Below are 110,332 nucleotides of genomic sequence, written 5' to 3'. Positions count from 1 at the left end.
GTGGTCGCCGATACCCTGTTCGGCCCAGACCAGCAGGGTCTTGCCTTCCAGCGGCTCACCGCGCCAGCGCGGCGTATTGAATTCCTGGTAGTGCTCCTTCAGCGAGGTCTTCCAGCGCGCCTCGTAGTGCGGCCAGCCGACATCGAACTGCTTGAGGCGCAGTTGCAGCAGCGACAGGTTGTTATGCGTGCCCGAATGCTCCGGCATCTTCTCCAGCGTCTGCATATAGAGACGGTAGGCGTCCTGGTAGCGCGCCACCTGCTCCAGGGACAGTGCCAGGTTGAAGGGGCCGAACAGGTAGTTGGGGGCCAGTTCCAGCGTCAGCTGATGGCAGGCGACGCTGTCATGGAAGCGCCCGCACTCGAAGTACAGGGTGCCCAGCAGGCCGAGCAGGATGCTCTGCTGCCATGGCTCCAGCGGCTTTTCCAGTGCCTGGGTATAGAGCGCCTCGGCTTCGTCGAAGCGTTTGCGCAGGCTCAGCGCGGCGCAGTACAGGGCCAGGCGCGGCAGGCTCGGCGAGGCCCGGTACCAGCGTTCGGCACGCTCAAGGTTCTTTATGAACAGCCGATGAGTACGCATCGTGTCCAGCAGCTCTTCATCGACCTTGGGGTCGGTGGTCATGTCGAGCGCGCGCTCGGCCCAGGCTTCCGCCGATTGCGGGTCCTGCAGCTCCAGGTGCAGGCGGGCGATCTTGGCGTGGACCATCGCGGTGTTGGGCACCAGTTTCGACAGCGCTTCATATAGACGGATCTGTTCCGCGCGGTCTTCGCGGTCTTCGGCAATCTGCAACGCCTGGCTGAGGCGCTGGATCTCGGATTGAAGCTTGTGGTTGGACATGCGGAACCTGCTGGTGACGGAGCTTTGGCGCGTGTCCGGGGGCTTTGCAAGAACGAGGCCAGCCGGGGCCTACAGAGCGGTCTGAAGAAAATTCGAAAAAAAAGTTAAAGCCCGTCCGACTTGGGACGATAACCCTAACGAAGGTTCTCCACGCCATTTCGAATCAAACGGGCAGGGAGGCCACTTAGCCCTAACACGAGGAATTCGTCATGGCTCTTACCGTCAACACCAACATCGCCTCGCTGTCGGTTCAAAAGAACCTGACCAAGGCCGCCAACAACCTGAACACTTCGATGACCCGTCTGTCCACCGGCCTGCGTATCAACAGCGCCAAGGACGACGCCGCCGGCTCGCAGATTTCCAACCGTCTGACCAGCCAGGTCAACGGCCTGAACGTAGCCGTGAAGAACGCCCAGGACGCCAACTCCATCGCCCAGGCCGCCGAAGGCGCCCTGCAGGAGTCCACCAACATCCTGCAGCGTATGCGTGAGCTGTCCCTGCAGTCCGCCAACGGCTCCAACAGCAGCGAAGACCAGACCTCGCTGAACCAGGAGTTCAAGTCGCTGACCGCTGAACTGACCCGTATCTCCAAGACCACCACCTTCGGTGGCGGCACCTCCGGTATCAAGCTGCTCGACGGCACCGCCGGCACCAACGGCACCCTGACCTTCCAGGTCGGCGCCAACGCCAACGAAACCGTCAGCTTCACCCTGAGCGACATGAGCGCCACCGCTCTGAAAGGTACCTCGCAACTGGCTTCCGGCACCCTGGACCTGTCCACCGTACTCAGCGGCTCGGGCGGCGTTGCAGCCACCGCCGGCTCGGTCACCGTCAACGGTACCCAGGTCAGCTACGCCAAGGGCGCCAGCGCCAACGACATCGTCTCGGCGATCAACACCAACATCAGCGGCGTAGCGGCAGTGGCCGGCGCGGCTGGCACCGGCGGCACCACCACCTCCATCTCGCTGACTTCCGGCAAGGACTTCACCGCAGGTGTGGGCACCGGTGCCGGCAGCGCGCACGCTGTGGTCACCTCGAACTCCACCATCCAGGCGCTGGACATCGCGACCGCCAAAGGTGCCCAATCGGCTACCCAGGTGATCGACGCCGCCCTGAAGCAGATCGACAGCCAGCGCTCCTCGCTGGGCGCCATCCAGAACCGTCTGGACAGCACCATCTCGAACCTGCAGAACGTGTCCGAGAACGCCACCGCTGCACGCAGCACCATCCAGGACGTGGACTTCGCCGCAGAAACCGCGGAGATGACCAAGCAGCAGACCCTGCAACAGGCCGCCACCGCGGTTCTGGCCCAGGCCAACCAGCTGCCTTCCGCTGTCCTGAAGCTGCTCCAGTAAGGGGTTGCCGCAAGGCATAAACGGAAAGGAAGGGCGCTCAGCGCCCTTCCTTGCTTTGCATTCGGAGGGTAATACCTGATGGATACCAGCCTCGGAATCAACACCCTGCGACCGGCCGACAACGCCGCCGCGGGTAGCAAGCCGGCCAGCGGCAACAGCTTGCCGCAGAGCGCCAAGGAATCGCCGGCGGCCAACAACCGTCGCAACCTGAACGAAGCCGTCAGCCGTTTGCGCGAGCAGGCCCAGTCGGTGCAGCGTAACCTGGAGTTCTCGGTGGACGACGCCAGCGGCGAAACCGTCGTGAAGGTCGTGGCCTCCGATACCGGCGAGGTGATTCGCCAGATTCCTTCGGAAGTTGCGCTCAAGTTGGCAGAAAGCCTGAAGGAAGCGGGTAATCTGCTGTTCAGTGAACGCGCCTGATCCCGAGCTTTGAGGGCTCTGGCGCGATTCTTGAATGAAGCGTCACAAGACGCAGGCGGCAATCAGAAAACCGTCAGAAATTTGGACAGGAGGGTAGGCAAATGGCCGGGACTTCGATCAATGGCGTAGGGTCGGGATACGACATCGACTCCATCGTGACTGCTTTGGTGAATGCGCAGAAGGCGCCCAAATCGAACCAGATCGCCACCCAGAAGACCGCGACCAATACCACGCTGTCCGGTATCGGCTCGCTGCAGAGTGCCCTGGATACCTTCCAGACGGCCATGGGCAAGCTCAACGACGCCAACTCCTTCGCTGGTTTGGCCGTGAAGTCGTCGAACGCCGATGCCCTGACTGCCACCCTGGGCACCGGCGCTGCCGCCGGTACCTATGCCATCGATGTGGAAAGTCTGGCCACCAGCTCCAAGGTCGCTACCCAGTATATCGACAAGTCCGCCAGCTTCGGTGCCGGCAAGCTGACGATCACCCAGGGCAGCAGCACCTACAACGTCACCGTCAAGGCGGGAGCGAGCCTGTCCGACATCCGCGACAGCATCAATACCCAGCTCAAGGACCAGGGCCTCACCGCCAACATCATCACTGATGCCAGCGGCCCGCGCCTGGTTCTGGGGTCCAGTGTCACCGGTGCAGGCAGCGATATCAGCGTAGCCACCAGCGGCGACTCGAGCCTCGATGTGCTCAAGATCGACGGTGCCGGCACCAAGGCGTCGGCCACCGCCGGCGGCTATGTCAGCGCGCCCGCGGCGAATGCCAAGTACACCATCGACGGCCTGGAAATGAGCAGTTCGGTGAACAAGATCTCCAGCGCCATCAGCGGCGTGGAGCTCAACCTGGTCGCCACGGGCAAGTCGACCGTCACCGTGGATACCAACACCGACGGCCTGAAGACTTCCATCCAGTCTTTCGTCTCGGCGTACAACGCGTTGATGACCAGCATCAATTCGCTGACCAAGGTCACCACCACCACGGACTCCAGCGGCAACCCGACGACCTCGGCCGCTTCGCTGGCCAGCGACTCGATGACCCGCAACCTGCTCAACACGCTGCGCACCCAGTTGGTCGGCTCCTCTACGGAGGGCGGCTCGATCAAGCTGTTGTCGCAGCTGGGCATCTCCACCAAGACCGATGGCACCCTGGACGTCGACGACACCAAGCTCGACGCCGCCCTGGAGAAGAACTTCGCCTCGGTGCAGGGCTTCTTCACCGGTGATGGCGGCCTGCTCAATCGCATGAGCAGCAGCATGGACCTCTACACCAAGAGCAACGGCCTGCTTGACCAGCGCAAGGCGTCATTGAACGACACCCTGAGCGACCTGGCCGACCAGTCGACCAAACTGGATACCCGCATGACCAAGCTGACCGAGACGCTCATGGCGAAGTACACCGCCATGGACACCCTGGTCGCCCAGCTCAACGCCACCAAGTCCAGCGTGCTGACCACGCTGAACGCGCTGAACAAGGCCAGCAGTTCCGACAGCTGACGCTTCGGTGGTCCGCCTCTCAAGGGCGGGCTGCGGGGCAGTACGCCAGTGCAGATTTTTGCCTAAAGCTTTTCCCGCCCGCGCCGATACTTTGAATATCGACGATTTGATCGTTCAGCGAATCAAGGGGAAATCAGATGAACGCTTCGGCCGCACTGCGTCAGTACCAGAACGTGAACAACCAGTCGCAGGTGCACGACGCCTCTCCCCACCGTCTGATCCAGATGCTGATGGAAGGCGGCCTGAGCCGCATCGCCCAGGCCCGCGGTTCGATGGAGCGCGAGCAGTTCGCCCAGAAAGGCATGCTGATCGGCAAGGCCACCGCCATCATCGGCGGCCTGCGCGAAGCGCTGAACTTCGAAGCCGGTGGTGAGCTGGCGGAAAACTATGCCAACCTGTACGACTACATGAGTCGTCGCCTGGGCGACGCCAACCGCAGCAACGAAGTCGAAGTTCTCGACGAAGTATCCGGCCTGCTGCGCACCATCAAGGAAGGCTGGGACGCGATTCCGCAGTGATCGCCGCTCGCCAGGAGATACCGAACATGACTCTCGCCGTCCAGCAGATCGAACAGACCCGCCTTGCTTTGGGCGCGGCGCTGGCCCAGGAAGACTGGGAAGCCGTTGCTCAACTCGACCTCCAGTGTCGCGAGCACGTCGACGCCGCCATGGTCGAACCGCTGGATGACGACAGCGATCTCAAGCGCAGCCTCGAAGGGTTGCTGGCGCTGTATCGCGAACTGGTCCAGGCTGTCACCCGGCAGCGTGAGGAAGTGGCCACCGAGATCGTCCGCGTCAACCGTTCGCACCAGGGCGCCAAGGTCTACCAGATGTTCGGCTGATCCATTCGGATCGGCTCTCTTTCGGCGGTGATCGGCCAGGTGCCGGTGGCCGCCGTCTCTGCTTCGAACTACGCTCCATTTCAGTTGCCATGACAGGGATCAACACCCTTCGTCGGGCCGCACCAAAAAAAACACGCCATAAATTTGACTCGAGCCACAATTTTGACTTAACTAGTGGCCAAATGCTGGCTAGCACGAGGAAATTGTGCTGTGGCCAGATCGTGTCAGCCGCCGTAGTACGGCCTTCAAGCCCGGGATGACAAGCTAAGATGTGGCGCGAAACGAAAATCCTCGTGATCGATGACAACCAGGACCGTTGCCGGGACCTCTCGGTGATCATCAGCTTCCTGGGTGAAGACCAACTGTCCTGCAGCAGCCGCGACTGGCGCCAGGTCGTCGACCCGCTTCCCAACGGCAGCCGTGACGTGCTCTGCGTACTGGTCGGCGCCGTGGAGAGCAAGGGCGGGGCGCTGGAGCTGCTCAAGCAGCTCGCGTCCTGGGACGAGTACCTGCCGGTCCTGCTGATGGGCGAGCCGGTGCCCAACGAGTGGCCCGAGGAGCTGCGCCGCCGCGTGCTGGCCAGCCTCGAGATGCCGCCCAGCTACAACAAGCTGCTCGATTCCCTGCACCGCGCCCAGGTCTACCGCGAGATGTACGACCAGGCCCGCGAGCGTGGCCGCCAGCGCGAGCCCAACCTGTTCCGCAGCCTGGTGGGCACCAGCCGCGCCATCCAGAACGTGCGGCAGATGATGCAGCAGGTCGCCGACACCGACGCCAGCGTGCTGATCCTCGGTGAGTCCGGCACCGGCAAGGAAGTGGTGGCGCGCAACCTGCACTACCACTCCAAGCGCCGCGACGCGCCTTTCGTGCCGGTCAACTGCGGCGCGATCCCGGCAGAGCTGCTGGAAAGCGAACTGTTCGGCCACGAGAAGGGCGCCTTCACCGGCGCCATCACCACCCGTGCCGGGCGCTTCGAACTGGCCAACGGCGGCACCCTGTTCCTCGACGAGATCGGCGACATGCCGCTGCCGATGCAGGTCAAGCTGCTGCGCGTGCTGCAGGAGCGCACCTTCGAGCGCGTGGGCAGCAACAAGACGCAGAACGTGGACGTGCGCATCATCGCCGCGACCCACAAGAACCTCGAGAAGATGATCGAGGACGGCAGCTTCCGCGAAGACCTGTACTACCGCCTCAACGTCTTCCCCATCGAGATGGCCCCGCTGCGTGAGCGCGTGGAAGACATCCCGTTGCTGATGAACGAACTGATCTCGCGCATGGAGCACGAGAAGCGCGGTTCGATCCGCTTCAACTCCGCCGCCATCATGTCGCTCTGCCGCCACGATTGGCCGGGCAACGTGCGCGAACTGGCGAACCTCGTCGAGCGCCTGGCGATCATGCACCCCTACGGCGTGATCGGCGTGGGCGAACTGCCGAAGAAATTCCGCCACGTCGACGACGAGGACGAGCAGCTGGCAACCAGCCTGCGCGAGGAGCTGGAAGAGCGCGCGGCGATCACCGCCGGCCTTCCGGGCCTCGACTCGCCGGCCATGCTGCCGGCCGAGGGCATCGACCTGAAGGATTACCTCGCCAACCTCGAGCAGGGATTGATCCAGCAGGCGCTGGACGACGCCAGCGGCGTGGTCGCCCGTGCCGCCGAACGCCTGCGCATCCGCCGTACCACCCTGGTGGAGAAAATGCGCAAGTACGGCATGAGTCGCCGCGAAGAGGAAATGGCGGAGGATTGACGCCTTCGCCTGACTCGTTTTTTCAAGTTATTGAAATATAACGAGTAAATTTTAGGCACGGGGTTTGCTAAGACTCATCCGACCGACAGATTCACGCCGTCGGACGGATGAGGAAAACCCGCATGATGCCCGCCACCAATCGCCAGACTGACCTTGCTCCGCAACTGCCGGCAGAACCGCTGCAGGTGCCGGTGGAGCAGCAGAGCCGTGCCCATCTGGAACAGACCTTCGAGCTGTTCAGCCAGATGTCCAGCCAGCTCAATCAGTCCTACAGCCTGCTGGAAGCCCGCGTCACCGAGCTGAAGGGCGAGCTGGCGCTGGTCAGCGCGCAGCGCATGCAGGAGCTGGCGGAGAAGGAGCGTCAGGCCAACCGCCTGCAGAGCCTGCTCGACGTGCTGCCCGGCGGCGTCATCATGATCGACGGTCAAGGCGTGGTGCGCGACGCCAATCCGGTGGCGGTCGCGCTGCTCGGCAAACCGCTGGTGGGCATGCTCTGGCGTGAAGTCATTGCCCGCAGCTTCGCCCCGCGTGCCGACGACGGCCACGAAGTTTCCCTGCGCGATGGACGTCGCGTGTCCATTGCCATCCGCCCGCTGAACGGCGAGCCCGGCCAGCTCATCCTGCTCAATGACCTGACGGAAACCCGTCGCCTGCAGGACCAGCTCGCCCGCCACGAGCGCTTGTCCGCCCTGGGCCGGATGGTCGCCTCCCTGGCTCATCAGATTCGTACTCCGCTGTCCGCCGCCATGCTCTATGCCGGCCACCTGAGCGAGGGCGAGCTGCCGGTCGAGCATCAGCAGCGCTTCGCCGGGCGCATCAAGGAGCGCCTGCACGAACTGGAAAGCCAGGTGCGCGACATGCTGGTGTTCGCCCGCGGCGAGCTGCCGCTGCCGGATCGCCTCGCGCCCAACCAGTTGTTTGCCAGCCTGCGCGCTGCCGCCGAGTCCCATGTCGCCGGCCTCAACCTGCGTTGGCAGTGCGACGCCCGCGTCGGCGAGTTGCTGTGCAACCGTGACACCCTGGTCGGCACCGTGCTCAACCTGGTGGAGAACGCTATCCAGGCCGCCGGCCGCGACGTGCGCCTGAAGGTGCACCTGTATCAGCGCGACAACAGCCTGCGCCTGTCGATCAGCGACAACGGCCCGGGCATGAGCGCGGAAACCCTGGCGCGCCTGGGCGAGCCTTTCTTCACCACCAAGACCACCGGCACCGGCCTCGGCCTGGCCGTGGTGAAAGCCGTCGTCAAGGCCCACCAGGGCGAGCTGCGCCTGCGCTCGCGTCCTGGTGTCGGTACCTGCGCCACCCTGATCCTGCCGCTGATCCTGGCTCAACCCGTCGTCCACGAGGAGTGATTTCCATGGCCGCCAAAGTCCTGCTGGTCGAAGACGACCGCGCCCTTCGTGAAGCCCTCTCCGACACCCTGTCGCTTGGCGGGCACGACTTCGTCGCCGTCGATTGCGCCGAGGCCGCGTTGCCTGCACTGGAGAAAGAGGTCTTCGGCCTGGTGATCAGCGACGTGAACATGCCGGGCATGGACGGGCACCAGCTGCTCGGCCTGATCCGCAAGCGCTACCCGCAACTGCCGGTGCTGCTGATGACCGCCTACGGAGCCGTTGATCGCGCCGTGGACGCCATGCGCCAGGGCGCCGCCGATTACCTGGTCAAGCCTTTCGAGCCGCGCGCGCTGCTGGAGCTGGTGGCGCGTCATGCGCTGGGTGCCGTTCCCGCCAGTATCGGCGAAGGTCCGGTGGCGCTGGAGCCGGCCAGCCAGCAATTGCTGGAGCTGGCCGCCCGTGTCGCGCGCAGCGATTCCACCGTGCTGATCTCCGGCGAGTCCGGTACCGGCAAGGAAGTCCTGGCGCAGTACATCCACCAGCAGTCGCCGCGGGTTGGTAAACCCTTCGTCGCGATCAACTGCGCGGCGATCCCGGACAACATGCTCGAGGCCACCCTGTTCGGCCACGAGAAGGGCGCCTTCACCGGCGCCATCGCCGCCCAGCCGGGCAAGTTCGAACTGGCCGACGGCGGCACCATCCTGCTCGACGAAATCTCCGAGATGCCGCTGGCCCTGCAGGCCAAGCTGCTGCGTGTACTGCAGGAGCGCGAAGTGGAGCGCGTCGGTGCGCGCAAGCCGATCAGCCTCGACATCCGCGTGCTCGCCACCACCAACCGCGACCTGCTCGGTGAAGTGGCTGCCGGACGTTTCCGCGAGGACCTCTACTATCGCCTGTCGGTCTTCCCGCTGGCCTGGCGCCCGTTGCGCGAGCGTCCCGCCGATATTCTGCCGCTGGCCGAACGGCTGCTGGCCAAGTACGCACGCAAGATGAACCACACGCCGGTGACCCTGGCCGACGACGCCCGCGCCGCTTTGCTGGCGCATCCGTGGCCGGGCAACGTGCGTGAGCTGGACAATGCCATCCAGCGCTCGCTGATCCTGCAGCAGGGCGGCCAGGTCCAGGCCGCCGACCTGTGCCTGACCGCGCCCATCGGTCTTGCTCCGCGCCCGGTGCTGGCGGCCGTTCCGGTTTCGACTGCGCCGCAGGTTCCGGTCGGCGTCGAAATTCCGTCGCCTGCCGCCGCAGAAGCCGGGCAACTGGGTGAGGACCTCAAGCGCCGCGAGTTCCAGATGATCATCGACACCTTGCGCAGCGAGCGCGGCCGCCGCAAGGAAGCCGCCGAGCGACTGGGCATCAGTCCGCGCACCCTGCGTTACAAGCTCGCGCAGATGCGCGACGCCGGCATGGATGTGGAGGCTTACCTCTACGCCAGTTGAGCCACTGACAGACACCCCTCTTGGCCCGCATTCGTGCGGGCCTTTTCTTGGTTGGGTTCGGCGTTTTCGCTGGCATGTTGACGCCGTGTCCGGCTGCACGCCTCCAGAGAATCGCTGAGCTTTCTCCCTGGTCAGTCAACAGGAGGGGAGAGCCGTGGATGAGGTGGAGTTCGCGCGGCAGTTGCGGCGGCGGCAAACCGACGCTGAGTTCAGGTTGTGGGGATATCTGCGGGATCGCAGATTCCTCGGTTTGAAGTTTCGGCGTCAGGTGCCGTGCGGTATTTACGTGTTGGATTTCTACTGCCACGAGTTGCAGTTGGCGGTGGAGCTTGATGGTGGACAGCATCTGGAGTCTGCTCGTGACGCTGAGCGTGATGCTTGGCTGGTGGGGCAGGGGGTTCGGGTGGCTCGGTTCTGGAATCATGACGTTCTGCTGCGGACTGACGTTGTGTTGGAGGCGCTGCGGTTGATGGTCGAGACCGGCGCAGGCTGATTGCCCTCACCCCAACCCTCTCCCGGAGGGAGAGGGGGCTGTCCTCTGCCTGCTGGATGTCTGGCGTTTTTTCTGTTGCGAGAGCGTGCCCGGCTGACCGCCGATCTCCTCGCTCACGCCGATCTGCCCCCTCTCCCTCTGGGAGAGGGCTGGGGTGAGGGGCTGTCGCTTGCGCCGATGTTCCAGGGCTCTAGTTCTGGAGTTCTCGGCTGATTGTCATATCTTCCGGGCACACCGATCTGCCCCCTCTCCCTCTGGGAGAGGGTTGGGGTGAGGGGCTTTGCCCCACGCAAAGGCTCAGTCAGGATCACCGGATCAGCAGCTCTGAAGTCCCCACTCCAGAGCTGTCTTGCGCATTTTTCCTGCGCCTTGAAAACCTGGCACCCAAGTTGCAATCACCTCTGCAAAGCGCCGCGCAGTGTCAAAAAACCGCGGACAGTCGGAGGGGTAAGTGATGAGTCAGGGTATCGAGTTCAATCGTCTGCTGCTGGAAATGCGCTCCATGCAAATGGAGGCCATGGCCAAGGCGAAGACGCAGGCCGCACCGGCCGAGCCGGGGGCGCCAAGCTTCTCGCAGATGCTCGGACAGGCCGTGGACAAGGTGAACGGTACCCAGCAGGCCGCCTCCGACATGGCGACCGCTTTCGAGATGGGGCAGGGCGGGGTCGATCTCACCCAGGTGATGATCGCCTCGCAGAAGGCCAGTGTTTCTTTCCAGGCGATGACCCAGGTACGCAACAAGCTCGTCCAGGCGTACCAGGACATCATGCAGATGCCGGTTTGAGCGGCGAGGATCGTAGGTAATGTCCCAAGCCTCCGTTGTTGACAGTCAGGTTCCGGCCAAGGTCGGTGCCGACGCGCCGAAGAAGCCGCTGCTCGGCCTGACTTTCCTCGAGAACCTCGCGGACATGCCGGTGCTGCGCCAGGTCGGCCTGCTGGTCGGTCTCGCCGCGAGCATCGCCATCGGTTTCGGCATGGTCCTGTGGTCGCAGCAGCCGGACTACAAGCCGCTGTACGGCAGCCTCAACGGGGTCGACGCCAACAAGGTGGTCGAGGCGCTGTCCGCCGCCGACATCGGCTACAAGATCGAGCCCAACTCCGGCGCGCTGCTGGTGAAGGCCGACGACCTGGGCCGCGCGCGCATGAAAGTCGCCGGTGCCGGCCTGGCTCCGACCGACAGCAACGTCGGCTTCGAGATCCTCGACAAGGAACAGGCGCTGGGCACCAGCCAGTTCATGGAAGCGACCAACTACCGTCGCGGCCTGGAAGGTGAACTGGCGCGCACCGTCTCCAGCCTGAACAACGTCAAGGGCGCCCGCGTGCACCTGGCGATCCCCAAGAGCTCGGTGTTCGTCCGTGACGACCGCAAGCCCAGTGCCTCGGTGCTGGTCGAGCTGTACCCGGGCCGCACCCTGGAGCCGAGCCAGGTGCTGGCCATCGTCAACCTGGTCGCCACCAGCGTGCCGGAACTGGATAAATCCCAGGTCACCGTGGTCGACCAGAAGGGCAACCTGCTCTCCGACCAGCAGGAGCTCTCCGAGCTGACCATGGCCGGCAAGCAGTTCGACTTCACCCGTCGGATGGAAACCAACTTCACCCAGCGCGTACACAGCATCCTCGCGCCGGTGCTGGGCAGCGGCCGCTACAAGGCCGAGGTGTCGGCGGACGTCGACTTCAGCGCGGTGGAATCCACCTCGGAGTCGTTCAACCCGGACCAGCCGGCCCTGCGCAGCGAGCAGAGCAACAACGAGGAACGCCAGAACAGCAACGGCCCGCAGGGCGTGCCGGGTGCGCTGTCGAACCAGCCTCCGGGCCCGGCCAGTGCGCCGCAGACCACGGCGCAGAACAAGCCGGCAGACTTCGTCGCGCCGGGCCAGCCGCTGAAGGACGCCAACGGCCAGCCGATCATCGACCCGAAGACCGGCAAGCCGGAACTGGCGCCGTATCCGACTGACAAGCGCCAGCAGAACACCCGCAACTACGAGCTGGATCGCTCGGTGAGCTACACCAAGCAGCAGCAGGGTCGCCTGCGCCGGCTTTCCGTCGCGGTGGTGCTGGATGACCGCATGATCGCCGATCCGAAGACCGGCGAAGTCAGCCACCAGCCCTGGACCGCCGATGAGCTGGGTCGCTTCACCCGCCTGGTGCAGGACGCGGTAGGCTATGACGCCAGCCGTGGCGACAGCGTCAGCGTGATCAACGCGCCGTTCGCCCCGGAACTTGGCGATGAAATTGCATCGCCGCCGTTCTACTCCCAGCCCTGGTTCTGGGACGTGGTCAAGCAGGTGCTGGGTATCGTCTTCATCCTGGTGCTGGTGCTGGGCGTGCTGCGCCCGGTGCTGAACAACCTGTCGGGCAACAAGAGCAAGGCCCTGGTGGCCGGTGGCGCAGCAGGCGAAGGTGGCCTGGGCGAGTTGGGCGGTCTGGAGGGCGAGTTGTCCGAAGACCGCGTGAGCCTCGGTGGCCCGGCCAGCATCCTGCTGCCCAGCCCGTCCGAGGGGTACGATGCACAATTGAATGCGATCAAGACACTGGTCGCCCAGGACCCGGGGCGCGTTGCCCAGGTAGTGAAGGACTGGATCAATTCCGATGAGTGAAGCGCGCATGAACGCCAAACTGAACAAGGTCGACAAGGCTGCCATCCTCCTGCTCTCCCTGGGTGAGACCGATGCCGCGCAGGTGCTGCGCCACATGGGCCCGAAGGAAGTGCAGAAGGTCGGCGTGGCCATGGCGCAGATGCGCAACGTGCACCGTGAGCAGGTCGAGCAGGTGATGGGCGAGTTCGTCGAGATCGTCGGCGACCAGACCAGCCTGGGCGTTGGCGCCGACAGCTACATCCGCAAGATGCTCACCCAGGCTCTGGGCGAGGACAAGGCGAACAACCTCATCGACCGCATCCTGCTGGGCGGCAACACCAGCGGCCTGGACAGCCTGAAGTGGATGGAGCCGCGCGCCGTGGCCGACGTGATCCGCTACGAGCACCCGCAGATCCAGGCCATCGTGGTCGCCTACCTCGACCCGGACCAGGCCGGCGAAGTGCTCAGTCACTTCGACCACAAGGTGCGCCTGGACATCATCCTGCGCGTGTCCTCGCTCAACACCGTGCAGCCGTCCGCGCTCAAGGAACTGAACCTGATCCTGGAGAAGCAGTTCGCCGGCAACGCCAACTCCACCCGCACCACCATGGGCGGTGTGAAGCGCGCGGCGGACATCATGAACTACCTCGACAGCTCGGTCGAAGGCGCGCTGATGGACGCCATCCGCGAAGTCGACGAGGACCTGTCGGGCCAGATCGAAGACCTGATGTTCGTCTTCGACAACCTCGCCGATGTCGACGACCGTGGCATCCAGGCGCTGCTGCGCGAGGTGTCCTCGGACGTGCTGGTGCTGGCCCTCAAGGGCTCGGACGAGGCGATCCGCGAGAAGATCTTCCGCAACATGTCCAAGCGTGCCGCCGAACTGCTGCGCGACGACCTGGAGGCCAAGGGCCCGGTGCGCGTCAGCGAAGTGGAAGGCGCGCAGAAGGAAATCCTCACCATCGCCCGCCGTATGGCCGAGTCCGGCGAAATCGTGCTGGGTGGCAAGGGCGGCGAGGAGATGATCTGACGTGGTACCGCCGGCCAAAGACGAAGACAAACTCAGCGAGCTGATCCGCGCGCGCGACGTGGCGGGCTTCGACCGCTGGTCGCTGCCCAGCTTCGACCCGGCGCGGCCGGCCCCGGAACCCGAGCCCGAACCCGAGCCGGTAGTCGAGGAGCCGCCGCAGATCGAAGAGGTGCCCGAGGAAGAGGTCAAGCCGCTGACGCTCGACGAGCTCGAGGCGATTCGCCAGGAGGCCTACAACGAGGGCTTCTCCACCGGCGAAAAGGACGGCTTCCACGCCGGCCAGATCAAGGCGCGTCAGGAAGCCGACGCGGCGCTGCAACCGCGCCTGCAGAATCTCGAAACCCTGATGTCGCACCTGCTCGAGCCCATTGCCAAACAGGACCAGATGCTCGAACAGGGCATGCTCAACCTGGTGACCCACGTGGTGCGCCAGGTGGTGCAGCGCGAGCTGGCCACCGATTCCAGCCAGATCCGCCTGGTGCTGCGCGAGGCGCTCAAGCTGCTGCCGATGGGCGCCAGCAACATCCGCATCCAGGTCAACCCGCAGGACTTCGAACTGGTGAAGGCCTTGCGCGATCGCCACGAGGAAAGCTGGAAGATCATCGAGGACGACGGCCTGCTGCCCGGCGGCTGCCGCATCGAGACCGAACATTCGCGCATCGACGCCACTGTCGAAACGCGCCTGGCCCAGGCCGTGAAGCAGCTCTTCGAGCAGCAGCGCGACCAGGCGACCCACGCCCTGGAGCCAGACCTGCACGTGAACCTCGAAGCCGATCAGGGCGGCGCCGATGCGTCTTGATCGCGTCAGCTTCGCCCGTCGTCTGCAGGGCTACAGCGACGCCGTGAGCCTGCCGACCCAGCCTGTGGTGGAGGGCCGCCTGCTGCGCATGGTCGGCCTGACGCTGGAGGCCGAGGGGCTGCAGGCCGCCGTCGGCAGCCGCTGCCAGGTGATCAACGACGGCGGCTATCACCCGGTGCAGGTGGAAGCCGAAGTCATGGGCTTTGCCGGCAGCAAGATCTACCTCATGCCGGTGGGCAGCCTCGTCGGCATCGCCCCTGGCGCCCGCGTGGTGCCGCTGCCGGACTCCGGCCGGCTGCCCATGGGCATGTCCATGCTCGGTCGCGTGCTCGACGGCGTCGGCCGCGCGCTGGACGGCAAGGGCGGCATGCGCGCCGAGGACTGGGTGCCGATGGACGGCCCGATCATCAACCCGCTGGCGCGCGACCCGATCCACGAGCCGATGGACGTCGGCATCCGCTCCATCAACTCTCTGCTCACCGTCGGTCGTGGCCAGCGCCTGGGGCTGTTCGCCGGTACCGGCGTGGGTAAGTCCGTGCTGCTGGGCATGATGACCCGCTTCACCAAGGCCGACATCATCGTGGTCGGGCTGATCGGCGAACGGGGCCGCGAGGTGAAGGAATTCATCGAGCACATCCTCGGCGAGGAAGGCCTCAAGCGCTCCGTGGTCGTTGCTTCGCCGGCGGACGATGCGCCGCTGATGCGCCTGCGCGCCGCGCAGTACTGCACCCGCATCGCCGAGTACTTCCGCGACAAGGGCAAGAACGTCCTGTTGCTGATGGATTCCCTGACCCGTTACGCCCAGGCCCAGCGTGAGATCGCCCTGGCCATCGGCGAGCCGCCGGCGACCAAGGGCTATCCGCCGTCGGTGTTCGCCAAGCTGCCGCGTCTGGTCGAGCGTGCCGGCAACGGCGAGAAGGGCGGCGGTTCGATCACCGCTTTCTACACCGTGCTCAGCGAGGGCGACGACCAGCAGGACCCGATCGCCGATGCCGCGCGGGGTGTGCTCGACGGCCACTTCGTGCTGTCGCGCCGGCTGGCCGAGGAAGGCCATTACCCGGCCATCGACATCGAAGCTTCGATCAGCCGGGTGATGCCCCAGGTCACTACGGCCGAGCACATGCGTGACGCCCAGCGCTTCAAGCAGCTGTGGTCGCGCTACCAGCAGAGCCGCGACCTGATCAGCGTCGGCGCCTACGTGGCCGGCGGCGATCCGGAAACCGACCTGGCCATCCAGCGCTTCCCGATCATGCGCCAGTTCCTCCGCCAAGCCCTGGACGAGAGCCAGAACCTCGACGACTCGCGCCTGCTGCTGGATGCAGTCGTCAGCGGCAAGGCCGGCTGATGAAGCGGCCAGGAACTGCTTTGCGTAGGATGGGTGGAGCTTGCGATACCCATCGTCTTTCAGCTCGTGGCGAGATGCAGCATGGGTACCGTTGCGCTCCACCCGTCCTACGGCTCGTGGTGAGCCAATGAACCGCCGCGCCGAACGCCTCGCCCCGGTGGTGGACATGGCGCTCAAGGCCGAGCGCGAGGCCGCGCGCCAGCTCGGCCAGATGCAGGGCCAGCTGCAGCAGGCGCAGCGCAAGCTCGCCGAGCTTGAGCGCTACCGCTACGACTACCAGCAGCAATGGATCACCAACGGCCAGCAGGGTGTCAGCGGCCAGTGGCTGATCAACTACCAGCGCTTCCTGTCCCAGCTCGAAGGCGCCGTCGAGCAGCAGAATCGCTCGGTGGCCTTCCACGAGACCAACGTGGGCAAGGCGCGGGTCATCTGGCAGGAGAAGTACGCGCGCCTCGAAGGGCTGCGCAAGCTGGTGGAACGCTACCGCGAGGAAGCGCGTCTGGCCGCCGACAAGTACGAGCAGAAACAGCTCGACGAATTCGCCCAGCGCCTGAAGCCTTCCGCCGAGCAATAGCGATCGGGTTCCGCGGAGCGCCGTGCTAGGCTCCAGTCAGTCTCCCCGGTTGGACTCCTTCATGCCTCTTCCCACGCCTGTGCCTGTGGATTTCCGGCACGTCTTCTCGTTATGGCGCCTGAGCGCCGAAGGCGATCCGATCATCACGCCGAGCAGCCACCTGCTGCCGGTTCGCTGGCAGGGGCGCTCAGCCATGCTCAAACGCGCCCTGGACATCGACGAACGCCTGGGCTCGAAGGTGCTCGACTGGTGGGGCGGCGACGGCGCAGCGCTGGTCTATGCCTACGACGGCGACACCATCCTCATGGAGCGCGCCGAGGGCACGCGGTCGCTGATGCGCATGGCGCTCAACGGCGAGGACGACCAGGCCAGCCGCATCGTCTGCGATGTCGTGCGCAAGCTGCATCAGCCACGGGAAAAGCCTCTGCCGGAGGTGATCGACCTGCGCGAGTGGTTCCGCGATCTCGCGCCTGCCGCCGTGCGCTATGGCGAGCTGTTCCCGCGTTGCCTGGAGACCGCCGAGGCGCTGCTGGCCAGCGAGCATGACCAGTGCGTACTGCATGGCGATATTCACCACGACAACATCCTGGATTTCGCCGAGCGCGGCTGGCGGGCCATCGACCCCAAGCGCCTGCATGGCGAGCGCCTGTTCGACTACGCCAACCTGCTGTGCAATCCGGACCTGCCGACCTCCCGCGAGCGCACGCGCTTCCTGCGCCAGCTCGACGTGATCGTCGAGCACGCACGCGTCGACCGGCGCCGCCTGCTGGAATGGGTGCTGGCTTTCGCCGGTCTCTCCGCCGCCTGGTTCCTCGACGATGGCATGGCCGCCGACAGCGACCTGAGCGTGGCGCACCTGGCCGCCGCCGAGCTGGACCGCATGGCATGCTGCGCCTGAACCGGGCCCTGTTGCAGGCGCATCCGCGGCTGATCAGCTCCGTCGTCATGGGTGTGCTGGTGGGGCTGGCGTGCTACCCGTTTGCGCCCATGACCCGTGTGTTGCTGGGCTGGAACTGCATGGCCTGGCTCTACGTGCTGCTGATCGGTTGGCTGGCGCTGCGCGCTGCGCCCGCGGAAGTGCGCCGCCTGGCCGAAATCGAGGACGAGAATGCCGAGGCGGTGCTGGTGCTGGTCATCGTTGCCGCCGTGGCCAGCCTGGTCGCCATCGTCGTCGAGCTGGCCACCGCCGGGCATGCCAACGGCAGTGAGAAGATCGTCCGCTACGCCTTTACCGCCAGCACGGTGCTGGGTTCCTGGTTCCTCATCGGTACCATCTTCACCATGCACTACGCCCGGCAGTTCTACTCGGCCGATGCGGCGGAGCCAGCGCTGCGCTTCCCCGAGGGCGAGAAGAATCCAGACTACTGGGACTTCCTCTACTTCTCCTTCACCCTCAGCGTGGCGGTGCAGACCTCCGACGTTGAGGTCGCCTCGCGTGCGATGCGCAAGGTGGTGCTGGCGCACTCGGTGATCGGCTTCCTGTTCAATACCGCGATCCTGGGGCTGGCGATCAACATGGGCGCGGGGCTGATCGGCTAGCTTGGGTGATCAGGGCTGCAGCGCCTCGACAGCCAGCCGTAGCGCCAGCACGACGAAGGCGAGAGTGAAGCTCCAGCGGATCAGCGTCATCACCGCCGGACGCCCGATCACATAATCGCGCACCCAGGATGCCAGCAGTCCGTAGCCGATGAACACGACGAAAGTCATCAGTGCGAACACCAGGCCCAGCATCAGGAACAGCCCCTGCGTGTCCTCGCTGCCGGCCGGCACGAACTGCGGCAGGAAGGCCAGGAAGAACAGCCCGAGCTTGGGGTTGAGCAGGTTCAGCCAGAGCCCGGTGCCCACCAGTTGCGGGGTGCTGCGCGGGCTGCTGGCCGAATCCAGCGCCACGGCGCCGCTGCCGCGAAACACCTGCCAGGCGATGAACAGCAGGTAAGCGGTGCCCAGCAGCCGGATGAGCTGGAAGCTGGCCGCGCTGGCCTGCAGGATCAGCGACAGGCCGAAGGTGGCGAGCAGCAGTTGCGGGAGCATGCCCAGCGTGCAGCCCAGCGCCGCGAGGGTGGCGGCGCGGGCGCCCAGGCCGAGACCGACGGCCAGGGTATAGAGCACGCCGGTGCCGGGCAGCAAAACGACGACGAACGCCGTCAGCAGGAATTCTGCGTTCATTCCCGTGGGTTTCCTGTGTGGAAGAAATGAGGCCGTGAGACCAGAGCAATCAGGGCGTTGACGGCTGCCTGAGCGAAGAGCGCCATTGCCCCGGTGTCAGCCCGAGCTGGCGGGCGAAGGCGCGGGTCATGTGCGACTGGTCGGCGAAGCCGGAGAGCAGGGCGGCGTCGGCCAGCGTGCGCCCCTCGCCGATGGCCTTGTGGGCCTGTCGCACGCGGTACTGCAGGAGGTAGGCGTGGGGCGTGGTGCCCAGTTCGCGGCGGAAGCGGCGCAGTGCCGCATAGGGCGTCAGCCCGGCAATGCCGGCCAGCTCCGCCAGCGCGGGAGCGTTGCGTGGGTCGTCGTGAATCCGTTCGAGCATGCGCGCCACGCTGCGGGAAGGGAGGGGCGCCACGCTCGTTTTGAGGCGCTGGTCGAGCAGCTCGCCGAACAGGTCGAGCACGCCTTCGCTGGCTTCATCGGCACTGGCCCCCGGCAGGTGTTGCAGCAGGCTGGCAATGCGCTGGGCGAGTGGCGGGTAGGCAAGGGCAGGGAGGGTGAACTCGCGCTGTGCCATGTTGCCGCCGGCCAGTTCCGCCAGCAGCGCCGGTTCCACGTAGAGCATCCACCAGCGCCGCGGCGCGCCGCGCAGGGGAATGCCGTCGTGGAGTTCATTGGGGCTCACGGTGATGATGTCGCAGGGCCCGGCCTCGACCTGTCCGCGGCCACTCCACGAGCGGTGCCCGCCTTCGAGCATCACGCCGATACCGTACTCGTCATGGGCATGGCGCGGGAAGCTGCGCTGCGTGAGTATCTCGACGCTGTGCAGGCCGGGCAGGGCGGTCGTGGTGCAGATCACTTGGTGGAGCATTGGGGCAGGCCTGCGGGAGCGGAGGGTGATAGGCAGAGTAGCCCCTCAGACCGGCGCCATCTTGAATGAAATTGACTTTCTTGGAGCCGGGAGCTTTCGGCGCGCGGTCTCGCCCTCACCCCAGCCCTCTCCCAGGGGGAGAGGGGGCCGTTCGGCAGGGATGCGGGCATCGGAGTCAGCTGGGAATGGAGGTGCAGGAAGGGCGCAGGAGTGGCGCCTGGCAGCGGATTGCTCCCTCTCCCTCCGGGAGAGGGCTGGGGTGAGGGGGCCAGGGTGGCAGGCGCCTCAGAAGAACGGCCGCGAAGCCTTGAACATGAACGCCGAGTCGCAATAGGCGTTGTGTCCGGAGTAGGCGCTGCAGTCTCCGCCGGTGAGGCTGCTGCCGCTGTACGAGAAGTTCAGGTCGATGCCGTTCCAGGGGCGGCTGAAGTTCACCGACCAGTCGCCGAATTCGCTGACGCTGCCACCGCTGTTCAGGCTCACGGGGGAGGCGAGGTTGTAGGTGGAATACTTGAAGGTCACGTCGAAGCCGAGGTCAGGCTGCACGCCCAGGTCGGTGAACAGCGTGGTGGTGCTGCGCCCGGCCTGGGCGCTGTAGGCCGCGCCGAGACGGCTGCCGAATACCGAGAGGCCGCCGTACAGGGCCTGGCTGTCGTAGTCGGGTTGTTCCGGCCGGGTGTAGCGCAGGGTACCCACTTCGTAGCCCAGCTTGCCGTCGCCCAGTGGGTGCTTGAAGCCGGCGTAGCTGTCGATCTCCAGCGGCTTTTCCTGCTCGATGTTCGAGGTCCAGCTGCCGACGTACCAGCCACTGTCGTGGGTGATGTCGAGGCCGCCCTGGGCGCTGTTGGCCTGGCCCGGCTGGACCAGCCCCTGGGCCATGCTGCGCGTTGGCGAGTTGGCGAACTTGAGTTCGAAATCGCCCAGTTCGCGCTGCATCACCTGGGCACCTGCGTACGGCGCCGCGCACAACACGCAGGCCGCGATGAGAATGGACTTGTACATGATCCCCCCTTCTTGCGGGTGCGACCCTTCCAAGGCCTCTTGCGAGCCTTCGCCCTGCGTCGCACGCGTAAAAGGGTAAAGGCATTCTCCGCGCCTGTGGCGACCGGCGGTCCATTAATCGACCTGCCGGGTACCGTTCGACCGGTCTGGCGAGGCGGTTTCCCATCGTTCGCCGAGGTTGCCGCTGTCACCGCTAGCTGCTACATCTTCAAGCTCGTGCGCGACCATCGATCGATAAGGAGAATCCCATGGCCATCACTTCCGTTCCCTCCGCTGACGGGCAGGAGCTCACCATCGTGGTCCAGGGACGTTTCGATTTCGGCGCACACCAGGAATTCCGCAATGCCTATGAGCGTGTCGAAACCACACCCAAACGCTACGTGGTGGACCTGAAGGGCGCGACTTACCTCGACAGCTCGGCGCTGGGCATGCTCCTGCTGCTGCGCGACCACGCCGGCGGCGAGAGCGCGCAGATCAGCCTGGCGCACTGCAATCCGGACGTGCGCAAGGTGCTGTCCATCTCCAACTTCGAGCAGCTGTTCAGGATCAGCTGACGCGACGCGCTCTGCAGTGGCAACGGCCATGTCCGAACTCCTCACCGTCCTGATCGCCGACGACAACGCTGCCGATCGCCTGTTGCTGTCGACCATCGTCAGCCGCCAGGGGCATCGCGTGATCACCGCCGGCAACGGGCTGGAAGCGCTCGCGCTGTTCGCCCAGGAGCGCCCGCAGCTGGTGCTGATGGATGCGCTGATGCCGGTGATGGACGGCTTCGAGGCGGCGCGGCGGATTCGCCGGCAGGCTGGCGAGGAGCTGGTGCCGATCATCTTCCTCACGTCGCTGAGCGAGCCCGAGGCGCTGGTGCAGAGCCTGGAGGCGGGCGGCGATGACTTCCTCTCCAAGCCCTACAACCGCGTCATCCTCGAAGCCAAGATCCGCGCCATGGGGCGCCTGCATCACCTGCAGCGGATGGTGCTGGAGCAGCGCGACCTGATCGCCCGGCACAACGAGCACCTGCTCAACGAGCAGCGGGTGGCCAAGGCGGTGTTCGACAAGGTGGCGCACTCGGGTTGCCTGAACGCGGCGAACATCCGCTACCTGCAATCCCCCTTCGCGCTGTTCAACGGCGACCTGCTGCTGGCGGCGTTCAAGCCCTCCGGCGGCATGCACGTGCTGCTCGGCGATTTCACCGGCCATGGCTTGCCGGCGGCCATCGGCGCCATGCCGCTGGCCGAGGTGTTCTACGGCATGACCGCCAAGGGCTACCCGATGGCGGACATCCTTCGCGAGATGAACGCCAAGCTCAAACGCATTCTCCCGGTGGGCGTGTTCTGCTGCGCGGCGGTGCTCAACCTGAGTTTCCAGCGCGGCCTGGTGGAGGTGTGGAACGGCGGCCTGCCCAACGGCTACCTGCACCGCCACGCCAGCGGCGAACTGCAGCCGCTGGTGTCGCGGCATCTGCCGCTGGGCATTCTCGACCCGTCGGCCTTCAGCGACCATGTCGAGGTCTACGCGATGGAGGAGGGCGACCGTGTGTTCCTCTTCTCCGATGGCGTGCTGGAAGCGCGCAATGCCACGGGCGAGGCCTTCGGCGAGGAGCGCCTGCACCAGGTGTTCGGTGAGGGCCTCGTGCCGTCGCGCCTGTTCGACGGCATCCAGGCGGCGGTGGCGCGTTTTCGCGGCGAGGCCCAGGACGACGTCAGCATGCTGGAGATCGCACTGGTCCCCGAGGACTCGCTGCAGCGCCCGCCGCTGGCGTTCTCCGACAACGGACTGAGCAGCCCGCTGGACTGGTCCGCCAGCTTCGAATTCCGCGCGCCGACGCTGCGCAACTTCAATCCGCTGCCCTTCCTGCTGCAACTGCTGATGGAAGTGCAAGACCTGCGCCCGCGCGGTGGTGCGCTCTACACCGTGCTCGCCGAGCTGTACTCCAACGCCCTGGAGCACGGCGTGATGGGCCTGGACTCCTCGCTCAAGTGCGATGCCGCCGGCTTCGCCCGCTATTACCAGGAGCGCAGCAAGCGCCTGGTCACCCTGCGCGACGGCTTCGTGCGCTTCCATCTTGATCTCTCCCCCCACGGCGATGGCGGGCGCCTGCTGGTGCGGGTGGAGGACAGCGGCGATGGTTTCGATGTGGGCGCAGTGCTGGCTTCGCAGAGGGCCGCCGGCAGCCTCTGCGGGCGCGGCCTGACGCTGGTCCGGCAGTTGTCTGACCGCTGTCAGTGGTCGGGTGACGGCAAGGCGGTCTCCGTGGAGTTCTTCTGGTCGGCTCAGGCATAATCGGAGCCTTCTTGTCCCCCGCAGGGTGGCGAGCCGTCTTTCAGGGAGTGCCCAATGTCCGAGCCGCATCTCGATGGCGCCGTGCTGAGCAATTTGCTGTCGATCATGGAAGACGAGTATCCGCTCCTGGTGGAAACCTTCCTCAGCGACTCCGAGGAGCGCCTGCGCAGCATCCGCGAGGCCTCCGCCGCCAGTGATGCGCCGGCCTTGCGCCACGCCGCGCACAGCTTCAAGGGCAGTTGCGGCAACATGGGCGCCTCGGTACTGAGCAGCCTGTGCAAGCGCCTGGAGGAGGCCGCGCGGCAGAACGACCTGGCCGGCGCGCAAGGCCTGATCGGCAAGGTCGAGCACGAATTTTCCATCGTCCGCACCCTGCTGTTGCCCGGTCGCCCCTGACCTTTTCCGAGTTGGCCCGCGCCTTGCTATCTCCGTGTTGGATATTCACATCAACGGAGAACTCCGATGGCTGTCGCCCCGGATATTTTATTGACGTCGACGCCTGACACCCGGCCCAAGGCGGCGCTCTCCAAGTCTGCGCAAAGTTCGTCGAACAGCAGCAGCGACAAGGGTTCCAGCTTCGCCGACGTCTACGCCAAGGAGCAGCGGCCAGCCGCCAGCGAGCGCGCCGACAAACCGGTGAAGGCGAAGAACGACAAGCCGCGGGAGAGTGCCGACAAGGACACCGCGAGCAAGGATTCCACCGCGCCGGCTGCCGCCGACCAGCCAAAGGTTGCCGAGGACGGCAAGGCCTTGCCGGCCGATGGCGCCAGCAAGGCGGAGGAGAAGGTGGCGGATACCGAGGCCAGCCCCGACGCGACCCTCGACCCGCTGCTGATGCTCGGTATGACCGGCCAGCTGCCGGAGCCTGAGGCGCCGCCGCTGGTGGTCAGCAGCGGTACCAGCCCGCTCACCGATGCCAGCAGCGATGGCGATCTGCAGAAGCTCAACGAGATTCCGGGGGTGAACCTGACGCTCGCCGTGGGCGCTGACGACCAGGCCCAGCAGGCGCAACAGACACAGCTCACTGGTCATCTCGGCGCCAAGGCGGGGGACAAGTCACTGGATGCCAGCGGCAAGAACGATCTGTCCGCCGCCCTGGCTGCGCTGACCTCGGACTCGACTGCCAAGGGCTCTGAAACCAAGCTCGCTGAAGGCGCGCTGAAAGATGGCGCCGACCTCATCCAGCAGCTGGCGGACGTGCAGGCCGACGCCAAGCCGGAGATGCCGCGCAACGAGGCGTTTGCCGCACGCCTGGAGTCGCTGACGCAGGCGCTGAACACGCCGCAGGCCATGACCAGTCGCCCGGTGAACCCGCTGGTGCCGGGGCAGGCTGTGTCCGTGCAGCAGAACGGCTGGACCGACCAGGTGGTGGACCGGGTGATGTGGATGTCCTCGCAGAACCTCAAGTCGGCCGAGATCCAGATGGACCCGGCCAACCTCGGCCGCCTGGAAGTGCGCATCCACATGACCGGCGACCAGACCCAGGTGAACTTCGTCAGTGCCAACGCCAACGTCCGCGAAGCGCTGGACAGCCAGCAGCACCGCCTGCGCGAGATGTTCAACCAGCAGGGCATGCAGCTGGATGTGAACGTTTCCGACCAGTCTGCCCGTGGCTGGCAGCAACAGCAGCAAGGCGACGGCCGTGGCGGCTCGCGGAGCGTGGCGGGTAGCGGTAGCGGCGACGATGAGCCGATGATCAGTGGCGTGTCCGAGATCCGCCCGCAGACGGCGGCGCAGGGCAGGGGATTGGTGGATTACTACGCGTGATCGGGTGGGAGCCTTCCGGGTGATGCTGTGCTGTCTGGAAGCGCCCCCTCCCTGACCCTCCCCCTGAAGAGAGAGGGGCCTTGTTCGGCGCGTGCTGAAAGATCGGCGCTCGCCGGATGGCACAATGCCAAGAACGGCACGGTTAGCTCCCTCTCTCTTCGGAGCGGGGCGCGTAGCCAGGGCGGGGGAGAGGGTATAGGCCCGAGCGCCAGGTTTTCCCTTGCTCGCGAACCCCCTCAACCCCCGGCCCATCCAGCTCAGTGGAAAATTCTTACTCCTCCCCGTGACATCCTCCGTCTAGCCTGTAATATCCGCGGCGTCGCCAGTAGGACTCTTCCAAACTGGCACAGCCCTTGCTGCTACCCCGGTATCAGCGCTTCGCGCCGCAAAAGTGACGGATTATTGGCATGGCCAAGAAAGAACAGACGCCTTCTCTCCCCGATGGCCAGGCGCCCGGCAAGGGCAAGCTGAAGCTCATCATCATCATCGTGCTGGCCTTCCTGCTGGCGGTGGGTGCGTCGGTGGGCGGTACCTGGTTCTTCCTGCACAAGAGCGCCAAGCCCGACGAAGCCGAAGCCAAGGCCGCGGAACACGCCGAGCCGACGAAGAAGCAGGCGGTCTACGAGATTCTCGCGCCGTCCTTCGTGGTCAACTTCAATCAGAACGGCCGCCAGCGCTATCTTCAGGTAGCCGTTGCCCTGATGGGCCGCGACCAGGCGCAGATGGATGCCCTGCGCGAGCAGATGCCGCTGGTGCGCAACCAGCTGGTGATGCTGTTCTCCAGCCAGAATTTCGACAATCTGGTGACCCCGGTCGGCAAGGAGATGCTTCGCCAGCAGGCCACGTCCAGTCTTCAGGAACTGGCGAAGAAGGCGACCGGTCAGTTGACCGTGGAGCAAGTGCTTTTCACCAATTTCGTATTGCAGTAGGTACCCGCCATGGCCATGCAGGATCTACTTTCCCAGGACGAGATCGACGCGCTGTTGCACGGTGTCGACGACGGCCTGGTGGAAACCGAGTCCGACGTCGAGCCGGGGGCGATCAAGTCCTACGACCTGACCAGTCAGGACCGCATCGTCCGGGGCCGCATGCCGACCCTGGAGATGATCAACGAGCGGTTCGCCCGCTACACCCGCATCAGCATGTTCAACCTGCTGCGTCGCTCGGCGGATGTTGCCGTGGGCGGCGTGCAGGTGATGAAGTTCGGTGAGTACGTGCACTCGCTGTACGTGCCCACCAGCCTCAATCTGGTGAAGATGAAGCCGCTGCGCGGCACCGCGCTGTTCATCCTTGACGCCAAGCTGGTGTTCAAGCTGGTGGACAACTTCTTTGGCGGTGACGGTCGTCACGCCAAGATCGAGGGGCGCGAGTTCACCCCCACCGAGCTGCGCGTGGTGCGCATGGTCATCGAGCAGGCCTTCGTCGATCTCGCCGAAGCCTGGCATGCGGTAATGCCGATCACCTTCGAGTACGTGAACTCCGAGGTGAACCCGGCGATGGCCAACATCGTCAGCCCCAGCGAAGTGGTGGTGGTTTCCACCTTCCATATCGAGCTGGATGGCGGCGGCGGCGACCTGCACATCACCCTGCCGTACGCGATGATCGAGCCGATCCGCGAGATGCTCGACGCCGGTTTCCAGTCCGACGTGGACGATCAGGACGAACGCTGGATCAACGCCCTGCGCGAGGACATCCTCGACGTCAACGTGCCGCTGGGCGCCACCGTCGTGCGTCGTCAGCTCAAGCTGCGGGACATCCTGCACATGCAGCCGGGCGACGTGATCCCGGTGGAGCTGCCCGATCACATGATCATGCGCGCCAACGGCGTGCCTTCCTTCAAGGTCAAGCTGGGTTCGCACAAGGGCAACCTGGCGCTGCAGATTCTCGATCCGCTCGTGCGCCCGCGCTGAGCGAATCCCAAGAGGACACACCATGTCAGACGAAGAAAACGTAACTCCCGAAGAGCAGGCGCTGGCCGACGAGTGGGCCGCGGCGCTCTCCGAATCGGGTGACGCCAACCAGGACGACATCGATGCGATGATGGCCAGTGCCGCGCCTCCGGCCGTGCCTGCCGCGCCGCGCGCGCCGATGGAAGAGTTCGGCATGGCGCCCAAGGCACCGACCATTGCCGGGCTCGAAGGCCCGAACCTGGACGTGATCCTGGATATCCCGGTGACCATTTCCATGGAGGTCGGCCATACCGACATCAGCATCCGCAACCTGCTGCAGCTCAACCAGGGCTCGGTGATCGAACTCGATCGCCTGGCCGGCGAGCCGCTGGACGTGCTGGTCAACGGCACCCTGATCGCTCATGGCGAAGTGGTGGTGGTGAACGAGAAGTTCGGCATCCGCCTCACCGACGTGATCAGCCCCAGCGAACGCATCAAGAAGCTGCGCTGACATGGGCCGCCTGCTCGCGAATCCCCGTCTGCTCTCCAGCGTAGGCGCCCTGCCGCTGCTGGGGCTGTCCCTCTTCGCTCTGGGCGAGGAGGCCAAGGCGCCGGCATCCAACCCGGCCATCGTCCATGCCAGCTCCACGCCGAGCCTCATCACCGGTAGTGCCGGCGCGCAGCTGATGCAGTTGCTGCTGGGCCTGGTGCTGGTGGTCGGCCTGATCTTCCTGCTGGCCTGGCTGGTGCGCCGCGTGCAACAGGTCGTGCCGCGCGGCAACCAGGCAATCCGCCTGATTTCCAGCCAGTCCCTCGGCCCGCGTGATCGGCTGGTGCTGGTGCAGGTGGGCGAGGAGCAGGTGCTGCTGGGCCTGACGCCTGGTCGCATCACCCCGCTGCACGTCATGCGCCAGCCAGTGCATGCCGCCGAATCGGAACCGGCGCAGCCGGAATTCGCCCAGCGCCTGCTGGAATTGCTGAACAAGGACAAGGGCCGCCCGCAGTGACCCGCTCGCCGAACCTCTCCGTTCTGATCGGTGCGCTCAAGGCAGTCGCGCCGCTGCTCCTGGGTCTGCTGGCGCTGATGGCGCCGCAGGCCTTCGCCGCCGATCCGACGCAGCTGACGGCGATCACCGTGACCACCAACCCGCAGGGGCAGCAGGAATACTCGGTCAGCCTGCAGATCCTGCTGATCATGACCGCGCTGAGCTTCATCCCGGCGTTCGTCATGCTGATGACCAGCTTCACCCGGATCATCATCGTCTTCTCCATCCTGCGCCAGGCGCTGGGCCTGCAGAGCACGCCGTCGAACCAGGTACTGATCGGCCTGGCGATGTTCCTCACCCTGTTCGTCATGGCGCCGGTGTTCGACAAGATCAACACGACTGCGCTGCAGCCTTACCTGAGCGAGCAGATCCCCGCGCAGGAAGCACTTACTCGCGCGGAAGTGCCGCTCAAGGCCTTCATGCTGGCGCAGACCCGGCAATCGGACCTGGAGCTGTTCGTGCGGCTGTCCAAGCGCACCGACATCGCCAGCGCCGACGCCACGCCCCTGACCATCCTGGTGCCGGCGTTCGTCACTTCGGAGTTGAAGACTGCGTTCCAGATCGGTTTCATGATCTTCATTCCGTTCCTGATCATCGACCTGGTGGTGTCCAGCGTGCTGATGGCGATGGGCATGATGATGCTGTCGCCGCTGATCATCTCGCTGCCGTTCAAGATCATGCTGTTCGTCCTGGTGGACGGCTGGGCATTGATCATCGGCACGCTCGCCGGCAGTTTCGGGACGGTCTAGCGATGAACCCCTCTGCTGAACGACAGGAGCAGCCATGACCCCCGAAGTCGCCGTCGACCTGTTCCGTGAAGCGCTCTGGCTGACCGCCGTGATGGTCGGCATCCTGGTGCTGCCCAGCCTGCTGGTGGGCCTGATCGTGGCGATGTTCCAGGCCGCCACGCAGATCAACGAGCAGACCCTGAGCTTCCTGCCGCGCCTGCTGGTGGTGCTGCTCACCCTCATCGTGCTGGGCCCCTGGCTGCTGCGGCAGTTGATGGAATACACCCAGTCACTGATCACCAGCATCCCGACGCTGATCGGCTGATGCTCGAGCTCAGCAACGCGCAGATCGGCGGCTGGATCGGAGCCTTCCTGTTCCCGTTATTCCGCATCGCCGCCATGCTGATGGTGATGCCGATCATCGGCACCCAGCTGGTGCCGACCCGCGTGCGCCTGTACCTGTCCGTGGCGATTGCCGTGGCGCTGGTGCCCAACCTGCCGCCGATGCCACAGGTGGATGCGCTGAGCCTCAAGGCGATGGTCTACATCGCCCAGGAAATCCTCGTCGGCGCCATGCTCGGCTTCGTCCTGCAGCTGATGTTCCATGCCTTCGTCATTTCCGGGCAGATCATCTCCATGCAGATGGGCCTGGGCTTCGCGTCCATGATCGATCCCACCAACGGCATCTCGGTGCCGGTACTGGGGCAGTTCTTCACCATGCTGGTGACCCTGCTGTTCCTCTCCATGAACGGCCACCTGGTGGTCTTCGAGGTACTGGCGGAAAGCTTCACCACGCTGCCGGTGGGCGAGGGGCTGTCGAGCAACCATTTCATCACGGTGGCCGGCAAGCTCGGCTGGGTGCTGGGCGCAGGTCTGATGATCGCCTTGCCGGCGATCACCGCGCTGCTGGTGGTCAACCTGGCGTTCGGCGCCATGACCCGCGCGGCACCCCAGCTGAACATCTTCTCGATCGGTTTCCCGCTCACCCTGATCATGGGCTTCGTCATTGTCTGGATTGGCAGTGCCGAGATTCTCACCCAGTACCAGGCGCTGGCCAGTGAGGGCCTGCGCCTGCTTCGCGAACTCGTGGGGGCCCACTGATGGCCGAAAACGACAGTAGTAGCGAAGACAAGACAGAGGAACCTACCGAGAAACGGCGCCGCGACGCGCGCGAGAAGGGGCAGCTCCCTCGGTCCAAGGAGCTCAATACCCTGGCCGTGCTGCTCGCTGGCGCCGGAGCCCTGCTGATGTTTGGCGCCAGCCTGGCCGATGCGCTGATGCGCCTGATGCGCGGCAGCTTCGAGCTGGACCGCGCCACGGTGATGAACAGCGAGAGCATGCTCAACCTGTTGATCGCTGGCGGCAAGATCGGCGCCGATGCGGTCTGGCCGGTCCTGGCGGTGTTGCTGGTCGCGGCGCTGGTCGGCCCGGTCGCGCTGGGTGGCTGGCTGTTCTCCGGCGAAGCGCTGGCCCCCAAGTTCAGCCGGCTCAATCCGCTGGCCGGGCTCAAGCGCATGTTCTCACTGCGCTCGCTGACCGAGCTGCTCAAGGCCCTGGCCAAGTTCGTGCTGGTGCTGATCGTGGCGATCCTGGTGCTCAAGTCCGATCAGGACGACCTGTTGGCCATCTCCCACGAGCCGCTGGAACAGGCCATGGTGCACAGCGCACGGATCGTCGGCTGGAGCGCCTTCTGGCTGGCCTGCAGCATCATCTTCATCGCCGCCGCGGACGTGCCCTTCCAGCTCTGGGACAACCGCAAGAAGCTGATGATGACCAAGCAGGAGGTCAAGGACGAGTACAAGGACTCCGAGGGCAAGCCGGAGGTCAAGGCCAAGGTCCGCCAGATGCAGCGCGAGATGGCCAACCGGCGGATGATGCAGGCGGTGCCCGAAGCCGACGTCATCATCACCAACCCGACGCACTTCGCCGTGGCCCTGAAATACGACGCGGAGAGGGGTGGGGCGCCCAGGCTGCTGGCCAAGGGCAACGACTTCATGGCGCTGAAGATTCGCGAGATCGCCCAGGAGCACAAGGTCACGGTGCTCGAATCGCCGGCGCTGGCGCGGGCGGTTTACTACTCCACCGAACTCGACCACGAGATTCCCGCCGGCCTCTACCTCGCCGTGGCCCAGGTGCTGGCCTACGTCTACCAGCTCAAGCAGTACCGCGCGGGCAAGGGCAAGCGTCCGGGACCGATGCCGAACCTGCCGATCCCGCCGGATTTGCGACGCGACGAGTGATTCGTCGGCGCTGCTGCTGCGTTAGGATGGTCGGCTCGTGCCCGGCGTCAGAGATGCCGGGCAGCCTGTTCTGCCAAGGGAAAGTGCCATGTTGCAAGGAGCCTTGTTCCAGGGGGCCGGCGCGCGTTTCGCGTTCTGGCTGCTCTTCTGCCTGCTTTGCGCCCCGTTCGCCTGGGCTGCCGAACCTGTCGACGGCGGCGTGCTGCTGCCGCCGAACGAGCGTGTGGTGGATGTCACTGGCACGCTGGATCAGCCCACCAAAACCCATCTGATCGACAAGCTCAAGGCCCTGGAGGACCGGCGTGGTGCGCAGATCGCCGTGGTGATGCTGCCGACGGTGGGCAAGATGGGCATTGAGGCCTTCTCCAACAAGCTATTCGACCTCTGGAAGCTCGGCCGCAAGGGCGTGGACGACGGTGTGCTGCTGGTGGTGGCGAAGGACGATCACCTGATGCGCATCGAGGTCGGCTATGGCCTGGAAGGCGCGATTCCCGACGTGCTGGCCGGGCGCATCATCCGCGAGCGCATGGCGCCTGCCTTCCGCCAGGACGACTATGCCGGCGGCATCGAGTCGGCGGTGGATGCGCTGATCCTGCTGGTGGATGGCGAGGCGTTGCCTGAGCCGGCCCCCGAACCTTTGACGTTCCCGCTGGAGGCCTGGCTGCTGCTGGCGTCCTTCGTGGCCGGTGGCGTGGGTGGCGTGCTGCTTGCCGCACGGCGGATCGGCTGGCGCGGCGCACTGGCGTTCTGCGCGGTGGTGGTCGTGCTGGTGGCCATATTGTCCGGCGGCAAGGATGCCCTGGGAGTGGCTGCCATCACGCCGATCTGCCTGCTGGTCGGCGGCGCCACCTTCGGCGCGCTGTGGACGGCGCGTGTGGTGTTCTACAGCGTGCTGGGGCTGATCGCCTACTGCATCCTGCTCGGCTTCCTGACGCCGCGCTTCGGCGGCCTGCTGTGGGTCTATGCGCTCGCAGCTCCGCTGGGCGTGCTGATGGTCACTGGCCTTTGGTGGCTGCTGATCTCGATGATGCGCGACGTCTGGCGCGGACCTCGCAAGGGGCGCAAAGGGCGCAAGACCGCCAAGGCGCCGGCCGGGCACAAGGCCTTCTACTGGCGCCTGGCGATATTCTTCGGCCTGTACCTGCTGATCGGTTTCTCCGCCGGTGCTCCGGCGGCTCCGTTGAACTGGCTGCTGGTGCTGCCGTTCATGTGCCTGCCGGGGCTGGTGGTGTTCGCGGCGGGGCAGGGCGGCGCGGGCGGCAGCTCGGGCTCCGGCGGTAGTTCGTCCAGCGGGTCATCCGGCGGCAGTTCGGGCGGTGGGTTCTCCGGTGGCGGTGGCTCCAGCGGCGGAGGCGGTGCCTCCGGGAGCTGGTGACCGGCCTAAAGACAGGGGAACCTTTCGCCGGGACGTGCCAGTCGAACCTTCGAGGCGAGGGCACCAGCCTTCGTGCGCCGGGACACTGCGCGGAGAAGGACGATGAGCGAAGCGGGTCACTTCAGGGTGCTGGCGATGGCGGTGGGCGTCGGTCTGTGCGGCGCGTGCGCGCCCGATACGCCGACGACGCAGTATCGCCTGCAGGTCTGCGGCACGCAGCACGAGGCGCAGGTGACGGATCGCTGGTGGGGCTCGCTCTATGTCGCCCAGCTCAGCGGCGACAACCAGTTGGTGGTTGGCGTGCCGCTGGCGGTGCAGGGCGAGGGCGGTCGCCCGGCGACGCTAACCGCGCAGTTCCACCTGACCACTGCGCAGGACCAGTTGCGCGTCGATCCTTCGAAGCTTTCCGGGCGCTACGCCATCGGTCCGCAGCGCGAGGGCCGGGCAAGGCTGGGTGAGGGCGCGGCGGTACTGTTTCAGGAGGTGCCCGAGGATGCCCTGCGCGCCAGCCATGGCGAGCTGGTGATCGACCGCGTGGAGATCGTCCGCAGCGAGGACGACACCGAGTACGGCGTGATGTCCGGGCACTACCGTTTCGAGGCGCGAAGTGACGCCAACCAGTCCACCTGCGCGGTGGCGGGCAGCTTCAAGGACGGCACTTTCAAGCTGGTGAAAGACAGTTCCTGAAGCGTTTCGAAGAAGTTGGAACGCTTCCTGCAAAACCCTGTGCGGATGCCCGGTTGGGCGTCAAAAGTTTGATCCGGTGGCCGGCTCGGTCACCAACGCGCAGGGGAAATTCGGGTGGATCGTACGCAACTGATCGGCACTGTTCGCAGCAATCTGGTAGGGCTCAGCCGGGGCAACCTCGGCGTGCCGCTGCTGTTGCTCGCCATGCTGGCGATGATGACCCTGCCCATCCCGCCGTTCCTGCTGGATGTGCTGTTCACCTTCAACATCGCCCTGTCCATCGTGGTCCTGCTGGTCAGCGTGTACGCCCTGCGCCCGCTGGACTTCGCCGTGTTCCCGACCATCCTGCTGGTCGCCACCCTGCTGCGCCTGGCGCTGAACGTCGCGTCCACCCGCGTCGTGCTGCTGCACGGCCATGACGGCCACGCGGCTGCGGGCAAGGTGATCCAGGCCTTCGGCGAGGTGGTGATCGGCGGCAACTACGTCGTCGGTATCGTGGTCTTCGCGATCCTCATGATCATCAACTTCGTGGTGGTCACCAAGGGTGCCGGGCGTATCTCCGAGGTGAGCGCGCGTTTCACCCTCGACGCCATGCCCGGCAAGCAGATGGCCATCGACGCTGACCTCAACGCCGGCCTGATCGAGCAGGCGGAAGCCAAGAAGCGCCGCGCCGAAGTGGCCCAGGAGGCTGACTTCTACGGCTCGATGGACGGTGCCAGCAAGTTCGTCCGCGGTGACGCCGTCGCCGGCCTGCTGATCCTCTTCATCAACCTCATCGGTGGCGTGGCCATCGGCATGATCCAGCACTCGATGAGCTTCGGCGACGCCGGCAAGGTCTACGCCCTGCTGACCATCGGTGACGGCCTGGTGGCGCAGCTGCCTTCGCTGCTGCTGTCCACCGCCGCCGCGATCATGGTGACCCGTGTCTCCAGCTCCGAAGACATGGGCCAGCAGGTCAACCGCCAGATGTTCGCCTCGCCCAAGGCGCTGGCGATCTCTGCCGCCATCCTGATCGCCATGGGCCTGGTCCCCGGCATGCCGCACGTCTCCTTCGTCGGCCTGGGTGGCCTGGCCGCTGCTGGCGCGTACCTGATCTGGCATCGCCAGCGCCAGGCCAGCCAGAAGGCCGAGCAGGAAGCCCAGACCCAGCAGGAACTGCTGCCCGCCCAGCGCGCCGAGCAGACCAAGGAACTGGGCTGGGACGACGTGACCCCGGTGGACATGGTCGGCCTGGAAGTGGGCTACCGCCTGATTCCGCTGGTCGATCGCAACCAGGGCGGCCAACTGCTGGCGCGGATCAAGGGCGTGCGCAAGAAGCTGTCCCAGGACCTGGGCTTCCTGATGCCGTCGGTGCACATCCGCGACAACCTCGACCTGTTGCCCAACGCCTATCGTTTGACGCTCATGGGCGTCAGCGTGGCGGAAGCCGAGATCTACCCGGACCGCGATCTGGCGATCAACCCCGGCCAGGTGTTCGGCACCCTCAACGGCATCGCTGGCAAGGACCCGGCCTTCGGCCTGGAGGCCGTGTGGATCGAGGCCTCGCAGCGTGATCAGGCGCAATCGCTGGGCTACACCGTGGTCGATGCCAGCACCGTGGTCGCCACCCACCTGAACCAGGTGCTGCACAAGCATGCCCACGAGCTGCTGGGCCACGAGGAAGTCCAGCAACTGATGCAGCTGCTGGCCAAGACTTCGCCCAAGCTCGCCGAAGAGCTGGTGCCGGGGATGATTTCCCTGTCGACGCTGCTCAAGGTCCTTCAGGCGCTGCTGCAGGAACAGGTGCCGGTACGTGACATCCGTACTATCGCGGAAGCCATCGCCAACGTCGCGGTGAAGAGTCAAGATCCCGCCGCGATGGTGGCGGCAGTTCGCGTCGCGCTGTCCCGCGCAATCGTGCAAACCATTGTGGGACTAGAGCCGGAGCTGCCTGTGATCACTCTGGAACCCAGGTTGGAACAGATATTGCTTAATAGTCTTCAGAAGGCCGGACAGGGCTCCGAAGAAGGCATGTTGCTGGAACCCGGAATGGCCGAAAAGCTGCAACGCTCGATGGTTGAAGCGGCGCAGCGTCAGGAAATGCTCGGCAAGCCGGCGATTCTGCTGGTGGCAGGTCCCATCCGCGCGATGATGTCGCGATTCGCCCGGATGGCGGTTCCCACCATGAACGTGCTGGCTTACCAGGAAATCCCCGACAACAAACAAGTCACGATCGTTGCCACCGTTGGGCAGAACTGATTGAGGTCCGAGGCCATGCAGGTAAAACGCTTCTTCGCCGCTGATATGCGTCAGGCCATGAAACTGGTCCGTGACGAGCTGGGCCCGGACGCCTCGATCATCGGCAATCGCCGTGTCGCAGGTGGCGTAGAGCTGACCGCGGCGCTGGATTACCAGGCCCCAGTGGCGGCCAGCAAGCCGAACCCGGCGCTGGAAGCCGAGCTGCGCAAGACCCAGGCGAAGATCGCCCAGGCCAAGGCTGACCTGTCGGCTCCGACCCGCGCCAGCGATAGCGTGCGCGGCGACCGTCAAATGTACGGCACCGAGAAGCCGCGTCGCAGCGCCGCCGAAACCCTGGCCGCCGCCATGGATGCACCGGTTGCCCCGGCGCCGGCCGCTGTCGGCCAGCAGGCGCTGGAAGCCATGCGCTTCGAGCTCAACGGCCTGCGCGAACTGATCGAAGTGCAGCTGGGCTCGATTGCCTGGAACCAGCTGCAGAACCAGCGCCCGAAACAGGCCGGCCTGTGGCGTCGCCTGCAGCGCATGGGACTGCCGGCCGACCTGTCGCGCAACCTGCTGGAGCGCGTGGCGTCCATCGCCGATCCGAAGCAGGCCTGGCGCATGCTGCTGGCGCACCTGGCGCGCTCGATCAACACCCCGGAAATCGACCTGCTGGAACAGGGCGGAGTTATCGCCCTGGTCGGCCCGGCCGGCATGGGCAAGACCACTACCCTGGCCAAGCTGGCCGCCCGCTACGTACTGAAGTACGGCGCGCAGAGCATCGCCCTGGTGTCCATGGACAGCTTCCGTATCGGTGCGCAGGAGCAGATCAAGACCCTCGGCCGCATCCTCAATGTGCCGGTGACCCTGGTCGATCCGGGCCAGTCGCTGATCCAGGCCATGGCGCCGCTGGCGCGCAAGCGCCTGGTGCTGATCGATACCGCCGGCCTGCCCGCCAACGATCCGGCGCTGCGCATGCAGCTCGAAGCGCTGTCGTCGCTGAGCCTGAACGTGAAGAACTACCTCGTGCTGGCCGCGACCAGCCAGAGCCAGGTACTCAAGTCCGCCTGGCAGAACTATCGTTCCTGTGGGCTGGCCGGGTGCATCCTGACCAAACTGGACGAAGCGGGAAGCCTCGGCGAAGCTCTGGCTCTGGCTATCAGCCAGCATCTACCGGTAGCCTATCTGGCTGACGGGCCGAAGATCCCGGATGACCTGCATGTGGCACGCGCGCACCAACTGGTCAGCCGCGCGGTGAGCCTGCAGTCGCCCGAAGAGCCCTGCGAAGATGCCATGGCGGACATGTTCGCCGGCCTTTACCAACAGCCGGTGCGTCGCGCCAGCTGAAGATTGTGAGCCCCGGGTGGGGCGTGGGGTGGCCGGTTGAGCCGCCCAAGCGATGCGGATGCTCTGCAAGACGATCCGCGAGCGCCGGAGGCGGTAGAGCACTGCAGCCGGATTAGCCGAAACGCCGAAGCGTGACGGTCGAACGACGAGACAAGGTATTGATATGGGTATGCATCCCGTTCAGGTAATCGCAGTCACCGGCGGCAAGGGTGGCGTGGGCAAGACCAACGTGTCGGTGAATCTGTCGCTGGCGCTGGCCGATCTCGGCCGCCGCGTCATGCTGCTGGATGCCGACCTGGGCCTGGCCAACGTCGACGTGTTGCTGGGCCTGTCGCCCAAGCGCACGCTGGCCGACGTCATCGAAGGCGAATGCGACCTGCGTGACGTGATCCTCCAGGGGCCTGGCGGCATTCGCATCGTCCCGGCGGCCTCGGGCACCCAGAGCATGGTGCACCTCACGCCGATGCAGCACGCCGGCCTGATCCAGGCGTTCAGCGACATCAGCGACAACATCGACGTGCTGGTGGTGGACACCGCCGCCGGCATCGGCGACTCGGTGGTGAGCTTCGTGCGTGCCGCCCAGGAAGTGCTGCTGGTCGTTTGTGATGAACCCACGTCCATCACCGATGCCTACGCTTTGATCAAGCTGCTCAACCGCGACTACGGCATGACCCGTTTCCGCGTGCTGGCGAACATGGCCCACAGCCCTCAGGAGGGCCGCAACCTGTTCGCCAAGCTGACCAAGGTCACCGACCGCTTCCTGGACGTGGCGCTGCAGTACGTCGGCGCCATTCCCTACGACGAGTCGGTGCGCAAGGCCGTGCAGAAGCAGCGTTCGGTGTATGAGGCGTTCCCGCGCAGCAAGGCTTCCCTGGCCTTCCGTGCGGTGGCGCAGAAGGTCGACAGCTGGCCGCTGCCGGCCAACCCACGAGGGCACCTGGAGTTCTTCGTCGAGCGCCTGGTGCAACATCCCACGGGTTCGGCCGTATGACCGCGGCCTCCGGAGCGCGTATGTACAGCAAGGCACAGGCGCACAACTCCCAGGAACTGCTGATCCAGAAACACGCCCCACTGGTGAAGCGCATCGCCTACCACCTGCTCGGCCGCCTGCCGGCCAGCGTGCAGGTGGAGGACCTGATGCAGGCCGGCATGATCGGCCTGCTGGAGGCGGCGAAGAAATACGATCAGGGCAAGGGCGCGAGCTTCGAAACCTACGCCGGCATCCGTATCCGCGGCGCCATGCTCGACGAGGTGCGCAAGGGTGACTGGGCCCCGCGTTCGGTCCACCGCAACACCCGCATGGTCAGCGACGCCATCCGCGCCGTCGAAGCGCGTACCGGACGCGACGCTAAAGATCAGGAGGTTGCTGCCGAACTCAATATGAGCCTCGAAGATTATTACGGCATCCTCAGCGACACCCAGGGCAGCCGTCTGTACAGCTTCGATGACATGTTGCAGGACGGCGACCAGGGCGGCGGCTTTGCCGAAGACGCCTCGCACCACGACAACGAGCCGTCCCACGGGCTGGAAGACGAGCGCTTCCAGGCGGCCCTGGCCGACGCCATCACCAAGTTGCCCGAGCGCGAGCGACTGGTGCTGGCGCTGTACTACGACGAGGAACTCAACCTCAAGGAGATCGGCGAAGTGCTGGGCGTCAGCGAATCCCGCGTCAGCCAGCTGCACAGCCAGTGCGCCGCGCGCCTGCGTTCGCGACTGGCGGAGTGGCGCGCTCGCTGAGCATCGGGTAGTTTCGCGTCGGCTTCTTCTGAGAGGCGGTGCTGAAGGTATTTTCCTTAGGCAAGTTATAGGCTTACGAATTTTTGGGTGACGTTCCTTTGACGCGCCCACAGCAAAGAGCGCACGGCGCTCGATGAATTGACGGCACGCCCGCCAGGGCGCGTTTGGTATCGATGGAGGCAGGTTTGGACAAGAACATGAAAATTCTCATCGTGGACGACTTTTCCACGATGAGGCGCATCATCAAGAACCTCCTGCGGGACCTGGGGTTCACCAACACCGCAGAAGCCGACGACGGCACCACTGCGCTGCCGATGCTGCACAGCGGCAACTTCGACTTCCTCGTTACCGACTGGAACATGCCCGGCATGACCGGCATCGACCTGCTGCGTGCGGTCCGCGCCGACGAGCGTCTGAAGCACCTGCCGGTACTGATGGTCACCGCCGAAGCCAAGCGCGACCAGATCATCGAAGCGGCCCAGGCCGGGGTCAACGGCTATGTGGTCAAGCCTTTCACCGCTCAGGTGCTGAAAGAAAAGATCGAGAAGATTTTCGAGCGGGTCGGCAGCTGAGGCTGACCAAGAGGGCGTCATGGATTTCAACGAATCCGCGGGTGACTTCGAGTCGACCCTGAAAAAACACGCGCGCGAATTGGTCGACTGCCTCGAGCAGGGCGACGTACAGACCGCCGTGCAGCTGATCTCCGAGCTCAATCAGGCGCGTGATCGCGGGCTCTACCAAGAGGTAGGCAAGCTGACCCGCGAACTGCACAACGCCATCGTCAACTTCCAGATCGATCCCAGCTCCCCGCGCGCCCAGGAAGTCTCGCAGATTGCCGACGCCACCGATCGCCTGTCCTACGTGGTGACGATGACCGAGAAAGCGGCCAATCGCACCATGGACCTGGTGGAAGAGTGCACCCCGGTGGTCATGCACATCGAGACCCAGGCCAAGGAGCTGCAGGAAGACTGGTCGCGTTTCATGCGCCGCGAGCTGGGCCCCGAGGCCTTCCGTGACCTGGCCAAGCGTGTCGAGCAGTTCCTCTACATCAGTGCCCAGGACAGCCGCAAACTTTCCGCGCACCTGAACGACATCCTGCTCGCGCAGGACTTCCAGGACCTCACCGGGCAAGTGATCAAGCGCGTCACCAAGCTGGTGACCGAGGTCGAGTCGAACCTGGTGAAGCTGGTCTGGATGGCGGGTCAGGTCGATCGCTACGCCGGCATCGAGCATGACCACGAGAGCATGCGCGACGCGGTGGAAAAAGAAAGATCGTCCAAGGGTGAAGGTCCGCAGATTGCTGCCGATACAAGAAAGGACGTCGTATCCGGTCAGGACGATGTCGATGACCTGTTGTCCAGCCTTGGTTTTTAAGCGTCCGCTGACGCTGTAGAGGGAGCACCGAATGAGCTTCGACGCCGATGACGAAATCCTCCAGGACTTCCTGGTGGAGGCCGGCGAGATTCTCGAGCTACTGTCCGAACAACTGGTCGAGCTGGAAAGCCGCCCGGATGACATGGACCTGCTCAATGCAATCTTCCGTGGGTTCCATACCGTCAAAGGTGGTGCCGGCTTCCTCCAGCTGAATGCGCTGGTGGAGTGCTGCCACATCGCCGAGAACGTGTTCGACATGCTGCGCAAGGGCGAACGCCGCGTGGATGCCGAACTGATGGACGTGATGCTGCAGGCGCTGGATACCGTCAACGTCATGTTCCAGCAGGTGCGTGATGCGGAGGAGCCGACGCCGGCGACTCCCGAGCTGCTGGCCGCGCTGTCGCGCCTGGCCGACCCGAACGCTGCTCCCGCCGAAGTTCCCGCTGCGGCTGTTGCCGAGCCTGTCGTGGAAGCGGCTCCGGCCGCTGCGGCCGCTTATGGCGACATCACCGACGCCGAGTTCGAACAGCTGATGGATGCCCTCGAGCCTGCCGCTGAAGCGCCCGCCGCGCCGGTTGGCAGCGGTGGCGACGACATCACCGACGACGAATTCGAAGCACTGCTCGACCAGTTGCACGGCAAGGGCCAGTTCAGCGCTGCTGCCAAGGAACCCGTCAGTGCGGCTCCGGCACCGGTTGCCGAGGCGCCCGCCGCCGGTGCTGGCGACGAGATCAGCGACGACGAGTTCGAAGCGCTGCTCGACCAGTTGCATGGCAAGGGCCAGTTCACCGGTGCGAAGGAAGAAGCTCCAGCTGCCGTTGAGGCTGTTGCCCAGACCAAGCCTGAGGAAGATCCGGCGGTCGGCGGCGACGACAACATCACCGACGACGAATTCGAGAAGTTGCTCGACGAGCTGCACGGCAAAGGCCAGTTTACCGGCGCGAAGGAAGAGCCGGTCGCGGCTGCGCCATCCAATGCACAGCCCAAAGCGGCTGCTGCGCCTGCGCCCGCACCCAAGTCTGCTGCCGCTCCGGCGCCGGCCGCTGCCGCCAAGCCTGCATCGGCCAAGCCCGCCGCTGCGGCTGCGGAGAAGCCGGCCAACGAAGCGGAAACCACCGTGCGCGTGGACACCGCCCGCCTGGACGAGATCATGAACATGGTCGGCGAACTGGTGCTGGTGCGTAACCGTCTGGTGCGCCTGGGCCTGAACAGCGGCGACGAGGCGATGGCCAAGGCCGTCTCCAACCTCGACGTGGTCACCGCCGACCTGCAGTCGTCGGTCATGAAGACCCGCATGCAGCCGATCAAGAAGGTCTTCGGCCGCTTCCCGCGCCAGGTCCGCGATCTGGCGCGCAACCTGAAGAAAGAGATCAACCTCGAGCTGATCGGCGAAGAGACCGACCTGGACAAGAACCTGGTCGAAGCCCTGGCCGACCCGCTGGTGCACCTGGTGCGCAACGCAGTGGACCACGGCATCGAAGGCCCCGACGAGCGCGAGGCCGCCGGCAAGTCGCGTTCGGGCAAGGTGGTGCTGTCCGCCGAGCAGGAAGGCGACCACATCCTGCTGTCGATCTCCGACGACGGCAAAGGCATGGACCCGGATGTGCTGCGCGCCAAGGCCGTGGAGAAGGGCCTGCTGGACAAGGATGCGGCCGATCGCCTGTCCGAGTCCGACTGCTACAACCTGATCTTCGCGCCGGGCTTCTCGACCAAGACCGAGATATCCGACGTCTCCGGCCGCGGTGTCGGCATGGACGTGGTGAAGACCAAGATTTCCCAGCTCAACGGCATCATCAACATCTACTCGACCAAGGGCCAGGGCTCGAAGATCGTCATCAAGGTCCCGCTGACCCTGGCGATCATGCCGACCCTGATGGTGATGCTGGGCAACCAGGCCTTCGCCTTCCCGCTGGTCAACGTCAACGAGATCTTCCACCTCGACCTGTCGAACACCAACGTGGTCGACGGCCAGGAAGTGGTGATCGTCCGCGACAAGGCCCTGCCGTTGTTCTACCTCAAACGCTGGCTGGTGCCGGGCGCGCAGTATGACGAGCCGGGCGAGGGCCACGTGGTGATCCTCTCCGTGGGCACCCAGCGCATCGGCTTCGTGGTCGACCAGCTGGTGGGCCAGGAAGAAGTAGTGATCAAGCCGCTGGGCAAGATGCTGCAGGGCACGCCGGGCATGGCGGGGGCGACCATTACCGGGGACGGGCGCATCGCGCTGATCCTCGACGTGCCGAGCATGCTCAAGCGCTACGCCCGTCGTATCTGACCGCCATGGGCGAGCCGCAGGGCTCGCCCATGTGATGGAAGAAGTTTTTTTCAGGAGTGTCTATGGCTGTCAAAGTCCTGGTGGTGGACGATTCGGGGTTCTTCCGCCGCCGCGTCTCGGAGATTCTTTCGGCTGACCCGCAGATCCAGGTGGTCGGCACGGCAACCAACGGCCGCGAGGCGATCGATCAGGCGCTGGCGCTCAAGCCCGACGTGATCACCATGGACTACGAGATGCCGCTGATGGATGGCATCACCGCCGTGCGGACCATCATGCAGCGCTGCCCGACGCCGGTCCTGATGTTCTCCTCGCTGACCCACGAGGGCGCGCGGGTGACCCTGGACGCGCTGGACGCCGGCGCTGTCGATTACCTGCCGAAGAATTTCGAGGACATCTCGCGCAACCCGGACAAGGTCCGCCAGTTGCTGTGCGAGAAGGTCCACACCATCGCCAAGAGCAACCGCCGCTTCGCCGCGTACTCTTCCTACTCGTCGAGCCCGGCCGCGCCGGCTTCGGCTCCCGCTGCCGGCACTGCGCGCCCGGCCGCTCCCGTTTCGTCGGGCGCCAGCCACGCGCCGGCCGCTCCGGCTCCGGCGACTTCCGCCGCCCCAAAGCGTAAGCCCTACCGGCTGGTAGCCATCGGCACTTCGACCGGTGGGCCGGTGGCGCTGCAGCGGGTCCTGACCCAGCTGCCTGCCAACTTCCCTGCACCGCTGGTGCTGATCCAGCACATGCCGGCAGCCTTCACCAAGGCCTTCGCCGAGCGCCTGGACAAGCTGTGCAAGATCACCGTCAAGGAAGCCGAGGATGGTGACATCCTGCGTCCCGGCGTGGCCCTGCTGGCTCCCGGCGGCAAGCAGATGATGGTCGACGCCCGTGGCGCGATCCGCATCCTGCCTGGTGACGAGCGCCTGAACTACAAACCCTGCGTCGACGTGACCTTCGGTTCCGCGTCCAAGGCCTACGGCGACAAGGTCCTGGCGGTGGTCCTCACCGGCATGGGCGCCGACGGCCGCGAAGGCGCACGCATGCTCAAGCAGGGCGGCGCCCAGGTGTGGGCGCAGGACGAAGCCAGCTGCGTGATCTACGGCATGCCCATGGCGATCGCCAAGGCGGGCCTGGCCGACGCGGTGTACAGCCTGGACGACATCGGCCGTCACCTGACCGAGGCCTGCGGCTGATGGATGTCCTCAGCCTGGTCGGCCTGATCCTCGCGCTGGTTGCCATCATTGGTGGCAACTTCCTCGAGGGCGGGCACGTCGGTGCCCTGGCCAATGGCCCGGCGGCACTGATCGTGGTGGGCGGCACCCTGGCCGCTGCACTGCTGCAGACCCCGGTCGCGGTGCTCAAGCGCGCCGTGACCATGCTGCGCTGGATGGTCCTGCCGCCCAAGGTGGATCTGGTCGGCGGCATCAACCACGTGGTCGGCTGGAGCATGACGGCGCGCAAGGAAGGCCTGCTGGGCCTGGAGACCGTCGCCGACGCCGAGCGTGACCCCTACGCGCGCAAGGGCCTGCAACTGCTGGTGGACGGCACCGAGCCCGAGGCCATCCGCAGCATCCTCGAAGTCGACCTGTACAACCAGGAAAGCCGCGACCTGGCGGCTGCCAAGGTATTCGAAGCCATGGGCGGCTACTCGCCGACCATCGGCATCATCGGTGCGGTGATGGGCCTGATCCACGTGATGGGCAATCTCGCCGACCCCAGCCAGCTGGGCAACGGCATTGCCGTGGCCTTCGTCGCCACCATCTACGGCGTCGGCCTGGCCAACCTGCTGTTGCTGCCCATCGGCAACAAGCTGAAAAGCATCGTGCTGCGCCAGTCCTGCTACCGCGAAATGCTCATGGAGGGCCTGCTGTCCATCGCCGAGGGTGAGAACCCGCGCTCCATCGAGCTGAAGCTGCAAGGCTTCGTCGGCTGAGGGGGGAGGGGATGCGCATGCCTCGCCGCAGACGTCATGAGGAACACGAGAATCACGAACGCTGGCTGGTGTCCTACGCGGACTTCATCACCCTGCTGTTCGCCTTCTTCGTGGTGATGTACTCGATCTCCTCGATCAACGAGGGCAAGTACAAGATCCTCTCGGAAACCCTGACCGGCGTGTTCAACCAGCCGGACCGCTCGATCCGCCCGATCCCTGTCGGTGAGGAGCGCCCGCGCACCCAGCAGCCGGACCAGTCGCTCAACGAGCCGCAGGACGACGGCCAGGCCCAGGGCAACCCCGATACCCTGCAGCAGATTACCGACAGCGTGCGCCAGGCCTTCGGTGACCTGATCTCCACCGACCAGCTGTCGGTGCGCGGCAACGAGTTCTGGATCGAGATCACCCTAAATTCCAGCCTGCTGTTCCCCAGCGGCGATGCCATTCCCAATGACGCTGCCTTCGAGATCATCGAGAAGGTCGCCAGGATTCTGGCGCCTTACCGCAACCCGGTGCACGTCGAAGGTTTCACCGACAACGTTCCGATCCATAATTCGCAGTACCCGACCAACTGGGAACTGTCCGCGGCCCGCGCCGCCAGCATCGTCCGCATGCTCGCCCAGGATGGCCTCGACGCCGGTCGGCTGGCTGCGGTGGGCTATGGCGAATTCCAGCCAGTGGCGGACAATGCCACGGCGGATGGCCGCGCACGCAACCGCCGGGTGGTGCTGGTGATCTCCCGCAACCTAGAGGTGCGCCGCAGCATCAGCGGGGTGGGCAGTGGCAAGGCGCAGCCGGACCCGGCGTTGCGGCATGCTGGCACGCAATCTGCACCAGTGATTGCCAGCGAGGCGCCCGGCAGTGGCGCCGTCAATTCTTCGTCATCGGCAGGGGACTGAGCGACCATGATGACCCTGATCCGATCCTGTGCATGCGGGGAGCCAGCACTATGAAAGTCTGGGCGGTAGCCAACCAGAAAGGTGGCGTCGGCAAGACCACATCCTCGATCGCATTGGCAGGCCTGCTGGCGGACGCCGGCAAGCGCGTGCTGATCGTCGACCTGGACCCCCATGGCTCGATGACCAGCTACTTCGGTCATGACCCGGACACCCTGGAACACAGCGTGTTCGACCTGTTCCTGCACCAGGGCAACGTGCCTGAGGGACTGCCGGAGTCGCTGCTGCTGCCCACCAGCCACGAGAACATCCGCCTGCTGCCGTCGAGCACCGCGCTGGCCACCCTGGAGCGCCAGTCGCCGGGGCAGAACGGTCTCGGCCTGGTGATCGCCAAGAGCCTGGCGCAGCTGTGGAACGAGTTCGACTACGCGATCATCGACAGCCCGCCGCTGCTGGGCGTCCTGATGGTGAACGCCATGGCGGCCAGCCAGCACCTGGTGATCCCGGTGCAGACCGAGTTCCTCGCCCTCAAGGGCCTGGAGCGCATGGTCAACACGCTGAAGATGGTCAATCGCTCACGCAAGCAGGCGCTGCCGTTCACCATCGTGCCGACCCTGTTCGACCGCCGTACCCAGGCGTCGCTGGGCACCCTGCGGGTGCTGCGCGATACCTACCCGGATACCCTCTGGCAGGCGTTCATCCCGGTGGATACCAAGCTGCGCGACGCCAGCCGCCTGGGCACGGTGCCCTCGCGCAACGACGGCAACAGCCGTGGCGTGATCGCCTACCGCGCGCTGCTCAAGCATCTGCTGGCCCATGTGCCGGCGAGCCAGGTAGCCTGAAGATGGCAGGCCTGAACAAAAGAATCCGACGGATGCGCTCAAGAGCGGCGCGTCCGCTGCCGATAGGCTGGACAGTCACCTTGCGCGGTTATCCATCATGAGTCGTTCCGCTACCGCCACTCGCCCCCAGCTCGCGCTGCAGTCCTACCTGGACGCGCTGCTGCAGGAGGCCACTTTCGAAGACTTCGCCGCGGAACCAGTGGCGCAGCCTGTTGTTGCCCCCGTGGTTCCGGCTCCGGTCGCCCTGGTGGTCAGCGAGCCGGTCGCGCCGCTGGTCGCCGAACCCCAGGCTGCGGTGCTGCAGGCGCCGGAAACCAGCGTCAGCCTCGATGAGTTCGAAGCGGCCGTGCTCGAAGAGCAGGTCCGTGATGCCCGCCTGAGCGTGGCCACCCGCGCGCCAGTTGCCCAGGCTACCGTGGCTGAGCTGCGCCTGCCCGAGCCCGTAGCACCGGTCATCGAAGCGCCCGTTGCCGACGCTCCCGCCGCGGATGAACCGCCGGCGCAACTGGCCCAGGTCATCGACCTGCACCAGCCCGGCAGCGCCGAGATGCCCGCCGCGCCGCTGAAGCTGCTCGACGACGGCCGCCCGGTGTGGGCCGCCGAGCCGTTCGAGTGCCTGCTGTTCGACGTCGCCGGGCTGACCCTGGCGGTGCCGCTGGTTTGCCTGGGCTCCATTTATCCACTGGCGGGGCACGACCTGACCCCGCTGTTCGGCCAGCCCGACTGGTTCCTCGGCATCCTGCCGGGCCAGAACGGCAACCTGAAGGTACTCGACACTGCACGCTGGGTGATGCCCGAGCGCTACCGCGATGACTACCGCGAGGGGCTGCAGTACGTGATTTCCGTGCAGGGCTACGAGTGGGGGCTGGCCGTGCATCAGGTCAGCCGCTCGGTGCGCCTGGACCCGTCCGAGGTGAAGTGGCGCAGCCAGCGCCAGCAACGCCCGTGGCTGGCTGGCACGGTGATCGACCAGATGTGCGCGCTGCTCGACGTCTCGGCCCTGGCCGAGCTGATCGCCAGTGGCGCGGCCAAGCGCCTGCAGCCCTGAGGCTGTGCGCAAGCGGATTTGAAAGACAACCTCCACGCCGCAGGCGGCGTGGAACCAGAAGAGGCGAGGGGATATGAAGAAAACGTCAGCGCAAGGTGCCGAAGATCCGATTCTGCAGTGGGTCACCTTCCGCCTGGACAACGAGACCTACGGCATCAACGTGATGCAGGTCCAGGAAGTGCTGCGCTACACCGAGATCGCGCCGGTCCCGGGTGCCCCGAGCTACGTGCTGGGCATCATCAACCTGCGCGGCAACGTGGTCACCGTGATCGACACCCGCCAGCGCTTCGGCCTGGACCCGGCGCCGGTCTCGGACAACACCCGCATCGTCATCATCGAAGCCGACAAGCAGGTAGTGGGCATCCTGGTCGACAGCGTCGCCGAGGTCGTCTACCTGCGCCAGTCCGAGATCGAGACTGCGCCGAACGTCGGTAACGAGGAATCGGCCAAGTTCATCCAGGGCGTCTGCAACAAGAACGGCGAGCTGCTGATCCTGGTAGAGCTGGACAAGATGATGACCGAGGAAGAGTGGTCGGAGCTGGAGAGCATCTGAGGTGCTGATCGCTCTGGTGGTGCTCGGTATCGCCTGCGCGGGCCTGGCGATGGCCTGCGTCTGGCTCTCCGGCCGACAGCGTGCCCAGGAAGCCCAGGCGGTGCAGCTGGCCAAGCAGCTGGCGGTGTTCGAGCAGCGCCTGAAGGAACAGGGCAAGCGCATCGAGTCGTACCAGCAGATCAATATCCGCATGGGCGAGGAGCTGCGCGAGCTGAACAAGCAGGTCGCGCCGCTGCCCGAGCGCCTGGTGCGCATCGAGCAGCGCGACCCCACCAGCCTCTCCTTCAGCCAGGCGGCACGTCTGGTTGGCATGGGCGCCAGCCCCGAAGACCTGACCCAGAGCTGCGGCCTGTCCCAGGCCGAAGCCGAACTGGTCGCCCGCCTGCATCAGGGCAAGGCGCGGGACTGAGCCCGCGCCGCCGCCTTTTTCGAGCCCCAGCCGCCTGTCGGGATTCCTGGCTTGTAGGAGTTTCACTACAGGCAATTAGGACTCGTCTGATAAGAATCGCGGCAATACGTCGCTAAATTGGCCTCGTCAAAATTTTTCCGAGGCCATCGATATGGCGACCATTTCCCGTCGGGCCATGGTGCTGTGCTCGCACCCCGGCCGGCTACTGAACTACAGCGTGCTGCTCAATCGCCTGGAGTTCTACCACCTGAGCCTCTGCCTGAACCTGGATGAAGTGCGCAAGGCGCTTTCGGGCCGCCAGCGCTACAGCCTGTTCATCCACGACGATTTCCGCCCCGGCCCCAACGAACTGATGAGCCTGAAGGCGCTGAGCCAGAGCAACACCTTCCGCCAGTTCCTGCTGGTGGGGAACTACAGCGCGGAGGAGCGGCGCGGTCTGATGCAGTGGGCCTGGACCAACCGTGTGCCGCTGCTGGATGTGCTGGACAAGCCGCTTTCCCTGGCGCAGTTGCGCGAGGTGACCAGCAGCATGGTGCTCTACCACAGCGAGGACGAGCAGCCGATCCGCAAGTCGGTGCGCGAGTTCAGTGACTTCGCCCCGGCCGGCGACCTCCCTCCTGCCCGCAGCGGCTGCGAGTGCCGCGGCTGAGCAGGCTCACCGGCGACGAGAGTCCGGCCCTTCCAGCAACAGCGGCATCGCGTCCGGCGGCGCCCCTGGCTTATCGTTAAGCGGGCTCTTGCCCTTGAGGTACCAGGCGAAGGCGATGATCTCGGCGATAGTGCGGTAGAGCGCCTCGGGAATCGCATCGCCCAGCTCCAGGCGCGCCAGCAAACGCACCAGCTCGCCGTTCTCGTAGATCGGCACCTCGTGGTGGCGGGCGATGGCGAGGATGGTCTCCGCCAGTTCATCGTCGCCCTTGGCGGTGAGCGTCGGTGCGCTCTGCCCGTCATAGTTGAGGGCAATGGCCTGGCGCGGCGCTTTCCTGGATTTCTTCATGCAGTCTCGTCCACCCAGCGTTGTTCCACCGCCGTGCGCGCGCCCTGGGGCGGCTTGCCCTGGCGGCAACTCAGCTCGCCCACACTGAGACCGGCGTCGTTCAGGCGCTGGCGCAGGGTGCCCAGTTCGCCATCGATCAGGCTGGCGGTGGCGGCGCGCTCGGCCCACAGCTGGGTGCCGATGCTGCCGTGGGCCAGGGTGGCCTGGACCTGCAGCGGGCCGAGGCTGTCCAGGTCGAAGGCCAGATCGACGCGCCAGAGCATTTCCCGCGGCTGCTGCTCGCGCTCGCTCGCCGGGCTGTCTTTTTCTTCCTGCTGGATACGCACCTGGATCGGCACCATCTGCTGTTGATGGCGCAGGGGAATCTCCAGCTGCCAGGTGTTCAATACCGTGCCGTCGGGCAGCACATCGCTCTGCGCCAGGCTGCCCAGCTGGTGGGTCTGCAGGCGGGAAACGGCAGCGGCGGCCAGTTTGAGCAGCGACTCGAGGTCGCCTTCTTCTTCCAGTTCATTGGCCAGCCGGCTGGGGAGCGGGAAGCTGACCGGTGGCGGTGTGCGTCCACTGGTCTGGCCGATCACGCCCAGCGCATTGCGGACGAACGCCGGCATGGCCTGTGCCAGATTGTTGGCACCGGCCAGGGCACTGCCCGGCAGGTTGCCGAGCACCGCGGCCGCCGTACCGCCCTGGACGGTTGGCAGTATCTGGGCAATCAGCCGCAGCAGGTTGGCCTTGAGGTCCTGGGGCAAACCCTCTACGCCGCGCAGCAGCTGTCCTTCGAGGAACGCGCCGCTCTGCTGGAAGGCCTGGGCGACGCCCTTGGCATCACTGAGCTGGCGGATGTCCGGCAGGGCGCCGAGCAGCTTGTCCACCGACTGGCGCAGCTCCGGGCTCATGTCCGGATTGCTGCCGGCACCCTGCAGCGCCTTGAACAGGTTATCCAGCGGTCCCTGGCGGTTCTGCTGGGCGCCGAGCTGCAGGCTCAGGTCGAGCTGGTCCAGGCGGGCGTTCATCGGCAGGAACTGCAGGGCCTGCTGGTCCTGCACGCGGGCGCTGAGCAGGCTGTTGAGGGGGAGCGGGTTGGGCGATTCGATGCTCAGCTGGCGCCCGGCCAGCGGCGTGTTGAGCAACGTCACCAACACCTTGTAGACCATCTGCTCGGCCTTGCCGAGGGCGATCAGCTGGCTGGCGTCCACCTTGCCCTGGATCAGCGTGCCCACCGGCAGCACGTCGAGATCGAGACTGCCCAGTGGCGCCTGGCTGGCGCCACTCATGCCGAGGGTGCTGAGGCTCGGTTGCGTCAGCAGGGTGGCGGCGAGGCTGGTCTGGTTCAGCGTCGACAGCTGCAGGGTGCTGCCCTTGGGCAGCGCCTGAGGGCTCTCCGCCACCACCAACGCCTGCTGCCCGCTGGCCATGGTCAGGCGCAGCAGCAGCTGAAAATTCACCTGTCCGTCGCGCACTGCCAGTACTTCTGCGTGGGCCTTGTCTCCCGGCGGCAGCAGATCGCCGAGACTCTGCGCGAGCTTGAGCGTCAGCTCGGCCGCGCTTTGCGTGCTGCGCAGCGGCGGGGTAGGCGGTAGCGGACGGGAAGCGCCAATTTCACTCGGCATCGGGGACCTGCAGGCGGCGTGACGGGGTTGCGCCCAGTGTATCGGCGGCCATTGCGCGCACTTTAGACCGTCCGGCGGCAGGAGGGCAGGGCGGTGGTTGCGCATGGACGCAGCTCAAGGTGCGCTGATTTGACGTTACACCCTGTCGAAAAACCTGACGTCGGGTGTAGGAACCGCTGTGTATAATGCGCCGCCCGAGGCCGTGCTTGGCGGCCCGCGTGGTATGGCCGCGTTTTTGCACTACTGACTGTTTTCTGCCCGACGGTTGCCGATGCCCTTGACCCATCCCCTCCTCGAAACCGTGGCGCTCGCCTGCGAGCGGGACTGGCGCATGCTGTTCGAGCGTCTCGATCTGCGACTCGGCGCGGGCGAAATGCTACAGATCGTCGGCCCCAACGGTAGCGGCAAGACCAGCCTGCTGCGCCTGCTCAGCGGGTTGATGCAGCCTACCGCCGGTGATGTGCTGCTCAACGGCAAGCCACTCACCGAACAACGCCATGAACTGGCCCGTCAGCTGCTGTGGATCGGCCACGCGGCTGGCATCAAGGGCCTGCTCACCGCCGAAGAGAACCTCGCCTGGCTATGTGCCCTGCACCAGCCGGCCAACCGCGATGCCATCTGGCAGGCGCTGGAAGCGGTCGGCCTGCGCGGCTTCGAGGACGTTCCCTGCCATACCCTGTCCGCCGGCCAGCAGCGTCGCGTGGCCCTGGCGCGCCTGTATCTGGACGCGCCGCCGCTGTGGATCCTCGACGAACCCTTCACCGCCCTGGACAAGCAGGGCGTGGCGCAGCTGGAAGAACACCTGGCCGGCCATTGCGAGCGCGGTGGACTGGTTGTGCTGACCACCCACCACAGCCTGGAGCGCATGCCGCAAGGCTACCGCGCCCTCGATCTGGGCCAGCACGCACGGGAGGTCGCGGCGCGATGAGCAACGTCTTCACCCTGTTGCTCGCCCGCGAAGCGCGCCTGCTGTTCCGTCGTCCGGCGGAGCTGGCTAATCCTTTGGTGTTCTTCGCCATCGTCATCGCGCTGTTCCCGCTGGCGGTCGGCCCCGAATCGGAAATGCTCAAGAACCTCTCGCCGGGGCTGGTCTGGGTCGCGGCATTGCTGGCGGTGCTGCTGTCGCTGGACGGCCTGTTCCGCAGCGATTTCGAAGATGGTTCTTTGGAACAGTGGGTCCTTTCGCCGCACCCCCTGCCACTACTGGTCCTGGCCAAAGTGCTGGCACACTGGCTGGTTTCAGGGCTGGCCCTGGTGCTGCTGTCGCCGCTGTTCGCCCTGATGCTGGGCCTGCCGGCGCGCTGCCTGCCGGACCTGCTGCTGTCGCTGCTGCTGGGGACACCGATCCTGAGCCTGCTGGGCGCCGTGGGCGCGGCGCTCACCGTCGGTCTCAAGCGCGGTGGCCTGCTGCTGGCCCTGCTGATCCTGCCGCTTTACATTCCGGTGCTGATCCTGGGCAGCGGAGCGCTGCAGGCGTCGCTGCAGGGGCTGCCCACCGCCGGGCACCTGCTGTGGCTGGCCAGCCTGACGGCGTTAGCATTGACGCTGACGCCCTTTGCCATCGCCGCCGGGCTGAAGATCAGCGTCGGCGAGTGAACGAACGATCGCCGGGCTGGGAAGCGGCACCGGCGGCAGACTAGAGCTTTGAATTACAGAGCCTGATGATGAACTGGACTTGGTTTCACAAGCTTGGCTCGCCCAAGTGGTTCTACGAGATCAGCGGACGCTGGATGCCCTGGTTCGCGGTCGCCGCGATCCTGCTGATGGTTGCCGGCACCGTCTGGGGCCTGGCCTTCGCGCCGCCGGATTACCAGCAGGGCAACAGCTTCCGCATCATCTATATCCACGTGCCGGCGGCGTTCCTCGCCCAGTCCTGCTACGTGATGCTGGCCGTGGCCGGCGCGGTCGGGCTGATCTGGAAGATGAAGATCGCCGACGTCGCCGTGCAGTGCGCCGCGCCCATCGGCGCCTGGATGACCTTCGTCGCGCTGGTCACCGGCGCCATCTGGGGCAAGCCGACCTGGGGCGCCTGGTGGGTCTGGGACGCGCGCCTGACCTCGATGCTGATCCTGCTGTTCCTCTATTTCGGCATCATCGCCCTTGGCCAGGCCATCACCAATCGCGACAGCGCGGCCAAGGCCTGCGCGGTGCTGGCCATCGTCGGTGTGGTGAACATCCCGATCATCAAGTACTCGGTGGACTGGTGGAACACCCTGCACCAGCCGGCCACCTTCACCCTGACCGAGAAGCCGCCGATGCCGCCGGAGATGTGGATTCCGCTGCTGATGATGGTCGCCGGTTTCTACTGCTTCTTCGCCGTGGTGCTGATGATGCGCATGCGCCTGGAAGTGCTCAAGCGCGAAGCCCGCGCGAGCTGGGTCAAGGCTGTGGTGGAGCGCGCTCTATGAGTTCTTTCGAGTCCTTCTCCGACTTTATCGCCATGGGACACCATGGCCCTTACGTGTGGTCCGCCTACGCCATCTGCCTGGTGGTCCTGGCGATCAACGTCGTCTCGCCGATCGTGGCGCGCCGGCGTTACCTGCAAGAAGAGGCGCGTCGTCTGCGCCGGGAGGCCAGCAAGTGAATCCGGTCCGCAAGAAGCGTCTGTACATCGTCCTCGCCATCGTTGCCGGTGTCGGCGTCGCCGTCAGCCTGGCGCTGTCGGCCCTGCAGGAAAACATCAACCTGTTCTACACCCCGACCCAGATCGCCAACGGCGAAGCTCCGCACGACACGCGCATCCGCGCCGGCGGCATGGTGGAGAAGGGCTCGCTCAAACGTTCGGCGGATTCGCTGGACGTGGAGTTCGTGGTCACCGACTTCGCCAAGGAAGTGACGGTGAAATACCGCGGCATCCTCCCGGACCTGTTCCGCGAAGGGCAGGGCATCGTCGCCCTGGGCAAGATCAACGAAGCCGGCGTGCTGACCGCCGATGAAGTGCTGGCCAAGCACGACGAGAAGTACATGCCGCCGGAAGTCACCAAGGCGCTCAAGGACAGCGGCAAGCTGGAGCACTACGAAGCCAGCCAGAGCGGCAACGCCGCGCCGCAACAGGGGAGCAACTGACATGGTTCCCGAACTCGGTCACCTCTCGCTGATCCTCGCGCTGTGCATGGCGCTGGTGATGTCGTTCTTCCCGCTGGTCGGTGCCTGGCGCGGCGATCGCCAGTGGATGAGTCTGGCGCGCCCGGCAGCCTGGGGGCAGTTCGCCTTCCTGCTGTTCTCCTTCGGCTGCCTGACCTGGGCCTTCCTCCACGATGATTTCTCGGTGGCCTACGTCGCCAGCAACTCCAACAGCGCGCTGCCCTGGTTCTACAAGTTCAGCGCCGTGTGGGGCGCCCACGAAGGCTCGCTGCTGCTCTGGGCGCTGATCCTCGGCGGCTGGACCTTCGCCGTGTCGGTGTTCTCCCGCCAGCTGCCGGAAGTGATGCTGGCCCGCGTGCTGGCCGTGATGGGCATGATCAGCACCGGCTTCCTTCTGTTCCTGATCATCACCTCCAACCCCTTCAGCCGCCTGCTGCCGCAGGTGCCGGCCGACGGCAACGACCTCAACCCGCTGCTGCAGGACCCGGGCCTGATCTTCCACCCGCCGATGCTCTACATGGGCTACGTGGGCTTCTCGGTGGCCTTCGCCTTTGCCATCGCCGCACTGCTCGGCGGCCGTCTCGACGCCGCCTGGGCGCGCTGGTCGCGGCCGTGGACCCTGGTGGCCTGGACCTTCCTCGGCGTCGGCATCGTGCTCGGCTCCTGGTGGGCCTACTACGAACTGGGCTGGGGCGGCTGGTGGTTCTGGGACCCGGTGGAAAACGCATCCTTCATGCCCTGGCTGGTGGGCACCGCGCTGATCCACTCGCTGGCGGTGACCGAGAAGCGCGGTGTGTTCAAGAGCTGGACCGTGCTGCTGGCGATCGCGGCCTTCTCGCTGAGCCTGCTGGGCACCTTCCTGGTCCGCTCCGGCGTGCTGACTTCGGTGCACGCCTTTGCCTCGGACCCAGAGCGCGGCGTGTTCATCCTGGCTTTCCTGCTGGTGGTGGTCGGCGGCTCACTGACGCTGTTCGCCCTGCGCGCGCCGGTGGTCAAGAGCCAGGTCGGCTTCGCCCTGTGGTCCCGCGAAACCCTGCTGCTGCTGAACAACCTGATCCTGGTGGTTACCGCCTCGATGATCCTGCTGGGCACCCTCTACCCGCTGGTGCTCGACGCCATCAGTGGCGCCAAGCTGTCGGTCGGCCCGCCGTACTTCAACGCGCTGTTCGTGCCGCTGATCGCCATCCTCATGCTGGCCCTGGCGGTCGGCGTACTGGTGCGCTGGAAGGACACCCCAACCCGCTGGCTGCGCAACATGCTTACTCCGGTGCTGATCGGCACCGTGGTGCTCGGCGGTGTCGGCAGCTTCCTGTATGGCGAGCTGCACTGGGAAGTACTGACCGTGTTCATGCTGGCCGCCTGGGTCGTACTGGCCGGTCTGCGCGACTTCTTCGACAAGGTCCGTCACAAGGGCGTGATCGCCGGTGCCGCGGGCCTGAACCGCAGCTACTGGGGCATGCAGCTGGCGCACTTCGGTATCGCCATCTGCGCCATCGGTGTGGTGCTCACCAGCCAGTTCAGTGCCCAGCGCGACCTGCGCATGGCGCCGGGTGAGTCGGTGGAGCTGGCCGGTTACCAGTTCCGCTTCGAGGGCACCCATCACTTCGAAGGGCCGAACTTCACCTCCGACAAGGGCACCATCCGCGTGACCCGCAAGGGCTCTGAAGTAGCCGTGCTGCACCCGGAGAAGCGCCTGTACAGTGTGCAGAACTCGATGATGACCGAGGCCGGCATCCACGGCAGCCTGACCCGCGACCTCTACGTCGCCCTGGGTGAGCCGCTGGACAACGGCGCCTGGGCCGTGCGTGTGCACATCAAACCCTTCGTGCGCTTCATCTGGCTCGGCGGCCTGCTGATGGCCCTGGGCGGCGTGCTGGCGGCGCTGGACCGTCGCTACCGCCTGAAAGTGAAAACGCGTGTACGCGAGGCCCTGGGCCTCGCCGGACAGGGAGCCTGAGTGTGAAGCGTGCGATCCTGCTGTTGCCCCTGGCGATCTTCCTGGTCGTCGCGGTATTCCTCTTCCGTGGCCTCTGGCTCGACCCCAGCGAGCTGCCCTCGGCGCTGATCGGCAAGCCGTTCCCGGCGTTCTCCCTGCCCAGCGTCACCGAGCCGGGCAAGACGTACACCGAGGCCGACCTCAAGGGCAAGCCGGCGCTGGTCAACGTCTGGGGCACCTGGTGCCCGACCTGCCGCTTCGAGCACCCGGTGCTCACCGATCTGGCCGCCAAGGGCGTGGTGATCTACGGCATCAACTACAAGGACGACGGCGCCGCGGCGCAGAAGTGGCTCAAGGAGCTGCACAATCCCTACCTGATGAACATCGCCGACGTGCAGGGCACCCTGGGTCTCGACCTGGGCGTCTACGGAGCGCCGGAGACCTACATCATCGACAAGGACGGCATCATCCGCCACAAGCTGGTCGGCGCCGTCGACGAGAAGGTCTGGCGCGAACAGCTGGCGCCGATCTACCAGGGTCTGGTCGACGAAGCGGAGGGCAAATGAAGCGACTTCTCGCCGCCGCCGCGCTCGGGCTTTGCCTGACCGGCATCGCCCACGCCGCCATCGACACCTACGAGTTCGCCAACGACGCCGAGCGTGCGCGCTTCCGCGAACTGACCACCGAGCTGCGCTGCCCCAAGTGCCAGAACCAGGACATCGCCGACTCCAACGCGCCGATCGCCGCCGATCTGCGCAAGCAGATCTACACCCAGATGGCGGCCGGCAAGAGCAACCAGCAGATCGTCGACTACATGGTCGACCGCTACGGCGAGTTCGTGCGCTACAAGCCTGAAGTCAGCGAGCGCACCTGGCTGCTCTGGTTCGGCCCCGCCGCGTTGCTGGGCCTGGGCGTGATCGTCATCGGCGCCATCGTCGCGCGCCGTCGGCGCCCGGCCGCTGCCACCTCCACCACGCTGTCCGCCGAGGAGCAGGCGCGTCTCGACCAATTGCTGGATAACCAAGACAAATGATCGATTTCTGGCTCGCCGCCGGCCTGCTGTTGCTGGTGGCCCTGGCATTTCTCCTCGTCCCTCTGCTGCGCGGCCGCAAGGCCCAGGCTGAGGAAGACCGCACCGCCCTCAACGTCGCCCTGTACCAGGAGCGTCTGGCCGAGCTGGGCTCCCAGCGTGACGCCGGCACCCTCGACGCCACGCAGTTCGAAGCCGGCCGCGCCGAAGCAGCTCGCGAGCTGCTTTCCGACACCGAAGGCGCCGGCGATGATCGCCGCTCCCGTCTCGGCCGCGCCGCGCCGCTGGTGGTAGCGCTGGTCCTGCCGTTCCTCGCGCTGGGCCTCTACCTGCACTGGGGGGCCAGTGACAAGGTCGAGCTGGCTCGCGAATTCGCTACCGCGCCCAAGTCCATGGAAGAGATGACCTCGCGTCTGGAGCGCTCGCTCAAGGCTCAGCCGGACTCCGCTGAAGGCTGGTACTTCCTCGGCCGCGCCTACATGACCCAGAATCGCGCCGCCGACGCCGCCAAGGCCTTCGAGCAGGCCGCGCGCCTCTCCGGCCGCCAGCCGGAAGTGCTCGGCCAATGGGCGCAGGCGTTGTACTTCGCCGGTGACAAGGCGCTCAGTCAGCAGGTCCGCGACCTCGCCGACGAAGCCCTGAAGAAGGACCCGCAGGAAGTCACCACCCTCGGCCTGCTCGGCATCGCCGCGTTCGAGGACGAGAAATACGCCGACGCCATCGACTACTGGGGCCGTCTGGTCACCGTGCTGCCACAGGACGATCCGTCCCGCGACGCCATCGCCGGTGGCATCGAGCGCGCCCGCCAGCGGATGGTCGAGAAGGGCCAGACTCCGCCCGAAGCCCCGGTTGCTGCCGCTACCGCTGGCGTGACCCTGAAGGTGAAGGTCGACCTGACCGACGCCGTGAAGGGCCAGGTCAAGCCGGACGACAGCGTGTTCGTCTTCGCCCGTGCCGTGAGCGGCCCGCCGATGCCGTTGGCAGTGAAGCGCCTGAAGGTCTCCGACCTGCCCAGCGAGGTGTCGCTGAGCGACGCCGACGCGATGATGCCGCAGCTCAAGCTCTCCCAGCATCCGCAGGTGCAACTGGTCGCGCGCATCTCCCGCGCGGGCAACGCTACTGCCGGGGAATGGATCGGACGAAGTGCTTCGTTGTCTACTTCCCAGGCGGGCGAGCAGAGCGTGACAATCGACAGCCCGGATCAGAAGTAATCACGACAAGAGAGGGTTGAGCGATGAAGGGCAGATTGCTGGCGCTGGGCGCCATGCTGGTACTGGGTGGTTGCGTGGTGCAACCGCAGCAGCCGGAGCAGCCGCCTTCGCAGATTCCGCCGCCCTCGCAACCGAGCAAGCCGATCCCGCCGGCCAAGACTTCCAGCTCGCCGATCACCCCGCAGCCCAGTGCTGCGCCGGCCGCCAAGCGCCCGACCCAGTTCGCCCCGCCGCCCGGCGGCAAGGGCCGCTGGGACGCCAGCCTCGGCGTCTACGTGATCCAGGGCCAGAAGGACCTCTACTACCGCCAGCGCACCTACTACCACTGGGACAGCGGCTGGTACTGGGGCGTCGGCCCGCAAGGCCCCTGGACCGAGACCGACAGCAGCGGCGTACCGCCGGGGCTGACGCGTAAATACGCCCAATAGGGCGCACCCGGATAGCAGGGAGCCTGGGCGCTCAATCGAACGTCCCCATCTCCGTCCCCAGCTCTATCACCTCCACCCGATTGCGTCCGCTCGCCTTGGCCTTGTACAGCGCCTTGTCCGCCGCCGCGTAGAGCCCCTCATAGGTGCCCGGAATGCCGGCCTCCAGGCAGGCGATGCCGAAGCTCGCGGTGAGGTAGAGCAGGCCGTCCTTCATCGGCAGCGGGGTTTCCTCCAGCAGCCGGCGCACCTTCTCGGCGATCACCCGTGCCTGCGGCTGCGAGGTGTCGGGCAGCAGCAGCAGGAATTCCTCGCCGCCCAGGCGCGCCACGCTGTCGCCGGTGCGGGTGTAGTTCCTCAGCAGGCTGGCGGTGTGGCGGATGACCTCGTCGCCCAGCGGGTGGCCGTAGCGGTCGTTGATGAACTTGAAATGATCCAGGTCCACCATGAGCAGGCTGATCGGTGCGGGCTGACGGGCAGCTCGCGAGAGCTCCATGCCCACCAGTTGGTCGAACTGGCGGCGGTTGAACAACCCGGTCAGCGGATCGTGCCCGGCGAGGTATTCCAGCTGGCGGTTCTTTTCCTCCAGTTCCAGCCTTTGCTGGCGGAGGAACTCGCGCTGGCGCAGGTTGCGCACATGGCCGTGCCAGAGGATGAACGACAGCACCAGGCCGATGCCGCAGATGGTCAGCCCGCCCATCTGGTTCGACAGGCGCAACTGCGGGCTGGCCTGCGTCAGGACCATGGTCACCTCGAAGGCGGCCAGGGCGAGGATATAGAGGACGACGGCCAGGCTCGGGCGCAGCAGGATCAGCAGGGCGGTGGCCACGGAGGACATGAGGAAGGGCGTGATGCTGCTGGTGACCTGCTGGTCGGCACCGGTGATGGCGATGCCGAACCCCAGCACCAGGATGCTGCCGAGCACGGTGAGGGTCTGCATGTAGCGCAACGATGCGCTGCGGCGCGGTGGTGCAGCCAGCCAGGCGAGCAGGCCGAGGAGGGTGAAGAGCACGGCGACCACGGCGTGGACGCGGATGATGTCCACCCGCCAGCCGTCGTACTCAGGGCTTGAACCCTGCAGATTGAGGCGGAATACCAGGATGTGGATCAAGTCGAAAGGCACCGCCAGCAGGGCGGAGAAGTACAGGCGCCGCAGGTTTTCCCGGGCGATCGGCAGCGCCAGCGCGTCGTTGACGGCAATGGCGTGGTGCAGACGCTGAAGCAACGTCCTGGACACGGGCTCTGGCCTCCTGCGCAAGTGCCGGCCACTAGCAGGATAGACGCAGCGCCGCTTCGCTGTGGTGTGGATTGAAATCGACGTGACTTGGCGCGACACCGGCGCAGTCACAGCCCGCTACGCTGAAATTTCCGAGCGTGGCAACAAATTGGCTTGGAACATTGTCGGATAAGCCCTCGGCGGGCATAGTCCGCAACCCGGTTTACCCAAGGACGCTGCCATGAACCCCCAGGACGCTGTGATGAATCCAGGTGCGCTGTCATGAATAGAGTGCAACGACTGTCGGCGCAACAGGGCCTGGATGCCGAGCGCGCACTGCTCGACGCCACCTTCGCCGGTGAGCGCGACAGCGGTCTGCTGTTCTGGAGCCCGCTGGAACAGTCCCTGGTGATGCCGCGCCGGCTGAGCCGCCTGGAAGGCTTTGCCACCGCCGAGGCCGCCTGCGCCGGGCTGGGCTGGCCGATCGCACTGCGTGATACCGGCGGCGAGCCGGTGCCGCAGTCCGCCGGGGTGCTCAACGTCGCGCTGGTCTATGCGATCCCGCCGGGCGACAACGAGCAGACGCGCATCGAGACCGCCTACCTGCGCCTGTGTCAGCCGCTGTGCGACTGGCTGGCGGCCTTGGGCCTCGATCCGGGCCTGGGGGAGGTGGAAGGCGCTTTCTGCGATGGCCGCTACAACGTCAACCTGGGTGGGCGCAAGCTGGTGGGCACCGCCCAGCGCTGGCGCCGCCGGCCCAGCGACGGGCGCTACGTGGTGCTGGCTCACGGCGCCATCCTGATGGAGAACCAGCGCGAGCCGATGGTGGCCGCGGTGAACGCCTTCTACGAGCACTGCGGGCTCGATGCCCGTGTGCGCGCCGGCAGCCATGTCGCGCTGGACGAGCGCTACGAGCAGCCCTGGGACCAGGTGGACGCCCTGGCCGGGCAGTTCCAGCGGCACCTGCTGGCCGAGGGCGTGGCGCTGGATGTATGAGATGAACGACGTGGGTGGATCTTCGCTTCGCCCCAACCCTTCCAAGGAGTCTTGATAGATGGAACATGGGACGAATTACCTGCAGTCGGCAGTGGTCTTCCTGCTCGCGGCGGTGTTCATGGTGCCGCTGGCCAAGCGCCTGCAACTGGGCGCCGTGCTCGGCTACCTGCTCGCCGGGGTGTTCATCGGCCCGTCACTGCTGGGGCTGATCGACAACCCCGAAAGCGTCGCCAGCCTGTCCGAACTGGGCGTGGTGCTGCTGCTCTTCATCATCGGCCTGGAGCTTTCGCCCAAACGCCTGTGGGTGATGCGCAAACAGGTGTTCGGCGTCGGCCTGGCGCAGGTGCTGCTCACCGCGCTGGCCATTGGCAGCGTAGCGGTGCTGGCTTTCGACATGCCGGTGAATACTTCCGTGGTGCTGGGCGGCGGCCTGGCGCTGTCGTCTACCGCCTTCGGCCTGCAGATTCTCGCGGAGCGCAAGGAGCTGAACAGCCCCTACGGCCGCCTAGGCTTTGCCATCCTGCTGTTCCAGGACATTGCCGCGATTCCGCTGATCGCCATGATCCCGCTGCTGGGCGCGCGCGCCGATTCGGCGGCGCCGGGCGGTGACCTGGCTCACGTCATGGAAGTGGTCGGCAGCATCGCCGTGGTGGTGATCGGCGGTCGCTTCCTGCTGCGCCCGGTGTTCCGCTCGGTGGCCCGCACCGGTCAGGCTGACCTGTCCACCGCTACCGCGCTGCTGGTGGTGGTCGGCACCGCCTGGCTGATGGAGTGGGCCGGTGTGTCCATGGGCCTGGGCGCCTTCCTCGCCGGCCTGCTGCTGGCGGACTCGGAGTACCGCCACGAACTGGAAGCACAGATCGAACCCTTCAAGGGCCTGCTGCTCGGCCTGTTCTTCATCAGCGTGGGCATGAGCGCGGACCTCGGCCTGCTCAAGAGCGAGCCGCTGGTGGTGCTCGGCCTGACCCTGCTGCTGGTGGGCATCAAGCTGCCGCTGCTGTTCCTCATCGGCCGTCTGGCTGGCGGGTTGGACAAGGTCTCGGCGATCCGCCTGGGCGTGCTGCTGGGCGCCGGTGGCGAGTTCGCCTTCGTGGTGTTCAAGCTGGCCCTGGCCCAGGGGCTGATGGACGGCAAGCTGCACTCGCTGCTGGTGCTGTGCATCACCCTGTCCATGGCGATGACCCCGCTGCTGGTGCTGGCCCTGGCGCGCAGCATCAAACCCAAGCCCGCCGTGCTGCGCGAGCCGCCGCCTGAATACCGCCAACTGCCGGACGATGCGCCGCGCGTGGTGATTGCCGGCATGGGCCGAATGGGCCAGGTGGTTGCCCGTATCATGCGCGCCCAGGGCGTGCCCTTCGTCGCACTGGATACCTCCGTGGACACCATCGAGCTGACCCGCAGCTACGGCAATATCCCGATCTTCTATGGCGACCCTCTGCGCCCGGAAATCCTCCGCGCGGCCCAGGTGGAGAAAGCCGAGTTCTTCGTCGTCGCCACCGACGACCCGCAGACCAACATCGAAACCGCGCGCCTGGTGCGCAAGCTCTACCCGCACCTGAAAGTTATCGGCCGGGCCCGTAACCGCCAGCACGTCTACCACCTGCTGGACGCCGATGCGACGCCGGTGCGCGAGACCTTCCACTCGAGCCTGGAGATGAGCCGCCTGCTGCTTACCGGCCTGGGCCTGACCGAGGAACAGGTCGCCGCGCGAATCCGCCGCTTCAAGCGCCACGACGAAGCGGTGCTGATGGCACAATACCGGGTCTACGACGACGAGACCGCGGTGATCCAGACCGCCCGCGAGGCGCGCAAGGAGCTGGAAACCCTGTTCGAGGCCGACCACCTGGAAGACCAGGGCATCGGCCACCACTGACCGGCCATTCCGCGCATCGATAGTGCTGGGGCGCCACGCGCGCCCCGGCGCATCCTCGGGCCTTCGCAATGGAGGCCCATCGATGAGCAACTACCGCACTTTCACCCGTGAAGACCGCGACGGCGTTGCCGTGGTGAGCTTCTGCCACCCGCCGATCAACCTGGTCGACCGCGCCATGGTCATCGACCTGCTGCACCTGGCCGATGAGCTGGAGCGAGACAGCGATACCCGCGTGGTGCTGCTGCGCAGCGCCAACCCGGATTTCTTCCTTGCCCACTACGACCTCGGCAGCCAGCTGGACGCGCCGCCGATGAAGCTGCCGGCCGGCATGGCCAGCCCGCTCAGTGCGCTGTTCAGCCGCTTCAGCCGGCTGCCGCAGGTGACCATCGGCGAACTGCGCGGCCGCGCGCGGGGCGCCGGCAGCGAATTCCTCCTGGCGCTGGACATGCGCTTCGCCTCCCGCGAGCGGGCGCTGCTCGGCCAGCCGGAAGTGGCGGTCGGTCTGCTGCCCGGTGCGGGCGGCACGGTGCGCCTTGCGCAAATGCTGGGGCGGGGCAGGGCGCTGGAGGTCTGCCTGGGCGGCGAGGATTTCGATGCGGATACAGCAGAGCGCTACGGCTGGATCAACCGGGCACTGGCGGACGCGGAGCTGGAGAGGTTCTGCGAGGCCCTGGCGCGACGCATTGCGGCCTTCCCGGCGGCGGGCATCGCCCATGTGAAGGCGCTGGTGGAGCAGGTGACGGCGGCGGATCAGACGGCGTTGGTGGAGGAGTCGCAGCGCTTCGTCGGTGATATGTCGGCGCCGGAAACGCTGGAGCGGGTGCGCTGGATGATGGACAACGGCGGCCAGCAGGACGGGGATCTCGAGCGCGACCTGGGGGCCGCACTCGGGCGCTACCCGGGCTGAATCGCTGGCGAGGACGGCTTCACGCGGTTTTCGCCAGGATCGGTTCGTTCGCTACGGCGACCAGTACGGGGCGGGCCAGCTGATGCTTCACCGCCGGACGCGGCTGGCGGCTGACCGAGGGACGGCGGTCGGGGATCATCACGGCCGAGCCCGGCGAACGCAGGGTCAGCACGGCGATGCCACCGGCCAGCAGCGTGGTAGCGAGTACGACGCTGGCCAGGGCGACGTACAGCAGCAGCTCCACCAGGGAGCCAATGAGCAGCAGGAAATCGAGAATGACTTGCATGGTGGTGTCCTCTTGACGATCCGTTTGGGGGCGTCTCGCGAGTAGCCTGTTCGCCCCTGCGGCCCGACTGCGGGGCCGGCGAATCTCCTGCCAGCGAGTTGATGGGGCAAAGATGCCGCGCGCGGACTATCAAGAGAACTGAATGCGTCGACTGGTGACTATCGACGTTATCGATAGCGGCTGTAAGCCGCGGATTAGAGGGGCACCCTGGTTATCCGCGGGCGCCCGCGACCTTGGTCGGGTAGACGGTCAGAACTTCTCGCACGGCTGCAGGAAACGCCACTGGCCGACGGGCAGCTTGCCCATGGCCACGCCGCCCAGGCGCAGGCGGCGGATCGACACGGCGTGCAGGCCGACCGCGCGGCACATGGCGGCGATCTGGCCGGGGCGGAACTGCTTGCCGGCGAAGCGCAGGCGGGTCTCACTCTGCCAGCTGACCTTCAGCGGCGGCAGTTCGCGGCCGTCGATCAGCATGCCGCGGCAGAGGCGCTTCAGGCCGTTGTCGGCGATCTGCCCGCTGACCTCGACCACGTACTCGTGCTCGATGTTGTCCGCCTCGTCCACCAGCCGGCGCTGCACGCCGCGGCTCTGGGTGTAGACCAGCAGGCCGCTGGCGTCGGTCTCCAGCACGGTGGTGTTGAACTGGTGGCCGAAGTGCTTGCGCAGCAGGCGCTGTTGCAGGTTGTCTTCGGTCCAGCGCTTGTCCGGCGTCAGCAGTTGCTGGGCGGAGTTGGCGCCGTTGCCGCTGCCCAGGCCGACCGGCTTGTGCACGAGGATGGTCACCGGCGGAATCGGGTCGGGAGAGGCGCCCGGCAGCAGTTCGATGCGCTGGGTATCGACCTTGAACTGCGGTTCCTCCACGCGCTGGCCGTCGACCGTGACCCAGCCACCCTCGATGTACAGCTCGGCGTCGCGGCGCGAACAGGGCAGCAGCTCGGCGAGACGCTTGGACAGGCGGATGGCTTCGGACATTTCGGGTAACCAGGCAGGGGAAAGCGTTCATTGTAACCGCAAGCCGGTGGAATGATCCGCGCGGTGTCCGGTCACAACCTCAGACCAAGCAACGAGGAAGCGCGATGCAGATCACCCTGATCGACGGCCTGTGCTGGGACCTGGACGAGCACGGCACCGGCGGCCTGACCAACCGGCGTGGCGAGAAGGTGCACCTGCGCCAGGGCGACATGGACGGCGCCTGCGGGCCCTACTGCCTGGTGATGGCCATGCTCGCCCGCAACCAGCTGGCGCGGCGCCAGGCCAAGGGGTTGGCGCCGGTGGATTCGCGGACCCGCTACGGGCGGCTGATGGAGGCGCTGAACCAGCACGAGACGCTGGTGCGCGTCGGCACCACGGGCGCCGACCTGCTGGAACTGCTCAAGGTCATCAGCGACAAGGAGTACCGCGTCGAGCGTGGCAACGGCACGCGGATGGTCGAGCTGACCCGGCGGCACCTGGAGGAGAACATCCCGGTGGTGCTCGGCTTCCATGGCCGCAAGGACAGTGACATCCGCCACTGGTGCCTGGCGGTGGGGATGAGCGACGACGCCTTCTTCCTCCTCGACCCGGCCCACGACCTGCAGCGCGGGCTGGCCTGGAACGCGGTGCTGACCACCCAGGCCAACGGTTCGCGCTTCGGTTATCGCTACCTGAATGCGAAGGGGACCTGGGCGGTGACGCTCAAGGAGATGGTGGCGCTGCTCTGAGCCTTTCCTGGCGAGAGTGGGCTCAGCGGGTGAAGCGGAACAGGTTGTAGCCACCGAGCTGTTCGGGCACCAGCAACACGAATCCATCGTACGAATTGCGCACTACGCCGACCACGTCGGACTCGCGTGCGGCGGCTTGCTCCAGCCCGCTGTAGCCGACCTGCGGGGCGTCGTTCACCGAAGCGCCGCCGACGAACACCAGCTGCCTGTCGTCCAGGCGCTGCAGGTAGCCGCTGATGCGCTGCGAGCCGCTGGTCTTCTCCAGGAACAGGCCCCTGGGCGTCTGCCGCACCGAGCACTTGAAGTTCGGGTAGCCGTACAGCGCTTGTGCTTCGAGCTGCACCGAGCGGCACTTCCAGTTGCCGGTGAGGGCAGTGTCGGCAAGCGGTTCCGGGTCTTCCAGCACGATGCGGTAGAGGTTCAGCGCTTCGTTGCGGGTGGTTTCGTCCTCGCTCTGCTGGAGCTGGTCGAGCAGTTGCTTGACCTGCGCGTCGAGGGTGGTCAGGCGCTGCTGGTCGGCGGCGTTGACCGCGGCCGGCCAGACGACGGCGGTCTCTTCGGCAAAGGCCAGCGGGGAGAGCAGCAGGCCGGTGGCGAGCAGGGCGGCGGTGAGGGTGCAGCGTTTGGACATCGTGTGCATTCCATTGCGGGTGAATGCCCGTAGCTCATGCCACGGGCGGGTGTCAGGTTTACGGCATCAGGGCGTCGGTTCGACCGGCGGCGCGACCGGCGCCTCGCGCTCGTGGACCCAGGACATGAACAGCTCGTAGCCCAGCGCCAGCACCACGGGGCCGACAAACAGGCCGATGATGCCGTTGCTGAGCATGCCGCCCAGGGCGCCGATCAGGATCACCGCCATCGGCACCTTGCTGCCGCGGCCGAACATCAGCGGCTTGAGCACGTTGTCGGAGAGCCCGCCGGCCACCGTCCAGACGGTGAACAGGATGGACACCAGCAGCGAGTCGTTGGTCATGAACACATAGGCCACTGCAGGCAGGGTGATCAGCACCACCGGCAGCTGGGTGATGCCCAGCAGCAGCACACCCAGAGCCAGCAGGCCGGCGCCGGGGATGCCCATGACGATGAAGCCCAGGCCGAGGATCAGCGTCTGGATGAAGGCCACGCCCACCACGCCCTGGGCCACCGCGCGGATGGTGCCGGTGCACAGCTCGGCCAGGCCCGGGCCACGGTCAGGGCCGGAAATGCGTACGGCAATGTCACAAGCGGTACGGCTGCCCAGCTTGCCGTAGGCCATGATCACCCCGGCGATGACGAAGGCGGCGAGGAACTGCATCAGCCCCATGCCGACGCCCGCCGCCTGCCCGGCGACCTTCTTCGCCACGCCCTGCAGGTGCGGCGCCAACTGGTGCGCGACGCCCATGAAGTCGGTGGCCACGCGATGCCAGAAGGGATAGACGTACTGCCCGATCACCGGCCAGTTCTGTACCGAGTCCGGCGGCAGCGGGATCTGCAGGGTGCGGTTCTGGATGGCGTGCACCAGGTCGCGCACCGAATCGGCCATGGACAACCCGATCACCACCACCGGCACCAGCAGGATTACCAGGCCCAGCACCACGATCAGGCTCGCGGCGCTGTTCGGGCGCTCGCCCAGCCAGCCGCTGAGCAACTGGTGCATGGGGTAGAGGGTAATGGCGAGGATCACCGACCAGAGCATCAGGTCGAGGAAGGGATGGAAGATGCGGAAGCAGAAAACGGCCAGCAACAGGATCAGGCCGGCGCGGATCAGCACATCGAGCAGGTTGCGCGACAGCAGCTTTTCCGGAGAGGGCAGCATGGGGTGCTCCTTGCGAGTGGCCTGGGATAGGCCAAGTCCTGACTATGGGCGGACTCTGCCCGAGTGCAAGGCGCACAGGCAACACAGGATCGACGGAATTGCGGAGGCTTTGGTGTAAAGCGGGGTATCAGGGAGGGGGAACGCAGGACGGGCGAAGCGGGGGAGGCGGGCAGCCTGCCGGGAGCCGGCAGGCTTGCCTGCGAATATTACTTCTTGCCGAGGCTGATATGGCGGCTCGGTGCGCCGTAGTTCTGACCGGTCACGCCCTTGGCGATCTGCTGGATCTCACCGCCGGAGTTCAGGAAGGCCGCGATCTGGGCTTCCAGGGCTTCGCTGGTCGCGGTAGCGGCGGGGGCCTTGGGGGCTGCTTTCTGGCGGGTGGAGGGCTTGGTAGTCATATCTGCCATACCTGTCTGCGCAAATTGGCCGCCCATTGTACATCAAACGAGCACCTTTCGGGGCGGTTATGGAACGAACGGTCCCATTGCTCTGCCTGAATCGTCCTTCACGCGGCGCGCTGCGGCGGTGCTACCCTCTGCCCATTCCGGCCGTTCAGAGCCCGCCATGTCCCTGTTGTCGTCCCGTCAGCGCAATGCCCTGCGCCTGGCTCGTTCGTTTCTCGCTCCCTACCGCTGGCGGGCCCTCGGCGCCTTGCTGGCGCTGCTGTTCACCGCCGCCATCACCCTGTCCCTGGGGCAGGGCATCCGCCTGCTGGTGGACCAGGGCTTCATCACCCAGTCCGAGCAGTTGCTGACCCGCGCCATCGGCATCTTTTTCCTGCTGGTGCTGTGTCTGGCGGTGGGCACCTTCGTGCGCTTCTATCTGGTGTCGTGGATCGGCGAGCGCTTCGTCGCCGATATCCGCCAGCGCGTGTTCGACCACCTGATCGAGCTGCATCCCTGTTTTTACGAGAACAACCGGTCCTCGGAGATCCAGTCGCGCCTGACCGCCGACACCACGCTGCTGCAGTCGGTGATCGGTTCCTCGCTGTCCATGGCGCTGCGCAACGTGCTGATGCTGCTGGGCGGGATCATCCTGATGTTCTTCACCAACGCCAAGCTGACCAGCATCGTGGTCGCTTCGCTGCCGCTGGTGATCGCGCCGATCCTGCTGTTCGGCCGCCGCGTGCGCAGCCTGTCGCGGCTCAGCCAGGACCGCGTGGCAGACGTCGGCAGCTATGTCGGCGAGTCCCTCGGCCAGATCAAGACGGTGCAGGCCTACAACCACCAGGCGCAGGACCGCGCGCGCTTTGGCCGCACAGTGGAGGACGCCTTCGACACCGCGCGCAAGCGCATCATGCAACGCTCCTGGCTGGTCAGCGTGGTGATCCTGCTGGTACTCGGCGCGGTCGGCGTGATGCTCTGGGTCGGCGGCATGGACGTGATCGCCGGGCGCATCAGCCCGGGTGACCTCGCGGCCTTCGTGTTCTACAGCCTGATCGTCGGCATGGCCTTCGGCACGTTGAGCGAAGTGATCGGCGAGCTGCAGCGCGCGGCCGGTGCCGCCGAGCGCATCGCCGAACTGCTGCGCGCGCGCAGCGAAATCCATGCCCCGACCAGCGACCTGCTGCACCTGCCGGAGCGCATCGTCGGCAGTATCGAGTTGCAGGGCGTGCACTTCGCCTATCCGTCGCGCCCGGAGCAGTGGGCCATCGATGGCATCGACCTGCGCGTCGAACCGGGCGAGACCCTGGCGCTGGTCGGACCGTCCGGCGCCGGCAAGTCCACCCTGTTCGACCTGTTGCTGCGCTTCTACGACCCGCAGCAGGGGCGCATCCTGATCGACGGCCAGCCCATCGCCCGGCTCGACCCGACGGACCTGCGTCGCAGCTTCGCGCTGGTGTCGCAGAACCCGGCGCTGTTCTTCGGCACGGTGGAAGAGAACATCCGCTACGGCCGCCCCGGCGCCAGCGACGCGGAAGTCGAGGCCGCTGCCCGCGCGGCCCATGCCCACGAGTTCATCCTGCGCCTGCCGCAGGGCTACCGGACGCACCTGGGCGAGAGCGGCCTGGGCTTGTCCGGCGGCCAGCGCCAGCGCCTGGCGATTGCCCGTGCGTTACTGGTGGACGCGCCCATCCTGTTGCTCGACGAAGCCACCAGTGCGCTGGATGCCGAGAGCGAACACCTGATCCAGCAGGCACTGCCGGGGCTGATGCGCGACCGCACCACGCTGGTGATCGCCCACCGCCTGGCCACGGTGCTCAATGCCGACCGCATTGCGGTGATCGAGCACGGTCGCCTGGTGGCGCTGGGGCGGCACGCCGAGCTGGTGCTCAGCAATCCGTTATATGCGCGGCTGGCGGAACTCCAGTTCGGCCAGGCGGAACACCTGTAGGAGCAACTGTATTTCCCTGGTAGTTCCGTGTTTGTGCTTTCCCCCCTCACCCCAGCCCTCTCCCTCAGGGAGAGGGAGCAAGTCGTGCCGGCTGACGCTGTGGTTTCATCCGGCACCGAACGGTCCCCTCTCCCCCAGGGAGAGGGTTAGGGTGAGGGCCGATCCGAGCACAGATCTATCCGGTAGGCAGCGGGCCATGCCCGCGATGCGCGTCGATGACGCGCGCCCGATCCGGCAACCGGCGGCAGCCATAACGCGCCAATGCGCGTAGAATGCCCGCCCCGTTCACGAGGTAAGCGTCATGGCAGTCATAGGTCGGTTCAATTCGTTGCAGGTGGCCAAGCACACCGATTTCGGTCTCTACCTGGATGGCGAGAGCCACGGCGAAATCCTCCTGCCCAAGCGCTATGTGCCGAAGAACGAACCTACCGAAGTGGGTGACTGGCTCAACGTGTTCATCTACCTGGACAGCGAAGACCGCCTGATCGCCACCACCCAGAAGCCCAAGGTGCAGGTCGGCGGCTTCGCCAGCCTGAAGGTGGTGGAGGTCAACCGCGTTGGCCTGTTCCTCGACTGGGGCCTGCCCAAGGACCTGCTCCTGCCGCACTCGGAAGAGAAGCGCCCGTTGCAGGTCGGCGATTACTGCGTGGTCTACGTCTACCTCGACGAGCGCAGCCGTCGCATCACCGCCACTGCGCGCCTGGACCGCTACCTGGACAATGTCCCGGCCAATTACAAGGCCGGCCAGCAGGTGGACCTGCTCGTCGTCGAGCGCACTGACCTGGGCTACAAGGCCATCATCGATGGCAAACACTGGGGCCTGATCCACAAGAACGAAGTCTTCAAGTTCATGCGCAATGGCCTGCGCGAGACCGGCTACATCAAGGAAATGCGCGCCGACGGCAAGATCAGCCTGAGCCTGCAGCCGGCTGGCGCCGGCCTGTCCGATGCGCTGAGCGAGCAGATCCTCAAGGCCCTGCGCGAGGCTGGTGGCCAGCTGGCGCTCAGCGACAAGAGCCCGCCGGACCTGATCGCGCAGCAGTTCGGCGTCAGCAAGGGCAACTTCAAGAAGGCCATCGGCGGCCTGTTCAAGCAGGGCCTGATCGTCATCCACGACGACGGTATCGAACTGGTCTGACCGGCTCAGCCGCGCCCGCGGACGATGGACTCGGCCACCGCGCAACGCGGTTCGGCCGGGGCCCGCGAGCCCATGCGCTGCAGGTCGACCGGCGTGCCGGGTTCGGCCTTCAGCCGACGACGCAGGTCGTCGAACACCCGGTCATGTTCCTTGCGAAAGCGCAGCACCGGCCCGTGGCAGACCCGCAGGCCGTGGCGGCGCAGGATGCGCGTGGCGCTGCCGGCGAAGTTGAAGGCGAGGTCGCCGGGCAGATCGAAGCCGTCCTTGAAAGGCTGGCCGTCGATCTCGCCGTCCAGCTCGAACTTCACCAGCGCATCCCGGCTGGCGGCGTTCTCCACCGTATAGCTCAGGCGGATGCGGTACTGCTGGCGGTCGAGGCCGGTGCTGGAATGGATAGTGACCTCGGTGGGTGTGCTCATTCTCTTCTCCTGAAGTCAGCCATTTCTCCTGGAAAGCAAAAGCCCGCGGCCTGAGCCGCGGGCATCGGCGCCGAACCTCAGAGGCTCAGCTGACCCGCATACAGACCGTAGCCGGCGGCCAGGGTCGCGGCCAGAAGGAGGGCGAAGATCAGCCATTCCGCCTTGCTGAACACGCGCTCGCCGCGCTCGCGCTTGGCCATGATGAACAGCACCACGCCCGGTGTGTAGAGCAGCGCCGAGAGCAGCAGGTGGTCCATGCCGCCGGCATACACCAGCCACAGGCTGTAGATGAGGGCGATGGTGCCGATTACCAGGTCCTTGCGGCGCTCGCGCAGCAGGCCTTCGTAGCCTTCCCCGCGCAGGCTCAGCAGCACGGCATAGCCGGCGGAGAACAGGTAGGGCAGCAGCGCCATGGACGCGGCCAGGTACACCAGGCTGGTGTAGGTGCTGGCGGCAAACAGGGTGACCACCAGGAACACCTGCACCGTGGCGTTGCTCATCCACAGCGCGTTCACCGGTACGTCCTTGTCGTTCTCGCGGGCGAGGAACTTCGGCAGGGTGTGGTCGTGGGCGGCGGCGTACATGATCTCCGCGCTGAGCAGGATCCACGCCAGCAGCGCGCCGAACAGCGAGACGACCAGCCCGGAGATGATCAGCACTGCGCCCCAGTGGCCCACCACGTGTTCCAGCACGTAGGCCATGGACGGGTTGGGCAGGCCAGCCAGTTGCGCCTGGCTCATCATGCCCATGGACAGCACGTTCACCAGCACCAGCAGCGCCATCACCGAGACGAAGCCGATCACCGTGGCGGTGCCGACGTCCGAGCGCTTCTTCGCGTGGCCCGAGTAGAGGTTGGCGCCCTCGATGCCGATGAACACCCAGACGGTGATCAACATCATGTTGCGCACCTGGCTCATCACGCTGTCGAAATCGACGTGGCCATGGCCCCAGAAGTCGGCGGTGAACAGGTCCATGTCGAATGCCACCAGGCCGATCAGGATGAACAGCACGATGGGCACGACCTTGGCGACCGTGGTGACCTGGTTGATGAAGGCGGCCTGCTTGATCCCGCGCAGAATCAGGAAGTGCAGGCCCCACAGCAGCAGGGAAGAGCAGGCGAAGGCGATGACCGTGTTGCCCTCGCCGAACACCGGGAAGAAGTAGCCCAGTGCGCTGAAGATCAGCACGAAGTAGCTGACGTTGCCGAGCATGGAGCTGATCCAGTAGCCCCAGGCCGAGTTGAAGCCGATGTAGTCGCCGAAGCCGGCCTTGGCGTAGGCGTAGACGCCTGCGTCCAGTTCCGGCTTGCGGTTGGACAGGCTCTGGAAGACGAAAGCGAGCATCAGCATGCCGATGCCGCTTATGGCCCAGCCGATCAGCACGGCGCCGGGGCTGGCGCTTTTCGCGACGTTCTGCGGCAGCGAGAAGATGCCGCCGCCGATCATGGAGCCGACCACCAGGGCGGTGAGCGCGGCCAGGCCGAGTTTCTGGTTGGGCGATGAAGACATGTCCCAGCCTCCTGAGTAATGGGGAACTCGAATAGTTTCGAGTTCGACCGGAGGCGCGCGGCTGACATGTATCAATAGCAAGCTAACGGTTTCTGAATGATTCCTGAACGGCAGCCATTCTCGTCCTGCCAACAGTGCTCTGCGCGGCGCACAACTGCCAGGCCGCTGGCCGCACGGGCGCGGAGGGGAGGGTCCGCATAACCACCGGCGCGCGGCCGGTGCGCATCACATCATGTGGCGGAAGCGGTTCCAGGCCTGCTCGACGGAGAGCCACCAGGCCGGCATGGCGCTGCCGAAGCCGGCGATCTCCAGGCGCGGGTGGTGGCGCACCACCATGTCCAGCACCGGTTCCTGCTCGGGCTTCACGTCGACGAAGAACACGTGACGGCCTTCATGCAGGTTGTCCTGGAAGCGGCGCACGTCGCCGCTGGGGCGCTGCAGGCCGAAGAAGCTGCTTTCCCACAGGCTGAAGCCCAGCAGCACCGCGGCGAGGAAGAGCACCGGAATCCAGCCGGCCGCCGTCTGCGTCCAGCCGCTCAGGTAGCCGACCACCAGTACCAGCACGGCCAGCGCGGCACCGATCATCAGGCCGATCTTGCCCCAGTGGACGACGTCCTTCTTCATCATCGAGGGCACTTCGTGGAGGCGGTGCTCCTGCAGTTCCGCGTCGCTGTCGCTGAGCACATGCATCTGCTCGATGCCGATGCCGCTTTCGGAGAGTTCCTGCTCGACCTGCTCCAGGTCGTCCAGGTTGTCGCTGATGTAGTAATGCCTGTTCATGACGAACCTCACGCCCCTCGGAATGAAAGTTCCCCCCAGGGTTCGACCGCCATCTGCCGTGAAATTCGGCAAATATCCGTCGTTCGATGGTTGTCGTCGCAGATCAGTCTAACACCGCGGCGCTGCGGGCTCCGGGGCGCTGCCCGGCGGTCGCGGGGTTGCCAGACCGGTTGCGGGGGCCGAGGATGCAGCTCTCATTGGAAGCATGCCGCTTTCACGCAACGGCGAACGAGGCCGAGATGATCCGCGAGATTCTCAAGATGGGCGACGAGCGCCTGCTGCGCATCGCCCCACCGGTGCCCGAGTCGATGATCGGCAGCGCCGAGCTGCAGCAACTGATCGACGACATGTTCGAGACCATGCACCACGTCGGTGGTGTAGGCCTCGCCGCGCCGCAGATCGGTGTCGACCGGCAGCTGGTGATCTTCGGCTTCGAGCGCAGCGAGCGCTATCCGGACGCGCCGGCGGTGCCGCCGACCATCCTGCTCAACCCGGTGATCACGCCCATCGGCGATGAGCTGGAGGAGGGCTGGGAAGGCTGCCTGTCGGTGCCGGGCCTGCGCGGTGCGGTGAACCGCTACCAGCGCATTCGCTATCAGGGCGTCGACCCGCAGGGCCAGCCCATCGACCGCACCGTGGACGGCTTCCACGCCCGCGTGGTGCAGCACGAGTGCGACCACCTGATCGGCCGCCTGTACCCGTCGCGCATTACCAATTTCCGCAAGTTCGGCTTTACCGAGGTGCTGTTCCCGGGGCTCGATCCGGGCGCGGATGACTGATCAGGCACGAATCGAGTCAGAGGCAGGCGCAGGATTCTAACTGCGGGAGCGGCGGCGTTCAGTCTTCCTCGTCGAGCTGGTAGCGCGTCGGCACCAGGCTCTCCTTGATCTTGCGCAGGTGCGGCTGGAAGTCCACGCCACGGCGCAGGGTCACGCCGGTGGCGAGCACGTCGAGTACGGTCAGCTGGATGATCCGCGAAGTCATCGGCATATAGATGTCGGTGTCCTCCGGCAGCGGGATATCCAGGCTCAAGGTGCTGGCGCGGGCCAGCGGCGAGTCGGCGGCGGTCAGGCCAAGCACCGAGGCGCCGTTCTGCCGCGCCAGGTGCGCCACGTCCACCAGCTCGCGGGTGCGCCCGGTGTAGGAGATCACCACGAACAGGTCGCCGGTGTGCGCCACCGAGGCGATCATCCGCTGCATCAGCACATCGCTCTGCGCCGAGACCGCGAGGTTGAAGCGGAAGAACTTGTGCTGGGCGTCCAGCGCCACGGAGCTGGAAGCGCCGAGGCCGAAGAAGTGAATCTGCCGGGCCTGGATCAGCAGGTCCACGGCGCGGTCGATCAGCTTCGGGTCGAGCACCTTGTGGGCGCTGTCCAGCGAGGCGATGGTGCTGCTGAAGATCTTGCGGGTGTAGGCCTCGGGGCCGTCGTCGGCGGCCACCGCCTGGGTCACGAAGGCCGCGCCGCTGGCCAGGCTCTGGGCCAGCTGGATCTTCAGCTCCGGGTAGCCGCTCATGCCGAAGGAACGGCAGAAGCGGTTCACCGTCGGCTCGCTGACGCTGGAGGCCTGGGCCAGCGCGGCGATGCTGAAGCGCGTGGCCTGCTGCGGATCGCGCAGGATCACTTCGGCGACCTTGCGCTCGGCCTTGTTCAGCTCTTCCAGACGGCTCTGGATCTGCTCCAGCAGGTTTTTCATCCGTGCTCCTTGGGCAATCGACGGTTGGCCGGGTAGGTGCGGCCAGCGGCGCTATCCTAACGTCAGGCCGGCAGGCGACCAACAACGGCGCGAAGCGGCAAAAATATGTTGTTTAATTACTACATATTTGTCTTAATGCCGGCGTAGAAGGCTAACTATCGTCCAAAATTTGGTTGGTAACAACAAATGCCTGAAGTCCGTGTTCTGCCCTGCACCCTCGCGTTGTTCGGCGCCCTGGGTGATCTCGCCCTGCGCAAGCTGCTGCCGGCGCTCTACCAGCTCGACCGTGAAGACCTGCTGCACCGCGACACCCGCATTCTCGCGCTGGCCCGCGACGACGGCGCCAGCGAAGCCCCCCTGGCGACCATCGAGAGCCGCCTGCGCCAGGCCGTGCCGGCGAAGGAGTGGGACGAAGCTGTCTGGGCCCGCTTCCAGGCGCGCCTGCATCACCTGAGCATGGATTTCCTCGATGCCGGTTCCTACCAGGCGCTGGCTGAGCTGGTGGGTGACGAGAAGACCCTGGTCGCCTACTTCGCTACCGCCGCCTCGGTATTCGGCGGTATCTGCGAGAACCTTGCCGCCGCCGGCCTCGCCGAGCGCACCCGGGTAGTCCTGGAAAAGCCCATCGGCCACGACCTGGAATCGTCCCGCGCGGTGAACGACGCGGTGGCGCGCTTCTTCCCCGAGAACCGCATCTACCGGATCGACCACTACCTGGGCAAGGAGACAGTGCAGAACCTCATCGCGCTGCGCTTCGCCAACAGCCTGTTCGAAACCCAGTGGAACCAGAACCATATCTCCCACGTGGAGATCACCGTAGCCGAGAAGGTTGGCATCGAAGGCCGCTGGGGTTACTTCGACAAGGCCGGCCAGCTGCGCGACATGGTGCAGAACCACCTGCTGCAACTGCTCTGCCTGATCGCCATGGACCCGCCGGCGGACCTTACCGCCGACAGCATCCGTGACGAGAAGGTGAAGGTGCTGCGCGCGCTGGAGCCCATTGCCCCCGAACAGCTGGCAACCCGTGTGGTGCGGGGCCAGTACACCGCCGGCTACATCGATGGCAAGGCAGTGCCCGGCTACCTCGCCGAGGAAAACGCCAACCCCAACAGCGATGCCGAGACCTTCGTCGCCCTGCGCGTGGACATCCGCAACTGGCGCTGGTCCGGCGTACCGTTCTACCTGCGCACCGGCAAGCGCATGCCGCAGAAGCACTCGCAGATCGTCATCCACTTCAAGGAACCGCCGCACTACATCTTCGCCCCGGAGCAGCGCTCGCTGATCAGCAACCGGCTGATCATCCGCCTGCAACCGGACGAGGGCATTTCCCTGCAGGTGATGACCAAGGACCAGGGCCTGGGCAAGGGCATGCAACTGCGCACCGGCCCGCTGCAACTGAATTTCTCCGAAACCTTCCAGACCGCCCGGACGCCGGATGCCTACGAGCGACTGTTGCTGGAAGTCACGCAAGGCAACCAGAACCTGTTCGTCCGCAAGGATGAGATCGAGGCCGCCTGGAAATGGTGCGACGGCCTGATCGACGGCTGGGGGCGCCTGGGCGAGGAGCCCAAGCCCTATCCGGCCGGAAGCTGGGGACCGCAGGCCTCGGTTGCCCTGATCGCACGCGACGGGAGGGACTGGTATGGCGATCTTTGAACCCCAACTGGCTGAAGGCATGGCCTGGAAGACCTGGAACAACGCCGCCGAGCAGGCTCGCGGCCTGGCCGAGGCGGTAGCCGATGCGCTGCGCGAGGCATTGATCGAACGCGGCCGCGCGCTGCTGGTGGTGTCCGGCGGGCGCAGCCCGGTGGCTTTTCTCGAAGCTCTGAGTGGCGCCGTACTGGACTGGTCGAAAGTGGCCGTCAGCCTTGCCGACGAGCGCTGGGTGCCCGAGTCGCATCCGGACAGCAATGCCGGCCTGCTGCGTCGTCACCTGTTCAAGGGCGCGGCAGCCAAGGCGCAATTCATCGGCATCTACCAGCCGGCAGCCAGCCTGGAAGAAGCGGCCGACAAGGCCGATCGTTACCTGCATGAACTGATGCTGCCCATCGATGTGCTGGTGCTGGGCATGGGCGACGATGGCCACACGGCTTCGCTGTTCCCCGGCAGCACCAACCTGGTGGAGGCGCTCGACCCGGCCGGCACGCGCCGTTGCCTGCCGATGTGGGCGCCGACCGTACCGCACCAGCGCCTGACCCTGACGCGCGCCGTGCTGCAGGGCGCGCGGGTGCAGATACTGGCCATCCAGGGCGAGTCCAAGCTCGCCACCCTGAGCCAGGCGCTCAGCGACAACGACGACCAGCGCATGCCCATCAATGCGTTCCTGCGTTCGCCTCTTTCGATCCACTGGTGCCCTTGAGGCACGGAGTTACCGCAATGTCTGAACAACACATCCAGCAGATCGATGCCCTCGCGCAGCGTGCTCGCATCCTGCCGGTGATCACCATCGACCGCGAGGCGGACATCCTGCCCATGGCGGATGCTCTGGCAGCCGGCGGCATCACCGTTCTGGAAGTGACCTTGCGGACGTCGCTGGGCCTCACCGCGATTCGCCAGCTGAGCGAGCAGCGCCCGGAGCTGATTGTCGGCGCCGGCACCGTGCTCGACCCGGAAACCTTCGCCCAGGCGGAAGAGGCGGGGGCGAAGTTCATCGTCACCCCCGGCTGCACCGACGAGTTGCTGCAGTACGCGGTGACCCGCCCGGTGCCGCTGTTGCCCGGCGTGGCTACCGCTTCGGAAATCATGGCGGCGTACCGTCATGGCCTGCGCCGCTTCAAGCTGTTCCCGGCGAAGGTCGCCGGCGGCGTGGAAGCGCTCAAGGCCTTCGGCGGGCCGTTCCCGGAGGTGCGTTTCTGCCCCACCGGCGGCGTCGGCCCGGACAACCTCAACGACTACTACCGGCTGGCCAACGTGATGTGCGTGGGCGGCAGCTGGATGCTGCCCAAGGCCGCCATCGACAGCGGCGACTGGGCCACGGTCGAGCGCCTGAGCCGCGAGGCACTGGCGCTGCTGGACACACACTGAGCTGTCCTGATCTGGACATGCCCGGCCTTGTGCCGGGCTTTTTTATGCGTGCTGGATAAAATGGCGCGCCCTGTAGGAACGCCCCATGGGCGCGATCGCGGGCATGGCCCGCTCCTGCAGTGTGGCTCCGGATTCAATCCACCCCGACGAACCCGCCCGTCTGGTGCCGCCACAGCCGCGCATAGAGCCCGCCGTGGGCGAGCAGCTCGGCATGGCTGCCGCTCTCGACCACGCGGCCATGTTCCAGCACCACCAGGCGGTCCATGCGCGCGATGGTCGAGAGGCGGTGGGCGATGGCGATCACGGTCTTGCCCTGCATCAGGGTCTCCAGGCTCTCCTGGATCGCTGCTTCCACTTCCGAATCCAGCGCCGAGGTGGCCTCGTCGAGGATCAGGATCGGCGCGTCCTTGAGCAGCACGCGGGTGATCGCGATGCGCTGGCGCTGGCCGCCGGAGAGCTTCACGCCGCGCTCGCCGACGTGGGCGTCCAGGCCGAAGCGGCCCTCGGCATCACTCAGCTGCGGGATGAACTCCGAGGCGCGGGCCTTCTGGATCGCGTCCTGCAACTCGGCCTCGCCGGCATCCGGGCGGCCGTAGAGCAGGTTGGAGCGGATCGAGCGGTGTAGCAGCGAGGTGTCCTGGGTGACCATGCCGATCTGCGCGCGAAGGCTTTCCTGGGTCACGTGGGCGATGTCCTGGCCGTCGATCAGGATGCGTCCGCCCTCCAGGTCATAGAGGCGCAGCAGCAGGTTCACCAGGGTCGACTTGCCGGCGCCGGAGGGGCCGACCAGGCCGATCTTCTCGCCGGGGCGCACGGTCAGGTCGAGGCCGCTGATCAGGCCGCCACCCTTGCCGTAGCTGAAGTTCACCTGATCGAAGCGCACTTCGCCGTGCTTCACCACCAGCGGCTTGGCGTCCGGCGCATCGGTCACCTGGCGGGGCAGGGCGATGGTCTGCATGCCGTCCTGCACCTGTCCGACGTTCTCGAAGATGCCGCCGACCACCCACATGATCCAGCCGGACATGTTGTTGATGCGGATGACCAGGCCGGTGGCCAGGGCGATGGCACCCACCGAGATCAGCGACTGGGTCCACAGCCACAGGGCGAGGCCCGTGGTGCCGGCGATCAGCAGACCGTTGAAGATGGTGATGGTGACGTCCATCGAGGTGACCACGCGCCCGGCGCGCTGGGCCTTGCGGGTCTGGTCGTCGATGGCTTCGCGGGCGTAGTCCTCTTCCTGGCGCGTGTGGGCAAACAGCTTGAGGGTGGTGATGTTGGTGTAGCCGTCGACGATCCGACCCATGAGTTTCGAGCGGGAATCCGAGGCGATCACCGAGCGCTGCTTCACCTGCGGAATGAAGTAGCCCAGCGCGCCGACGTAGCCGACTACCCACAGCACCAGCGGAATCATCAGGCGCCAGTCGGCCTCGGCGAACAGCACCAGGGCGCTGATGGTGTAGATCAGCACGTGCCAGATGGCGTCGACCACCTGCACGGCGGAGTCACGCAGGGAGTTGCCGGTCTGCATGATGCGCTGGGCGATGCGCCCGGCGAAGTCGTTCTGGAAGAAGCCCAGGCTCTGCTTGAGCACATAGCGGTGGTTCTGCCAGCGGATCAGGTTGGTCATGCTGGGGTTGATGCTCTGGTGCACCAGCATGTCGTGCAGGCCGTTGAACACCGGACGCAGGACCAGTGCGACCACGGCCATCCAGATCAGCTCGCGGCCGTGTACGGTGAAGAAGTCAGCGGGGGCGGTGCCCTGGGCGAGGTCGACGATGCGCCCCAGGTAGCTGAACAGCGCGACTTCGATCAGTGCGACGATCAGCCCGACGAAGAGCAGGGCGAGGAAGACCGGCCAGACCTGGCGCAGGTAGTAGACGTAGAAGCGGACGACGTCGGAAGGCGGCATGCGCTCGGGGACGTCGCGGAAGGGATCGATCAGACGCTCGAAACGACGGTAAAGCATGATGGCTCTCGGGTTGTGTTGGCGAGCCCGTCCCGGGCTCGCCTTGAATGGCCTCCGTCAGCCGTGGTTGCGCAGAATCACAGACGCTTGGCGGAGAGGATGACCACCGGGGTGGTCGGTACGTCCTGGAACATGCCCTTGTTGCCAGTCTTCACGCCGGCGATCTGGTCAACCACGCCCATGCCGCGCACGACCTTGCCGAATACCGCATAGCCGAAGTCGCGGGCGCCGTGGTTGAGGAAGTCGTTGCCGGTCAGGTTGATGAAGAACTGGCTGGTGGCGGAGTTCACGTCGCTGGTGCGGGCCATGGCCAGGGTGCCGCGCTCGTTGAGCAGGCCGTTGTCGGCCTCGTTCTTGATCGGCGCCTGGGTGTCCTTCTCCTTCATGGCTTCGGTGAAGCCGCCACCCTGGATCATGAAGTTGGGGATCACGCGGTGGAAGATGGTTCCGTTGTAGAAGCCGCTGTCGACGTAGGACAGGTAGTTCTTCACGGAAATCGGCGCCTTGTCGGCGTACAGCTCGATTTCGATTTCACCCGAGGTGGTGGACAGCAGCACGTGGGGCTTGTTGGCGTCGGCGGCGATTGCCGAGCCGGCCAGGACCAGGGAGCAGGCAGCGAGCAGGAAGCGTTTGAACAGGGTCATTTGGCGGATGTTTCCTGAAGGTTCTAGGGATGGTCGACCTGCTCGAGGAAGTCGAGCAGGGTGGTATTGAATCTTTCCGGCTGGTCCAGCGGCGTGGCGTGGCGCGAGTCCTCGATCACCACCAGGCGCGCGTTGGGCATGCGCCCGACGTAGGCCTGCTTGAGTGAGACCGGGGTGTAGTCGCGGTCGGCGCTGATCACCAGGGTTGGACAGGTTATGCGCGCCAGGCGTTCCTGCACACCCCAGCCGATGATGGCGTGCAGGCTGGAGAGGTAGGCGCGCTTGTCGTTCTGCGGCCAGCGTTGCTGGATCTTGCGGCGCAGGTCGCTCTGTTCGGGCTTGGGGAAGAGCATCCTGCCCAGCGCCTTGCCCACCGTATCCAGGCCCAGCACATGGGCGAGGAACAGCCGGCGCGCCACTTCCAGATACTCGCGCAGGCTGCGTGGCTTCACTTCCGGGGCGCTGTTGACGATGGTCAGGCTGTTCAGCCGCTCCGGCCAGCGGGTAGCCAGTTCGAAGCCGATCATGCCGCCCATGCTGATGCCCACCAGATGCACGCGGCCAAGGCCCAGGTGATCGAGCAGGGCGATCACGTCCTCGGCGAAGGCGGCGATGCTGTAACGCTGGCGCGGTTTGTCCGACTGGCCGTGGCCGCGTACGTCGAGGGCGATCACCCGATGACGTTTCTCCAGCTCCGGCACCTGGTATTCCCAGTCGCGGGTGCTGGAACCGAGCCCATGCACCAGCAGCACCGGCGTGCCGAGTCCGCTTTCCTCGTAGTGCAGGCGATGACCGGCGTGGTCGAAGAACGGCATGACGAGCTCCTTGTTCGTGCGGGCTGTGGCTTCAGGCCGGGCTTTCCGGGGCGGCGAAATGGGCGTCGAGGGGCACGTTGGCGAAGGTGGTCAGCAGTTCCACGAGGATCTGCGTGGCCGGGCCCAGGGGCTTTTCCTTGTTCGGGTAAAGATAGAAGCGGCTCTCGCGCACGCCGCCCTGTTTCATCAGCAGCGGCTTGAGCTGCCCGTCGCGCAGTTCACGCTCGATCATGTGCCGCGGCAGCCAGGCGAAGCCCAGACCGTTGCTGACAAAGGTGGCGGCGGTGGCGAGGCTGCCGACGGTCCAGCGCTGCTCGGCGCCGAGCCAGCCGACGTCGCGCGGTTGCAGGCGGCCGGAGTCGCGGATGACCACCTGCATCTGGGTTTCCAGGTCCTGGTGGGTGACCTCGCGTTGCAGGCGATGCAGTGGGTGATCGGGATGGGCGACAGCGACGAAGTCGACGATGGAGAGATCGGCGCCCAGGTGGCCGGGAATGTTCAGGCCACTGATGGCGAGGTCTGCGTGGCCCTGCACCAGCGCTTCCTCCACACCCGACAGCACCTCTTCGCGCAGCAGCACGCGGCAGCCGCGGCTCTGTGGCATGAAGGCCGACAGCGAACGCACCAGACGCACGGTGGGGTAGGCGGCGTCGACGACTAGGCGCACTTCCGGCTCCCAGCCCTGTTCCATGTGGTGGGCCAGTTCTTCCAGCTGGCCGGCGGATTTCACCAGTTGCCGCGAGCGGCGTAGCAGTACTTCACCGGCCTCGGTGAGCACGGCCTTGCGTCCGTCGATGCGCAGCAGCGGCACGCCGAGCTGCTCCTGCATACGCGCCACGGTGTAGCTGATCGACGACTGCGAACGGTGCAGGGCTTCGGCCGCCTGGGCGAAGCCGCCGTGATCGACCACGGCCTGCAGGGTTCTCCACTGATCCAGGGTAACGCGGGGCGCTTTCATCCTCGCTTCCTCTTGTCTACTCTGGCGGTCCGCAGAAGACCAACAAGAGACCGCCATGAAAAAATTCTGTTGTGCCGTTCTGGCCATGTTGCCGCTGACCGCCCTGGCCTATCCCATCGAAGTGCAGAAGAGCCTCAATGGCACCGAGATGGACATCGAGACCCAGGATATCGGCGACCAGATGGGGGCGATCCTCCTGCGCAACGGCGGCCAGCAGCCGGTGACCTGCACGGCGGTCTTTGTCAACGGTCCCGAGACGCCGCATGTGCGCAAGGCGACCATTGCACCTGGCAAGGAGGCCAATCTGACTTCCAGCTTCAGCCGCGCAGTGATCAAGCTGCGCATCAAGCTGACCTGTAACCCTTCCTGAGTTCCTCCAAGCCTAGAAGCAGTCACGCAAGAAATCAATTTATTCGATAATTAGAAGCGACTATTTGCGCTTTTTTATCGATTTGTTCATCTTTAGGATGGCCTCCATCGACACATTCAGCGACCGATGGAGGTCCAGTCCATGTCCCGCGTTCTGGTTATCGAAAGCAGTGCCCGTCAGGAAGGTTCCGTTTCCCGCCAGCTGACCCGCGATTTCATCGCCCAGTGGCAGGCCGCCCACCCGGCCGACGACATCCAGGTCCGCGACCTTGCCGTAGAACAGGTGCCGCACCTGGACGCCAACCTGCTGGGTGGCTGGATGAAGCCGGCGCAGGAGCACAGCGAGATCGAACGCGCCGCGCTGGAACGCTCCAACCAGCTGACCGCCGAGCTGCAGGCTGCCGACGTGCTGGTCCTGGCTGCGCCAATGTACAACTTCGCCATCCCCAGCACCCTGAAATCCTGGCTGGACCACGTGCTGCGCGCCGGTGTCACCTTCCAGTACACCGAGACCGGCCCGCAGGGCCTGCTCACCGGCAAGCGCGCCTTCGTCCTGACCAGTCGCGGTGGCGTCTACGCCGGCGGTGCGCTGGATCACCAGGAGCCCTACCTGCGCCAGGCGCTGGGCTTCGTCGGCATCCACGACGTGACCTTCATCCATGCCGAGGGCCTGAACATGGGCGGTGAATTCGCCGAGAAGGGCCTGGCCAAGGCCAAGGCTCAGCTCGCCGCCATCGCCTGATCTGCTTTTCTCCCTTGCGCGTCCTTCCGCTCCTGGACGCGACCGTGGCCGATCGCCTCCCGGGGATCGGCCATTTTTTATTTGCCAACTACTTGACCGGATGAAAACACATCCTTTCCGTTCGGGCTGTTCAAAGCATGACCAGCATGCTAAAAGAACCTTGAGCTGATCTAGCCGCTTGAAAAAGAAGGGAAAACCATGACCAAGTCGGAGTTGATCGAGAGAATCGTCACCCATCAGGGGCAGCTTTCCGCAAAGGATGTGGAGCTGGCGATCAAGACCATGCTTGAGCAAATGTCCCAGGCTCTGGCCACTGGGGATCGCATCGAAATCCGGGGTTTCGGTAGCTTCTCGCTGCATTACCGTGCGCCGCGTACCGGCCGCAATCCGAAGACTGGCGAGTCCGTGCGCCTGGACGGCAAGTTCGTCCCGCACTTCAAGCCCGGCAAGGAGCTGCGCGACCGCGTCAACGAACCCGAGTGACCCCGGGGTATCCGTCTTCAAGAAGGAGTGTCCATGCTTCGGGCAAAACGTTTCCTGCTGATTCTGGCGCTGGTCGTCCTGGCCGCCGTCGTCGTGGTTTTCGTCCTTGAAAACCTGCAGCCCGCGCAGCTGACCTTCCTCGGCTGGCAGTCGCCGCAGTGGCCGCTGGTGATCTTCATCTCCCTTGCCTTCATCGTCGGCGGCGTGATCGGCCTGCTGCTGAGCATTCCCTTCCGCGCGAAGACGCACGTCCGCATGACCGGGCTGCGCTCCGAGGTCACCCGTTTCCGCAAGGAGAATGACGCGCTGCGTGAAAAGTCGCTGACGGACCATGCCTAGCGTCATTGCCACGCTGTTCTTCTTCTGCGCCCTGGCCATCGGCTGGTGGATGGGGCGTCGCTCGCTTTCCCGCACCCAGCCAGCGCCCGAATCGAACCTCCGGGCGCGCGTCCACAGCATGCACAATCTGCTGGAGCGACATTCCGACGACGCGCTGGAAAGCCTTTCCCAGGGCCTGGTCGTCAGCCCGGAAACGCTCGAAAGCCACCTGCACGTTGGCAACCTGTTTCGCCGTCGCGGCGATATCGAAAAGGCCATCCACATCCACCAGGATTTGCTGGGTCGCGCTGGCGAGGATGGCTCACTGGTGGCGCAAGTACGCCTGGAACTGGCCCGTGACTACATCGCTGGCGGCTTGCTCGGCAGTGCCGAGGAGTTGCTGGACGAGCTGACCCGGCAGCGTGATGAGCCCATCTCTCTCGAGGCGCTCGACGAGCAGCGGCTGATCTGCGAACGCGAGAAGAACTGGTCGCGCGCCATCGAACTGGCCGCCCGGCTGGTACCGAGCCGCCCCGAGCTGAGCGCCGCGCTGGCCAACTATTACTGCGAGCTCGCTCAGGAGAAAGGCAAGACCGGGGATCGCAGTGCCATGCAGGAATTGCTGCGCGAGGCTCGTCGCGTCGACAAGCGCTGCGTACGCGCTCTGCTGATGCGGCTGGACTGCGAGTTGTGGCGCAAGGATCCGGCCGCTGCTGTCGCTACCATCGGCGAGCTGGCGAGCGATGCCAAGGCCTTCCTGGGCGAGATAGTGCCCCTGCTGCGTCGCCACGACGGCCTTGCCCGGCCCGAGGTGCTGGCCTGTTTGCGCGAGCTGGCAGGGGGGGAGGAAGTGCCTCCGGCGATCCTCGCGTTGTTGGCTGAAAGCGATCAGCCAGGGCGTTCTTCCAGTTGGCGCGAAAGCCTGCTGGAGCGGGTGGAGCGCCATCCCTCCTGGCAAGGCGTGGGCGAATACCTGGAAGTGGTGGGAAACGACACTGAAAAAGACTCGGCGACGGGAAAAATCGCTCCAATAATCATCGGGTTGTATAAGACAATGCCGCGCTATCGATGCGGCAAGTGCGGTTTTGCCGGTCGCGAACTGCACTGGCAATGTCCCAGTTGTCACGCTTGGAATGCTCTGCGGCCGGTCATTTCGCCGCTCTGACGCGCTCGCTCAAACATGGAAGACGCCGTAGGCGTCAGGTTCTGCAGGTACTGGATTGAAGGTTCTACTCACGGGCGCGAGCGGTTTTGTCGGCCGAGGCGTGCTGGCGCGTTTGTGCCGGGAAGACAGCGTGCAGGTTCGCGTCGCCCAGCGTGGCGGCAGCGCGCAATACCCCGAAGGTGTTGAAGTTTCGCTCATCGACGGGTTGAGCGTGGCGCAGTCCTGGACGCAGGCCCTGCAGGGGGTTGATGTGGTGATCCACTGCGCTGCCCGCGTTCATGTCATGGACGAGCAGGCAGCGGACCCGCTCGCCGAGTTTCGCGCGGTGAACGTCGAGGCCACCCGGCATCTGGCGCAACAGGCCGCCGCAGCTGGCGTGAAGCGCTTCGTCTTTGTCAGTTCGATCAAGGTCAATGGCGAGGAGACTGCGCCGGGCCATCCCTTCACTGCCGACGCCGAGCCACAACCGCAGGACCCATACGGGCAGTCCAAGCTCGAAGCTGAGCAGGCTCTGTTCGACGTTGCCCGGCAGACCGGTCTCGAAGTCGCCGTGGTGCGTCCGCCGCTGGTCTATGGCCCGGGCGTGAAGGCCAATTTCGCCAGCCTGATGCGCGCCTTGCAACGCCGACTGCCGTTGCCCTTCGGCTCCATCGACAATCGCCGCAGCCTGGTGGCGCGGGACAATCTGGTCGATCTGCTGCTGCTTTGCGCGCGTCATCCGGCGGCCGCCGGGCAGGTGTTCCTGGTGAGCGACGGTGAAGATTTGTCGACGGCAGCGCTGTGCCGTGGTCTGAGCAAGGCTCTGGGCGTTCGCCCGCGACTGCTGCCGGTTCCGGCTGCGCTGCTGCGCCTGCTGGGGCTGCTGACCGGGCGGAGCCAGCAGGTGCAGCGCTTGCTGGGATCGCTGCAGGTGGATATTTCCACGACGCGCAGTCGATTGGGCTGGAATCCGCCGGTCAGTGTCGAGCAGGCCCTGAGGGCAGCAGCGCAGGGGTGTGGTCAGGAGCAGGGGCGATGAGCATGGGTATTCTGCTGGCGGCCGTGTTCATCGCATCCTGGGTGATGACGGCCGGTGTGCGCCGCTACGCGCTGGCGCGAAGCATCATGGACATTCCCAATGCCCGCAGTTCGCACCAGATCCCCACGCCCCGGGGCGGGGGTGTAGCCATTGTGCTGGGTTTCCTGGGCTGTCTGCCGTTGGCCGGTGTTCTGGGTGCGGTGGATGGGAGCTGCCTGTTGGCCCTGTTGCCGGCCGGCGCTCTGGTTGCAGTCATTGGTTTCCTCGACGATCACCGTCATATTCCGGCGCGTTGGCGGCTGCTCGGGCATTTTGTCGCCGCATCCTGGCTGCTTGGCTGGCTGGGTGGGCTGCCTGCGCTGACTATGCCGTGGGGGCCTCTGGACCTGGGTTTGGCTGGTGACCTGCTGGGCGTGGTGTTCCTGGTCTGGCTGCTCAACCTGTACAACTTCATGGACGGCATCGACGGGATTGCCGGCCTGGAAGCTATCAGCGTCTGCCTGGGCGGAGCCCTCTGCGGGTGGTTCGTCGGCGAGTCGCAACTGGTGTGGTTGCCCTTGATCCTGGGCATGGCGGCGGCGGGGTTCCTGGTCTGGAACTTCCCCCCGGCGCGGATCTTCATGGGGGATGCGGGCAGTGGTTTCCTCGGGTTGATGCTCGGAGGATTGGCGCTGCAGGCGGGGACGGTGTTCGCGCCGCTGATCTGGAGTTGGCTGATCCTGCTCGGTGTGTTCGTGGTGGATGCCACCTTCACGCTGATCCACCGACTGATGCGTGGCGAACGTGTCTACGAAGCGCATCGCAGCCATGCCTATCAGCGCGCTTCGCGCCGATACGGCAGCCACTTGCGGGTGTCGCTGGCGGTAGCCGCCATCAACGTGCTGTGGCTCATGCCGCTGGCGTTGCTGGTGGCACTGGGGCATGTTTCGGGTTTGCTGGGGCTGATTGTGGCCTATGCTCCCTTGGTGCTTGTCGTAGCTCATCTGGGTGCAGGTCGTCCGGATGAACAGGATGTGAGCTGAACTCCGCCGGATTTGGTGGTCAATGTAGCGGGCGAGGAACTTTCCTCCGCTCGGGATTAAGGACAAGCGCTGATGCTTCGAGAACGCCTGCTGAGGCTTCCGAGACGACATAAACGGCTATTGCAGGTCACCACGGATATTCTGCTGGTGTGGTTCTCGCTGTGGCTGGCGTTCATCGTGCGCCTGGGCACCGACGATCTGGAGTATCCGTTCCGGGTCCACAGTTGGCTGTTCTTGGCGGCGCCAGTGGTTGCCGTCCCGCTGTTCATCCGCTTTGGCATGTACCGCGCGGTGATGCGCTACCTGGGCAATGACGCGCTGATCGCGATCTGGAAGGCGGTGACGATCTCGGCGCTGCTGCTCTCGCTGGTGGTCTACTGGAACCGCTCGGTGACCGAAATGGTCCCGCGCTCACTGGTGCTGAACTACTGGTGGCTGAGCCTGCTGATGATCGGTGGCCTGCGCCTGGCCATGCGCCAATATTTCATGGGCGACTGGTACAGCACGGTCCAGGCGGTGCCCTTCCTCAAGCAACAGGATGGCCTGCCCAAGGTGGCGGTGTATGGTGCCGGTTCTGCCGGCAACCAGCTGGTGGCGGCGTTGCGCCTGGGGCGTGCGATGCGCCCGGTGGCCTTCATCGATGACGATGACGAGATCGCCAACCGCGTCATTGCGGGCCTTCGGGTTTACAAGCCCAAGCATATCCAGCAGATGATCGACGAGACCGGCGTGCAGGAAGTGCTGCTGGCGATCCCTTCTGCTACCCGCGCCCGGCGCCGTGAAATCCTCGGTCTGCTCGAGCCCTACCCGGTTCACGTACGAAGCGTGCCAGGGTTCATCGAGCTGGCTAACGGCCGCGTGCGGGTGGATGACATCCAGGAAGTGGATATTGCGGACTTGCTCGGGCGCGATCCGGTCGAGCCGCGCAAGGAGTTGTTCGAGCACTGCATTCGCGGCGAAGTCGTGATGGTCACCGGTGCCGGCGGCTCCATCGGATCTGAGCTCTGCCGCCAGATCCTCGGCTCATCGCCCACCGTGCTGGTGCTGTTCGAGCACAGCGAATACAACCTCTACCGCGTGCACCAGGAGCTGGAAAACCGCATCAAGCGCGAGTCTCTCGCGGTTCAGCTGGTGCCGATCCTCGGCTCCGTACGCAGTGCCGAGCGCCTGCTGGACGTCATGCGCACCTGGAAGGTCGCCACCGTCTACCACGCCGCGGCCTACAAGCACGTGCCCATCGTCGAGCACAACATCTCCGAGGGCGTGCTGAACAATGTGATGGGCACCCTGCATACCGCGCAGGTGGCGGTACAGGCCGGTGTCGAGCACTTCGTGCTGATCTCCACCGACAAGGCGGTGCGCCCGACCAATGTCATGGGCAGCACCAAGCGCCTGGCAGAGATGATCCTGCAGGCCCTGAGCCAGGAGTCAGCTCCGGTGCTGTTCGGCGACAAGTCCGGCGTACACCAGGTCAACAAGACCCGTTTCACCATGGTCCGGTTCGGCAATGTGCTGGGCTCGTCGGGTTCAGTCATTCCTCTGTTCCGCGAGCAGATCAAGCGCGGCGGGCCGGTCACCGTGACCCATCCGGGTATCACCCGCTATTTCATGACCATCCCCGAGGCGGCTCAGTTGGTGATCCAGGCTGGCTCCATGGGGCGCGGCGGCGATGTCTTCGTGCTGGACATGGGGCAGCCGGTGAAGATCCTCGAACTGGCCGAGCGGATGATCCACCTGTCGGGCCTCAGCGTTCGCTCCGAGCGCACGCCCCACGGTGATATCTCCATCGAGTTCAGTGGTCTGCGGCCCGGCGAGAAGCTCTACGAGGAGCTGCTGATCGGCGACAACGTCAGCGCCACCGAGCATCCGATGATCATGAAGGCCAACGAGGAGCTGATGCACTGGGAGGGCTTCAAGCTCGTCCTGGCGGATCTGCTCAAGGCGGTGGATCAGGGCAACTACGCGCGGGTACGGCAACTGTTGCGGGAAACCGTCAGCGGTTATTGCCCCGAGGGCGAGATCGTCGACCTGATTCACCAGCAGCGGCGGATGGAGCCCTGATCCAGGGTTCCTAGCAGACGCGGTCGTCGTCGCGTCTGCGAGCATCGTCAGTCCTTTCCTGGCGATCTGTCGGCGGCGCCGGAAACTGCTGCCGACTCTCTAAACCAAGGTTTTTGCGAGTGTTCCTGGCGATATGGTCACTGGGCGGCGCCGTCGCGCCCGCCTAGAAGCCTCTCATTCCAAGGAATGACTCATGAAGAAGAACCTGCTCTCCATCGCCAGTCTGATTCTGTTCACCAGCCTTTCTTTTGGTGGTTTTGCCCAGGCAGCCACCAGTGCCCAGCCCGCCACCAAGACGGCGGCCGAAGCTCCGGCTCCGGCTCCCGCTGCCAAGGCGCCTGTCTCCCAGGTCGAGGCGGTGAATATCAACACGGCATCTGTCGAAGAACTGCAGAAGTCCCTGAAAGGCATCGGCAAGGTGAAGGCCCAGGCGATCGTCGACTACCGGACCAGTAACGGCCCCTTCACCACGGTCGATCAACTGCTGGAAGTGAAGGGCATCGGCAAGGGCACCCTGGACAAGAACCGGGACAGGATTTCGCTCTGAGCCTTTGCCAGTCGAAATGAAAAGGCCGGTCACTGACCGGCTTTTTCATTGGGGAGCATTCTTTGGCCCAATAAAAAAGCCCCCGGCGTTTGCCGAGGGCTTTGAATTCTGGCTCCGCGACCTGGAGTCGACGGCATCAGCCGAACGCGCTTCAGCGCGGCCCCGAAGGGGGAATCACCTGGGACGCAGTCCCTGGAGAGAGTCCAGAAGCCCAATAAAAAAGCCCCCGGCGTGTGCCGGGGGCTTTGAATTCTGGCTCCGCGACCTGGACTCGACGGCGTCAGCCGAACGCGCTTCAGCGCGGCCCCGAAGGGGGAATCACCTGGAACGCAGTCCCTGGAGAGAGTCCAGAGGCCCGATAAAAAAGCCCCCGGCGTGTGCCGAGGGCTTCGAATTTGGCTCCGCGACCTGGACTCGACGGCGTCAGCCGAACGCGCTTCAGCGCGGCCCCGAAGGGGGAATCACCTGGGACGCAGTCCCTGGAGAGAGTCCAGAAGCCCAATAAAAAAGCCCCCGGCGTGTGCCGAGGGCTTCGAATTTGGCTCCGCGACCTGGACTCGAACCAGGGACCCAATGATTAACAGTCATTTGCTCTACCGACTGAGCTATCGCGGAACAACGGGGCGTATCTTACTGATTAAAAAGGGGAAGTCAACATTGTGCCGACGACTTCCCCTGATTTTTTTACAGCACCTGGACGATGGCGCGGGTAACGGTGTCCAGGTTGCCGTTGTTCAGCGCGGCGACGCAGATGCGGCCAGTGCCGACGGCATAGATGCCGAACTCGTTCTTCAGGCGCTCGACCTGCTCGGCGGTCAGGCCGGAGTAGGAGAACATGCCGCGCTGCTCGGCAACGAAGCTGAAGTCGCGCTTGGCGCCCAGGGCGGCCAGTTGCTCGACCATCGCCACGCGCATGGCGCGGATGCGGGTGCGCATTTCGCCCAGCTCTTCTTCCCAGACGGCGCGCAATTCCGGGCTGTTCAGCACGGCGGCGACGACGCTGGCGCCGTGGGTCGGCGGGTTGGAGTAGTTGGTGCGGATCACGCGCTTGACCTGGGACAGGACGCGGGTGGATTCCTCGCGGCTGTCGGTCACGACCGACAGGGCGCCAACGCGCTCGCCGTACAGCGAGAACGACTTGGAGAAGGAGCTGGACACGAAGAAGTTCAGGCCCGACTTGGCGAACAGGCGCACGGCGGAGGCGTCTTCGTCGATGCCGTCACCGAAGCCCTGGTAGGCGATGTCGAGGAACGGCACGTGGCCCTTGGCCTTGAGCACGTCCAGGACCTGCTTCCAGTCGTCCATGGTCAGGTCGACGCCAGTCGGGTTGTGGCAGCAGGCATGCAGCACAACGATGGACTGCGAGGGCAGGGCGTTGAGGTCTTCCAGCAGGCCGGCACGGTTCACGCCGTTGGTGGCGGCGTCGTAATAGCGGTAGTTCTGCACCGGGAAGCCGGCGGCTTCGAACAGCGCGCGGTGGTTTTCCCAGCTCGGGTCGCTGATGGCGACGGTGGCGTTGGGCAGCAGGCGCTTGAGGAAGTCGGCACCGGTCTTCAGTGCGCCGGTACCGCCGACGGCCTGGGTGGTAACCACACGGCCTTCGGCCAGCAGCTCGGAATCAGCGCCGAACAGCAGCTTCTGCACACCCGAGTCGTAGGCAGCGATGCCTTCGATCGGCAGGTAGCCGCGCGGTGCGTGGGCCTCGATGCGGGCTTTCTCCGCGGCCTGCACGGCGCGCAGCAACGGGAGACGGCCTTCCTCGTTGTAATAAACGCCTACGCCCAGGTTGATCTTGCCCGGACGGGTATCGGCGTTGAAAGCTTCGTTCAGGCCCAGGATCGGGTCGCGGGGGGCCATTTCGACAGCGGAGAACAGACTCATTTTGGCAGCAGCTCTAAGGCGGGAGTGAAGTGCAATTGCAACCCACCCGCACACGGCGCTGGGGGTTGCGTCGACGGGCCGGTATTATATAGGCCTCTACAGCAGGCGGCGAGTTGTCGCGCGTGCTTTTCGACTGGTATGACGCTTTGGCGACCGAAGCGTCACACGCCAAAGCGAGGTTCCCATGTCGATTTTTCAACTGGATTCGCGATTCGAGCCCGCCGGCGATCAGCCCGAAGCCATCCGACAGATGGTGGAAGGACTGGAGGCGGGGCTGTCGCACCAGACACTGTTGGGGGTGACCGGCTCGGGCAAGACCTTCAGCATCGCCAACGTCATTTCTCAGGTGCAGCGCCCGACCATGGTGCTGGCGCCGAACAAGACGCTGGCTGCGCAGCTCTACGGCGAGTTCAAGACCTTCTTCCCGAACAACGCCGTCGAGTACTTCGTCTCCTACTACGACTACTACCAGCCCGAGGCCTACGTACCGTCCTCGGACACCTATATCGAGAAGGATTCCTCGATCAACGACCACATCGAGCAGATGCGACTGTCGGCGACCAAGGCGCTGCTGGAGCGCAAGGACGCCATCATCGTCTGCACCGTGTCGTCGATCTACGGCCTCGGTGACCCGGCGTCCTACCTGAAGATGGTCCTGCACCTGGACCGTGGCGACAAGATGGACCAGCGCGAGCTGCTGCGCCGCCTGACCAGCCTGCAGTACACCCGCAACGACTTGGATTTCGCCCGCGCGACCTTCCGTGTGCGCGGCGATGTCATCGACGTGTTCCCGGCGGAATCGGACCTGGAGGCTATCCGCATCGAGCTGTTCGACGACGAGGTGGAGAATATCGCCGCCTTCGATCCGCTGACCGGCGAGGTGCTGACCAAGCTGCCGCGCTTCACCTTCTACCCCAAGAGCCACTACGTCACCCCGCGGGAGACGCTGCTCGAGGCGGTCGAGCACATCAAGGCCGAGCTGAAGCAGCGACTGGACTACCTGCGCACCAACAACAAGCTGGTCGAAGCCCAGCGCCTGGAGCAGCGCACCCGCTTCGACCTGGAGATGATCCTCGAACTGGGCTACTGCAACGGCATCGAGAACTACTCGCGCTACCTCTCCGGGCGTGGTCCTGGCGAGCCGCCGCCGACGCTCTACGACTACCTGCCGGACAACGCCCTGCTGGTGATCGACGAATCCCACGTCAGCGTTCCCCAGGTCGGCGCCATGTACAAGGGCGACCGTTCACGCAAGGAAACCCTGGTGGAGTACGGCTTCCGTCTGCCCTCTGCGCTGGACAACCGCCCGCTGCGCTTCGAGGAGTGGGAGTCGATCAGCCCGCAGACCATCTTCGTCTCCGCGACGCCCGGCCCTTATGAAGACCAGCACGCCGGCCGCGTGGTCGAGCAGGTGGTACGCCCCACCGGCCTGGTCGACCCGGAAGTGGAAATCCGCCCGGCGACGACCCAGGTCGACGACCTGCTTTCGGAAATCGGCAAGCGCGTGGCGCTGGACCAGCGCGTGCTGGTCACCACCCTGACCAAGCGCATGGCCGAGGACCTTACCGACTACCTGGGCGACCATGACGTGCGCGTGCGCTACCTGCACTCGGACATCGATACCGTGGAGCGGGTGGAAATCATCCGTGACCTGCGCCTGGGCAAGTTCGATGTGCTGGTGGGCATCAACCTGCTGCGCGAGGGCCTGGACATGCCCGAGGTGGCATTGGTGGCCATCCTCGATGCGGACAAGGAAGGCTTCCTGCGTTCCGAGCGCTCGCTGATCCAGACCATCGGCCGTGCCGCGCGGAACCTGCACGGCAAGGCGATCCTCTATGCCGACAACATGACCGGCTCGATGCAGCGGGCGATCAACGAGACCGAGCGCCGCCGCACCAAGCAGCTGGAGTTCAACGCCAAGCACGGCATCGTGCCCAAGGGTGTGAAGAAGGACATCAAGGACATCCTCGAAGGTGCCGTGGTGCCGGGTGCCAAGGGCAAGCGACGCAGCCTGGCGAAAGTGGCGGAGGAGAGCGGGAAGTACGAAAACGAGCTGCGTACGCCCGACGAGATCGGCAAGCGCATCAAGCAACTGGAGGAGCGCATGTACCAGTTGGCCCGCGACCTGGAGTTCGAGGCCGCGGCCGGGGTGCGCGACGAGATCGGCAAGTTGCGCGACCGCATGGTGTCGATGGGGTAAGGGGAGGGCGGGGCGCTCAGTGCGCCCCGGCTCCTGCGCCAGCCCCCATGCCCGCCGGTAGCGGGCGAGTCAGCAGCACTGCCACCATGCTGATCGCCAGCACGATGCCGATGGCGTGGAAGGCATCGTTATAGGCCATGATCGCCGCCTGCTGGTGGACGATCTCGCTGATCTTGCCCAGCGCCGCCTGCTGCGTGCCCAGTTGCGCGGTCAGCTGCGCCAGTCGCTCGTCCACCGCGCCATTCACCGGCACTACCGCTTCGCGCAGGTAGTCGTAATAGACCTTGGCGCGGCTATCCAGCAGGGTCGCCAGCAGGGCGATGCCGATGGCCCCGCCGAGGTTGCGCAGGATGTTGAACAGGCTGGAAGCCGAGCCTGCGTCCTGCGGCTGCAGATAGACGGTGGCGATCAGCGAGATGGTGACCATCACCATCGGCTGGCCGAGGGCGCGCAGCAGCTGGATCTGGTTGAATTGCGGGCCGGCGAAGTCCGGGTTGAGCACGCCGGAGAAGAAGCTCGCCATGCCGAACAGGCCGAAGCCTATAGCGCAGAGCAGGCGCGGCTCGATGATCTTCATCAGCTTGGGAATCAGCGGGATGAGGAACAGCTGCGGCACGCCCATCCACATGATCACCTCGCCGATCTGCATGGCGTTGTAGCCCTGGATCTGCGCGAGATACAGCGGCAACACGTAGATCGAGCCGTACAGGCCCATCCCCAGGCCGATGCTGGATATGCTCGACAGCCCGAAGTTGCGGTTGCGCAGAATCCCCAGGTTGATCAGCGGGTTCGGTCGTGAGGTCTGCAGGATCACGAAGAGGATCAGGCTGACCAGGGCGATGCTGCCCAGGCTGACGATCAGGTTCGACTCCAGCCAGTCCTTGCGGTGGCCTTCTTCGAGGAACACCTGCAGGCAGCCCAGGCCGATGGCCATGGTGACGATGCCGGCGTAGTCGGTGCTTTTCAGCAGCTCCCAGTGCGCTTCCTTCTTCTCCAGGCCGTAGAGCAGGCCGGCGATCATCAGCAGCCCCGGCGGGATGTTGATGTAGAAGATGTATTCCCAGCCGAAGTTTTCCGTCAGCCAGCCGCCCAGGGTCGGGCCGATGGAGGGCGCGAAGGTGGCGGTGATGGCGAACAGCGCCATGCCCTTGGGGCGGTGGTGCTCCGGCAGCTTGATCAGCGCCAGGGTGAAGGCCAGGGGGATCAGCGCGCCGCCGGTGAAGCCCTGCATGGCGCGGAACACGATCATGCTCTCCAGGTTCCAGGCGAACGAGCAGAGCAGCGAAGAGAACAGGAAGCCGACGGAGATCATCCACGCCAGCCGACGCGCCGAGAGCAGCTGCACCAACCAGGCGGTGAGCGGGATCATGATGATCTCGGCCACCAGGTAGGAGGTGGAAATCCACGAGCCTTCCTCCAGGGTGGCGGCCAGCGCCCCCTGGATGTCTTTCAGCGAAGAGTTGGTGATCTGGATGTCGAGCACCGCCATGAACGCGCCGAGCATGGCGCTGAACACGGCAATCCAGTCGCGGCGGGTCGGCTCGCCGACCGGCCGGATCAGTTGATCACCGGCCACGCAGCTCGACCTCGGCCTCGACCGACATGCCCGGGCGGATCAGCCCTTGCAGCGGGGTGTCGGTGGCGAAGGTAATCTTGACCGGAATGCGCTGCACCACCTTGGTGAAGTTGCCGGTGGCGTTGTCCGGCGGCAGCAGGCTGAACTGTGCACCGGAGGCGGCGAACAGGCTCTGTACCTGGCCTTCGATGGGCTGGTCGGGGAAGGAATCGAACACCAGCCGGACGGTCTGGCCGGGGCGCATCTTGCCGATCTGGGTTTCCTTGAAGTTGGCCTGGACCCAGATACCGTCGTCCGGCACCAGCGACAGCAACTGGCTGCCGACCTGCACGTACTGGCCGACGCGGGCGCCGCGCTGGCCGACCAGGCCGCTGACCGGCGCGTGGATTTCGGTACGGGCGAGGTTGATCTCGGCCTGGGTGATATCGGCGCGGGCGCTTTCGATCTGCGCCTGCAGGCGCTGCACGTCGGTGCCCAGGGTTTCGCGCTGCACGCGCTGGGCCTGCAGGTCGGCCTGGGCCTTGGCCACCTGGGAGCGGGCGACGTTGGAATCGGCGGCCAGGGTGGTCACGCGCTCTTCCGACACGTAGCCGGGCTTGCGCAGGGCCTGGGCGCGGCCGAGGTCGACTTCTGTGCGGCCGAGGGTGGCCTGGCTGGCGTTCACGTCGGCCGCGCTGGCGGCGATCATGCTGGTCTGGCCCTTGAGCTTGCTGCGCGCCTGCTCCAGTTCCGCCTCGCGGGTGGCCAGGGTGGCCTTGGCGCGGTCCAGGGCGAGCTGGAAGTCGGCAGCCTCCAGTTTCACCAGCAACTGGCCTTTCTCGACGTGCTGGTTGTCCTGCACCAGTACCTCGTCGACGCGGGCGCCGAGCTGGCTGGCGATGCGGGTGATCTCACCCTGCACGTAGGCGTTGTCGGTACTCTCGACGAAGCGGCCGATGAAGTACCAGCGCGCCAGGAAGGCGAGGGCGACCACCACGAGGATGGCGAAGAATACGGACAGGCGGCGTTTCAATTGTGCAGGCATAGGTAAACGAGCGTTTGGTTGGCCAAAAAAATGTTTGCCAATGTAACAGTGTTCCGTGGCGGCACGTAGCCGCTACACTTCGGAAACTTTGTTGCTTATAGGGAACAATCATGGGGCTGGATGATGCGCTGATTTTCACTCGCGTCGTGGAACTGCACAGTTTCACCCAGGCGGCGCAGAGCCTGGGGATGCAGAAATCCACGGTGAGCCGGCGTATCGCGCTGCTCGAAGAGCGCCTGGGCGTGCGCCTGATCAACCGCACCACGCGCAAGCTGAGGCTGACCGAAGTGGGCCAGGCCTACTACGACCGCTGCCGGCAGATCATGCATGACTTCGCCGAGGCGGAGCAGGCGGTGATGCAGTTGCAGCAGGCGCCTTCGGGATTGTTGCGGATCAGCGCGCCCATCGAGTTCGGCCAGATGTACCTGGCCAAGGTGGTAGGCGACTTCATGAACCTTTATCCACAGATCACCGCCGAGGTCGAGCTCACCTCGCGTACCGTCGATCCGCTGGAGGAGGGTGTGGACATCGTCATCATGGTCGGCCAGCCGGAGGATTCGACCCTGATCGCCCGGCGCATGCTGACCACCAGCCGCTGCCTGTGCGCCAGTCCCGATTACCTGGAGCTGCATGGTCGCCCGGAAACCGTGGAAGAGCTGGCCGGCCACCGCGCCGTGCTGCTGCAGGCCGACTCCCAGCGCTACTGGCCGTTGCGCGGGGAAACCGTGCCGTGCCACCGGGTGCTGTCGTGCAACAACATTACTTTCGCCCGCGAAGCCGTGCTGGCTGGAGTGGGAATTGCTTCGCTGCCGGAGCTGATCGTCGACGAACAGTTGGCCAGCGGAAGCCTGGTGCGCGTGCTGCCGCAGGTACAGCTGCCGGTGGGCGAGCTGTACGCCGTTTACCCGTCGCGGCGTTTCCAGGTAATGAAGGTAAAGGCTTTCCTCGACTTCATGATCAATAACCTGCCCCTGGATCCCGGTCGCTGGCTGGAGCCGAAGGTGGCCCGCCTGATACCATCGCACCCATGAGCGCGCGCGCCGTCGCGCGCTGTCCGCTTCACACGAAGAATTGCTGCACACGAGAGCCTTCATGACCACAGTCCGCACCCGTATCGCGCCGTCTCCCACCGGCGACCCGCACGTCGGCACCGCGTATATCGCGCTGTTCAACCTCTGCTTCGCCCGCCAGCACGGCGGTCAGTTCATTCTGCGCATCGAGGACACCGACCAGGTGCGCTCGACCCGCGAATCGGAACAGCAGATCTTCGACGCGCTGCGCTGGCTGGGTATCGAGTGGGACGAGGGCCCGGACGTCGGCGGCCCGCACGGCCCGTACCGGCAGAGCGAGCGTGGCGCTATCTATAAGCAGTACAGCGACGAGCTGGTCGAGAAAGGCCACGCCTTCCCCTGCTTCTGCTCCTCCGAGCGCCTCGACGCACTGCGTGCCGAGCAGCAGGCGCGCAAGGAAACCCCGCGCTACGACGGCCACTGCATGCACCTTGCGAAAGAGGAGTCGGCCAAGCGCATCGCCGCCGGCGAATCCCACGTGGTGCGCATGAAGGTGCCGACCGAGGGCGTCTGCGTGGTGCCGGACATGCTCCGTGGCGACGTGGAAATCCCGTGGGACCGCATGGACATGCAGGTGCTGATGAAGGCCGACGGCCTGCCCACCTACTTCCTCGCCAACGTGGTCGACGACCACCTGATGGGCATCACCCACGTCCTGCGCGGCGAAGAGTGGTTGCCCTCGGCACCCAAGCTGATCAAGCTGTACGAGTACTTCGGCTGGGAACAGCCGGTGCTCTGCTACATGCCGCTGCTGCGCAACCCGGACAAGAGCAAGCTGTCCAAGCGCAAGAACCCCACCTCCATCACCTTCTACGAGCGCATGGGCCTGCTGCCCCAGGCGCTGCTGAACTACCTGGGCCGCATGGGCTGGTCCATGCCTGACGAGCGCGAGAAGTTCAGCCTGGAGGAGATGATCGAACACTTCGACCTGTCCCGCGTCTCGCTGGGCGGCCCGATCTTCGACATCGAGAAGCTCTCCTGGCTGAACGGCCAGTGGATTCGCGAGCTGTCGGTGGAGGACTTTGCGAAAGAAGTGCAGAAGTGGGCGCTCAACCCGGAGTACCTGATGAAGATCGCCCCGCACGTACAAGGCCGCGTGGAGAACTTCAGCCAGATCGCCCCGCTGGCCGGCTTCTTCTTCAGTGGTGGCGTGCAACTGGACGCCAAGCTGTTCGAGCACAAGAAGCTCGACGCCACCCAGGTGCGCCAGGTCCTGCAGCTGGTGCTGTGGAAGCTTGAAGCGCTGCGCCAGTGGGAAAAGGACCGCATCACCGCGACCATCCAGGCCGTGGCAGAGCACCTCGGCCTCAAGCTGCGTGACGTGATGCCGCTGATGTTCCCCGCCATCACCGGCCAGGCCAGTTCGGTGTCGGTGCTCGACGCCATGGAGATACTCGGCGCCGATCTGTCGCGCTATCGCCTGCGCCAGGCCCTGGAGCTGCTGGGCGGTGCGTCGAAGAAAGAAGCCAAGGAGTGGGAAAAGATTCGCGACGCCATCGGCTCCTGAGTTCTTTCCTACAGTGAAAAAGGCCGGGCGCTGCGAAGCGTCCGGCCTTTTTCATGCTGGCTCCGGTGATTGCGGATGAGCCGGAGGAGGGCAGGCGAGCCGCGGATTTCGCCGCGCGGAAACCGGGGCGGTCACATAAGTGATTGTTCTTTGGGAGAAAAAAATAAGAAATCTGAAAAAATGTTGTTGACAGGGGTTCGCCTCACCCCTAAGATGCGCCCCGTTCCAGCGACGAACTGAACTGACAGAACGAAGCGGAACGGTAGATCCAGCGGTACTTTGGGGCTATAGCTCAGCTGGGAGAGCGCTTGCATGGCATGCAAGAGGTCGACGGTTCGATCCCGTCTAGCTCCACCAAATTACCAGTAGGTCTTGCCTGGTCCGGGCAAGACTGAAATCGAAGGTTTTGCGTCCCCTTCGTCTAGTGGCCTAGGACACCGCCCTTTCACGGCGGTAACAGGGGTTCGAGTCCCCTAGGGGACGCCACTTATCCAGCGACGATGTGTTCGCGTCGTCAGCCAGAGTCATCTGGGGCTATAGCTCAGCTGGGAGAGCGCTTGCATGGCATGCAAGAGGTCGACGGTTCGATCCCGTCTAGCTCCACCAAATTCCCATACGGGATGAAGCCAGAATCCACCATCGGGTGGGTTTCTTCGAAGGATATGTCCCCTTCGTCTAGTGGCCTAGGACACCGCCCTTTCACGGCGGTAACAGGGGTTCGAGTCCCCTAGGGGACGCCATTTTTATCGCTCTGCGATGCCTATAGGGCCACTGAGACTTTCAGTGGCCCTTTTGTTTTTCTCCCTCCAGAAAATGTTCCTCCGACCAGCGGTCGCGCTTTCTGCTTGCCGATTTTTATTATGATAATAATATTCTCCCCATAATATTTGTCCGAGCGAGAGTCAGCCATGAGCGACAAGAAAGCCCAGACCCGCGAACGCATCCTGTCCGCCGCCACCAGCGCATTGCTCCAGCACGGGCCGGTCGGCCCCAGCGTGGGCGAGGTGATGTCGGCGGCGGGGCTGACGGTGGGCGGCTTCTACTCGCACTTCGAGAGCAAGGACGCGCTGATGCTGGAGGCCTTCCGCGACTTGCTCGCCAAGCGTCGCGAAGGCCTCAAGCGCTTCGATCCGCAACTGAGCTTCGCCGAGCGCCGTGCACTGACGGCGCAGTACTACCTGTCGCGCAAGCACCGCGATACCGAGGAGGAGGGCTGCCCGATCCCCAGTTCACTGAACGAGATCGCCGATCTGCCGGAAGCTTTCCGCCAGACCCTGGAAGAGCACGTGGAGTTGATGGTCGCGGCGCTGGCCGGCCGCCCCGAGGAAATCGACACCGTGCTCAGCGACATGGCCCTGATGATTGGCGGATTGGCGCTGGCTCGTGCCCTGGGCACCGGCGACCTGTCCGATCGTGTCCTGCGTGCCGCGAAGAAAGCGGTGATCTGAGGAGGTACGGCAAATGAACAGTCTGAGCTGGGTTCGAGGAATCAATGCCACCCTGGGGCGCGTCGCGCCGACATGGGCGGCGCAGCGCATGCGTCAGCTGTTCGTGACGCCCAACGAATATGCCCCGCGTGACTGGGAGCTGCCGCTGCTGGCCAGCTCCGAGCGCGTCACCCTGCGTTTCGGGTTGTCTGCCTTGCGCTGGGGGGAGGGGCCGGCTGTGCTGTTGATGCACGGTTGGGAAGGTCGGCCTACCCAGTTCGCCACGCTGATCGAGAAGCTGGTGGGCGCCGGTTATGGCGTGATCGCCCTCGACGGGCCGGGGCACGGCCGCTCGCCCGGCCGCGAAGCGGACATCGTGCTGTTCGCCCGCGCCCTGCTGGAGGCAGCCAGCGAGTTGCCGCCGCTGCGGGCCGTGATCGGTCATTCCATGGGCGGCGCCAGCGCACTGCTGGCGACCCAGATGGGCCTGCGTACCGAAACGCTGGTGACCATCGGTGCGCCGAGCAATGTCCTGGGAGTCCTGCGCGGCTTCTCCAGGATGGTCGGCCTGGCGCCGCTGGCACGCTCGCGCTTCATCCGCATGATCGAGGCGCGCGCGGGTATTGCCGCCAAGCAACTGGACGTCGCGCGTTATGAACTGGACTTCCCCGGCCTGGTGGTACACGCCGAGGACGACCGGTACGTGCGGGTCGGCGAGGCCACGGCCATCCACGAGGCCTGGCCGCGCAGTAGGCTGCTGCGCCTGAAGGATGGCGGGCATCACCGCGTACTGGCGGATGCAGTGGTCACCGAAGCCATTCTGGAGTTGCTGGAAGAGGTCGAGATGCCTTTACCCCTGGCGCTGGCTTCCTGAGCCATTCACCAGCCTGATAACGGCGGCTAAAGGCCGTCGTTATCGTTGCATGATGGCCCGGTGCGGGTCGTCAGGCCCGGCGCGCTGGCGTAGACTTTCGGGCATTTCCGGCCGCCCCGGCCTGGGCGCGAGGTCTTGCGCACGCGGGTGGTCGATTGGGGGAATGCATGAATCTGTCGCTGGACTGGGTGCTGCAGAAGGCGCGCCCGGTCATGCCGGTATTGGTGATCGATGATGTGGCGCTCGCTGGTGATCTGGCCCGCGCACTGTACGACGGTGGTGTGCGCGTGCTGGAAGTGACCCTGCGCACACCGCAGGCGCTCGATGCGATGGCCGAAATCCGCCGTGAGCTGCCGGACATGATCGTCGGCGCCGGTACGCTGATCCACACCGAGCAGTTCCAGGAAGCCCGCGATGCCGGCGCGCAGTTTGCCGTCAGCCCCGGCTGCACGCCGCGCCTGGTGGCCGCCGCCGACGACGCGAAACTGCCGTTCCTGCCCGGAGTGATGACGCCTTCCGAGGTGCTGGTGGCGTTGGAGTACGGTTACCGCTCGCTGAAACTCTTCCCGGCCGACGGCAACGCGGCGATCAAGATGCTCAAGAGCCTGAAGGCGCCTTTCTCCGGCATCCGCTTCTGCCCGACCGGCGGCATCACCCAGGAAAACCTGCTCAACGTGCTGCGCCTGCCCAACGTCGCCTGCGTCGGCGGAACCTGGATCGCGCCGCCCAGCCTGGTCCGCGCCCGCGCCTGGGACCAGATCACCCAACTGGCCGCCGAAGCGATCGCGCTGGCCGCAAGCCTGGAGCACGCTTCATGAGTTGGCAGTTGCCCGACCCGTTCGTCATCGACATCGAGGTCAAGTCCGAGGACATCGACGGCCTCGGCCATGCCAACAACGCCGTCTACGTCAGCTGGCTGGAGCGTTGCGCCTGGCGCCACTCCCAGAGCCTGGGGCTGGACCTGGCCGAGTACCGCCGGCTGGATCGCGCCATGGCCGTAGTGCGCCATGAAGTGGATTACCTGGCGGCCGCCTATGAAGGCGAGCAGCTGCAACTGGCGACCTGGATCGTCCAGTCCGACCAGCGCCTGAAAATGACCCGCCACTTCCAGCTGGTGCGCCCGGCGGACGCTTTGACCCTGCTGCGCGCACAGACCACCTTCGTCTGCATCGAGCTGTCCAGCGGCAAGCCCAAGCGCATGCCGGTGGAGTTCATCGAAGGCTACGGCCGCGCGCTGCTCGCCCCGGAGGCCGTGGCCGCCGGCGCGTGATCCGTCGTGCCGCGCTTTTCCCGGCGCGGCGCATTCCCTACAATCCGCGGCCTTCGCCATAGCCCGAGATTCCCCCGTGCAGATCGCCCTGGCCCCGATGGAGGGGCTGGTAGATGACATCCTCCGCGATGTGCTGACCCGCGTCGGCGGCATCGACTGGTGCGTCACCGAATTCATCCGCATCAATGACCGGCTGTTGCCGCCGTCGTCGTTCCTGGCGCTCGCTCCGGAGCTGGCGCATGGCAGTCGTACCCGCGCCGGCGTGCCGATGCGCGTGCAATTGCTCGGCTCCGACCCGCAACTGCTGGCGGAAAACGCCGTGCAGGCCTGCGAGCTGGGTGCTCCGGTCATCGACCTGAACTTCGGCTGCCCGGCCAAGACGGTGAACCGGTCCCGTGGCGGAGCGGTTTTGCTCAAGGAACCCGAGCTGATGTTCAGCATCATCGAGGCGGTGCGTCGCGCGGTGCCGGCCCACATTCCGGTGACCTCGAAGATGCGCTTGGGCTACGACAGCCCGGACGGCGCCATCGACTGCGCACGCGCCTTGGCCGACGCCGGCTCCGCCCATGTGGTGGTGCACGCGCGGACCAAGGCTGACGGCTACAAGCCGCCGGCACATTGGGAGTGGGTGGCGAAAGTGGCCGATGCGGTGAAAGTGCCGGTGTTCGCCAACGGCGAAGTCTGGACGCTGGAGGATTACCACCGTTGCCGCTCCATCAGCGGCGTGGCGGACATCATGCTGGGCCGCGGACTGGTTTCCCGCCCGGACCTCGCCCGGCAGATCGCCGCGTGGCGCGATGGCCGCGAGGTGGTGCCGATGCCCTGGTCGGAAGTGCGCGTGCTGCTCGACGACTTCTGGCGCCAGGCCCGGCGCAAGCTGGCGCCGCGGTATGCACCGGGGCGCCTGAAGCAGTGGCTGGGGATGCTTACCCGCAGTTATCCCGAAGCTGTGGAGCTGTTCGCCCAGGTGCGCCGCGAGCACGACTGCGAAGCGCTCGACCGGATGCTGCAGGTCGAGATCGAAGCCGCCGCCTGACGCAACGGCAGACACCTGTAGGAGCGGGCCATGCCCGCGATTGCGCGCATGGCGCGCTCCTGCAGGTTATCGCCCGCCGCTGACGTCGATGAAACCTCCGGTGCTGTAGCTGGACTCGTCCGAGGCGAGGAACAAAATCGCCCGCGCCACTTCTTCCGCCTCGCCGCCACGCCCCAGGGGGATCGCCGATTGCAGGCGCTCCACGCGCCCCGGTTCTCCGCCGCTGGCGTGGATATCCGTCCGGATCAGCCCCGGCCGCACGGCGTTCACGCGGATGCCGTCCGCCGCCACTTCCTTGGCCAGGCCGATGGTCAGGCTGTCCACCGCGCCCTTGGCGGCGGCGTAGTCGATGTACTCGTTGGGCGAACCCAGGCGTGAAGCCATGGACGACACGTTGACGATGCTTCCGCCCTTGCCGCCGTGCTGGCGCGCCATGCGCTTCACTGCCTCGCGGCAGCAGAGGAAGGTACCGGTAACGTTCACTGCAAACACCCGCTGCAGGCGCGCCACGTCCATGTCTTCCAGGCGCATCTGGCGCTCCAGGATGCCGGCGTTGTTTATCAGCGCGTCGAGGCGGCCGAAGGCTTCGTCCACTTCGCGGAACAGGCGCAGCACGTCTTCCTCGTTCGCCACGTCGGCGGCGAAGGCGCGTGCCTTGCCGCCGGCTGCGGTGATTTGCGCGACCAGCGCTTCGGCCGCTTCACGTTCGCGGCGGTAGTTGAGCGCCACGGCGAAGCCGCGCTCGGCGGCGAGCAGGGCGGTGGCGGCGCCGATGCCGCGACTGGCGCCGGTGATCAGCATGACCTTGTCCATGGAAACTCTTCCTGTTGTGAAGGGGGCTTGAAATGGATTCGCGCAGCCCAATCTATGTTCCTGCGGGAGGCCGAAGACGGGTCCCGCACCGGAGTTCTGACCTCAGGCTCCAGATCATACCTTGCTGAAAATTTCAGGAGATTCGCATGAGCAACGTCCTTTCCCTCGCCCCGCTGTTCCGCCAGTCCGTCGGCTTCGATCGCTTCAACGATCTGTTCGAGTCCGCCCTGCGCAGTGAAGGCGGCAGTTCCTACCCGCCCTACAACGTCGAGAAGCATGGTGACGACCAGTACCGCATCGTCATCGCTGCCGCCGGCCTGCAGGAGGAGGACCTGGAGCTGCAAGTGGAGCGCGGTGTGCTGACCGTCAACGGCGGCAAGCGCGAAAAGGCTTCCGAGAGCGTCACCTACCTGCACCAGGGCATCGCCCAGCGCGCCTTCAAACTGTCGTTTCGCCTCGCCGACCATATCGAGGTCCAGGGCGCATCGCTGAAGAACGGCCTGCTCAGCGTCGAGCTGGTGCGCATCGTTCCGGAAGAAGCCAAGCCCAAGCGGATCGCCATCAACGGCCAGAACCTGGCCATCGAAGGCTAAGTGGTAGCCCGGCATCAGCCGGGCCGTAGCGGCAAAGCAAAACGCCCGTCTCGCAAGAGACGGGCGTTTTCGTTGGTGCCTCGATCAGCTGCCGATCAGGCCTTCTGCTGGTCCGGCAGCGGCGCCGAGCGGTTGCGCCACCAGGCGACGACGATGGCCGCCATCAGCACGAAGCCCAGGTAACCCATGGCCGGATAGACCAGGCCCACCAGCTTGACGAAGCCGACCTGGCTGGCGATGAAGGCAAGCACCACCGCGACTACGGTCGCCACGCGGAAGGGTACGCCGTAGGCAACGCAGCGCGCGGCCAGGGTGTAGGCAAATCCGCTGGTGGTGCAGTACAGCTTCACCAGCAGCAGGGCCAGCATCACATCGCCGAACCAGGGCGCGATGTTGTTGCTCAGGAGCAGGGTGGGAATGGCGCTGCCGCCGATCACGTCGATCTGCACCAGCATCACCAGGGCCATGGCGAGGATCAGCACGCCCACGCCGATGCCGCCGAACACGCCGCCCATTGCCGCGGTGCGCAGATTGGCCACGCTGCCGCCCATCACCACCACGGCCGCTGCGGTGGCCGCGACGTTGTAGGAGACGTAGAGCAGCGCGCCGAGCAGCCAGTTGGGCGCCGGGTGCGGCACCGCCAGGGCAATCTGCTCCAGCTCCGCCAGCGGCTTCTGGATATGCGTCAACGCGTAGACGGCGATGATGGCCACGATGACCATCAGCACCGGTGTGATCAGGCTCATCAGGGTGATCACCCGCTTCAGGCCCAGGCACACGGTGATGATGGTCAGCACGCCGAGGACCATGCCGCCGATGGAGTGGCCGATGCCCAGTTGCTGCTCGAAGGAGGAGTTGGCGCCGGCGAACATCACCACCATGGTGCCGAACAGGAAGAAGGTCAGCATCAGGTCGACGACGCGGCCCAGCGGTTTGCCACAGATGTACTCCATGGCTTCCTTGTGCGACTGGGTCTGCAGACGGCTGCCGATCTGGTAGAGGTTCATCAGCAGGAAGGCGAACAGCGCCAGCGCCACCAGCGCGCCGGCCAGGCCCATGATGCCGAAGCCGCCGAAGAACTGGAGGATCTCCTGGCCCGAGGCGAAGCCGACGCCCACCACCAGGCCGATGTAGGCCCCGCCGAGCTTGAGACTGGTTTTCATGATCGAGACTCTGTTGTTGTTATGAGAGCGGCCCCGCTCGCGGCGGGGCCGGAAAGGGTCACGCCTGGCCGACGTAGGCCTGGACTTCCACCTCGACGTCCACGCCCAGCGCCAGTGCCGAAGCCACGCAGGAGCGCACTGGCAGGCCCTGTTCGAAGTAGCGCTTGTACACCTCGTTGAAGCCGGCGAAGTGCGCCATGTCGGACAGCCATACGGTGGCCTTCACCACCTGCGAGTAGTTGGCGCCGCAGGCTTCCAGGCTTTCGGCGATGCGGGTCATCACCGCTTCGGTCTGGGTCTGGATGTCGCCTTTCACCACCTGGCCGTCCGCGGTCATCGGGATCTGCCCGGACAGGAACAGGAAGCCGCCGGCCTTGACGGCGCGGGAGAAGGGGAAGGGCAGGCTGCTGGGGTAACGCTGGATATCGCTCATTCTAAGGTCTCCGGGGGAATTCAACGCAGGCGCGCCGGGCTCAGGCGCTGGGGGTCGACGCCTTCCTGGCGCAGGGATTCGGGCAGCGGCTGGCCGAGCAGCAGCGATTGGGCCAGGCGCGACACACCATCGGCGGACTGGATGCCGTAGCCGCCCTGGGCGGCCAGCCAGAAGAACGCCGGGTTCTGCGCGTCCTGGCCGATCACCAGGTCGCCGTCGGCGACGAAGGAGCGCAGGCCGGCCCAGCTGTGGTTCGGCCGACGGATCGCCAGGGTGGTGTGTTCCTCGATGTGGTAAACGCCCAGGGCGATGTCGAGTTCCTCGGGCTGCACGTCCTGCGCTTCCACTGGGTCGGCATTGGCGGGGGAACCGAGCAACTGGCCGGCGTCCGGCTTGAAGTAAAAGCTTTCGTCGATGCCGATCACCGTCGGCCAGCGGCTGATGTCCAAGCCGTCGGGCACCGGGAAGGTGAAGGCGGTGCGGCGGCAGGGTTGCAGGCCCACCGGACGGATGCCGCAGCGCTCGGCCACGTAGTCGGCCCAGGCGCCGGCGGCGTTGACCAGTTGCGCGGCCTGGACGGTTTCGCCCTGGCTGAGTTCGAGCGTCCACGCGCCATCGGCATAGTCAGCCGACAGCAGCTCGCGGTCGCAGCGCAGTTCGCCGCCGCGCTGGCGCAGCGCGCGCAGGTAGCCCTGGTGCAGCGCATGCACGTCGAGGTCGCGGGCGTCCGGCTCGTAGAGTGCGCCGATGATGGCGTCGGCGCGCAGGACGGGGAGGAATTCCAGTGCCTGTTCGGTGCTGATGCGCTTGACGCCGGGCGTGGCTTCGGCCTGCTTGAGCAGCTCGAGGTGTTCCGGGCCGCCGACGTACAGGCAGCCGCGCGGAGTGAGGATCGGGTGCTCGCTGAAGCCGGCTGGCGGGTTCTCGTAGAAGGCCCGGCTGGCGCGGGTCAGCGCCTGGATCTGCGGCGTGCCGTAGGCCTCCATGAACATGGCGGCGGAGCGCCCGGTGGAGTGGTAGCCGGGCTGCTCTTCGCGCTCCAGCACCAGCACCTTGTGCGTCTCGCTAAGGCGGTAGGCGAGGGAGGCGCCGGCAATGCCGGCACCGATGATGACGAAATCGAAATGGCTCACTGCAAGGGCCTTCTGCAGATTTTCTCGTATGTGAGAAATCTAAGATATGAGAATTTTTGCGCGAAAGGCAAGGCCCGGTAAACTTTCGTCGGCCCCCTCACGAGATGTCCCATGAGCGAAACCGCCCAGGCACTACCCAAGCCCCAGCAACTGGATCGAGACGAAGTCGGTGCGCGTCTGCGGGCGGTTCGCAAGCAGCAGAAACTGACCCTGAAACAGCTCTCCGACCTGTCTGGCGTGGCGGTTTCCACCCTGTCGAAGATGGAGCTGGCACAGGTGGCGGTGAGCTACGACAAGCTGGCCGCCGCCGCCCGCGCCTTGCAGGTGGATATCGCTCAGTTGTTCCGCCCTTTGCCGTCCGTCGGCGGGTTGATGGGGCTGAAGACTTTCGTCAAGACTGGCATCGACAACGCTGCCGGTTACGACACCGGCGGTTACGAGTACTACCCCATCGCCGGCGATTTCCCGCAGCGCAGCATGACGCCGCTGTACGCGCGCATCTTTGCCCGCGAGGTGGGTGAGTTCGATGATTACGTCCGCCACCCCGGCCAGGAGTTCGCCATGGTGGTGGCCGGTCGTGTGCGCATCCAGTTCGAGACGGGCGAGTCGGTGTGCATCGGGACGCGCGAGACGGCCTATTTCGATAGCAGCGTTGGCCACCTCTACCTCAACGACGGCGAAGCCGACGAGGCCCAGGTGATGGTGGTGATGTCGGAGTTGCGGCCCGCGCAATAGCGAGCCTCAGGTTGCCTGCTGGGTATCGTTGCGGGGCAGCAGGGCGATGAAGTCCTCCAGCGGTACCGGTCGGCCGAACAGATAGCCCTGGTACAGATGGCAACCCTGTTCCGCCAGCAGCGCCAGCTGCTCCGGGGTTTCCACCCCTTCGGCCACCAGCTCCAGCCCGAGGCTGTGCCCCATGGCGATGATGGCGCGGACGATCTCTGCGTCGTTGCTGTCGTTGGGGGCGTCACGCACGAAGCTCTGGTCGATCTTCAGGCTGTCCACCGGCAGGCGCTTGAGGTAGGTCAGCGAGGAGTAGCCGGTGCCGAAGTCATCCATGGCGAACTGCACGCCGGCTTCGCGCAGGCGCTCCATGCGCGCGATGGTGTCGTCCAGTTGCTGGATCACGATGCCCTCGGTGATCTCCAGTTTCAGCAGGCTGGGCGGCAGCCGGGTCTTGTGCAGCAGGGCCAGCAGGCGCTCGACGAATTCGCTCTGGCGGAACTGCCGGGGGCTGATGTTCACGCTCAGGCTGAAATTCTCGACGTCGATGCGGCCCTCGGCGAGCAGCCGCGCGCCGGTGCGACAGGCTTCCTCGAGTACCCACTGGCCCACTTCGACGATCAGCCCGCTGTCCTCCAGCACGCGGATGAAGCTGGCCGGCGATTGCGGGCCGCGAGTCGGGTGGCGCCAGCGCAGCAGCGCCTCGGCGCCGACGATGCGTGAATCGCGGGCGTCCACCTGCGGCTGGTAGTGCAGGTTGAACTCGCGGCGGGCGAGGGCCATGCGCAGGCCGTTCTCCAGGCGCAGGCGCTCGCTGGCGGCCTGCTGCATGGATTCGTGGAACAGCTGCACGGTGTTCCGCCCGGCGTCCTTGGCGCGGTACATGGCGATGTCGGCGCGCTTGAGCAGGTCGTCCGGGGTCGCGCCGTCGTCGGGAATCAGCGCGATGCCGATGCTCGGGGTGATCTGCAGCCGATGGCCGTCCAGCAGCATCGGCTCGGCCAGCAGGTCGCGGAGTTTCTCCGCCAATTGGCGCACCTGCTGGGCGGTTTCCAGGCGGCTGCCCTCGATGCCGGTGATCAGCACCACGAATTCGTCGCCGCCCAGGCGCGCCACGGTGTCTTCCTGGCGCACGCTGGCTTCCAGGCGCGCGGTGACCATCTGCAGGATGGAGTCACCGACCGAGTGGCCGAGCGAGTCGTTGATGTGCTTGAAGTGGTCGAGGTCGAGGAACAGCAGAGCGCCGCGCAGGCTGTGGCGTTGCAGCAGGGCGATCTGCTGCTTGAGGCGGTCCATCAGCAGGGCCCGGTTGGGCAGGTCGGTCAGGGCGTCGTGGTAGGCCAGGTGCTGGATGCGCGCCTCGGCCTCGCGCAGCTCACTGGTATCGCGGGCGGTGAGCAGCAGGCAGTCCACCCCGCCCAGTTCGATCGGTTCTACCGACACGTCCACCGTCTTGATCGTGCCGTCGCGGTGGCGGCCGCGCATTTCCAGGTGGTGGACGAAGCCGTCGCGGTTCAGCGCGGCGATCATGTTCAGGCGCTCGTCGGGATCGGCCCAGATATTGATGCCCAGGGAGGTTTGGCCGATCACCTCGTCGGTGCGGTAGCCGGTCAGGCGGTGGAAACCTTCGTTGACCTCGATGTAGCGGCCGGTCGCGCGCTCGGTGATGGTGATGGCGTCGGGGCTGGAGTGGAATGCCTTGGCGAACTTCTCCTGGCTGGCCTTGAGTGCGGCCTCGGCCTGCAGCCGGCGGGTGACGTCGCGGAAGCTGGAGAGGATGCACAGCTGGCGGTCGACCCAGATCAGCCGGCTGGCGACCATGCAGGTGATGGTCTGGCCTTCGCGGGTGAGGAACTGCACTTCGACGTTCTGCAGCGAATGGTCGCGCATCAGTTGCTCGAACAGTCGCGAGCGCTGGTGGTGATCGGCCCAGAAGGTCACCTGGTGGGACGAGCGGCCGATGATGTCCTCGGCGAGCCAGCCGAAGGTGCGGCAGAAACTCGGGTTCACTTCGACGAACTCGCCGTCGCGCACTCTCGACACACAGATCGGGTCCGGGCTGCCCTGGAACAGGCTGGCGAATTTCTCCTCCGAGGCCTGCAGGCTGCGTTCGCGCAGCACGCGTTCGGTGATGTCGAGCAGGGTGCCGGCCATGCGCAGCGGTTTGTCGCGGGCGTCGCGGTAGAGCCGCGCGCGGCTTTCCAGGTAGCGCACTTCGCCGGAGTCGAGTTGCGCGCGGTAGGTGAACTGGTAGTCGCTCTCCGGGCCGCGGGCGAGCCGGGCGTAGGCCTGGCGCATGCGCTGGCGGTCGGACTTGTCGACACAGGCGAAGAACTCGCCGAAGGGGCCGTGGAAGTCCCGGTCAGGCAATTCGTGCAGCACGGCGGCGCGGGCCGAGCCGTAGAGCAGGCCGCTGGGGATGTGCCAGTCCCAGATGCCCAGTTGCGCGGAGTCCAGCGCCAGGTCCAGGCGCTCCTGGCTGTCACGCAGGGCGCGTTCCTGGGCGCGCATGCGGGTAATGTCGCGGACCGTCAGCACCAGGCAGGGGCGGGCGTCCTGTTCGATCTGGCAGCCGTAGACGCGGGCGCTACGGACTTCGCCGGT

Annotated in this window: 113 protein-coding genes and 5 tRNA genes (2 of these 118 cut by a window edge); 89 read left to right on the top strand and 29 right to left on the bottom strand. The window is 65.6% G+C overall.

Annotation, left to right across the window (positions count from 1 at the left end):
• Positions 1 to 837 carry the 5' portion of a tetratricopeptide repeat-containing glycosyltransferase family protein gene (locus IB261_RS21145; protein WP_192381209.1) on the bottom strand. 801 nt of this gene lie to the left of the window's left edge, so the window shows 837 of its 1,638 coding nt (coding positions 1–837); its start codon is at positions 835 to 837; its stop codon lies off the left edge, out of view.
• Between the two features lie 209 nt (positions 838 to 1,046).
• Here IB261_RS21145 and IB261_RS21140 point away from each other — a divergent pair, with 209 nt between their 5' ends.
• From IB261_RS21140 to IB261_RS21060, 17 genes are all read left to right on the top strand, one after another.
• Complete coding sequence (locus tag IB261_RS21140; protein ID WP_081519266.1) at positions 1,047 to 2,192, top strand: flagellin N-terminal helical domain-containing protein; 1,146 nt, start codon at positions 1,047 to 1,049, stop codon at positions 2,190 to 2,192.
• 78 nt (positions 2,193 to 2,270) lie between these two features.
• Positions 2,271 to 2,612: a flagellar protein FlaG gene (locus IB261_RS21135; RefSeq protein WP_081519267.1), complete on the top strand. Its 342-nt coding sequence runs from the start codon at positions 2,271 to 2,273 to the stop codon at positions 2,610 to 2,612.
• 101 nt (positions 2,613 to 2,713) lie between these two features.
• Positions 2,714 to 4,114 carry a flagellar filament capping protein FliD gene (gene fliD / locus IB261_RS21130; protein ID WP_081519268.1) on the top strand — a complete coding sequence of 467 codons (1,401 nt, stop codon included), beginning with the start codon at positions 2,714 to 2,716 and terminating at the stop codon, positions 4,112 to 4,114.
• A 137-nt stretch (positions 4,115 to 4,251) separates the two neighbouring features.
• Positions 4,252 to 4,632 (top strand): flagellar export chaperone FliS, encoded by a 381-nt coding sequence (fliS, locus tag IB261_RS21125; RefSeq protein ID WP_081519269.1) that lies wholly within the window; start codon positions 4,252 to 4,254, stop codon positions 4,630 to 4,632.
• A gap of 26 nt (positions 4,633 to 4,658) precedes the next feature.
• Entirely contained in the window at positions 4,659 to 4,955 is a 297-nt protein-coding gene (fliT, locus tag IB261_RS21120; protein ID WP_151187847.1) for a flagellar protein FliT, read from the top strand.
• Between the two features lie 269 nt (positions 4,956 to 5,224).
• Entirely contained in the window at positions 5,225 to 6,700 is a 1,476-nt protein-coding gene (locus IB261_RS21115) for a sigma-54 dependent transcriptional regulator (protein WP_192381210.1), read from the top strand.
• A 122-nt stretch (positions 6,701 to 6,822) separates the two neighbouring features.
• The gene (locus tag IB261_RS21110) at positions 6,823 to 8,052 is read left to right on the top strand and encodes a sensor histidine kinase (RefSeq protein WP_412548074.1); all 1,230 of its coding nucleotides are present in this window, start codon (positions 6,823 to 6,825) and stop codon (positions 8,050 to 8,052) included.
• Positions 8,053 to 8,057: 5 nt separating this feature from the next.
• Positions 8,058 to 9,473, top strand: a complete 1,416-nt coding sequence (fleR, locus tag IB261_RS21105) for a sigma-54-dependent response regulator transcription factor FleR (protein WP_081519272.1) — start codon at positions 8,058 to 8,060, stop codon at positions 9,471 to 9,473.
• Between the two features lie 154 nt (positions 9,474 to 9,627).
• On the top strand, positions 9,628 to 9,966 hold the full coding sequence (locus IB261_RS21100; protein ID WP_192381211.1) for an endonuclease domain-containing protein: 339 nt from the start codon (positions 9,628 to 9,630) through the stop codon (positions 9,964 to 9,966).
• A gap of 454 nt (positions 9,967 to 10,420) precedes the next feature.
• Positions 10,421 to 10,750 carry a flagellar hook-basal body complex protein FliE gene (gene fliE / locus IB261_RS21095; protein WP_081519275.1) on the top strand — a complete coding sequence of 110 codons (330 nt, stop codon included), beginning with the start codon at positions 10,421 to 10,423 and terminating at the stop codon, positions 10,748 to 10,750.
• A 19-nt stretch (positions 10,751 to 10,769) separates the two neighbouring features.
• Positions 10,770 to 12,563 carry a flagellar basal-body MS-ring/collar protein FliF gene (fliF, locus tag IB261_RS21090; protein ID WP_081519276.1) on the top strand — a complete coding sequence of 598 codons (1,794 nt, stop codon included), beginning with the start codon at positions 10,770 to 10,772 and terminating at the stop codon, positions 12,561 to 12,563.
• Positions 12,556 to 13,572, top strand: coding sequence for a flagellar motor switch protein FliG (gene fliG / locus IB261_RS21085; protein ID WP_045212107.1), 1,017 nt, complete (start codon positions 12,556 to 12,558; stop codon positions 13,570 to 13,572). Before fliF ends, fliG begins: the two co-directional genes overlap by 8 nt.
• A gap of 1 nt (position 13,573) precedes the next feature.
• On the top strand, positions 13,574 to 14,371 hold the full coding sequence (fliH, locus tag IB261_RS21080; protein ID WP_192381212.1) for a flagellar assembly protein FliH: 798 nt from the start codon (positions 13,574 to 13,576) through the stop codon (positions 14,369 to 14,371).
• Complete coding sequence (gene fliI / locus IB261_RS21075; RefSeq protein ID WP_192381213.1) at positions 14,361 to 15,716, top strand: flagellar protein export ATPase FliI; 1,356 nt, start codon at positions 14,361 to 14,363, stop codon at positions 15,714 to 15,716. Before fliH ends, fliI begins: the two co-directional genes overlap by 11 nt.
• A gap of 127 nt (positions 15,717 to 15,843) precedes the next feature.
• On the top strand, positions 15,844 to 16,290 hold the full coding sequence (gene fliJ / locus IB261_RS21070; RefSeq protein WP_081519279.1) for a flagellar export protein FliJ: 447 nt from the start codon (positions 15,844 to 15,846) through the stop codon (positions 16,288 to 16,290).
• A gap of 61 nt (positions 16,291 to 16,351) precedes the next feature.
• Entirely contained in the window at positions 16,352 to 17,188 is an 837-nt protein-coding gene (locus tag IB261_RS21065) for an aminoglycoside phosphotransferase family protein (protein ID WP_192381214.1), read from the top strand.
• On the top strand, positions 17,176 to 17,829 hold the full coding sequence (locus IB261_RS21060; RefSeq protein WP_192381215.1) for a DUF1345 domain-containing protein: 654 nt from the start codon (positions 17,176 to 17,178) through the stop codon (positions 17,827 to 17,829). The genes IB261_RS21065 and IB261_RS21060 overlap by 13 nt, the downstream gene beginning before the upstream one ends.
• A 9-nt stretch (positions 17,830 to 17,838) precedes the next feature.
• On the opposite strand, the gene IB261_RS21055 is transcribed toward IB261_RS21060, so the two are convergent.
• The 3 genes from IB261_RS21055 to IB261_RS21045 all read right to left on the bottom strand — a co-directional run bounded on the left by IB261_RS21055 (position 17,839) and on the right by IB261_RS21045 (position 20,308).
• A complete protein-coding gene (locus IB261_RS21055) occupies positions 17,839 to 18,456 on the bottom strand; it encodes a LysE family translocator (protein ID WP_192381216.1) in 618 nt (205 codons plus the stop codon).
• Between the two features lie 49 nt (positions 18,457 to 18,505).
• The gene (locus IB261_RS21050) at positions 18,506 to 19,306 is read right to left on the bottom strand and encodes a helix-turn-helix transcriptional regulator (protein WP_192381217.1); all 801 of its coding nucleotides are present in this window, start codon (positions 19,304 to 19,306) and stop codon (positions 18,506 to 18,508) included.
• Positions 19,307 to 19,591: 285 nt separating this feature from the next.
• Positions 19,592 to 20,308 (bottom strand): TorF family putative porin, encoded by a 717-nt coding sequence (locus tag IB261_RS21045; protein WP_081519283.1) that lies wholly within the window; start codon positions 20,306 to 20,308, stop codon positions 19,592 to 19,594.
• A gap of 248 nt (positions 20,309 to 20,556) precedes the next feature.
• On the opposite strand from IB261_RS21045, the gene IB261_RS21040 reads away from it, so the two are divergent.
• The 29 genes from IB261_RS21040 (at position 20,557) to IB261_RS20900 (ending at position 47,585) form a co-directional block, all read left to right on the top strand.
• Positions 20,557 to 20,862: an STAS domain-containing protein gene (locus tag IB261_RS21040; protein ID WP_151187840.1), complete on the top strand. Its 306-nt coding sequence runs from the start codon at positions 20,557 to 20,559 to the stop codon at positions 20,860 to 20,862.
• 28 nt (positions 20,863 to 20,890) lie between these two features.
• Entirely contained in the window at positions 20,891 to 22,588 is a 1,698-nt protein-coding gene (locus tag IB261_RS21035) for an ATP-binding SpoIIE family protein phosphatase (protein WP_192381218.1), read from the top strand.
• Positions 22,589 to 22,642: 54 nt separating this feature from the next.
• The gene (locus IB261_RS21030) at positions 22,643 to 22,984 is read left to right on the top strand and encodes an Hpt domain-containing protein (RefSeq protein ID WP_151187839.1); all 342 of its coding nucleotides are present in this window, start codon (positions 22,643 to 22,645) and stop codon (positions 22,982 to 22,984) included.
• 66 nt (positions 22,985 to 23,050) lie between these two features.
• Complete coding sequence (locus IB261_RS21025; protein ID WP_192381219.1) at positions 23,051 to 24,355, top strand: flagellar hook-length control protein FliK; 1,305 nt, start codon at positions 23,051 to 23,053, stop codon at positions 24,353 to 24,355.
• Between the two features lie 407 nt (positions 24,356 to 24,762).
• On the top strand, positions 24,763 to 25,284 hold the full coding sequence (gene fliL / locus IB261_RS21020) for a flagellar basal body-associated protein FliL (RefSeq protein ID WP_081519288.1): 522 nt from the start codon (positions 24,763 to 24,765) through the stop codon (positions 25,282 to 25,284).
• Positions 25,285 to 25,293: 9 nt separating this feature from the next.
• On the top strand, positions 25,294 to 26,265 hold the full coding sequence (gene fliM, locus IB261_RS21015) for a flagellar motor switch protein FliM (protein WP_081519289.1): 972 nt from the start codon (positions 25,294 to 25,296) through the stop codon (positions 26,263 to 26,265).
• 22 nt (positions 26,266 to 26,287) lie between these two features.
• Positions 26,288 to 26,755, top strand: a complete 468-nt coding sequence (gene fliN / locus IB261_RS21010) for a flagellar motor switch protein FliN (protein WP_192381220.1) — start codon at positions 26,288 to 26,290, stop codon at positions 26,753 to 26,755.
• Between the two features lies 1 nt (position 26,756).
• Positions 26,757 to 27,251, top strand: coding sequence for a flagellar biosynthetic protein FliO (gene fliO / locus IB261_RS21005; protein ID WP_225605915.1), 495 nt, complete (start codon positions 26,757 to 26,759; stop codon positions 27,249 to 27,251).
• A 77-nt stretch (positions 27,252 to 27,328) separates the two neighbouring features.
• Positions 27,329 to 28,039 (top strand): flagellar type III secretion system pore protein FliP, encoded by a 711-nt coding sequence (gene fliP / locus IB261_RS21000; RefSeq protein ID WP_225594669.1) that lies wholly within the window; start codon positions 27,329 to 27,331, stop codon positions 28,037 to 28,039.
• 34 nt (positions 28,040 to 28,073) lie between these two features.
• Positions 28,074 to 28,343 (top strand): flagellar biosynthesis protein FliQ, encoded by a 270-nt coding sequence (fliQ, locus tag IB261_RS20995; protein WP_045212070.1) that lies wholly within the window; start codon positions 28,074 to 28,076, stop codon positions 28,341 to 28,343.
• Positions 28,343 to 29,119 carry a flagellar biosynthetic protein FliR gene (fliR, locus tag IB261_RS20990; RefSeq protein WP_081519293.1) on the top strand — a complete coding sequence of 259 codons (777 nt, stop codon included), beginning with the start codon at positions 28,343 to 28,345 and terminating at the stop codon, positions 29,117 to 29,119. Before fliQ ends, fliR begins: the two co-directional genes overlap by 1 nt.
• The gene (gene flhB, locus IB261_RS20985) at positions 29,119 to 30,258 is read left to right on the top strand and encodes a flagellar biosynthesis protein FlhB (protein WP_192381221.1); all 1,140 of its coding nucleotides are present in this window, start codon (positions 29,119 to 29,121) and stop codon (positions 30,256 to 30,258) included. The genes fliR and flhB overlap by 1 nt, the downstream gene beginning before the upstream one ends.
• Positions 30,259 to 30,346: 88 nt before the next feature.
• Entirely contained in the window at positions 30,347 to 31,633 is a 1,287-nt protein-coding gene (locus IB261_RS20980; protein WP_192381222.1) for a TPM domain-containing protein, read from the top strand.
• A gap of 102 nt (positions 31,634 to 31,735) precedes the next feature.
• Complete coding sequence (locus IB261_RS20975) at positions 31,736 to 32,320, top strand: hypothetical protein (protein ID WP_192381223.1); 585 nt, start codon at positions 31,736 to 31,738, stop codon at positions 32,318 to 32,320.
• A gap of 114 nt (positions 32,321 to 32,434) precedes the next feature.
• Positions 32,435 to 34,558: a flagellar biosynthesis protein FlhA gene (gene flhA / locus IB261_RS20970; protein WP_192381224.1), complete on the top strand. Its 2,124-nt coding sequence runs from the start codon at positions 32,435 to 32,437 to the stop codon at positions 34,556 to 34,558.
• Positions 34,559 to 34,573: 15 nt separating this feature from the next.
• Positions 34,574 to 35,884 carry a flagellar biosynthesis GTPase FlhF gene (gene flhF, locus IB261_RS20965; RefSeq protein ID WP_081519298.1) on the top strand — a complete coding sequence of 437 codons (1,311 nt, stop codon included), beginning with the start codon at positions 34,574 to 34,576 and terminating at the stop codon, positions 35,882 to 35,884.
• Between the two features lie 163 nt (positions 35,885 to 36,047).
• The gene (gene fleN, locus IB261_RS20960) at positions 36,048 to 36,875 is read left to right on the top strand and encodes a flagellar synthesis regulator FleN (RefSeq protein WP_017520297.1); all 828 of its coding nucleotides are present in this window, start codon (positions 36,048 to 36,050) and stop codon (positions 36,873 to 36,875) included.
• On the top strand, positions 36,872 to 37,621 hold the full coding sequence (gene fliA / locus IB261_RS20955; RefSeq protein ID WP_045212057.1) for an RNA polymerase sigma factor FliA: 750 nt from the start codon (positions 36,872 to 36,874) through the stop codon (positions 37,619 to 37,621). The genes fleN and fliA overlap by 4 nt, the downstream gene beginning before the upstream one ends.
• A gap of 197 nt (positions 37,622 to 37,818) precedes the next feature.
• Positions 37,819 to 38,193, top strand: coding sequence for a chemotaxis response regulator CheY (locus IB261_RS20950; RefSeq protein WP_085988857.1), 375 nt, complete (start codon positions 37,819 to 37,821; stop codon positions 38,191 to 38,193).
• Between the two features lie 19 nt (positions 38,194 to 38,212).
• Positions 38,213 to 38,995 carry a protein phosphatase CheZ gene (locus tag IB261_RS20945; protein ID WP_045212054.1) on the top strand — a complete coding sequence of 261 codons (783 nt, stop codon included), beginning with the start codon at positions 38,213 to 38,215 and terminating at the stop codon, positions 38,993 to 38,995.
• A gap of 31 nt (positions 38,996 to 39,026) precedes the next feature.
• On the top strand, positions 39,027 to 41,267 hold the full coding sequence (locus tag IB261_RS20940; protein WP_192381225.1) for a chemotaxis protein CheA: 2,241 nt from the start codon (positions 39,027 to 39,029) through the stop codon (positions 41,265 to 41,267).
• Positions 41,268 to 41,329: 62 nt separating this feature from the next.
• Entirely contained in the window at positions 41,330 to 42,448 is a 1,119-nt protein-coding gene (locus IB261_RS20935; RefSeq protein WP_192381226.1) for a protein-glutamate methylesterase/protein-glutamine glutaminase, read from the top strand.
• A complete protein-coding gene (locus IB261_RS20930) occupies positions 42,448 to 43,188 on the top strand; it encodes a flagellar motor protein (protein ID WP_138215067.1) in 741 nt (246 codons plus the stop codon). The genes IB261_RS20935 and IB261_RS20930 overlap by 1 nt, the downstream gene beginning before the upstream one ends.
• Before the next feature lie 17 nt (positions 43,189 to 43,205).
• Positions 43,206 to 44,087 carry a flagellar motor protein MotD gene (motD, locus tag IB261_RS20925; protein WP_081519496.1) on the top strand — a complete coding sequence of 294 codons (882 nt, stop codon included), beginning with the start codon at positions 43,206 to 43,208 and terminating at the stop codon, positions 44,085 to 44,087.
• A 50-nt stretch (positions 44,088 to 44,137) separates the two neighbouring features.
• The gene (locus IB261_RS20920; RefSeq protein WP_151187830.1) at positions 44,138 to 44,926 is read left to right on the top strand and encodes a ParA family protein; all 789 of its coding nucleotides are present in this window, start codon (positions 44,138 to 44,140) and stop codon (positions 44,924 to 44,926) included.
• A 97-nt stretch (positions 44,927 to 45,023) separates the two neighbouring features.
• Entirely contained in the window at positions 45,024 to 45,974 is a 951-nt protein-coding gene (locus tag IB261_RS20915) for a CheW domain-containing protein (RefSeq protein ID WP_192381227.1), read from the top strand.
• A 73-nt stretch (positions 45,975 to 46,047) separates the two neighbouring features.
• Entirely contained in the window at positions 46,048 to 46,527 is a 480-nt protein-coding gene (locus IB261_RS20910) for a chemotaxis protein CheW (RefSeq protein ID WP_015476565.1), read from the top strand.
• A 49-nt stretch (positions 46,528 to 46,576) separates the two neighbouring features.
• The gene (locus IB261_RS20905) at positions 46,577 to 46,936 is read left to right on the top strand and encodes a DUF2802 domain-containing protein (protein WP_167523289.1); all 360 of its coding nucleotides are present in this window, start codon (positions 46,577 to 46,579) and stop codon (positions 46,934 to 46,936) included.
• A 151-nt stretch (positions 46,937 to 47,087) separates the two neighbouring features.
• Complete coding sequence (locus IB261_RS20900; protein ID WP_225605916.1) at positions 47,088 to 47,585, top strand: hypothetical protein; 498 nt, start codon at positions 47,088 to 47,090, stop codon at positions 47,583 to 47,585.
• A 6-nt stretch (positions 47,586 to 47,591) separates the two neighbouring features.
• Here the strand turns inward: IB261_RS20900 and IB261_RS20895 are convergent, their stop codons facing one another.
• Complete coding sequence (locus IB261_RS20895) at positions 47,592 to 47,933, bottom strand: EscU/YscU/HrcU family type III secretion system export apparatus switch protein (RefSeq protein WP_081519305.1); 342 nt, start codon at positions 47,931 to 47,933, stop codon at positions 47,592 to 47,594.
• Positions 47,930 to 49,540 (bottom strand): flagellar hook-length control protein FliK, encoded by a 1,611-nt coding sequence (gene fliK, locus IB261_RS20890; protein WP_192381228.1) that lies wholly within the window; start codon positions 49,538 to 49,540, stop codon positions 47,930 to 47,932. The genes IB261_RS20895 and fliK overlap by 4 nt, the downstream gene beginning before the upstream one ends.
• 271 nt (positions 49,541 to 49,811) lie before the next feature.
• Between fliK and ccmA the strand changes: the two genes are divergently transcribed.
• From ccmA to IB261_RS20840, 10 genes are all read left to right on the top strand, one after another.
• Positions 49,812 to 50,468, top strand: a complete 657-nt coding sequence (ccmA, locus tag IB261_RS20885; protein ID WP_192224209.1) for a cytochrome c biogenesis heme-transporting ATPase CcmA — start codon at positions 49,812 to 49,814, stop codon at positions 50,466 to 50,468.
• Positions 50,465 to 51,136, top strand: coding sequence for a heme exporter protein CcmB (ccmB, locus tag IB261_RS20880; protein ID WP_017520311.1), 672 nt, complete (start codon positions 50,465 to 50,467; stop codon positions 51,134 to 51,136). The genes ccmA and ccmB overlap by 4 nt, the downstream gene beginning before the upstream one ends.
• Before the next feature lie 65 nt (positions 51,137 to 51,201).
• Positions 51,202 to 51,948 (top strand): heme ABC transporter permease, encoded by a 747-nt coding sequence (locus IB261_RS20875; RefSeq protein WP_026079188.1) that lies wholly within the window; start codon positions 51,202 to 51,204, stop codon positions 51,946 to 51,948.
• On the top strand, positions 51,945 to 52,124 hold the full coding sequence (gene ccmD, locus IB261_RS20870; RefSeq protein ID WP_192381229.1) for a heme exporter protein CcmD: 180 nt from the start codon (positions 51,945 to 51,947) through the stop codon (positions 52,122 to 52,124). The genes IB261_RS20875 and ccmD overlap by 4 nt, the downstream gene beginning before the upstream one ends.
• The gene (ccmE, locus tag IB261_RS20865) at positions 52,121 to 52,606 is read left to right on the top strand and encodes a cytochrome c maturation protein CcmE (RefSeq protein WP_045212029.1); all 486 of its coding nucleotides are present in this window, start codon (positions 52,121 to 52,123) and stop codon (positions 52,604 to 52,606) included. The genes ccmD and ccmE overlap by 4 nt, the downstream gene beginning before the upstream one ends.
• A gap of 1 nt (position 52,607) precedes the next feature.
• Complete coding sequence (locus tag IB261_RS20860; protein ID WP_081519308.1) at positions 52,608 to 54,581, top strand: heme lyase CcmF/NrfE family subunit; 1,974 nt, start codon at positions 52,608 to 52,610, stop codon at positions 54,579 to 54,581.
• A 2-nt stretch (positions 54,582 to 54,583) separates the two neighbouring features.
• On the top strand, positions 54,584 to 55,126 hold the full coding sequence (dsbE, locus tag IB261_RS20855) for a thiol:disulfide interchange protein DsbE (RefSeq protein WP_081519309.1): 543 nt from the start codon (positions 54,584 to 54,586) through the stop codon (positions 55,124 to 55,126).
• The gene (locus tag IB261_RS20850; RefSeq protein ID WP_081519310.1) at positions 55,123 to 55,593 is read left to right on the top strand and encodes a cytochrome c-type biogenesis protein; all 471 of its coding nucleotides are present in this window, start codon (positions 55,123 to 55,125) and stop codon (positions 55,591 to 55,593) included. The genes dsbE and IB261_RS20850 overlap by 4 nt, the downstream gene beginning before the upstream one ends.
• A complete protein-coding gene (gene ccmI, locus IB261_RS20845; protein WP_192381230.1) occupies positions 55,590 to 56,801 on the top strand; it encodes a c-type cytochrome biogenesis protein CcmI in 1,212 nt (403 codons plus the stop codon). The genes IB261_RS20850 and ccmI overlap by 4 nt, the downstream gene beginning before the upstream one ends.
• Positions 56,802 to 56,824: 23 nt before the next feature.
• A complete protein-coding gene (locus IB261_RS20840; RefSeq protein WP_081519312.1) occupies positions 56,825 to 57,229 on the top strand; it encodes a hypothetical protein in 405 nt (134 codons plus the stop codon).
• 31 nt (positions 57,230 to 57,260) lie between these two features.
• On the opposite strand, the gene IB261_RS20835 is transcribed toward IB261_RS20840, so the two are convergent.
• Positions 57,261 to 58,463 (bottom strand): GGDEF domain-containing protein, encoded by a 1,203-nt coding sequence (locus IB261_RS20835; protein WP_192381231.1) that lies wholly within the window; start codon positions 58,461 to 58,463, stop codon positions 57,261 to 57,263.
• Between the two features lie 261 nt (positions 58,464 to 58,724).
• Between IB261_RS20835 and IB261_RS20830 the strand changes: the two genes are divergently transcribed.
• From IB261_RS20830 to IB261_RS20820, 3 genes are all read left to right on the top strand, one after another.
• Positions 58,725 to 59,438, top strand: coding sequence for a lipoate--protein ligase family protein (locus tag IB261_RS20830; RefSeq protein ID WP_192381232.1), 714 nt, complete (start codon positions 58,725 to 58,727; stop codon positions 59,436 to 59,438).
• Between the two features lie 58 nt (positions 59,439 to 59,496).
• Complete coding sequence (locus IB261_RS20825) at positions 59,497 to 61,311, top strand: monovalent cation:proton antiporter-2 (CPA2) family protein (RefSeq protein ID WP_081519315.1); 1,815 nt, start codon at positions 59,497 to 59,499, stop codon at positions 61,309 to 61,311.
• A gap of 82 nt (positions 61,312 to 61,393) precedes the next feature.
• A complete protein-coding gene (locus IB261_RS20820) occupies positions 61,394 to 62,218 on the top strand; it encodes an enoyl-CoA hydratase/isomerase family protein (protein ID WP_151187826.1) in 825 nt (274 codons plus the stop codon).
• A 19-nt stretch (positions 62,219 to 62,237) separates the two neighbouring features.
• Here the strand turns inward: IB261_RS20820 and IB261_RS20815 are convergent, their stop codons facing one another.
• A complete protein-coding gene (locus tag IB261_RS20815) occupies positions 62,238 to 62,504 on the bottom strand; it encodes a hypothetical protein (protein WP_151187825.1) in 267 nt (88 codons plus the stop codon).
• A 249-nt stretch (positions 62,505 to 62,753) separates the two neighbouring features.
• Positions 62,754 to 63,476: an RNA pseudouridine synthase gene (locus IB261_RS20810; RefSeq protein ID WP_192381233.1), complete on the bottom strand. Its 723-nt coding sequence runs from the start codon at positions 63,474 to 63,476 to the stop codon at positions 62,754 to 62,756.
• Positions 63,477 to 63,580: 104 nt separating this feature from the next.
• Here IB261_RS20810 and IB261_RS20805 point away from each other — a divergent pair, with 104 nt between their 5' ends.
• On the top strand, positions 63,581 to 64,204 hold the full coding sequence (locus IB261_RS20805; protein WP_192381234.1) for a hypothetical protein: 624 nt from the start codon (positions 63,581 to 63,583) through the stop codon (positions 64,202 to 64,204).
• A gap of 22 nt (positions 64,205 to 64,226) precedes the next feature.
• Here IB261_RS20805 and IB261_RS20800 read toward each other — a convergent pair whose 3' ends face one another.
• From IB261_RS20800 to IB261_RS20790, 3 genes are all read right to left on the bottom strand, one after another.
• On the bottom strand, positions 64,227 to 64,835 hold the full coding sequence (locus tag IB261_RS20800; protein WP_192381235.1) for a DUF4893 domain-containing protein: 609 nt from the start codon (positions 64,833 to 64,835) through the stop codon (positions 64,227 to 64,229).
• 66 nt (positions 64,836 to 64,901) lie between these two features.
• A complete protein-coding gene (locus IB261_RS20795) occupies positions 64,902 to 65,999 on the bottom strand; it encodes an AI-2E family transporter (RefSeq protein ID WP_081519321.1) in 1,098 nt (365 codons plus the stop codon).
• Between the two features lie 206 nt (positions 66,000 to 66,205).
• Positions 66,206 to 66,406, bottom strand: coding sequence for a PFL_1563 family small protein (locus tag IB261_RS20790; protein ID WP_024765957.1), 201 nt, complete (start codon positions 66,404 to 66,406; stop codon positions 66,206 to 66,208).
• A gap of 157 nt (positions 66,407 to 66,563) precedes the next feature.
• Between IB261_RS20790 and IB261_RS20785 the strand changes: the two genes are divergently transcribed.
• On the top strand, positions 66,564 to 68,333 hold the full coding sequence (locus IB261_RS20785) for an ABC transporter transmembrane domain-containing protein (RefSeq protein ID WP_192381236.1): 1,770 nt from the start codon (positions 66,564 to 66,566) through the stop codon (positions 68,331 to 68,333).
• 301 nt (positions 68,334 to 68,634) lie between these two features.
• Positions 68,635 to 69,471: a CvfB family protein gene (locus IB261_RS20780; RefSeq protein WP_081519323.1), complete on the top strand. Its 837-nt coding sequence runs from the start codon at positions 68,635 to 68,637 to the stop codon at positions 69,469 to 69,471.
• Between the two features lie 5 nt (positions 69,472 to 69,476).
• On the opposite strand, the gene IB261_RS20775 is transcribed toward IB261_RS20780, so the two are convergent.
• The 3 genes from IB261_RS20775 to IB261_RS20765 all read right to left on the bottom strand — a co-directional run bounded on the left by IB261_RS20775 (position 69,477) and on the right by IB261_RS20765 (position 72,178).
• Positions 69,477 to 69,890: a DUF5064 family protein gene (locus IB261_RS20775; protein WP_192381237.1), complete on the bottom strand. Its 414-nt coding sequence runs from the start codon at positions 69,888 to 69,890 to the stop codon at positions 69,477 to 69,479.
• Positions 69,891 to 69,967: 77 nt separating this feature from the next.
• Positions 69,968 to 71,398 carry an arginine-ornithine antiporter gene (arcD, locus tag IB261_RS20770; protein ID WP_192381238.1) on the bottom strand — a complete coding sequence of 477 codons (1,431 nt, stop codon included), beginning with the start codon at positions 71,396 to 71,398 and terminating at the stop codon, positions 69,968 to 69,970.
• A gap of 225 nt (positions 71,399 to 71,623) precedes the next feature.
• Complete coding sequence (locus IB261_RS20765) at positions 71,624 to 72,178, bottom strand: magnesium transporter (protein ID WP_192290942.1); 555 nt, start codon at positions 72,176 to 72,178, stop codon at positions 71,624 to 71,626.
• Between the two features lie 239 nt (positions 72,179 to 72,417).
• Here IB261_RS20765 and def point away from each other — a divergent pair, with 239 nt between their 5' ends.
• Positions 72,418 to 72,957 carry a peptide deformylase gene (gene def / locus IB261_RS20760; RefSeq protein WP_192381239.1) on the top strand — a complete coding sequence of 180 codons (540 nt, stop codon included), beginning with the start codon at positions 72,418 to 72,420 and terminating at the stop codon, positions 72,955 to 72,957.
• 58 nt (positions 72,958 to 73,015) lie between these two features.
• Here def and IB261_RS20755 read toward each other — a convergent pair whose 3' ends face one another.
• On the bottom strand, positions 73,016 to 73,873 hold the full coding sequence (locus tag IB261_RS20755) for a MurR/RpiR family transcriptional regulator (protein ID WP_081519328.1): 858 nt from the start codon (positions 73,871 to 73,873) through the stop codon (positions 73,016 to 73,018).
• Between the two features lie 186 nt (positions 73,874 to 74,059).
• Between IB261_RS20755 and zwf the strand changes: the two genes are divergently transcribed.
• From zwf to IB261_RS20740, 3 genes are read left to right on the top strand one after another with little or no spacing between them, the layout of a single operon-like run.
• Entirely contained in the window at positions 74,060 to 75,529 is a 1,470-nt protein-coding gene (gene zwf / locus IB261_RS20750; RefSeq protein WP_081519329.1) for a glucose-6-phosphate dehydrogenase, read from the top strand.
• Positions 75,516 to 76,232 (top strand): 6-phosphogluconolactonase, encoded by a 717-nt coding sequence (pgl, locus tag IB261_RS20745; RefSeq protein WP_081519330.1) that lies wholly within the window; start codon positions 75,516 to 75,518, stop codon positions 76,230 to 76,232. The genes zwf and pgl overlap by 14 nt, the downstream gene beginning before the upstream one ends.
• A 17-nt stretch (positions 76,233 to 76,249) precedes the next feature.
• Positions 76,250 to 76,897 carry a bifunctional 4-hydroxy-2-oxoglutarate aldolase/2-dehydro-3-deoxy-phosphogluconate aldolase gene (locus IB261_RS20740; protein ID WP_151187815.1) on the top strand — a complete coding sequence of 216 codons (648 nt, stop codon included), beginning with the start codon at positions 76,250 to 76,252 and terminating at the stop codon, positions 76,895 to 76,897.
• A gap of 133 nt (positions 76,898 to 77,030) precedes the next feature.
• On the opposite strand, the gene IB261_RS20735 is transcribed toward IB261_RS20740, so the two are convergent.
• The 4 genes from IB261_RS20735 to IB261_RS20720 all read right to left on the bottom strand — a co-directional run bounded on the left by IB261_RS20735 (position 77,031) and on the right by IB261_RS20720 (position 81,280).
• Positions 77,031 to 78,863, bottom strand: coding sequence for an ABC transporter ATP-binding protein (locus IB261_RS20735; RefSeq protein WP_081519332.1), 1,833 nt, complete (start codon positions 78,861 to 78,863; stop codon positions 77,031 to 77,033).
• A gap of 77 nt (positions 78,864 to 78,940) precedes the next feature.
• The gene (locus tag IB261_RS20730; protein WP_225601650.1) at positions 78,941 to 79,501 is read right to left on the bottom strand and encodes a peptidylprolyl isomerase; all 561 of its coding nucleotides are present in this window, start codon (positions 79,499 to 79,501) and stop codon (positions 78,941 to 78,943) included.
• A 29-nt stretch (positions 79,502 to 79,530) separates the two neighbouring features.
• Positions 79,531 to 80,322: an alpha/beta fold hydrolase gene (locus IB261_RS20725; protein WP_151187814.1), complete on the bottom strand. Its 792-nt coding sequence runs from the start codon at positions 80,320 to 80,322 to the stop codon at positions 79,531 to 79,533.
• A gap of 31 nt (positions 80,323 to 80,353) precedes the next feature.
• Positions 80,354 to 81,280, bottom strand: coding sequence for a PA3225 family LysR-type transcriptional regulator (locus tag IB261_RS20720; RefSeq protein ID WP_081519335.1), 927 nt, complete (start codon positions 81,278 to 81,280; stop codon positions 80,354 to 80,356).
• A 55-nt stretch (positions 81,281 to 81,335) separates the two neighbouring features.
• Between IB261_RS20720 and IB261_RS20715 the strand changes: the two genes are divergently transcribed.
• From IB261_RS20715 to IB261_RS20675, 9 genes are all read left to right on the top strand, one after another.
• On the top strand, positions 81,336 to 81,650 hold the full coding sequence (locus tag IB261_RS20715) for a 3-phosphoglycerate kinase (RefSeq protein WP_081519336.1): 315 nt from the start codon (positions 81,336 to 81,338) through the stop codon (positions 81,648 to 81,650).
• Positions 81,651 to 81,791: 141 nt separating this feature from the next.
• Positions 81,792 to 82,391 carry an FMN-dependent NADH-azoreductase gene (locus IB261_RS20710; protein WP_151187813.1) on the top strand — a complete coding sequence of 200 codons (600 nt, stop codon included), beginning with the start codon at positions 81,792 to 81,794 and terminating at the stop codon, positions 82,389 to 82,391.
• A gap of 198 nt (positions 82,392 to 82,589) precedes the next feature.
• Complete coding sequence (gene ihfB / locus IB261_RS20705) at positions 82,590 to 82,874, top strand: integration host factor subunit beta (RefSeq protein ID WP_015478091.1); 285 nt, start codon at positions 82,590 to 82,592, stop codon at positions 82,872 to 82,874.
• A gap of 33 nt (positions 82,875 to 82,907) precedes the next feature.
• On the top strand, positions 82,908 to 83,213 hold the full coding sequence (locus IB261_RS20700; RefSeq protein WP_151187812.1) for a LapA family protein: 306 nt from the start codon (positions 82,908 to 82,910) through the stop codon (positions 83,211 to 83,213).
• The gene (locus tag IB261_RS20695; RefSeq protein WP_151187811.1) at positions 83,206 to 84,357 is read left to right on the top strand and encodes a tetratricopeptide repeat protein; all 1,152 of its coding nucleotides are present in this window, start codon (positions 83,206 to 83,208) and stop codon (positions 84,355 to 84,357) included. Before IB261_RS20700 ends, IB261_RS20695 begins: the two co-directional genes overlap by 8 nt.
• A 55-nt stretch (positions 84,358 to 84,412) precedes the next feature.
• Entirely contained in the window at positions 84,413 to 85,375 is a 963-nt protein-coding gene (locus IB261_RS20690; protein WP_192381240.1) for a UDP-glucose 4-epimerase family protein, read from the top strand.
• Positions 85,372 to 86,397, top strand: a complete 1,026-nt coding sequence (locus IB261_RS20685; RefSeq protein WP_192381241.1) for an MraY family glycosyltransferase — start codon at positions 85,372 to 85,374, stop codon at positions 86,395 to 86,397. Before IB261_RS20690 ends, IB261_RS20685 begins: the two co-directional genes overlap by 4 nt.
• 72 nt (positions 86,398 to 86,469) lie before the next feature.
• On the top strand, positions 86,470 to 88,458 hold the full coding sequence (locus tag IB261_RS20680; protein ID WP_192224221.1) for a polysaccharide biosynthesis protein: 1,989 nt from the start codon (positions 86,470 to 86,472) through the stop codon (positions 88,456 to 88,458).
• A gap of 193 nt (positions 88,459 to 88,651) precedes the next feature.
• Positions 88,652 to 89,005 carry a ComEA family DNA-binding protein gene (locus IB261_RS20675; protein WP_151187809.1) on the top strand — a complete coding sequence of 118 codons (354 nt, stop codon included), beginning with the start codon at positions 88,652 to 88,654 and terminating at the stop codon, positions 89,003 to 89,005.
• Between the two features lie 539 nt (positions 89,006 to 89,544).
• On the opposite strand, the gene IB261_RS20670 is transcribed toward IB261_RS20675, so the two are convergent.
• Positions 89,545 to 89,620: transfer RNA gene (locus tag IB261_RS20670), tRNA-Asn, on the bottom strand.
• A 69-nt stretch (positions 89,621 to 89,689) separates the two neighbouring features.
• A complete protein-coding gene (locus IB261_RS20665; RefSeq protein WP_045211941.1) occupies positions 89,690 to 90,886 on the bottom strand; it encodes an amino acid aminotransferase in 1,197 nt (398 codons plus the stop codon).
• 184 nt (positions 90,887 to 91,070) lie between these two features.
• Between IB261_RS20665 and uvrB the strand changes: the two genes are divergently transcribed.
• Positions 91,071 to 93,086, top strand: coding sequence for an excinuclease ABC subunit UvrB (gene uvrB / locus IB261_RS20660; RefSeq protein ID WP_192381242.1), 2,016 nt, complete (start codon positions 91,071 to 91,073; stop codon positions 93,084 to 93,086).
• Between the two features lie 16 nt (positions 93,087 to 93,102).
• On the opposite strand, the gene IB261_RS20655 is transcribed toward uvrB, so the two are convergent.
• Together IB261_RS20655 and IB261_RS20650 are read right to left on the bottom strand one after the other, a co-directional pair.
• Positions 93,103 to 94,662 (bottom strand): MDR family MFS transporter, encoded by a 1,560-nt coding sequence (locus IB261_RS20655; protein ID WP_081519345.1) that lies wholly within the window; start codon positions 94,660 to 94,662, stop codon positions 93,103 to 93,105.
• Positions 94,652 to 95,686: an HlyD family secretion protein gene (locus IB261_RS20650; protein ID WP_192381243.1), complete on the bottom strand. Its 1,035-nt coding sequence runs from the start codon at positions 95,684 to 95,686 to the stop codon at positions 94,652 to 94,654. The genes IB261_RS20655 and IB261_RS20650 overlap by 11 nt, the downstream gene beginning before the upstream one ends.
• Before the next feature lie 110 nt (positions 95,687 to 95,796).
• Here IB261_RS20650 and IB261_RS20645 point away from each other — a divergent pair, with 110 nt between their 5' ends.
• The 11 genes from IB261_RS20645 (at position 95,797) to IB261_RS20595 (ending at position 102,870) form a co-directional block, all read left to right on the top strand.
• On the top strand, positions 95,797 to 96,717 hold the full coding sequence (locus IB261_RS20645; RefSeq protein WP_192381244.1) for a LysR family transcriptional regulator: 921 nt from the start codon (positions 95,797 to 95,799) through the stop codon (positions 96,715 to 96,717).
• Positions 96,718 to 96,778: 61 nt separating this feature from the next.
• The gene (gltX, locus tag IB261_RS20640; protein ID WP_192381245.1) at positions 96,779 to 98,263 is read left to right on the top strand and encodes a glutamate--tRNA ligase; all 1,485 of its coding nucleotides are present in this window, start codon (positions 96,779 to 96,781) and stop codon (positions 98,261 to 98,263) included.
• 281 nt (positions 98,264 to 98,544) lie between these two features.
• Positions 98,545 to 98,620, top strand: a tRNA-Ala gene (locus tag IB261_RS20635).
• A 53-nt stretch (positions 98,621 to 98,673) separates the two neighbouring features.
• Positions 98,674 to 98,749: transfer RNA gene (locus IB261_RS20630), tRNA-Glu, on the top strand.
• A gap of 44 nt (positions 98,750 to 98,793) precedes the next feature.
• Positions 98,794 to 98,869: transfer RNA gene (locus IB261_RS20625), tRNA-Ala, on the top strand.
• 58 nt (positions 98,870 to 98,927) lie between these two features.
• Positions 98,928 to 99,003: transfer RNA gene (locus IB261_RS20620), tRNA-Glu, on the top strand.
• Positions 99,004 to 99,171: 168 nt separating this feature from the next.
• A complete protein-coding gene (locus IB261_RS20615) occupies positions 99,172 to 99,711 on the top strand; it encodes a TetR/AcrR family transcriptional regulator (RefSeq protein WP_081519349.1) in 540 nt (179 codons plus the stop codon).
• 13 nt (positions 99,712 to 99,724) lie between these two features.
• Positions 99,725 to 100,564 (top strand): alpha/beta fold hydrolase, encoded by an 840-nt coding sequence (locus tag IB261_RS20610; protein WP_192381246.1) that lies wholly within the window; start codon positions 99,725 to 99,727, stop codon positions 100,562 to 100,564.
• Positions 100,565 to 100,731: 167 nt separating this feature from the next.
• Positions 100,732 to 101,382 (top strand): bifunctional 4-hydroxy-2-oxoglutarate aldolase/2-dehydro-3-deoxy-phosphogluconate aldolase, encoded by a 651-nt coding sequence (locus IB261_RS20605; RefSeq protein ID WP_192381247.1) that lies wholly within the window; start codon positions 100,732 to 100,734, stop codon positions 101,380 to 101,382.
• A complete protein-coding gene (locus IB261_RS20600) occupies positions 101,379 to 101,834 on the top strand; it encodes an acyl-CoA thioesterase (RefSeq protein ID WP_081519352.1) in 456 nt (151 codons plus the stop codon). The genes IB261_RS20605 and IB261_RS20600 overlap by 4 nt, the downstream gene beginning before the upstream one ends.
• 76 nt (positions 101,835 to 101,910) lie before the next feature.
• Complete coding sequence (locus tag IB261_RS20595; protein ID WP_192381248.1) at positions 101,911 to 102,870, top strand: tRNA dihydrouridine synthase; 960 nt, start codon at positions 101,911 to 101,913, stop codon at positions 102,868 to 102,870.
• Positions 102,871 to 102,936: 66 nt separating this feature from the next.
• Here IB261_RS20595 and IB261_RS20590 read toward each other — a convergent pair whose 3' ends face one another.
• Positions 102,937 to 103,683 (bottom strand): SDR family oxidoreductase, encoded by a 747-nt coding sequence (locus IB261_RS20590; protein WP_081519354.1) that lies wholly within the window; start codon positions 103,681 to 103,683, stop codon positions 102,937 to 102,939.
• A 146-nt stretch (positions 103,684 to 103,829) separates the two neighbouring features.
• Between IB261_RS20590 and IB261_RS20585 the strand changes: the two genes are divergently transcribed.
• The gene (locus IB261_RS20585) at positions 103,830 to 104,276 is read left to right on the top strand and encodes an Hsp20 family protein (protein ID WP_151187804.1); all 447 of its coding nucleotides are present in this window, start codon (positions 103,830 to 103,832) and stop codon (positions 104,274 to 104,276) included.
• A gap of 95 nt (positions 104,277 to 104,371) precedes the next feature.
• Here IB261_RS20585 and IB261_RS20580 read toward each other — a convergent pair whose 3' ends face one another.
• From IB261_RS20580 to IB261_RS20570, 3 genes are read right to left on the bottom strand one after another with little or no spacing between them, the layout of a single operon-like run.
• A complete protein-coding gene (locus IB261_RS20580; RefSeq protein WP_151187803.1) occupies positions 104,372 to 105,439 on the bottom strand; it encodes a YkvI family membrane protein in 1,068 nt (355 codons plus the stop codon).
• 58 nt (positions 105,440 to 105,497) lie between these two features.
• Entirely contained in the window at positions 105,498 to 105,872 is a 375-nt protein-coding gene (locus IB261_RS20575) for a RidA family protein (RefSeq protein ID WP_081519357.1), read from the bottom strand.
• 20 nt (positions 105,873 to 105,892) lie between these two features.
• A complete protein-coding gene (locus IB261_RS20570) occupies positions 105,893 to 107,005 on the bottom strand; it encodes an NAD(P)/FAD-dependent oxidoreductase (RefSeq protein ID WP_192224227.1) in 1,113 nt (370 codons plus the stop codon).
• A 111-nt stretch (positions 107,006 to 107,116) separates the two neighbouring features.
• Between IB261_RS20570 and IB261_RS20565 the strand changes: the two genes are divergently transcribed.
• On the top strand, positions 107,117 to 107,740 hold the full coding sequence (locus tag IB261_RS20565; protein WP_192381249.1) for a helix-turn-helix domain-containing protein: 624 nt from the start codon (positions 107,117 to 107,119) through the stop codon (positions 107,738 to 107,740).
• A 6-nt stretch (positions 107,741 to 107,746) separates the two neighbouring features.
• Here the strand turns inward: IB261_RS20565 and IB261_RS20560 are convergent, their stop codons facing one another.
• Positions 107,747 to 110,332, bottom strand: partial view of a sensor domain-containing protein gene (locus IB261_RS20560; RefSeq protein WP_192381250.1) — the 3' portion only. 291 nt of this gene lie beyond the right edge of the window; only the last 2,586 of its 2,877 coding nucleotides appear in the window; its start codon lies off the right edge, out of view; the stop codon is at positions 107,747 to 107,749.

It is taken from the genome of Pseudomonas sp. PDM20 (genome assembly GCF_014852575.3).
Lineage (GTDB): Bacteria > Pseudomonadota > Gammaproteobacteria > Pseudomonadales > Pseudomonadaceae > Pseudomonas.
This window is presented reverse-complemented; position numbering and strand designations above follow the sequence as displayed.

Excerpts from the sequence above, each read along its gene's own strand:
- IB261_RS21115 (WP_192381210.1), top strand. The coding sequence starts at position 5,225 with ATGTGGCGCGAAACGAAAATCCTCGTGATCGATGACAACCAGGACCGT.
- fliL (WP_081519288.1), top strand. The coding sequence starts at position 24,763 with ATGGCCAAGAAAGAACAGACGCCTTCTCTCCCCGATGGCCAGGCGCCC.
- IB261_RS20600 (WP_081519352.1), top strand. The coding sequence starts at position 101,379 with ATGAGTTGGCAGTTGCCCGACCCGTTCGTCATCGACATCGAGGTCAAG.
- IB261_RS21140 (WP_081519266.1), top strand. The coding sequence starts at position 1,047 with ATGGCTCTTACCGTCAACACCAACATCGCCTCGCTGTCGGTTCAAAAG.
- fliJ (WP_081519279.1), top strand. The coding sequence starts at position 15,844 with ATGAACCGCCGCGCCGAACGCCTCGCCCCGGTGGTGGACATGGCGCTC.
- IB261_RS21060 (WP_192381215.1), top strand. The coding sequence starts at position 17,176 with ATGCTGCGCCTGAACCGGGCCCTGTTGCAGGCGCATCCGCGGCTGATC.
- flhB (WP_192381221.1), top strand. The coding sequence starts at position 29,119 with ATGGCCGAAAACGACAGTAGTAGCGAAGACAAGACAGAGGAACCTACC.
- IB261_RS20615 (WP_081519349.1), top strand. The coding sequence starts at position 99,172 with ATGAGCGACAAGAAAGCCCAGACCCGCGAACGCATCCTGTCCGCCGCC.
- IB261_RS20810 (WP_192381233.1), bottom strand. The coding sequence starts at position 63,476 with ATGTCCGAAGCCATCCGCCTGTCCAAGCGTCTCGCCGAGCTGCTGCCC.
- IB261_RS20940 (WP_192381225.1), top strand. The coding sequence starts at position 39,027 with ATGAGCTTCGACGCCGATGACGAAATCCTCCAGGACTTCCTGGTGGAG.
- fliP (WP_225594669.1), top strand. The coding sequence starts at position 27,329 with ATGGCGCCGCAGGCCTTCGCCGCCGATCCGACGCAGCTGACGGCGATC.
- zwf (WP_081519329.1), top strand. The coding sequence starts at position 74,060 with ATGCCTGAAGTCCGTGTTCTGCCCTGCACCCTCGCGTTGTTCGGCGCC.
- fliD (WP_081519268.1), top strand. The coding sequence starts at position 2,714 with ATGGCCGGGACTTCGATCAATGGCGTAGGGTCGGGATACGACATCGAC.
- motD (WP_081519496.1), top strand. The coding sequence starts at position 43,206 with ATGCCTCGCCGCAGACGTCATGAGGAACACGAGAATCACGAACGCTGG.
- IB261_RS20675 (WP_151187809.1), top strand. The coding sequence starts at position 88,652 with ATGAAGAAGAACCTGCTCTCCATCGCCAGTCTGATTCTGTTCACCAGC.
- fleN (WP_017520297.1), top strand. The coding sequence starts at position 36,048 with ATGGGTATGCATCCCGTTCAGGTAATCGCAGTCACCGGCGGCAAGGGT.
- IB261_RS20710 (WP_151187813.1), top strand. The coding sequence starts at position 81,792 with ATGTCCCGCGTTCTGGTTATCGAAAGCAGTGCCCGTCAGGAAGGTTCC.
- IB261_RS20935 (WP_192381226.1), top strand. The coding sequence starts at position 41,330 with ATGGCTGTCAAAGTCCTGGTGGTGGACGATTCGGGGTTCTTCCGCCGC.
- IB261_RS20830 (WP_192381232.1), top strand. The coding sequence starts at position 58,725 with ATGAATAGAGTGCAACGACTGTCGGCGCAACAGGGCCTGGATGCCGAG.
- fliA (WP_045212057.1), top strand. The coding sequence starts at position 36,872 with ATGACCGCGGCCTCCGGAGCGCGTATGTACAGCAAGGCACAGGCGCAC.
- fliR (WP_081519293.1), top strand. The coding sequence starts at position 28,343 with ATGCTCGAGCTCAGCAACGCGCAGATCGGCGGCTGGATCGGAGCCTTC.
- IB261_RS21035 (WP_192381218.1), top strand. The coding sequence starts at position 20,891 with ATGTCCGAACTCCTCACCGTCCTGATCGCCGACGACAACGCTGCCGAT.
- fliO (WP_225605915.1), top strand. The coding sequence starts at position 26,757 with ATGGGCCGCCTGCTCGCGAATCCCCGTCTGCTCTCCAGCGTAGGCGCC.
- IB261_RS20590 (WP_081519354.1), bottom strand. The coding sequence starts at position 103,683 with ATGGACAAGGTCATGCTGATCACCGGCGCCAGTCGCGGCATCGGCGCC.
- IB261_RS20975 (WP_192381223.1), top strand. The coding sequence starts at position 31,736 with ATGAGCGAAGCGGGTCACTTCAGGGTGCTGGCGATGGCGGTGGGCGTC.
- fliE (WP_081519275.1), top strand. The coding sequence starts at position 10,421 with ATGAGTCAGGGTATCGAGTTCAATCGTCTGCTGCTGGAAATGCGCTCC.
- IB261_RS20605 (WP_192381247.1), top strand. The coding sequence starts at position 100,732 with ATGAATCTGTCGCTGGACTGGGTGCTGCAGAAGGCGCGCCCGGTCATG.
- IB261_RS20840 (WP_081519312.1), top strand. The coding sequence starts at position 56,825 with ATGAAGGGCAGATTGCTGGCGCTGGGCGCCATGCTGGTACTGGGTGGT.
- IB261_RS20895 (WP_081519305.1), bottom strand. The coding sequence starts at position 47,933 with ATGAAGAAATCCAGGAAAGCGCCGCGCCAGGCCATTGCCCTCAACTAT.
- fliG (WP_045212107.1), top strand. The coding sequence starts at position 12,556 with ATGAGTGAAGCGCGCATGAACGCCAAACTGAACAAGGTCGACAAGGCT.
- IB261_RS20945 (WP_045212054.1), top strand. The coding sequence starts at position 38,213 with ATGGATTTCAACGAATCCGCGGGTGACTTCGAGTCGACCCTGAAAAAA.
- IB261_RS20875 (WP_026079188.1), top strand. The coding sequence starts at position 51,202 with ATGATGAACTGGACTTGGTTTCACAAGCTTGGCTCGCCCAAGTGGTTC.
- def (WP_192381239.1), top strand. The coding sequence starts at position 72,418 with ATGATCCGCGAGATTCTCAAGATGGGCGACGAGCGCCTGCTGCGCATC.
- IB261_RS20575 (WP_081519357.1), bottom strand. The coding sequence starts at position 105,872 with ATGAGCGATATCCAGCGTTACCCCAGCAGCCTGCCCTTCCCCTTCTCC.
- IB261_RS20755 (WP_081519328.1), bottom strand. The coding sequence starts at position 73,873 with ATGAAAAACCTGCTGGAGCAGATCCAGAGCCGTCTGGAAGAGCTGAAC.
- IB261_RS21110 (WP_412548074.1), top strand. The coding sequence starts at position 6,823 with ATGATGCCCGCCACCAATCGCCAGACTGACCTTGCTCCGCAACTGCCG.
- IB261_RS20645 (WP_192381244.1), top strand. The coding sequence starts at position 95,797 with ATGGGGCTGGATGATGCGCTGATTTTCACTCGCGTCGTGGAACTGCAC.
- IB261_RS20850 (WP_081519310.1), top strand. The coding sequence starts at position 55,123 with ATGAAGCGACTTCTCGCCGCCGCCGCGCTCGGGCTTTGCCTGACCGGC.
- IB261_RS21030 (WP_151187839.1), top strand. The coding sequence starts at position 22,643 with ATGTCCGAGCCGCATCTCGATGGCGCCGTGCTGAGCAATTTGCTGTCG.
- IB261_RS20800 (WP_192381235.1), bottom strand. The coding sequence starts at position 64,835 with ATGTCCAAACGCTGCACCCTCACCGCCGCCCTGCTCGCCACCGGCCTG.
- fleR (WP_081519272.1), top strand. The coding sequence starts at position 8,058 with ATGGCCGCCAAAGTCCTGCTGGTCGAAGACGACCGCGCCCTTCGTGAA.
- fliT (WP_151187847.1), top strand. The coding sequence starts at position 4,659 with ATGACTCTCGCCGTCCAGCAGATCGAACAGACCCGCCTTGCTTTGGGC.
- IB261_RS20665 (WP_045211941.1), bottom strand. The coding sequence starts at position 90,886 with ATGAGTCTGTTCTCCGCTGTCGAAATGGCCCCCCGCGACCCGATCCTG.
- IB261_RS21050 (WP_192381217.1), bottom strand. The coding sequence starts at position 19,306 with ATGCTCCACCAAGTGATCTGCACCACGACCGCCCTGCCCGGCCTGCAC.
- IB261_RS20820 (WP_151187826.1), top strand. The coding sequence starts at position 61,394 with ATGAGCAACTACCGCACTTTCACCCGTGAAGACCGCGACGGCGTTGCC.
- IB261_RS20775 (WP_192381237.1), bottom strand. The coding sequence starts at position 69,890 with ATGAGCACACCCACCGAGGTCACTATCCATTCCAGCACCGGCCTCGAC.
- ihfB (WP_015478091.1), top strand. The coding sequence starts at position 82,590 with ATGACCAAGTCGGAGTTGATCGAGAGAATCGTCACCCATCAGGGGCAG.
- IB261_RS20715 (WP_081519336.1), top strand. The coding sequence starts at position 81,336 with ATGAAAAAATTCTGTTGTGCCGTTCTGGCCATGTTGCCGCTGACCGCC.
- IB261_RS20695 (WP_151187811.1), top strand. The coding sequence starts at position 83,206 with ATGCCTAGCGTCATTGCCACGCTGTTCTTCTTCTGCGCCCTGGCCATC.
- gltX (WP_192381245.1), top strand. The coding sequence starts at position 96,779 with ATGACCACAGTCCGCACCCGTATCGCGCCGTCTCCCACCGGCGACCCG.
- IB261_RS20680 (WP_192224221.1), top strand. The coding sequence starts at position 86,470 with ATGCTTCGAGAACGCCTGCTGAGGCTTCCGAGACGACATAAACGGCTA.
- IB261_RS20860 (WP_081519308.1), top strand. The coding sequence starts at position 52,608 with ATGGTTCCCGAACTCGGTCACCTCTCGCTGATCCTCGCGCTGTGCATG.
- IB261_RS20700 (WP_151187812.1), top strand. The coding sequence starts at position 82,908 with ATGCTTCGGGCAAAACGTTTCCTGCTGATTCTGGCGCTGGTCGTCCTG.
- IB261_RS21065 (WP_192381214.1), top strand. The coding sequence starts at position 16,352 with ATGCCTCTTCCCACGCCTGTGCCTGTGGATTTCCGGCACGTCTTCTCG.
- IB261_RS20910 (WP_015476565.1), top strand. The coding sequence starts at position 46,048 with ATGAAGAAAACGTCAGCGCAAGGTGCCGAAGATCCGATTCTGCAGTGG.
- pgl (WP_081519330.1), top strand. The coding sequence starts at position 75,516 with ATGGCGATCTTTGAACCCCAACTGGCTGAAGGCATGGCCTGGAAGACC.
- IB261_RS21135 (WP_081519267.1), top strand. The coding sequence starts at position 2,271 with ATGGATACCAGCCTCGGAATCAACACCCTGCGACCGGCCGACAACGCC.
- ccmI (WP_192381230.1), top strand. The coding sequence starts at position 55,590 with ATGATCGATTTCTGGCTCGCCGCCGGCCTGCTGTTGCTGGTGGCCCTG.
- IB261_RS20920 (WP_151187830.1), top strand. The coding sequence starts at position 44,138 with ATGAAAGTCTGGGCGGTAGCCAACCAGAAAGGTGGCGTCGGCAAGACC.
- fliQ (WP_045212070.1), top strand. The coding sequence starts at position 28,074 with ATGACCCCCGAAGTCGCCGTCGACCTGTTCCGTGAAGCGCTCTGGCTG.
- fliN (WP_192381220.1), top strand. The coding sequence starts at position 26,288 with ATGTCAGACGAAGAAAACGTAACTCCCGAAGAGCAGGCGCTGGCCGAC.
- IB261_RS20825 (WP_081519315.1), top strand. The coding sequence starts at position 59,497 with ATGGAACATGGGACGAATTACCTGCAGTCGGCAGTGGTCTTCCTGCTC.
- IB261_RS21025 (WP_192381219.1), top strand. The coding sequence starts at position 23,051 with ATGGCTGTCGCCCCGGATATTTTATTGACGTCGACGCCTGACACCCGG.
- IB261_RS20725 (WP_151187814.1), bottom strand. The coding sequence starts at position 80,322 with ATGCCGTTCTTCGACCACGCCGGTCATCGCCTGCACTACGAGGAAAGC.
- IB261_RS20795 (WP_081519321.1), bottom strand. The coding sequence starts at position 65,999 with ATGCTGCCCTCTCCGGAAAAGCTGCTGTCGCGCAACCTGCTCGATGTG.
- IB261_RS20735 (WP_081519332.1), bottom strand. The coding sequence starts at position 78,863 with ATGCTTTACCGTCGTTTCGAGCGTCTGATCGATCCCTTCCGCGACGTC.
- fliK (WP_192381228.1), bottom strand. The coding sequence starts at position 49,540 with ATGCCGAGTGAAATTGGCGCTTCCCGTCCGCTACCGCCTACCCCGCCG.
- IB261_RS20720 (WP_081519335.1), bottom strand. The coding sequence starts at position 81,280 with ATGAAAGCGCCCCGCGTTACCCTGGATCAGTGGAGAACCCTGCAGGCC.
- IB261_RS20585 (WP_151187804.1), top strand. The coding sequence starts at position 103,830 with ATGAGCAACGTCCTTTCCCTCGCCCCGCTGTTCCGCCAGTCCGTCGGC.
- IB261_RS20950 (WP_085988857.1), top strand. The coding sequence starts at position 37,819 with ATGAAAATTCTCATCGTGGACGACTTTTCCACGATGAGGCGCATCATC.
- fliS (WP_081519269.1), top strand. The coding sequence starts at position 4,252 with ATGAACGCTTCGGCCGCACTGCGTCAGTACCAGAACGTGAACAACCAG.
- IB261_RS20740 (WP_151187815.1), top strand. The coding sequence starts at position 76,250 with ATGTCTGAACAACACATCCAGCAGATCGATGCCCTCGCGCAGCGTGCT.
- arcD (WP_192381238.1), bottom strand. The coding sequence starts at position 71,398 with ATGTCTTCATCGCCCAACCAGAAACTCGGCCTGGCCGCGCTCACCGCC.
- IB261_RS20980 (WP_192381222.1), top strand. The coding sequence starts at position 30,347 with ATGTTGCAAGGAGCCTTGTTCCAGGGGGCCGGCGCGCGTTTCGCGTTC.
- IB261_RS20650 (WP_192381243.1), bottom strand. The coding sequence starts at position 95,686 with ATGCCTGCACAATTGAAACGCCGCCTGTCCGTATTCTTCGCCATCCTC.
- IB261_RS20580 (WP_151187803.1), bottom strand. The coding sequence starts at position 105,439 with ATGAAAACCAGTCTCAAGCTCGGCGGGGCCTACATCGGCCTGGTGGTG.
- IB261_RS20900 (WP_225605916.1), top strand. The coding sequence starts at position 47,088 with ATGGCGACCATTTCCCGTCGGGCCATGGTGCTGTGCTCGCACCCCGGC.
- IB261_RS20780 (WP_081519323.1), top strand. The coding sequence starts at position 68,635 with ATGGCAGTCATAGGTCGGTTCAATTCGTTGCAGGTGGCCAAGCACACC.
- IB261_RS20905 (WP_167523289.1), top strand. The coding sequence starts at position 46,577 with ATGGCCTGCGTCTGGCTCTCCGGCCGACAGCGTGCCCAGGAAGCCCAG.
- ccmD (WP_192381229.1), top strand. The coding sequence starts at position 51,945 with ATGAGTTCTTTCGAGTCCTTCTCCGACTTTATCGCCATGGGACACCAT.
- uvrB (WP_192381242.1), top strand. The coding sequence starts at position 91,071 with ATGTCGATTTTTCAACTGGATTCGCGATTCGAGCCCGCCGGCGATCAG.
- IB261_RS21045 (WP_081519283.1), bottom strand. The coding sequence starts at position 20,308 with ATGTACAAGTCCATTCTCATCGCGGCCTGCGTGTTGTGCGCGGCGCCG.
- fliM (WP_081519289.1), top strand. The coding sequence starts at position 25,294 with ATGGCCATGCAGGATCTACTTTCCCAGGACGAGATCGACGCGCTGTTG.
- IB261_RS20805 (WP_192381234.1), top strand. The coding sequence starts at position 63,581 with ATGCAGATCACCCTGATCGACGGCCTGTGCTGGGACCTGGACGAGCAC.
- IB261_RS20785 (WP_192381236.1), top strand. The coding sequence starts at position 66,564 with ATGTCCCTGTTGTCGTCCCGTCAGCGCAATGCCCTGCGCCTGGCTCGT.
- IB261_RS20565 (WP_192381249.1), top strand. The coding sequence starts at position 107,117 with ATGAGCGAAACCGCCCAGGCACTACCCAAGCCCCAGCAACTGGATCGA.
- IB261_RS21055 (WP_192381216.1), bottom strand. The coding sequence starts at position 18,456 with ATGAACGCAGAATTCCTGCTGACGGCGTTCGTCGTCGTTTTGCTGCCC.
- IB261_RS20815 (WP_151187825.1), bottom strand. The coding sequence starts at position 62,504 with ATGCAAGTCATTCTCGATTTCCTGCTGCTCATTGGCTCCCTGGTGGAG.
- IB261_RS20930 (WP_138215067.1), top strand. The coding sequence starts at position 42,448 with ATGGATGTCCTCAGCCTGGTCGGCCTGATCCTCGCGCTGGTTGCCATC.
- ccmA (WP_192224209.1), top strand. The coding sequence starts at position 49,812 with ATGCCCTTGACCCATCCCCTCCTCGAAACCGTGGCGCTCGCCTGCGAG.
- flhF (WP_081519298.1), top strand. The coding sequence starts at position 34,574 with ATGCAGGTAAAACGCTTCTTCGCCGCTGATATGCGTCAGGCCATGAAA.
- IB261_RS20790 (WP_024765957.1), bottom strand. The coding sequence starts at position 66,406 with ATGGCAGATATGACTACCAAGCCCTCCACCCGCCAGAAAGCAGCCCCC.
- IB261_RS20915 (WP_192381227.1), top strand. The coding sequence starts at position 45,024 with ATGAGTCGTTCCGCTACCGCCACTCGCCCCCAGCTCGCGCTGCAGTCC.
- IB261_RS21040 (WP_151187840.1), top strand. The coding sequence starts at position 20,557 with ATGGCCATCACTTCCGTTCCCTCCGCTGACGGGCAGGAGCTCACCATC.
- ccmB (WP_017520311.1), top strand. The coding sequence starts at position 50,465 with ATGAGCAACGTCTTCACCCTGTTGCTCGCCCGCGAAGCGCGCCTGCTG.
- IB261_RS20765 (WP_192290942.1), bottom strand. The coding sequence starts at position 72,178 with ATGAACAGGCATTACTACATCAGCGACAACCTGGACGACCTGGAGCAG.
- fliI (WP_192381213.1), top strand. The coding sequence starts at position 14,361 with ATGCGTCTTGATCGCGTCAGCTTCGCCCGTCGTCTGCAGGGCTACAGC.
- IB261_RS20610 (WP_192381246.1), top strand. The coding sequence starts at position 99,725 with ATGAACAGTCTGAGCTGGGTTCGAGGAATCAATGCCACCCTGGGGCGC.
- fliF (WP_081519276.1), top strand. The coding sequence starts at position 10,770 with ATGTCCCAAGCCTCCGTTGTTGACAGTCAGGTTCCGGCCAAGGTCGGT.
- IB261_RS20685 (WP_192381241.1), top strand. The coding sequence starts at position 85,372 with ATGAGCATGGGTATTCTGCTGGCGGCCGTGTTCATCGCATCCTGGGTG.